Source organism: Streptomyces sp. NBC_00223, from assembly GCF_036199905.1.
Lineage (GTDB): Bacteria > Actinomycetota > Actinomycetes > Streptomycetales > Streptomycetaceae > Actinacidiphila.
Genome location: NZ_CP108109.1, coordinates 4,040,224 through 4,154,409, shown reverse-complemented (window position 1 = coordinate 4,154,409; position 114,186 = coordinate 4,040,224). Strand labels below are relative to the sequence as shown.

Genomic DNA, 114,186 nt, shown 5'->3' with positions numbered 1-114,186 from the left:
GTCGTACGACCAGATCGGCTCGTACATGTCGGGAAACGGGCCGAAGGCGCCGACATCGATGTAGCGGTAGACCATCAGCGCGGCCAGTCCCCCGGCGGCGACGAGCCAGGCGAAGGCGTCCACGATCAGATGGCGCCAGATCAGGACGAGGAGCGCGGCCAGCGCGGCCAGACCCGCTTCGAGCCGGAAGAGATTGCCCTGGCTGACGCTCGCGCTGACCGCGTCGTACTGGCCCGCGAGCTTGGCGTGGACATAGGCGTCCACAGCCAGGCCGGCCGCCGCGATCACACGGGCCGTACCGCGGAGCAGGCCGAGAGCGGCGAGCCGGTCTGTGGAGTTCGACATGTCGTGCTTCCTTCACGGAACGAACGCTGACGGACCGCCGGTGACGGCTCAGCCGACGATGAGCTTGCCCTTCATGAACGTGTGGATCGTGCAGATGTAGTCATAGGTGCCGGCGGCCTTGGGCGCGTTGAAGGTCACGGTCTTGCCGGGGCTGATCGTCTTGGTGTTGAACTCCTTGTTCTTCGTGGCGGTCACCGTGTGGGCGGTGGAGTCCTGGTTGACCACCGTGACCTTGGCTCCGGGCTTCACGGTCAGCTTGGCCGGGTGGAAGGCGAAGTTCTTGATCACGATGCGGGGCGGGGTGGTGGCGGCCGCGGCGACGTCGGAGGCGGGGGTGCCCGAGGCGGTGGCGGTCGTCGGGGCGGCGGCCGTGGTGGCGGCGGCCGAACTGCCGGAACCGGAGGAGCCGGAGCAGCCGGTCAGCGCGAGGAAGCCGCCGGCCAGGGCAATGGCCGCGAGCCGCCTGCGGCTCACGGGCGGACGGGTGTCGGTCATCGGGTCGGTTCCTCTCGTCGGAAGGGGAGAGCGGGGGGTGGGGCTACGAGGGCGGGAACGCGACGGGTGGCCCGCCCGGGGCGAACGGACGAGCCACCCGTACACATCCGTCAGACCGTCAGAAGCGCCGGGCTGGCGGCCTTGTCGGTCGGCAGGAAGTCGTCCGGCACCGGGTACTGGCCGAGGATGAAGTGCAGGATCGCCGCGTGCATCGCCTCGACGGGCGCGATGGTGGCCGCGGTCTCGATTCCGGCCTGGCTGGAGACGTTGTAGGTCGCGAAGAGATAGGTCTGCGCGGCCTGGTCCTCCAGTTGCAGCGCGAGCTTGGCGACGGCTCCGACGGTGGTCGCCTTGCCGAGGGCGGCGGTCACGGCGGCCTGGTTGGACAGGGGTACGTTCCTGATCGCCGGCTTGCCCGCCCCGACCAGTACGGCGTTCCACGCCTTGGCGTGGTCGGCGTGCTGGCTCATCGCGGTGGTGACGAAGGTGGCGACCGCGGGCGGGACGGTGCCGAGCTTGCCGGCCTTGGCCGCCGCGAGGGTCGCGCGGTACGCCCCCACCGCCTGGTTCTCCAGGGCCGTGGCCAGGGCGACGACCTTCAGATCGCCGGTGTAGGTCCCGGCGGAGGCGGACGCCGAGGTCGAGGTGGAGGGTGACGAGCCGCCGACGCCCTTGGTCGACGCGGCGGAGGTGTTCTCGTCCTTGCCGGCGCAGGCCGCCAGCGCGAAGGCGGCGGCCAGTCCGCCCGCGCCGAGCAGGAAGCGGCGGCGGGCCGGATCGTGCGGCCGGTCCTCGGCGGCGGGCCGCCCGGTGCGGATCTCCTCGGCGAGATCCACCGCGCCCGCCCGCATGTCGGGCAGCGTCGAGCGGTGTGCCTCCTCCATGTCCCGGGTGAGGCGGGCGAGTTGACCCTCGCTGATCGGCAGTTCCCAGCCGGAGTGCGTGGTGCTCACTTCACGGCCCCCTCAGTGATCGGCGAGGCATTGGTGGTCGGATAGAAGGCGTTGGGGAACCCGACGCTGCCCGCGGCGGCCGGCAGCTTGGCCACGTCGGTCGGGATGGCGATCAGGTCGGACATGTTCCCGGCGAGCAGCGCCTGTACGGCCAGCAGCGTGGCCCGGTGCTGGGCCTCGACCGGCGCCACCGACGCGAAGAGCTTGCGCAACTGGGTGCTGTGGACCATGCCGACGTTCTTGGTGTACGTCTGCGCGGCCACGTCCTCCAGGGTGATCGCCAGCTTGACGACGTCCGCGGAGGTCTTGATGGTCGGGAGCGTGCGCTTGACCACGGCCGCGTACTTCGGGTCGGGCGCCGTCTGCGCGGCGCCGCCCGCCTGGGTGGCCGCCGCGTTGAACGCCTTGGCGTGCGCCTCGTGCTGCGTGGTCGTCTTGGCGATGAAGGCCGCGATCGTCTTGTTGCCGTCCTTGATGAACGGCAGGCCCGCGGCCGTCCGGTAGACGCTGACCGCGAGGTTCTCGATCGACGCGGCGGTCTGCAGCGCCTTGATGTCGTCGCTCGTCGTCGCCGCGGCGGCCCGCGCCGAGGTCAGCAGCGCGGCGGCGCCCGCCATCCCGGCCACCGTCCCGCCGCGCCGCCACCAGCGCGGCGACCGCGCCTGGTCACGGGCGGCCTCGGAGAAGTCGCCCAACGCGTCGGCGGTGATCCGCACGGCGTCGCTGTTGAGGTCCTGTGACTGCTCGGTGAGTTCCGCCAGCAGTCGGGTGTCGATGCGCTCTGCGCCCATCACGCCCCATCTCTGTCCACTGCGCGCCCACTCCGTCGCGGGCGCTTCGAGGAACGTTCGCGGCCCGAGCCCGCGCGGATTGGTCGCATCACCGAGACAGCCGTGGGAGATCACCCGATATGGCCATTCCGCGCCCGCCGCGGAGGAAGTTGTTCGAGCGGCGAACGGTGAGGCGTCTCGGAATCCGTCAACCGGCCGCCTCGTCGCAGGGGGTCGGTGGTGCCGGTCAGCCGATGGGGCGGTTGCGGCCCGCGAGCAGGCCCGCGGCGAGTTGAGGGAGCATCAGCAGCGCCAGGAAGAACAGCGGTGGCCGCCAGCTCCCGCTGTGCTCGTAGAGAGCCCCGACCAGGACGGGACCGGGGATCGACAGGAGGTAGCCGGCGCTCTGTACGAAGGCCGACAGTCGGACCACCGTCGCGCTGTCCCGGCCGCGCATCCCGATCATCGTCAGCGCCAGCGGGAAGGAGCAGTTGGCGACGCCGAGCAGTACGGCCCACAGCCACGGCGCGGCGGTCGGCGCCGCCCACAGCCCGGCGTATCCGGCGAGTCCGAACACCCCGATGGTCACCGCGATCCCGCTCTGGCCGCGCAGCCGACCGGCGAGGGCGGACAGCGCGAAGGACAGCGGTATCCCCAGCACCGAGGTGAGGGCGAAGAGCAGACCGGCGCTCTCGGCGGAGAGTCCGGCGTCGCGGAAGATCTGGGGCAGCCAGCCGATGATGACGTAGGCGGCGGTGGCCTGGAGGCCGAAGTAGACGGCGAGCGCCCAGGCGGTGGGGTTACGGGTGAGGGGTACGTCGGGTGCGGCCCCGGGTGTCACGGCTACGGCGTCCTGTGCGCTGGACGCGGAGGCCGGGGCGCCCCTGTCCCGACCACGCGAACGGGCCAGGGCGACCCATGACGGTACGGCGAGAGCGGCGAGCCCTCCCCAGGCCGCCAACCCGAGCCGCCAGTCGGCGCCGTGGATCCGGGTCAGCGGCACGGTGAGGGCGGCGGCGGCCGACGCGCCCAGGTTGAGGGCCGTGGCGTAGAGGCCGGTCATCATGCCGACCCGTGCCGGGAAGCGTTGCTTGACCACGACCGGCAGCAGGACATTGGCCACCGCGATCCCGGCGAGCGCGAGGGCACTGGACCCGAAGAACAGGGCGGCGCCCGAGGCGAAAGCGCGCAGGACCAGCCCGACCGCGATCGCCGTCATGCCCGCGGTGACGACCGCGTCGGGCCCGTACCGGCGGGCCAGCCGGGGTCCGAGGAAGCCGACCAGCGCGAAGCAGGCCGCCGGCACGGAGGTGAGGACCCCGGCGACGGCGGGACTCAGCCCGAGGCTCACCCGGACCTCGTCGAGCACCGGGCCGAGGCTGGTGACCGCGGGCCGGAGATTGACGGCGGCCAGCAGCAGCGCGAGCACGCCGGCACCCCGCCGCAGTGCGCCACGCCCCGCCGTGGCGGAGCGCGGCGCGGACCGGCTGGAGGGGATCGCCGGGCGCGAGATGCCGACGCGCCGCCCCGGCCGAAGGGTCCGGCGCCCGGAGTTCACGACGGAATCCCGCGCGGCCGGACCACAGGCCGCGCCCGATGCCGCGCCGACCGAAGCACTCGCGGCCCTCGTATACCTTCCATGGAAGCGACTATACCTTCCACGGAAGATATAGTCGCTTCCATGGAACAGCAGCAGGCACCCGACCAGGTGGCCCGGGAGCAGGCACCCGACCAGGTGGCCAGGGTCCAGGCACCCGACCAGGTGGCCCGGGTCCAGGCCGAGTGGCGGCGGGAACGGCCGGACCTCGACGTGGGCCCCCAGGCCGTCATCGGCCGGCTCCACCGCCTCGCCCGCGCCCTCACCCAGGAGTTGTGCGTCGTCTACGCCCGCTACAACCTGAGCGAAGGCGAGTTCGACGTCCTGGCGACGCTGCGCCGCGCGGGCGCGCCCTTCGAACGGGCCCCGGGCCTGCTGGCCGCCCACACCATGGTGACGACCGGCGCCATGACGAAACGGATCGACCGTCTGGAACGGGCGGGGCTGGTCACCCGCCGGACCAGCGAAACCGACGGACGCGGCCGGGTCGTCGCCCTCACCGACGCCGGACGCGAACTCATCGACCAGGCGTTCACCGAGCACATCCACAACGAGCACCGGCTCCTGGCGGACCTCACCCCGCAGGAAGCGGGCGACCTCGAAACGCTCCTGACCACCTGGCTGTCCCGCATCGAACCGCCCCGCGTACCCCCACGACCCTGACACGACGTCAGCCGCACCCGGCTGCTGTGCCGCTGTTCACGCGGCGGATTCACCGCAAGCTTCGCGTACATGCCTCCGCGGAAACCATTTGCGCCCGTCCTTCGCCAAACCGATCCCCAACGGATCGACCCGACGTGGGGTGGCGCCCGCTGGGCGGCCACACACGGCCAGAGGCCATGACCGCCGGACCGGACGGGGCCGGCACCTTCGATCCGGACCTGCCGACCCGGGAAGGCAACGAGAGGAACGACGCGGGTACGGAGACGAACTCGGCGTCGACCCGGACCGGCCAGGTCCCCGGCGGAAGGTGATCCAGGCGCCACCGCCTCGCCACCTCGCGGCGCGTGCCGACAAATGCCTTGCGGAGAGCAGGCGTCATCGTTCCCTTCGCCCGAACCGGGCGAGGGAGCTGTTCCGCAGCCGGGTGGCCTCGTCGGGTTCGACGGTCGTGTCGGTCAGGCGGGTCATGTGGGGAAGTTCTCTCGTTCGTACATACGTTGGGTGTTCGGCCAACAGCGGACGGTGCCGCTCAGCCGGGAGGCTGTCGCCGGGTGATCTGTCGTTCTCGTGAACCCGCACCAATCGGAGAGCCATGGCCGGCCCCCGGGGCTTGCTGGTCAGGTGATCGTCACTCGTCCACGGGTGGTTGCCTTGGCGAGTTCGTCTTCGAGGTCGATGACGGTGATCTGGTTGAGTTCGATGGCGTATTGGGCGCCGAGGAAGTAGTGGCGTTGGGGGTGGTTGAAGGGGATGATCGCCTGTTTCGGGGTGGTGTGGGCGGGGGTGATGGTGAATCCGGAGATCGTGTAGGGGGTGCCGAGCATTCCGGCCACACGGGGGGCGGCGACGCGCATGGCGACGAAGGCGTTGCGGTGGAGGTGGGGGCACAGGTCGATGGCGGTTTTGGCGTGGGGGAGGCAGACGGGCGGCTGGAAGGTGCGAAGGCCCTCCAACTGTTTGGCTTCGGGGTGGCCTTGGGTGCTGGGGACGTCGATGAAGAGGATGCCCGTCTCGGTGCGGCTGGGCTGGTCCTTGCAGACGTGGCAGAGCATGTGGGTGGCGCATTCGCGCTGCCGGGTGGGGTGGACCTGTTTCCAGTGGGGTTTGCCGGTGGGCCAGTTGGTGGGGTTGCGGTTCTGGGTGACGCGGGCGCAGAGGATTCCGCTGGGGTCGCGGTCGTCGTCCTGCTCGTCGGCGTAGCACAGGCCCAGGCCGTTACGGAACGGCCGCAGGGCCAGCGAGCGGTCGGAGACGTCGTGCTCGTTCTCGCGCAGGGTGATGTAGGGAACGGGGGCCGCGCCGGGCGGCGGTTGGGGGTTGGGGGTTACGGGGGTCGGAGTCTTCCTGCGGGTTGCGGCGGGGTGGGGTGTTGGCGGGCGGAGGAGCGCAGATCCGGTCCTCCGCCCGCTGTGTTTGTGCGCTATGCGGCGGTGTGGGTGAGGTGGTCGGTCAGGCGCGCGACGTACGGGAGGGGCAGGCCGTGCACGAGGATGGCGGCTTCCTCGCGGCACCGGGGGCAGTACGGGGTGTAGGTGGCGTTGACGTCGCCGCCCCCGGTGACGGCTTTCACCGCGTCGGTGATCCGTGCGGCCAGCGCCTCGCACCCCTGGGGGTCGTCGGAGTAGTCGGGGCCGTTTCCGGTCTCGCCGGTCAGCAGGCGCAGGAGGGTGCGGGCGTCGGGCACGTCGATGGCGCCGAAGACCACGGTGCCGGCGTCGACGTTGACCTGTTCGGCGTTGAGGCCGTGGGCGACCAGGACGAAGCGCAGGTCGTCGGCGGCCAGGTGCAGACGGGTGTGGCCGGTGGTGATCAGGTCGGCCAGGCGGGACACGGTGGCGTGATCGGCCTCGCCCAGCGGGAACCGGAGGCCGTCGGGCCCGGTACGGGGCGCACCCGGGTTCAGCTCCAGCCCGACCGCGCGTACGGTCTCCCGCAGCCGCCGACCGGCACCACCCGTGACGGGCGGGGCGACGGGCACCGGCGTGGCGTGCCGGGCGGCGACGATGAGGTCGCCCGGCGCCCGTACGGTCGTCTCGTCCGCCTCCCCCAGCCGGATGCGCTCGCCGTCCGGGGCGTGGTCGGACTCCTGGGCCGACAGGTGAAGGCCGGCGGTACGGGCCACGGTCATCAGCCGCACCCGCGCCCGGACACCAGCCGGATACGGCACACCGACGTGGGACGCGGCGACGGCGGCGGTGTCACCGTCGAGTAAAGGGGCTGACGAGGTGTGATGAATCGAATGCAAGGTCATTCCTCTGCTCGTGATGGGGCGCTCCGGTCACGGACGCAACCGGAGAAGTCAGTACGCGGCAGGCACCGCCCACCGGTCACGGACGCGGCGGCGGACCTCGACGGGAGTGGCCCGATCCGGGAACCCGCGTGATCAGCAACTCGTGGCAGATGACGCTCACGCCGCCCCCTCGATGGAGCCGAGCGCGACGAACTGGTCCAGCAACTCGCTCACGAACCACGCCGTCCGCCGCAGATGGGGCGCGCCGCGGTGGTGGCCGCCGGGCATCTCCTCCGCCCGCAAGGCGCGTGCTCGCTGGATGAGGGCGTCGGCGTAGGCCGACTTCTGCCGGACCCGGGTGGACACGGCGATGTCGGTGAGTCCCTGGGGCCCAGGCCGAGAATGCAGCGGCCCACGCTGACCTGGATGTTGACCACCTGGATGCGCAGCCGGTCGTCCGCATCGCAGGGATTGCAGCCGATGCTTCCCTCGAAGACCGCGTCGTCCATGCTGTCGGTAGCGGTGAGGGGCATCATCACGCCCTCGAAGAAGTTCCGGTGGTTGATGCCGGCCGGCCGGGACGGCAGCAGGTCCAGCGGCACGGCGATCTCGCTCGGGCCGTCCTCCGCCTGCTCGGCAGGTAGCCGGACGTGACTGATCCGCCTTCGGTGGTGATCGTCGGGCAGTGGCAGGGACGCCCATACCTGTTTGCCCGGTCGTGCAGGGGTCCGTTCGTATCCCCAGCGGCCGTCGGTCAGGGTGGATACGATCCGCAGCCCGCGCCCGGTCTCGGCGTAGCAGGGGGCCGCGCGCTGCACAGGCGGTGCCGGGTTCTGGTCCCGTACAGCGATGTACAGGCGGCCACCGGCAGTCCGGAGTGCCAACGAGTACCGACGGAGTCCGAGTTGCCCGCCACCGGGCACGGGAGAGGTGACCGGCGGGACCGTGTGGCGTACGGCGTTGGTGGCGAGTTCGGACACGATGACGAGCGCGTCGTCCAGGATGTCGTCCGGCACTGCCCAGCGTTCCAGGATGTCCTGCGCGTAGCGGCGGGCGTCTCGGATCGAGGAGGGCTCGCACGCCAGGTCCAGTCCGCTGAGGGCTTCAACATCAGGAACCATCAGTCGCACCTCCTGTCCAGGTGTAGCGAGGGGCGGCTGCCGGGAAAGCCGGTCGTGTGCGAACACTGAGCGACCGGACGATCACGGCAGCGGTACGGTGAGTGCAGCGGCGGAACGCGCAAACCCCGTTCCGCTGCGGCGAGACCTCCAGGCAAACGCAGTCGCCGCTCCTGGAACAGAACAGATGTGACGCAGCCCTGATGCACGTTCGCTGCACCGCCCCTCATGACCTGGGATTACGCGATGCGGTACGAAGGGGGAAAACATGGGCGTACGACGGGAGCTGGCCAGACGCCGCAAAGCCCTCGGCTACAGTCAGGAACGCCTCGCGGAAGTCCTCGGCGTGGATCGTGTGACGATTGGGCGCTGGGAACGCGGCGAGACCGACCCTCAGCCCTACCTGCGTCCACGACTGGCCAAGGCCCTACAGTCCAGCGCCGCCGAGATCGAGGCACTGCTGTCGCCGCAAGGCGACAGGCCGGCACCAGTCCCGGCGAGGGCTGTCTCCGCAGAAGCTCCCGGGGCGCATGCGGAATCGGGGTATCGGGACGACATGATTCGGCGTGAGTTTCTACGGCTGGTGAGCCTCACCGGGGCGCTCGTTGCGCTGTCCCCCGACGACGCGGACCGCGTTCCCGCCGAGGACGTGGCCGAGGTCCAGGTCATGACCTCCCACCTCTGGCAGGTCTACGGCCTCGCCAGAGCGAAGCAGACCGTGTACCCGCTGGTGCATGACCAGATCTCGGACCTGACCCGTCTCTTGGGGCACGCCCACCGGGAAGGCCGTCACCGCGAGCTGTGCGGTCAGGCCGGAAGCCTCTTCCAACTCGCCGGGGAGATCTTCTTCGACGGGAACCGGTACACCGAGGCGGCCGAGTGCTATGCGCTCGCGGCCAGCGCGAGCAAGGAGGCCGGGAACGCCGACCTCTGGGCCGCCTCCCTCACCCGGCACTCCTTCATCGGCGTCTACGAGCGCCGTTTCCGCGAGACCGCACCGATACTCGACGCCGCCGGTCTCCTGGCACGAAAGGGCGACAGCCACCTCTCCACGCGCTACTGGGTGGCCGCGGTCCAAGCCCAGGTCTACGCCGGACTGGGGGACTTGGATGCCTGCAACCGCGCACTGGACCAGGCGCAGGAGGTGCACTACCTCAGCGATCCCTCCCCGGGTGGCTGGCTCCGCTTCGACGGCTCACGCCTCGATGAGGAACGGGGCAGCTGCTACGTGACGCTGGGGCGCCTGGACCTTGCCGAGACAGCACTGATAGACGCCTTGGGGCGCCAACTCTCGATGCGCCGACAGGGAAGCGTCCTGACAGACCTGGCCGTCATCGGTGCACGGCGCCGCGACATCGACCGTCTGCTGTCGTACGGAACGGCTGCCGTGGAACTGGCCGAGCGCACATCATCGGGGTACATCGGAAGAAGACTGGAGGGGCTCCGCGGGTACCTCGCCCCTTTCCTGCCCGACAAGCGAGTCGCAGACTTCAACGACCATATCTCGTCGCTGATCGCCGCATAAGCGCGCCGAAAGGAAGCAACATGACCGACCAGGGCCGTATCTTCAGGGAAGCCTGGATCAAGGGCGTCCACAGTCACTTCCCGGGTGAGCCGAAGCCCGGGTACGTGGCCCCCTGGGAGGAGACCCCGGACTGGGAACGCGACGCGGCCACTGCGGTCTACGGCCAGGTGGCAGAGTTCCTGACGGTCAGCGGTGGCCGGGCGGCCAGGCTCACCCGGGAGCAGAAAGGGCGGTTCGTGTCGCTGTGCTGGATCGCCCAGATCCACAAGCACTTCCCCGACCCGAAGCCCGCCTATGTCGCCGACTGGAACGATCAGCCGAAGTGGCAGCAGGAGACCAACTCCGACATCTTCGAGGCCATCGAGAAGCAGAACTGACCCTTCAGCGGCCAGCTGTTTCATTCTCGAGAAGGCGAAGGCCAAGGCCGGGGAGAGGCGACGGCTGAGCCAGCGGCGTTGGAGCACGCAGCAAGCCTGATGCGTACGGAACGCGTACCGCACGCCGACGGCCCCCTCGCCCGAACCGGGCGAGGGGGCCGCTGACCTGCGTAAACATCTGTGGAGCCTAGGAGATTCGAACTCCTGACATCTGCCTTGCAAATTCCCCCGGGGTGGGTTTGTTACCTGGGCAGATACGGCGGACAGCGCGCCAGCCTGGGAAAACTCCCCTCACTTGTTTCCGCTGGTGGTGGGGGCCTTCGCGGGGCGTGTGTGCTGAATACGTGCCGCCTGGCCGACGGGTTGCGTGCCCAGGGGAGACCGCCCGCCGGCATCAGCCTGCTCGCGCCGTCGGTCGCCTTCACACTCCAACGGGCACCCCGAAGACGCCGCCGCTGACTCGGACCGCAGACGCGGTACGGGCCGGCGGCCGGGTGCTACTACGTATGACTCCTCCTGCACAGCTGGCCGACACCGCGAGAGTGCGGGGCTTCGACCAGTCGCACTAGAGGTTGCGCATCACCAGCCTCACGACCCAGTCGGTCGCCCACCGCCACAGGCGGTATCCCGCGGCATCGGCAAAGCCCCGGGCCACCCAGGACAACAGGACGAATGCCTTGCGGACCTGGGGACTGCGGGACTCGGACGGGGCACAGCGCTCACAGCGGGTCGGCGGCTTGAGGGAGCCGCGGTTGGCGGGACGGTTGGCCCGGCGCGCGCGGCGGCTCCGGGCCGCACTCTTGCTCGGCATGTGCCGACGGGGGCGATTACGCTTGCTCACGAGGGACTCCCTAGGGATGCAACTGCCTGATGGGGTTCTTCGGGGGTCCGGCTGGTCCTCGGCCTCAGAAACCGGACCGCCGGGCCCTTCGGCGGGCGTGGCTGGATAGAGCCGACGGCCCGGAAGGGCGGCGGCTCGCGGACGTGTACCAGTACCTGACCTGCTTTCTCGCATGATCGGACGCACCGACGTCGAAACTGCCCGTCGAATGCACGCTCTAGGGCTTCACATCTTGCACCACCGGCGAATAAGATTCGACGGATTGCTGGAAATCCTACACGCCCGCTCGTTGTCGGAATAACACGCACCCGAAGCAGGCCGTGTCAAGATTGCACCCCCATCCGCGCCCAGGATGCGAAGATCACCATGTCTACCATGTCGCCACTCCGATGAACGACCATTTCCCCGAGCAGGATGCGCGCGGCATCTTCGTGGCCGCGCTCCAGAAGCATTTCAACAGCGGACTGAAGCTGCGCCACCGGCGCAGAAATACTCATGTGGCGTAAAATCCGGAATGCCTCATTCCGGTTGCCAGCCACGAGGAGCGTGAGGGCTTCCCTCGTCGGCGAGCGCTTGCCGACGGTCGAGTGGGACGGCGCTTGCGTGTTGCGCCGGTCCCCCTCACTGCCGACCGGTGGACATTCGCTGTTGCGCCGGTCCCCCTCCGTCGACGCCGACCTGGCGGCGCGCCGATCCTCGCAGGCCGAGGAGTCGCAGCAGACTTCGTGGCGCATGTCGATCAACTGGTCAAGCCGGTAAGGGACGGTGCGCCCCGTGGCCAGCGCAACCTTCGCCGCCTCGGAGTGCAAGCGGGCGAGGGACCGCTCCTGCGGAGCACGCCGCCCGTGGAGCCAGTGGGAGACCGCAGGCTCGGAGACACCGACACGCCGCGCCACCGATGCCATCGTGAGCGGCGCGAACAGGGAGTACAGCTCGTTCAGGGCGGCAGTGAATTCCCGCTCGGCCTCTCCGTCAATGTCGACTTTTACCGTACGCGGCACAAGACCTCCGGCTACCTGGCGTGAAGGAGAGCACGACCGCCATGCGGCGACGCGGGTCGACACTACATCGGCCAGTGAGCCCTCGGAAACTGTTGCAAGGAGGAATTCCCTACCGCGCTGTAAAGAACCCTGTTCGTACACCTCGCCGCTGGGAAGGGTGCATATCCACACGAAGCACCGCAACTAGAACATATGGTTCATCATGCCCCGCCGTGACCGTGGTATAAATAATCCAGCGGCAGTGGGCTCTCAGCGCGACGGCCCTCCCTAGCCGCCCTCCCCTGAACTACTTCCGAAGATCCGGTGGTGCGAATGTCCGACCTCCCCTCGTGGGAAGACACTTCCCTGGGAACGATGAAGCGGGTCGCCCTCTGGCTGGTGACCGTCGTCGGTGAAGGCGAGGTCTTCACGAAGGAGGAGCTGCGCCAGGCATTCCCCGGTGTCTCACAGGTCGACAGGCGTATGCGCGATCTGCGGGACTTCGGGTGGTCTATCAGCACGAACAGAGAGGACGGGAGCCTCGATCCGGTCGAACAGCGGTTCGTGGAGCCGGGGATTCCCGTCTGGGAGCCGGGGAAGGCGACCCGGCCCCGCGGCACGATCGCCATCGGGGCCGGCAGGCGGCGTGAGATCATCTCCCGCGATGGCAACATGTGCCGCTCGTGCGGCATCACTCCGGGCTCCTTCTACGAGGGGACCTACGAGCAAGCGCAACTCGACATCGCACGCCGGCGGGTGCGCCGCGCGGATGGCGCCGAAGAGCCCGAGCTGGTCACCGAGTGCCAGCGGTGCCGCCTCGGCGCCCGCGAACTCGTAGCGGACCTGACGAAGGTACTGAGCGCCGTCAACGCGCTGCCTGTCGCAGAGCGCCGCGCGCTCGCCGGCTGGGTCGAGGCAGATGAGCGGGTCTTCAACGCGGCCGAGCGGATCTGGGGCGAGTACCGCTCCCTACCTGAGGAGTCCCGCGCCGCAGTACGTGCGGCGCTCGGGCTCTGAACAGCACGGCGAACAAGATATCCAGCAGGGGGAGAGTGCAGTGACGCAAGACTTCGGGCGCCCCGCCCGCGCCGAGGAGAACCGCGCGACGGTGACGCGACGGCTCAAAGAGCTCGCCGATGCCGACGGGGCACGCGAGACCCTGACGATCGAGTGGCGGGGCAAGCCCGGCCACTTCGACGTCATCGAGATGCAAGTGGGGGACCTCTACTACAACCCGGCCACACACCGCATCCGCGCCCAGCGCAGCCATGACGTGCGCCGGGACAGGATGCTGGACAGCGCGCCGTGGAGCAACGAGAGCCAGGAGTACCTCGACCTCCTCCTCAAGGCCCTGCCTTCTGATCCCTCCCGTCCAGACCCCGAGTTCGTCCACCTGGCGGAGAGCCTCCGGGACTACGGGCAGAGCGACCCCGGCCTGATCACCCGCGACGGCGTCCTCGTCAACGGCAACACCCGGCGCGCAGCACTGCTGCAGGAGTTCGGGCCGGCCCGAACTATGCGGGTCGCCGTCCTGCCCGAGTCGTGCAACTGGTCGGACATCGCCGCTGTCGAGCTCTCGCTCCAGCTGCGCAAAGACCACCGCAGGGACTACTCCTATATCAACCGGCTGCTTGCCATCGATGAGATGGCGGCGCAGGGAACGTCGCTGCCGGCCATTGCGACGGCCTTCCGCAGCACCGTAGTGGCGTGCCGGCGGGACCAGTGGGTCCTCAGCATCATCCGGACCATGATCAAGAGGAGCGAGGCCAGCGGGAAGGCACTCCCGCTCATCGCGTTCGAGGACCACACGGAGAAGCTGCGGGAGCTCCACCGCAAGTACGCCAAAGAGGCCGCCAGCAATCCGGACAAGGCGGAGCTGATGCTGGAGTCCCGCCTCTCGGCCATCGCGCTGGGGTTCTCCAAGACCGACGTGCGGCTCATCGAGTCCGACTTCCAGGACCGCTACCTGGCGAGGGTACTCCCCGAGGACCTGCAGCCCGCGGCGCCGACTGCGGGCGAGGTGAAGATCCCCGGGCTGGCGCGGTCGGTGAAGGGGCCGTCCGACAGGCTGGCCTCGGCCCGGGCGATGACCGATGCGCTCCTCCAGGCCCGGGCAATCAGCTCCGCGGATGTATCGCTCAGCAGTCGCGACGGGGTCCGGGCGCAGCACACCCTCACCACGTATAAGGACGCCTTCGAGGAGTCCCTCGAGTTCGTCGGCAAGGATGTCCGGGTCCGCAAGCGCAAGCAGGCCGCTCCCGCCCGGCTGGCCGACGCGTGCCAGGACATCGACCAGTGCGTCACCGACCTGGTCATGTCCCGCAGTTCGCGCAGCCTCGACGAGGATGCCTTCGATGACGCAGTGGCCAAGCTCAGGAAGAGCCTGGGTAAGCTCGCCGTCGAGGTCAAGCGCACCATCCCCGAGCCCGGGGACGAAACCTCCTGGCTGGTCGGACTGCTCAAAGAAGGGCTGTGAGTGCCGGATACCGCAGCTCCCAGCCTCGTTCTCGGGTTCGACATCAGTCGGACCCGGGCACTGCTGCGCACGGTTCCGGAGTACAAGGCAGACCTCGCCCGGCTGCTGTCCCGGTTTCCCAGCGGCCGGATGACTGAGCTGCATGCCGCCGCGATCCCGGTCGATGAGTTCGTCGGGGGCATCGAAGCACTCGCCGGCTGGCCCGACCCGGAGGGCGTCGTCTGGGACGTTGCCTTCCAGACACTGGTCGAGGAGATGCTCGACACCGCCGAGACCGCGGAGCAGTTCCTCAACGGCGGGACCGACGGGGAAGCCGTCGCGCCGGACGACCTCGACGACCTGCTGGGCGACGGATGGCGCGGCGGTCTGACCTCCTTCCAGCAGCGGGACGCGGCCCGGCTGCTGTCGTTGCGGCACGGGGCGAACTTCAGCGTGCCGGGTGCCGGCAAGACCCGGGTAGCGCTGGCCGTGTTCGCCGCTCTCCGCGAGCGCGGCGAGGTCGACAGGCTGCTCGTCGTCAGCCCCAAGTCCGCCTATGAGGCGTGGCAGTACGAGAGCCGCGTCTGCTTCGAACGGCCGCTGGAGGTCCAGGTGCTCGGCAGCCGGATGCCTGACTCCGCCGATGTCCTCCTGGTGAACTACGAACGGCTCGGCCGTTCCCAGTTCGGCCTGGCGGACTGGCTCACGTCTGGGCCCACGATGCTGGTCCTGGACGAGGCCCACCGCATGAAGCTCGGCGGCGCCGGCGTATACGGGGCCGTCTGCCTGGCGCTGGGGCCGCTGAGCACCCGCCGGCTCATCCTCACGGGTACCCCGGCGCCGAACGGGGCGAAGGACTTGGAGAACCTGCTGTCGTTCGTCTGGCCCGGCCATGGCCGCCGGGTGGTGACACAGGCGGTCGACGGCGGCGACCTCGCGGAGGCCAGCCGCGTCCTGCGTCCGCTCTACACCCGCACGACCAAGCAGGAGCTCGGCCTCCCGCCCGTCGACCTGCGGCTGCGGATGCTGCCCATGCCCCCGCTCCACCGCGAGATCTACGACGCGATGGTCGGCCGCTTCACCGCGCGCGCCGAGGCCAGCCGCTCGGACTTCCAGGCTCTGGGCAAGGCGGTGCTCCGCCTGCTGATGGCTGCCACCAGCCCGGCACTCCTCGTCGAGGGCGCCACCAAGTACGAGCCCCTCTCGCTCCGGGTACCGCCGCTCACCGTCCCCGAGGGCGACCCCCTCATGGCGCTGCTCCGGAAACTGCCGAGCTATGAGGTGCCGCCCAAGTACCAGGAGGCGCTGGCGATCGTGGCGGCCAACGCCGCCGAAGGGCGCAAGACGCTGGTATGGGCGAGCTTCGTGCGGAGCATCACGACCCTGGAGCGCCTCTTCGCGGACTACCGCCCGGCCGTCGTCCACGGGGGGACCCTGGACAGGGAGGAGCAGTTGCGCCGGTTCCGTGAGGACGGGGACTGCGCGGTCCTCATCTCCAATCCGGCCACTCTCGGCGAGGGCATCAGCCTGCACCAGGTCTGCCACGACGCCGTGTACATCGACCGCGACTTCCAGGCCGGGCGCTTCCTCCAGAGCCTCGACCGCATCCACCGGCTCGGCCTCCCCCCAGACACCGTGACCCGCATCACTGTGCTGGCGTCAGAGGGGACGGCGGACGAGGTTGTCGCCATGCGCCTGGGCGAGAAGCTCGACTTCATGGGCAGGATCCTGGACGACCCCTCGGTCCAGATGCTCAGCGATCTTGAAGAGGAGCCGGCCTTCGCCGCAGGCATGGACGCGGCCGACCTCCAGGCGCTCCTCAGACATGCCCGGGGAGCGGAACCCGGGCGCGGCTGATCCCCGCCCGCGGTCTGCGGATCAGAGCGAGCCGTCGTGCAGCAGCCGGTCCAGCGCGTCCGCCTCGCGCTGGAGCACGATGCGGCCGTCGCCGTCGCTGAAGGCGAGCAGCCTGGACCCCGTATCAAGTCCTGCTTCGGCCAGCAGGCCCAGTGGCAAGGCGACTCGTCCGTCCTCATCGACAGCGGTTTCAGCGGGTTCGCGGATCATGGCACCGAGTGTTCCACGCCCGCCCCGGTGCCCGCCCACGCCGCAGCGGGGACAGATAGGGTCACCTCCTGTGGATGAAGGCATTGAAGGGGTACAGGCCCCGCTGTGGGGGCCGCAGCCTGCGCAGGATGCGGAGCTGGAGGCCGTGGCGGCGGCGATCCTGCGGCAGGATCTGGACGGAGCGCGCTTCGCCGGCGCGATCCGCAGGAGCATCGACATGCTCCTCGACGGGCAGCACACCGGCCGCTTCCGCTGGGACCAGCTCTACAAGACGGAAAAGGCGCACGCGGGGACTCTGATCGAGATCAACCTGCAGCGCGAGTTCGGCTTCGGCGACGGCCTGGAGATGGACTACCGCATCGCGGGCATCGATGTGGACTGCAAGTTCTCCCAGACGCGGGGCGCGTGGATGATCCCGCCGGAGGCCCGCGGCCACCTGCTCCTCGTCGTCTGGGCCAACGACGCCGAGTCGCTGTGGTGCGCCGGACTGGTACGGGCCGATCCCGGAGTGCTGAACACCGGCGGCAACCGGGATGCGAAGACGACCCTGGCCAAGGCTGGACGGGCCGCCATTCGCTGGCTCTTCTACGATGCGCCGTTGAAGGCGAATATGCTGCTCCAGCTGTCCCCGGAAGACGCGGGGGCGGTCTTCGGGCAGAGATCCGGCCAGGGCCGGGTCGATGAGCTCTTCTTGCGCGCCCAGGGCAAGCTGGTCAGCCGGACGGTGGTGGCCACTGTGGCCATGCAGGAGGACTATATGAAGCGGGTCCGCTACAACGGCGGCTCACGCTCACGGCTCCAGCCGCGCGGTATCGTCATCCTCGGCCACTACCGAAGCCATGGTGACGTGGCCCGTCGGCTGGGACTGCCCATCCCCCAGGCAGGCGACTCGGTGAGCGTGCGGCTCGCCCGCTCGCGGCTGCACCACGGCGACGCTCCGTCTATCGAATTGGGCGGAGAGCAGTGGACGCGCGCCCTGCCGTCCGATCCCGAGGAAACCGTCCCGAAACTGCCAGAGATATGAGCGAAGAACCGAAAGCCCCAGACTCTGCCGAGGCGTGGACAGCCCCGAAGGGCTCCTGGGCCTCCTCAGCCGCCAACCGGCGCAGCATGCTGGGGAACCGGGCGCGGGATACCGCCCCGGAGCTGGCGCTCCGCTCACTGGTCCACGCGGCAGGGCTGCGCTATCGAGTTGCCGCCAAACCTCTCGCAGGGATGCGCAGGACCGCCGACATGGTCTTCCGCCCTGTGCGGGTCGCGGTGTTCGTCGACGGCTGCTTCTGGCACGGATGCGAGCAGCACTTCGTACCGCCGAAGACCAACCCTGACTACTGGCGGGAGAAGATAGGCGGCAACATGCGCCGAGACCGGGAGACGGACGCCCGCCTGGCCGACGCCGACTGGCTGGTCCTGCGGTTCTGGGAGCACCAGCCGGCGGGTGAGTGCGCCACGGCCGTGGTCGCGGCTGTGAGCGAGCGCAGGGCAGCCCGGGAGCGCCGGGGCGAACAGTGACCTGGCCGGGGCCGCCATGCGGTCTGCGACCCCAGCCAGTGCGGCTCAGCTGATCTTGGCTTTGTTGACCGCGAAGAGCTCGTGCCGCTCATGGCCTTCCTGCCCGACGAAGGCCTTGAACTCGCCGAGGGTGTAGGCGTAGGTGCCGCCCGAACGCTTCGCCCGCTCGATCACGAAGTCCCGTTCAAGATGGGCCAGATGGCGCTCCACCTCGGGCTCGCTCAGCTCCACCCCACCCTTCTGGAGCTTGGTGATGATCTGGCTCATGCCGACCGGGCGGGCGGCCCCGCGCAGCAGTTTGTAGACGGGGTCGTGGATCACCTCGGTGGTCTCTACCAGCTTGACCCGCTTACCCTGCTTTTCCAGAGCCTGGTAGATGGACCGGCCGACCGCTTCGGCCACAGGCGGGGGGAAAGCATTGCCGATCTGCCGGTAGCGGGTGGTCTTGCCGCCGGTGAAGATCCACTCCCCCTCCTCCCATCCCTGGATACGGGCGACCATCTCGCACGTCAGCTTCGGGCCGGGCTTGCCTTCGGGCACCGTCCACCCAGCCTTCGGCGGCGTATCAGCCACACCCATGGCGTCCACGCCCAGTTTCGCCCATGCAGCCTTAGCCCTGGTAGGTCCGAGATCGGCGCCACCGTGCTTCTTCGAGCCGCCGACGATCGTCGGAGCGATGCTGAGCGCGTGCTCTGCCCAAGCGCTGGCGCCCCGCCAACCGCCCGAGCCCATCATGCCTTCCAGAGTTCCGCCCACTGTCGGCTTGTCCCCTTCGAGCGGTTCCGGCCAAGTGAAGTATTCGGCGAACTCGCGCTGCAGGGCGACCAGCACGAAACGGGGCCGCAACTGCGGGACGCCGAAGTCCGATGCCTGGAGCAGCCTCCACGAGGCCACATAGCCGTGCCTCTGGAGCTCGTCCAATACGTGCTGGCGGTACGCCGCGAAGCGGTTGGCGCTGAGGCCGCGCACGTTCTCCAGCAGAAGAGCCTTTGGCTCCACGATCTTGACCTGGCTAACGGCCCACGCGAAGAGGTCGCGTTCGTCAGTGGCCCCTAGCTGCTTGCCGGCGATGGTGAATGGCGGGCAGGGTACCCCTCCCGCCAGCAGATCGATGCCGCGGTATTTCTCCGGGCGCCAGACGTCCCGGCTGGCCACGTCACCTGCCGCTACCTGCCAGTCCTTCCGGTTGTGCCGAAGCGTGGCTACTGCATTGGGGTCGAGTTCAACCGCCAACTTGTGCCTGAAGCCTGCCCGCTCCAAGCCCAGGGCCTGGCCCCCCGCTCCAGCGCAGATCTCGACCGCAAGAAGCTCCGACATTCGTCCTCCATCACGTGCACACCGCCGGGCCGACAGGCCGTAATCCGGCCTGTCTCACTCTGTGCGTCCGATTAGATTCGAACGCACTAGCGACCCGTTCTCTGCGGACGAACATCCCAGCTTCTTTCCGGACAGTCCAGCGTGTCGGCTGAGTACAGCTGACCGCGAACGCGAGCCCCGGGGCGCAAGTGTAATTGCAGGTCCGGCCGCAGCCTGGGACGCGGCCTCTGCGGCTCCCCTGCGCCGGGCCCGCAGGGTGCCACGTAAAGGCTCCCACCTGCGATGAAGCCCCATGCAGCCCCCAAGAACGCCTTCAGTTCCAGCGAAGGGTCCCCTTCCTCGATCGCCGGTCGGCAGGATGCGGCGAAACCGAATTTCGACGGCGCCACCAGAGCAACTCAGGCTGACGCAGCGGCACTACAACCGGCCTTCTTCGCCTTGCAGCGGTCACTGAGCCTTTTCCATCTTCAGTCTGAGGTAGTCAGATGAAGGGTGAGGACGGCCTGGACGAGGCTGGTGATCCGGGTGGTCGAGCACCGCAGTTTGCGGAGGAGTCGCCAGGATTTGAGGGTGGCGACGGCCTGCCCGACGAGTGCCCGAATCTTTGCGTGGGACTGGTTCACCGCTTTCTGGCCTGCGGAGAGGGTCCTCCAGCGTCCCCGGCAGGCAGTGCGGATCGTTCCGTCGGCGCCCCGATAACCCTTGTCGACCCAGCACGTGATGCCGACCTCGGCGAGGGCGTTGACGATGCCGTGTTCGCCGACCGCGCGGATGTCGTGGACGGCGCCGGGCAGGGCCGGTGAGGCCCACAGCAGCCTTCCGGAGGGATTGGTGATGACCTGCACGTTCATCCGGTGCTTCTTGTGTTTGCCCGAGTAGAGCGGCCAGTCCGCGGCAATGCGGTCGATCGGCAGGAGCGTGCCTTCCAGGATCAGATATGCCTCACCGACGTGGTGCGGACCGCGTCGGTAAGGCTGGGGGCGGGGGCGGCCAGGAACTGGACAGCCTCGGTGACCTAGCGGTAGGCCGTCGTGGTCTGACGCCGAACCCGGCCGTGAGCTGGGCATACGTGTGTCCCACCCGCAGATGGGCGAGTGTGGGCAGCGCCTGGCGGCCGACGCTCAAGCGCCGCCAACGTGAGCCGATCGCACGGCGGTGCCGTCGCAACTGCTGCGTGCGGAAGCCGAAGGTAGAGCTGGACACGTCGACGCCCAAACGGTAGACAAACACGTGGAGCCTCTGGTGGAGACGGTTCTCTTGGTCGAAAACCTATCTACCAGGGGCTTCCCCGTGTTGTCAGCCTAGCTGCCAAGCTCACGCATCAGGTTGGAAAGGGCTCTGTATTGCCTGTCGTGGGCGGCAGGCTTCGTCACCCCTCCATGGCAGGTTCGGCAAGCGGATTGGGTGAGGAGCGGAGGATGGCGGTGCGGGATGCCCAGGCGAGGGCGCTTTGGGTGCGGAGGGAGAGGCCGAGTCGGTTCCAGTGGAAGATCACGTGATAGCTGAGGACTTGGCGGAGGCCGCGGTCCAGTGTGCCGAGTTGCACTGCTTCTGCGAGTGAGCGGCCTGCTTGGCGGAAGGCTGCCACCCAGTCGGCGACCGGGGCCAACGGGCCGTCAGGGTTCAGTAGGGAGTCGGTGTCGGCCAGGAGCAGGGTGCGGATTTCGGCTGCTCTTGCGTCCAGGGTCTCTCGCGGGATGTCCGTGATGCTGGAGCGGTGTTCGGTGGTGATGACGTGGTGCCAGACGTCGCCTTGTTCGTACCATTCGAGGCCGGCGGCGCGCATCAGAGTCGTGCACAGCAGGATGGACAGCTCGCGGGGGCCGAGGGACAGGCCCTCGAGGAGGGGCAGTTGCTGGATTTCGCGGCTGTCGGCGACGAAGAGGGTGTGGGCGGCGGTCATGCTGGCGGGGCCGCCGAAGGCGGCGGTTTCCGGTTCGTAGATGCCGGGCCACCAGCGGTGGAGGTGGTCTTCGGCGACGAGGCGGTCGAGGCCGTCTCCGATGTGGGTCGTGGTCTCGAACTCGGGGCGTCGGTGGAGGCGTAGCCGCCAGCAGGGGTGTTTGCGGGTGTACCACCAGCCGTCGATCGTGCCGTTGGCTTCTGCTGCGCTCAGTAACGGCAGTACGTGGGTGGTGAAGGTGCGGTCGGCGTTCGGCCAGTCGGTGAAGTGGAGGTAGGCGTGCCACCACTCTTGCTGTGCCGCGTGGCCGGCGAGGGCTTCGCGGCCTGCTTGTTGGAAGACCTGGAGGGCGTCGGAGAGGTTCGCCGGGTCCATTCCGGCTCGGTGGGCGGCGTCGGCGAGCGGGTGGCCGGAGAGCACGTCGAGTACGGCCCGTTCGGCCGCATCCGGTCGCGGCTCCGTCAGTTGATCAGGAGACATGCGTCCCATCCGGTGCTCGGGGGTTGCTGGGTGGCGAGGGTGGTCAGGGCGAGCGCGGTTCCTGCGGTGCCGTTCAGGAACCCGGGCGCCGTTGCGGGGCCGAGGCGGGTGTGGTCGAGGAGCGCGGCGCCGAGTGTGGGAAGCAGCTCGCGCAGGCGGGGGTCGAGGGCGTCGGCGGCGGCGCGGGTGGCGGTTTGGTAGATGCCTGCCCAGCCGTGGCAGAGGCCGGTGTCGGTGACGTTGGCCAGTTGCGCGGGATCGGTCAGGGCGCGGTAGAGGGCGTCTTCGTAGAACGCCTGGAGGCCGGTGTCGCACAGGGCGATGGCGGCGAGTTGTCCGGCGCGCGCGATGCCGGTGGTTCCGTAGCACCAGCTCGGCCTGGCGTTGTCGGGCCTGTGCGGATGGCGGTGTTCGAGGTCTCGGCGTGAGAGGTGTTCGGGCCACCACGGGCCGGTCTCGGCGTCCTGGCGCCAGGTGTCGAGGTGGTCGCAGATGGTCCGGATCGCATTGCGGTGGCCGTGGACCTCGATGCCGCGCCGTAGTGCCTGGGCGAGCAGGAGGAGAGGTCCGGTGATGCCGTGGGCGGCGCCCAAGTTGCCGTGGCCGCCGGGAAAGTGCGGTGAGTGGTTTCTGTGGGGATCGTGGCCCACCCACCAGCCGGGCAGGCCGCGGCCTCCTGGAGCGAGCGGGCGGGTCAGCGCGACGAGGTAGCGGAGGATGCGGTCGAGGGCTCCGTCTTCGGGGCTGGCGTGGAGTAGGTAGGCACCGATGCCCGTCAAGCCGTAGAGGATGTCGTACTCGGCGAAGGCGGCCAGGTCGCCGCGGTGGATGCGGGCCAGGGCTGCGTCGGCACGGCGGTGGGCGAGCGCGAGGACGTGCTGGTGCACGGTGCGCCGGGCTTGGGCGTAGAGGTGGTCGAACTCCGGTGGTGGGGTGCTGAGGAGGAAGCCGATGGCTGGTGCGCCGAGGTAGAGGCCGGTGGTGTCGGCGGCGCTGACCTGTCCGGTGACTGCGGCGCTGATCCAGCGGTGGGCGGTCCGCCAGGGCTGGGCGTGGGTGCGTGCGGCTTCGATGTGGAGGAGGGCGGTTCCGGCTGTGCCGTCGGCGAGGGACTGTGCGGCCCAGGGTTTGTCCGGGTGAGGGGGCGCGGGTTCGGCCAGGTCGCGGGCGGCCTGGAGCACCATTTCGGTGGCGTTGGCTGTTGTCGCGGTCATTGGACTGCCTTCTGCTGGCGCAGGGCGGCGGTCCGGGCGAGGCGGAGGGTGAGGGCTTCGGCGGTGGGGTCTGCGCCCAGGGCCCGGACGTGGTGCTGGTGGAGCAGGGAGCGGGCTGCCCGTAGCGGATCGGCGTCGGCCTGGCGGAGTTGGTAGGTGTCCAGGGCGGCGGCGCGGGCCTGCCAAGCCCTGGTGACGGCTGCGCCTCCGGGGAGAGCACCCATGGCGGCCCGGCCGTCGAGGGAGGTGAGGTCGAGCACTTGGTCGCGCAGGTGGGGGTCGAGGCGGCCGGTGGTCTGCGGCAGCCGTTGGACGAGCCAGTCGGTGCCTTCTGCCTCGGAGGGGGCGAGGTGCTGGACGAGGTCGAGGGCGCTTGCGGCGGCGAGGGCCTGTGGGGTGACGGTGTCGTTCTGATCGGTGAAGCGGATCTGGGCGAGGGCGGCGGCGGAGTCGGTGGCGAACACGCGGTGCGCGGCGTCCATGGCGTCGCCGTGTCCGAACCGGCCGGTCTGCGGCCGGTAGTCGGCAAGAGTCAAGCCCGCCGCAAGGCCCGTGCGGTGGAGGGTGCTGGTCCAGTCGTGGACGCGCTCGGCCGCCGCAGCGTAGGTGCCGGGCGTGAGGTGGAGGACGAGGTCGAGGTACTGGTCGGCGTGGGGGCGGGCCATCTCGCGGTGCCGGGTGAACCACCACAGCGGCAGGCGGTCACCGAGCGCGGTGAGCAGGGCGGGAAGGTGCTGGGTCAGGATTTCGTCGTAGCGGCCGGGGCGGGCGTGCAGGCGGGCGTACAGCACGTTGCCTGCGCCGGGCAGGTGCAGCGGCGGTCCGGCGCCGACGGCCGGGGGCACGTCGCTTACCTCGGCGTGCAGAGTGGACTTGGTGTTGCGCAGGGAGACCCAGATCTCGTGAGCGCGGCCGATCCAGCCGTACGCCTCGGCGGCGGGCGCCTCGCGCAGTTCCAGGCGCCGGTCGTGATCGAGCTGCTTGCGCAGCAGGTGGCGGTGGACCGGGTGGGTCAGGTCCACCGGAAGCCGCTGGTCGTACTCGATCATGCTCACCGCACCGGGCACGCGCAGCCGGGCGCGCCACACGTCGAACGACTGGTCCCACGTCTCCGGCGCGGCGGCGCGGCCGGGAAGTTCATCGGCTGTGAGCAGCCAGCGGGCCGGGGCGAGGATCGTGCGGCGGTAGCGCACCCGGGGCAGGTACGGCAGGCGGGCGGCGGCTCCGAAGTCGAACGGCTTGTAGGCGGCGTACCGGGCACTGGAGACCTCGGCGAGGAACCGGGCCAGCGCCGGGGTCTGGGTGGCGGCTTCCAGGGCGTGCAGGACTCGGACGTCCAGGCGGCGCCCGGTGGAGCGCTGGACGAGGTGGAAATGGCGGGCGTCGGCGGTGACGGCGATGTCATCGAGGTCGATCATCTGGCCGTCGGCGGTCGGGTACTCGCCCACGGCGATGACGTGGGGCAACAGGCGGGGCGTGCGGGTGACGTTCTCGTTACGGCGTTTGCGGGGCGGGAAGCTGAGCTGTGCGGTGAGCGCGGCTGGGTCGGTGCGGTAGCCGTTGGCCAGGGCCTCTTGCTGGCTGGGCGTCAGCAGGTGGGCGAACCGGCCGGCCATGCTGCTGCCCGGCCGGGGCACCGCCGTGATCGCGACCTCGAAGGCGCCGCGCGTAAGGGCTGTGGTGGAGGGAGCGTGGATCTCGAAGGCGGTCTCGACGCGGGGGACGAAGCGGGGCTCGGTGCCTGCGGCGTCCGCGAGGGCGTCGATCGTCTTGTCGGTGAGGACGAGTTCGCTGCGGCCCTGCATCAGCACGGGTTGCAGAAGTGCGAGCAGGGTTTCGTCCCGGTCGGTGAGGAGCTTGGGCGGTCGGCCGCGTTCCGAGCCGAGGTATCCGGCCGGCAGCCCGAGCCCGCTGTCGGAGACCAGCTCCGTGACGGGCACGTGTGCGCCGACGCCGTACCGGGCGCGGAAGCGGCGGTGGTAGTCGCGCCAGTGCTGGTAGCCGTACGGTTGTGTGGTGGTCCGGTACAGCGCCGCGACAGCGGCCTGCACCTCTTCCAGCACGGCCGTGGGAATCTGCACGTCGCAGTCGAGCGAGGTGTCGATGACCAGAGGTGTCGGGGTGGCCCGGGACAGTGCGCGCATTCTCGGGGTGGCGCGGTCCGGCGCCGAGGCGTCGATCTCGTCGCGTTGCTCGTACAACGCGGTGACCAGGTCGTGGACGTCGGGGATGGTGTCCGCGGACAGCCGTTCCAGCTCGGCACACAGATGGCGGAAGACGTCTGTGATGGTCATCGGCGCCCACAGGCTCGTGAGGAGGAGCTGCTGGCCGATCAGGTCGCGCAGGAGCCGGTCGATCTGGTCGGTGCCTGCCTGGGGGAAGCGCGTACGCAGGTGCTGGTGCAGGTCGTCGTAGACGATCGGGTGGCGTGCGGCCTCGATCGCGGCGGCGACCGGCCGGGTGTTGCGGAGGGATATCTCGATCGGGGCCAGGTGCGGGGCGTGGGCGTCGGCCGGGACCCCCGCGGCGACAAGGCGGTCACCACGCCGGCGGGCGGTGCTGTTGGCCACCAACCGGAGCCTGCGCAGCAGTTCCGGGCTGGACTGGAGGCGCCCGATGATGTCGGTGACCCATTCGGCGTCGGCGCGCAGCAGCGCCCGGTGCTTCTCGCCCCACAGAGCGTAGGCCGAGTCTCCGACGGCCGCGGTAGCGGTGCCGGCGAACAGGCCGTGCGGAGTGGGGCGGTTCTGCCACCGCAGCAGGTAGGAGATCGTGGACAGTGCGGTGCGCCGGACCTGGCGGGGTCGGGTCTCCCGTCCATCTACGACGGCTTCGAGTGCTTCCGTCAGCGCGGGCGTTGCCGCGCGGAGGGCGTCGCGGAATGCGTCCTGCTGCCACCGGCGGCTCAGCCACATGCGGGTGGCCGCCACGTCGTCCAGATCAAGCGCGCGGGGCAGATCCGCGGAACCCGGGCTGGTGCTGGCTCGCAGCATCGCGGGGCCCTGCCAGCGGTAGCTGACGGCCGTTTGGGAGGCCATGCGGTGTTCCCTTCCGGTACGGGCACGGGGTGGCCGGTGGGCCGGGCCGGACACGTGCCGGGCCCGGCCCACCGGTTGAAGGGACATGCCTGGGATCAGGCGGGGTCCTCCACGAAGGAGTTGCACGCCGAGGCTCCGTTGGCGCAGGTCGTGCCGCAGCCGTCGCTGGTGGAGCACTGGAGCTTGCCGAACGGGTGCGCGGCGATGACGACCTTCACGTCGAGCGGCGCGAAGTCGTCGTCCAGGGCCGTCTGTACGGGGCCCGGGGCCAAGGTGGCGCTGGTCATGGTGGTGCCCTTCCTTCCGTTGGTGATGGTGCGGGAACCCTGGTCCGGGCTTACTGAGCCGTGGGCCAGGAGAGCGAGATCCGGCTGTGGACCTTGTCGATGACCCGGTCGCCCGGGACCTGGTTGTCGGGGGTGCCGGCCGGGTGGACCCGGATGACCGGGCTGGGGCCGCCGCGGTACTCGTTGGCCCAGTCGCGCAGGTGGGCGGCGATGGTCTCGGCGAACGCGGCGGCGTCCGGGCCGAGGGCGTGCACGCCGTACTCGACGTGCTTGTTGTCCTCGGTGCGGCGGGTGGTGAGGTAGGCGAAGGTACGGCCCTGTTCGTCCACGGCGGCCAGGGCGAAGCCCCTGTTCGCCGGGGCGACGATGCCGGAGTCGAGGTCCGGGTCCACGGCCATGACGCAAAAGCCCGGCAGCGTGATGGCCAGGTGCATCTGGAGGGTGTCCAGCAACTCGCTCAGGCCGACCGTCACCCCGGTCCACATCTCGAACCGTGGGAACGTGACGGCGTTGTCGAGCAGGCTCGGGTCGGAGGGCAGCCCGTCGTCGAACCGCAGCCCGATCTCGGGGGTGCCGTTGACCAGCAGCAACTCCTCGTGGTGAGCGGTCGAACCCTGCATCGGAACGAAGCCGCAGATCTTCGCAGACTCGCTCTCCAGGCGGTCGCCGACACGGGTGAAGGCGACGGACCGGGTCAGGCCGCGCATCCGCAGCGGCACCACCAGGCGCCCGCCCGGCGTGAGCTGGTCGATCCACGCCGGCGGGATGTCCCATGCCCCGGCGGTCACCATCACCACATCGACCTGTCCCAGGCCGGGGATGGGCTCGGCGGCGTCGGCCGTGACGACGGTGACCCGGCCGTAGCCGTGCTCGTCCAGCAGCCGGCGGGCGCGGTCGGTGACGACGGGGTCGATGTCCGCCGTGGTGACCTCGCCGTCAGCGCCGACGAGGCCGGCGAGGTAGGCCGCGTTCAGCCCGCCCGACCCGATCTCCAGCACCCGCATCCCCGGGCGGACTTGGGCCTGCTCCAGCATGAGGGCCTGGATCTGCGGCGCCGACACGGAGCTGAGCTGCACCCCGTGCTCGTCGGTCTTGGTGATCACCGCCGCGTAGGGCTCATACGCCTTCTCCAGGCTCACCTCGGGGGCGAACTCGTGACGGGGAACCGCGCGCATCACGGCCTCGACCTCGGGAGAGGCGATCCAGCCCTCCGCGCGGAGGGTGTCCACAACGCTGTTCCGCAGCCGGGTGGCCTCGTCGGGTTCGGCGGTCGTGTCGGTCGAGCGGGTCATGTGGGGATGTTCCTTCGTTCGTACGTACGTTGGGTGTTCGGCCAACAGCGGATGGTGCCGCTGAGCAGGGAGGCTGTCGCCGGGTGATCTGTCGTTCTCGTGAACTCGCAGCGATCGGAGAGCCATGGCCGGCCCCCGGGGCTTGCTGGTCAGGTGATCGTCACTCGGCCACGAGCGGTTGCCTTGGCGAGTTCGTCTTCGAGGTCGATGACGGTTACTTGGTTGAGTTCGATGGCGTATTGGGCGCCGAGGAAGTAGTGGCGTTGGGGGTGGTTGAAGGGGATGATCGCCTGTTTCATTGCGGTGCCCGTGGGGGTGTGGGCGGGGGTGATGGTGAGGCCGGTGATCGTGTAGGGGGTGCCGAGCATTCCGGTGAGGCGGGGTGTGGCGACGCGCATGGCGACGAAGGTGTTGCGTTGGAGGTGGGGGCACAGGTCGATGGCGGTTTTGGCGTGGGGGAGGCAGACGGGCGGCTGGAAGGTGCGCATCCCCTCCAACCGGGCCGCCTCGGGGCGGGCTTTGGGGCCGAGGACGTCGATGAAGAGAATGCCCATCTCGTTGCGGCTGGGCTGTTCTTTGCAGACGTGGCAGAGCATGTGGGTGGCGCATTCGCGCTGGCGGGTGGGGTGGACCTGTTTCCAGCGGGGCTTGCCCGTGGGCCAGTTGGTGGGGTTGCGGGTCTGGGTGACGCGGGCGTGGAGGATTCCGCTGGGGTCGCGGTCGTCGTCGTGTTCGTCGGCGTAGCACAGTCCCAGGCCGTTGCGGAACGGCCGCAGGGCCAGCGAGCGGTCGGAGACGTCGTGCTCGTTCTCGCGCAGGGTGATGAAGGGGACGGTTGCTGCGCCGGGCAGTCGGTGGCTGGAGGTCACTGGAGTTGGGTCTTCCTGGCGGTGGCGGTGGCAGCGGGGTGGGGCGTTGGCGGGCGGAGGAGCGCAGATCCGGTCCTCCGCCCGCTGTGTTTGTGCGCTATGCGGCGGTGCGGGTGAGGTGGTCGGTCAGGCGCGAGATGTGGGGGAGGGGCAGGCCGCGCAGGAGGATGGCGGCTTCCTCCCGGCACCGGGGGCAGTACGGGGTGTAGGCGGCGTTGACGTCCCCGCCGCCGGTGACGGTCTTCACCGCGTCGGTGATCCGTGCGGCCAGTAGCCCGTACCCGCGGGGGTCGTCGGAGTAGTCGGGGCCGTCCTCGGTGCTGCCGGTCAGCAGGCGCAGGAGGGTGCGGGCGTCGGGGACGTCGATGGAGCCCAAGTCCACGGTGCCCGCCTCGACCTTGACCTGCTCGGCGTTCAGGCCGTGGGCGACCAGGGCGAAGCGCAGGTCGTCGGCGGCCAGGTGCAGACGGGTGTGGCCGGTGGTGATCAGGTCGGCCAGGCGGGTCACGGTGGCGTGATCGGCCTCGCCCAGCAGGTAGCGGGGTCCGTCGGGCCCGGTGCGGGGCGTGCCGGGGTTCAGCTCCAGACCAACCGCGCGTACGGTCTCCCGCAGCCGCTGACCCGCACTCCCGGAGACGGGCGGGGCGACGGCCACGGGGGTGGCGTGCCGGGCGGCGACGATCAGGTCGCCCAGCGCACGCACCGTCGACTCGTCCGCCTCCCCCAGCAGCACCCGACCCCCACCGGAGGCATCGTCGGACTCCTGCGGCGACAGGTGCAGCCCGGCGGTACGGGCCACGGTCAACAGCCGCACCCGTGCCCGCACTCCGGCGTGGGGCGCGGCGAGGGCGGCGGTACCACCGGAGGCGGGAGGGGTTGAAGGGGCGTGATGAAGCGAGTGCATGGTCATTCCTCCGTTTGGGATGGGTTGCTCCGGTCGCGGACGCAACCGAAGAAGTCAGTACGCGGCAGGCACCGCCCGCCGGCCGCCGGTCACGGCGCCGGACCTCGACGGGAGTGGCCCGATCCGGGAACCTGCGTGATCAGCAGCTCGTGGCAGATGACGATCACGCCGCCCCCTCGATGGAGCCGAGCGCGACGAGCTGGTCCAGCAACTCGCTCACGAACCACGCCGTCCGCCGCAGATGGGGCACGCCGCGGTGGTGGCCGCCGGGCATCTCCTCCGCCCGCAAGGCGCGTGCTTGCTGGATGAGGATGTCGGCGTAGGCCGACTTCTGCCGGACCCGGGTGGACACGGCGATGTCCACGAGCTGCATCAGGTGGCCACGCAGCCGCCGGACGAACGTCCCGATGGCCTCCTCGGAAGGAGTCATGCCGTCCAGAGCCGTAGCAACGTCGTCCAGGACGGCTTCGCTGTCCAGCGCTGTCCATGCCCATCGGCGCAGCAGGCCGAGCATGTCGTTCAGGCTGGCTGCGTCGAGTGGTGGCTTCCACCGGGAAACAGTTGGCGTCTCGCGTTCCGTGCCTCGTGCCCAGGTCGTATCAGCTCTGGCCGCCGAGAGGCGCTGAGTCCGGACGGTCATCGGCACGCCCTCGCAAGGCTCAGCGTGCACCAGGTGGTCGTGCCGTCGGGGCAGACGCCCCAGTCGTCGGCGAACGCAGCGATGAGGAAGAGCCCGCGGCCGGTCTCGCTGGACGCGCCGACCATGCTCAACTGCGGGCGTTGGGCCGAACCGTCGTTCACCGCGATCAACAGCCCCCGAAGGGTGATGACGAGGCGGAACTCGATCTCACCACCCTCGCCGTACCGCAGGGCATTAGTGACGACTTCGCTGATCAGGAGCTTGGCGTCGTCCCCGAGCTGGGACAGCCCCCAAAGGCGCAGCTTGGCCGCGCTGATGCGGCGAAGCCGCCCGACCCTCTGGCCGTCGAGATCCCGTCCGAGGGCGCTGCTCGTCGCGGCGTCGCCGGAGATCCGCACCACGAACTCGTCGCAGATGGGCTCGGTCACGACGGGAATGGGGGCGATGGGGGTGGTGAGGTTGCTCGTGGAGTGCGCTGCCCGGGTCATGAGACCGGCCCTTCTCGTCGGGCGCGGAGGAGGCGCGGCACCTTCAAGGTCGGGGCCCGATGGGCGGCGGCGACGGCCGTGCTTCCCGGATGCAGGCCGGCGGCGGCCGAGAGGAGGTCCCGGCGGCGCTCGCAGTCGGCGGCGGTCCGCCACGGCCCGGTCATGACGCGGCCTCCTGGCCGTCGTCAGGGTGCAACAGAGCCGTCAACTCGACGCAGAGCGCGTCGGCTTCCTCAGCGGTGAGGACCAGCACGGTCGTGGTGGCGGAGAAGCGCTTCCCGATCCGGCGGACTCGGACCGGGATGGCGACGCGTCCGGCCTGGGTCAGCTCGGGAGCACCGGGGGAACGTTCGACGTGCCAGGCCCGTAACGTCCCGTTCAGCAGCAGGTGACGTTCTGTCATGTCACCCAACGTAGGAGCACGGTTGTTGTGCGACCCTGAGGAAAAATCAGGGCTGACAAGCAGTCAGGGCGTGCCGATCTCTACGCGGTCATGCCGATGTGCTGGGCCACCGCCCGCAGATCCTGCCGCCACATGGGCTTTTCCCGCTTGAGCAGGTCCGCAACCGCCTCCCGGACCAGTGGCGAGAAGCCCACCTCTTCGGGGGACTGGGCGGTGATCCGCTTGAGCATGTAGACGGTGGCGAAGTCGTCGCGCTGGATGCGGTTGCAGTTCATGACCTCGACCAGGTACCGGGTGCGCCGCTCAAGCGGCAGTTCGGGGTTGTCCTCCACGCTGTCGGCCACGCGCAGCGCCTCTACCGTGTCTCCTTCCTCAGCCCGGAGGTGCACGGCGTGCATGGCCACGTTCGTCGGACCGAAGCTGGTGTGCCAGTCGTTGCGGTCCTGGCCGAGACGCGCCGCCACCCTTTCGGCGCCGCGGTAGAGGTCCCACGCCACGGGCCCCTGGTTGTCGCGCACGGCGGCCACCGCCGCCGAAAGATGAAGTGCCCCGTACGCGGACAGGTGCTCCGCCGAGGCGTCCTCGCCCGGCTTGCAGTTGGCGATGGCCTCCCGCGCCAAGGCGACGCAGTCGGCCACATTCCCCGATGAAGTAAGCACACAGGCCAAGGTCCACGTGGCCGCCGCGAGCAGCGCGGGATCTCCGACCTGGTCGGCCAGGGCAACCCCCCGGTCGGCGGCGATACGGGCCTGCACCGGCTCACCGACGCGGCGCAGCCAGACCTGGGCCAGGCCGTACACGGAGATCAGCAGCGCCACCGCCTGCCGTTCCCGCTCCTCGCCTTCGGCGTCGCGTACGGCCGCGTAGCCCTGTCGCAGGAGATTCGGCAGCCGGCCGCCGATGTCGGCGTACCGGTCCTTGGTCTGCGTCTCGTACACGCGCCATGCGTCGTCCACAGCCGCCTGGTAGTCGTCCACGGGCACCTCGCCGATCCCGGACGGCAGCAGCGACGAGGGCAGGGACAGGACGCGTCGGATCGCGGGCACGGCCTGGTGCTCGGTCTGCGGTCCCGAAACAGCGCCCGTCAGAACACCGCCGGTCAGGTCGGTCAAGTCACAGACGTGCAGCACCCGCGCGAGGTCGATCAGCACCGAGAGGCGGTCGATGGGCAGCACGCCCTTTTCGACTTTGTAAGCCCAGTTCTCCGACTTGCCGACGAGTTCAGCCATGGCCTTCTGCGACAGGCCCCGACGCTCGCGGTAGTACCGGATACGGGCACCGATTCCGAAGTCCTGTTCAACAGTCATGAACTGACGTCCCCTCGCCCGTGCGGCAGCCGCTGCGATCCCCTCCACCGCCAGGGTACGGTCCCAGCCAGGGAAGGCGGGAGCATTCGACCGGCGGCTACCATCCGTGGCGAAGCATGTCCGTGCACCCACCCGGGGGTGAGCCACATTCGTACGGAGCCAGCAATGACCTACCGCGGCCTGATCCTCGACTTCGGGGGCGTCCTCACCATCCGGATGCGGCTCAACGGCGAGGCCTTCGAGCGCAGCGAGGGCCTGGTCCCCGGCACCTACTTCCACGCGCTGGACGAGCATCCGGACGGGGTGGCGATCTACAAGGCGCTGGAGGTCGGCGAAGCCACCCAGGAGCAGTGGAACCAGGTCATCGGCGGCATCCTCCGCATCGACCCCACCGACCTGATGCGGCGCGCCCTGGCGAACCTCCACCTGGAGCCCCGCATGGTCGACGCCGCACGCCGCGCCCGCGCCGCCGGCATCAAGGTCGCCATGCTCTCCAACAGCTTCGGCCTGACCCCCTACAACCCCTACCAGGCACTCGGGATGTGGGATGGGGAATGGGACGCGATCGTGCTGTCCGAGCAGATCGGCGTCCGCAAGCCCGATCCAGGCATCTACCTGCACACCCTTGAACAGCTACAACTGCCCGGCGAGGACTGCGTGTTCGTCGACGACCACGCGATCAACCTGCCACCCGCCGAGGCTCTGGGCATCCGCACCATCCACCACACCGACGCCACCGAGACGGTGACGCAACTGGACATGCTGCTCAGCTGCGCCACGCCGGCGACCTGATCCGGCGGCGACCGCATCGGGCTTGAGAAGCGTCACCCACCCCTTCTGTCCGCTCTGCCCGCGAGGGATGACGGGCTCCAGGGCGATCCCGCTCGTGCGGGTCGTGAAGTGTCGGCATCTTCGATCGCGGTGCCGTTCTTTTCCTACCCCAATGCTGCTCGCGTTCAGCGACTGAGCGGCGCTGCGGGTCGTGGCTCAGGGCCTCCGTCAGTGTCGCTTCGCTGGCATCTGGCGGTCTGCCTGCGCGGTATGAGGGAGTGTGCTTCCCGTTGTGTCCGCGGGTGCGCCTGTGGAGGTGTTGCGGTGAGGGCGGGCGCTGGCGGCCCGGACGCGGGCGGCGTGGCGTTCGGTGGTCTGGTGGTGGAGGCGCCAGTTGAGGACTTCGGCGGGGTGGTCGGCAGTGTCGAGTTCGCGTTGCCGGGCGATTGCGGCGAGGGCGTGGCGGGGTTTTTGGCCGGTGCTTTCGGCTTTGGCGAGGGTGGTGGCCAGGGCGGGCCAGGCGGGGTCGGCGAGGATGCTAGTCGTGTGTTCGGGAATGGTGGCTCGTAGGTCGGTGGCGTAGCGCTGGGCGGTCTGCGGGCTGGGTGTGCGTGAGGCGAGGTCGGCCAGGACGGGTTCGGCGGCCTGCTGGTAGGCGGTCCGCAGGTGGACGAGTGTCTGGTGGGCTGCCGCGGCCTGTTGCCGGTGGCTCCGGGTTTCGTTCCAGCGGGCCAGGGCGATGAGCGTGAGTACGGCGGTGGACAGCAGCCCTGCGACGGCTGCACCGCCGTCATTGCCCGAGCCGAGGGCGTGGAAAAGTTCCTTGGCAGCGGTGCGCAGGGCGGCGGCGCTCCGGTGTTCGGCGCGGATGGCGGAGCGGTTGGCCCGGTTGAACGACGCCGCGGCTGCCCGAAGTTCGGCCCGCGCGTGGGCGGGTGCGGTGGCGGCGGCGTTGTGGAGGAGTTCGCCGAACGCCGCAGCCTGGGCCTGGATCACGCCGTCCTGATCCCGGCTGCTGTCGGCTTCCTGGTCGAGGAGGCTGGCGTGGAGGTTCCGCAGGGCAGTGTCAGCCTGGTCCCACGGGCTTGGGCCAGCAGTGTCGGCGGTGGGCTGGTCGGTGGCGTTGTGGGCGTTGAGGCGTTCGCGCAGTCGGTTGATGGACAGGTCGGGGGCGAGCGTGGAGCCGCTGAAGTAGATCGGCTCGCCGTGGCGGTTGGTGTCGTCGGGTGCGGCGAGGCTGTATCCGGTGGTGTCGCCGGTCTGCGGGCCGAGCCGGTACTTGATGCTGATGCCGAGCGCGCTGAGCGTGGAGAAGTACTCGGTCTCGTCGCGTGCGGCGGCTGCGGCCGCGTATGCCTGGTCGCGCAGCCACTCCCGTGTCGTCTCGGTGTTGCCCGCGCGCTGGGCTTTGGCCTGTTCGGCGCTGGTGGGCGTCGGTGCTGCGGTGAAGTCGCCGGATTTGATTCGGCGCAGGCCGAGTTCGGCTTCGATCTTGCGGCACTCGGCTTGGGCGCGCTGGCCGTCGCGGTTGGTACGGGGACGGCGGCCGTCCTCGCGGACGCTCGTGGCCATGATGTGGATGTGGTCCTCCGCGTGGCGCACCGCGATCCACCGGCATCCGGCGTCGTCGCCGTCGGGGGCGATGCCGGTGGCGTGCACGACCCGGCGGGCGACCTGCGCCCATTCCTCGTCGGTGAGGTAGCGGTCGCCGGGTGCGGTGCGGACGGGGCAGTGCCATACGTGCTGGGGCACCTTCTTGCCGGTGCGCTGCTCGCGCACGCGGACGGGCTGGTCGAGGTAGTCGGCCAACTCGTCCAGGAGGGCGTGGTGCTGGTCGAGGGGGGCGCGGCCGGGGTCGGGGATGCCGGGCATGGCGAACGCGGCGACGATGTGGGGGTCGGTGTGTTCGTCGCGGCGGCCGGGGCCGTAGAGGTAGGACAGCAGGCCGCGGGTGCGGGAGCCGGTGGAGACGTCAGGCACCATGCCGGCACCCCCGGCACCCGGATATGACGTGTTCGAGTGCGAGGCGGGCGGCGCGGGCCAGTGCGTGGACTTCGGCCAGGACGTCATCGGTGGTGTCGGGCCAGGTGCCCATGTTGATGGCGCGGGCGATCTGGTTGAGGTTCACGCCCACGCGGTGGATCTCGCGCAGCAGCTGCCCGCACAGCCGGGTCAGGTCCTGGAGCGCCTGCGGCGAGGGCAGTGCCGGGACACCGTCGGGGCGCTGGTCGCCGAGGTAGGCGTGGGCGAAGGTCAGTGCGGCGTCCATCAGGAACGCCGACCGCGACCGCTTGGCCGCCTTGGCGGCGAGGTCGATGAAGTCCCGCTCGGACGGCTCAGCCGAGCACGTCAGCTGGATGTCGCGCTTGGTGCCGCTGCGCGGCCGGTAGAGGATCTCGCTCAGCGGCCGACGGCTCGTGACGAGACCGTCGGATTCGACCGGCAGCGACGGGACATCCAGCGCGGCGACACCACGGTGGACGAACGCGTCGGGCGTGAGGGTCGGCGCGAAGCGCTCGGGATGCCCGTCGTCGTGATCCTGTCCCGGGAGAAGGCCGCGCTCGGCCTCCCCTTCCCCGGTCCGGGCCCCGTGGGCCCGGTCGATGCCCGCCTCCGACGGGGCGGGCTCAAGCGCGAAGTCCGCATCGCCCCCGGCGATGTGGACTTCGCTCCAGCTTGCTCCGCCCGAGTGGCCGGTGAAGGTCCGGCTGATCCGTGCGAGGACTCCGGGCTTCTTCCGAGGCTGGTCCATGGTTGTACTCCTGGGCGTGGGCATGGCTGTGTGGGCGTAGGGGCGTGCGACCCATCCCACCCGTTGCGTTGCTGGTCAGTCGGGTACGGGTGGATCTCGTGATGCGGGTCGACTCGTCACGGGGAAGTGACCCGTCCCCGCGCTGACCTGCACGGGGACGGGTGGTACGGGTCGGTGGGGGTTTACCGCCCGGCCGAGGACACCTTTTCGGGGCGGGGGCAGTAGCGGGTCCAGGCGTCGGTGAACTGGTTGCGGGTGAAGCCCCGGCGCTGGGTGTCGCCGGGGAAGCGGCGGTTGGCCGAGCTGATCCCGTAGTCCTTCAGCAGCAGTTGCAGGCCCCGCGGGGTCAGCCCGCTGGTGCCGTACTCGCGCCACGGCCCCTCCGGATCCGCGTTCAGGGCACTCAGCAGGGACTGCGTCGACAGCGCCTCCGGGTCCCCCAGCCCGGCGAACACGGTGCGGATGTCGGCCAGGATGCGGGTCTTCAGGCCCGTCTCCTGGTCGTTGCCCTCCTCGTGCGCGGTCATCACCCGGCAGGCGTGCCGGGCGCGCTGCGGCCATCCGCCGCCCGCGAGGTCGGCGACGACCACCAGCGGCTCCCAGGTGTCCGCCGCCCGGTCCTCGACCGGCATCACCGGCTCCATCGCCGCCGCCGTATCGGTCAGCGGCACCAGCCATCCCGCCAGCCGGTCCCGCAGTCCGTGCAGCACCGGGGTGTCGTAGCGGGTACGGAACGCCCGAACGCTCTCACCCGGCCCGCGCCTGCGCATCCGCACCACCACCGCCCGGTCCATGATCGTGTCGGGCAGGTCGCCGATCCCGGCCAGCGCGGCCATGGCGAACGTCGCGAACTTCGTCGGCCTGTGCTCCGGGCCGACGACCCGGGTGGTGGGGCGGTTGCGCTGGTGGCCGGAGTTGAGCAGGCCGCGCATCTCCTCGTTCTTCTCCGCGACCTTCACGCTGCCGAAGATGGTGTCGGCCTCGTCCACCAGCAGCGTCGGCGGCTGCTCGGTGATCGACCGGAAGATCGCCGCCGGGGTCGAGTTCACCGTGATGAACGGGTCGTGGACCGTGTCGTGCAGCACGTCAAGCAGCCGCGACTTCCCGCACCGCTTCGCCGGACCCACCACCGCCAACCGCGGCGCGTGCTGCCAGGCCGGTTGCAGATGGGTCGCCGCTATCCACAGGGTGACCGCGTCCAGGGCCTCGCTGGAGGGCATGACCACGTACCGGGCAATCGCTGACCGCAACTCGGTCAGCAGGTCAGCGCCCTCCGTGGCCAGGACACCGGCCCCTGACCCGGTCGGTCCGGTCGGCTGGCCGGGGTCAGTGACCGCCGCCCGGTCACCGGTCACGTCCGGCTGACCGGAATCCCCGGTCAGCCGGTCACCGACCGGGTGACCGGTGACGGCCCGGCGGTCGGTGGCCGGACCGGGCAGACCGGCTGACCGGTCAGTGACCGGCCGCCGTGGAGCTCCTGTCAGGCACCCGACCGGTCCGGTCGCCGCCGCGAGCGGGCCGTTGGCCACCTGACCCGGGCGGCCCGGTATGGCCACCGGCGGCCAACCCGCGTCAGGAGATGCGCTACCAGCGCCTTGCGTCGTACTGTGCATGGGTATCTCCTCCACCGACGGCACCGTGGCTGGCAGGCCCGGCACCACCGAATTGATCGTTCACACGCGGTTCAGGGGAGTTCGCTCGGCCCTCGGCGTCTCAAGCGCCGGGGGCCGCACTGCGTTCGGCGCCGGGCGTCAGGCCGCCAGGTCCACGGCCTGCTTGTCCACCCACGCCTCCACCTCCGCCCACCGGTAGCGCAGGTGGCGGCCGAGCTTGTGGACCTTCGGCCCGATGCCCCGGTGCCGCCACTGGTAGAGCGTGGCGACGGGGACTCCGAGGTAGGCCGACAACTCCGCCGGGGTGGCCAGCGGGCGCCGGTCATGCAGGGCCTTCTGCGTACTGGGCATGGAACCGCCTTTCGGGTCTGCGGATGGCCATTCGCAGCCAACATAGCCACGAGCCGGTGAACCATCCAGCGGGATTGTGACCGAAAAACACGGGCGGACCAAATAGGCCCCCTTGCTCCAGTGGAAACCACCCTGAAACGGGATCAGACAGAACGGCCCCGGCTGGCACCCCACCCTCACCAGGAAGGCGCCAGCCGCAACCCGACCCGCCCCACCAGCCAAGATCACAGCCTTGGACACCGCAACACCCAGCAACACAACCCAGCACAAAGAAAAGCTCCGGACCATATCACCACCGCCGCAGCAATGGAACCAGTACCCGCCGCACACCAGCCAGAGGCGTCTATCACGGAATTACGACTTGCCCAAACCGCAGACTCCAAGGGAACCTCCCACAACATTCGCCAGCCCCACCCGAAGGGGCAAAAGAAAAGGGAGATCCCGTGGACAACAGCCCTACCCCACCAAGCCACCGGACCGGTGCCTGATGGCACGCGTCTGGATAGAGGACCGCGCCGGCCACACCGCGTACCAGCGCGCGGTCGCCAAGGCCAAGCAGACCGGACACACGCCACCCGGCCGCTGGCGCGTGCGCTGGTACGGCCCCGACGGCAAACCGAAGATGAGGGTCTTCGACTTGAAGGTGAGGGCGGACAGCTTCCGCTCCCAGCTCCAAGCCCGGCTCGGCGACGGTTCGTACCGCGACCCTGCTGCCGGCCGCGTCCTGTTCGCCGTAGTGGCCGAGTCGTGGTTCGAGAGCCAGCTCCACCTCAAGCGCTCCAGCCGGGCCCGCTACCGGATCGCGCTGGACACGCACGTTATCCCCAGGTGGGGCTCGACGTCTGTGGACAGGATCCAGTACGACGACATCGCCGCCTGGCTGGCCGAACTGGCCGCAGGCAAGACGACCAACGGACGCCCCCAGGCAGCACGCTCGATCCGCAAGACCTACGTGGTCCTCAGCCGCGTGCTCGGCTTCGCCGTCAAGTCCCGCCGCCTTGCCTTCAACCCGGCCACCGGCGTGCCACTGCCCGCCATCAACCCCGCCGATCACGTCTACCTGGACGAGGTCCAGGTAGAAGCCCTCGCCGACGCGGCCGACAAGTACCGCGCTTTCATCCTGCTGCTCGCCTACACCGGCCTCCGGTGGGGCGAAGCCTCCGCCCTGAAGGTCGGACGGATCGACCTCACCGCCCGCCGCGCGCACATCGTGGAGGCATTCGGCCTCGACGGCGGCAAGCTCTACCTGGACACACCCAAGAACCACGAGCGGCGGTCCGTACCCCTCAGCGCCTTCCTCATCGAGGAGCTGAAACCGCACCTCGAAGGGCGAGACGCTGACGAACTCCTCTTCACCGGCCCCCAGAACGGCGCCCTACGTGCCAGCAACTTCGTCCGCCGGGTCTTCGACCCAGCCGTCAAAGCGGCCGGTCTCGGCCACCTCCGCGTCACACCCCACAAACTTCGCCACACCGCCGCCTCACTCGCCATCGCCAGCGGCGCCGACGTCAACGTCGTCCAGACCATGCTCGGCCACAAGTCCGCCACCATGACCCTCGACGTCTACGGCCACCTCTTCCCCGACCGCCTGGACGAGGTCTCGAAGAAGATGCACAAGCGCCGCGCCCGCGTCCTCGCCAAAGCGAAAGCCAAAGCCGCGAAGGCAGCGCGGAAGGCGCAGGAGGCGGCGGCCGAACTGGCTGCCCTGCAGCAGGCCGCAGACGAACCGCTTCGGTAGGCGACGAGCGCTTCATCACGAAGGGCGAAAAGACTGCGCCGCCACGAAAGATCAAGGCGGTACGCACCGAGTAGAACTCGGTGCGTACCGCGCATCACGGGCAGTGACGCGGCAACGCCAACTGCCCGATGCCCTTGTCGTGGAGTCCGTGACACCCGGGCTCTGGAGCAGTACGTCCAGGAGGCGCCTTCCACGAGCCTGGTCGGGGCCGTGAAGTCTGACAAGCTCATCCGGGCAGGCACACATTTTGGGACAGTGCTGCATGAATTTTTTGCTGCCGTGCAGGTGGAACATGGGATTCCCATCCCTGTGTATATCCGCCCACACCGTTAGTGCGGGACACTCATGCACCAATTGGCCTGTCGCAGCGGGCATTGGCTGGGCGGTCGTTTATCGAAGTGCCAAACTGACCGGGCGCCGCCAGTGACGGCAATCACCCGGCGTGGCAAAGAAGTTGGAGTCCGTAGCCCAGGGAAGGGCGTGCATCATGCGTCGTGAGCAGGACAGCGTTACCGAAGTGCTGTACACGTCAACACTCCACCGTCGACCGAACGTCCGCAGGTATGTCTACGTCCTGATATGCCTAGTGTTCGTACTGGTTGTCTCTGCGCAAGAAGCAGGAGCACCGGCAGTCCTTGAGTGCTTCGCCGTCGCTGTCTCAGCCGGTGTGCAACTTATGCAGTACGTGAAGCCTTCCACCGTGCAGCACAACTGCTGATCCTGCGCGGATGGGACGCCGGGAGACTCCTGTGCGCACCAACAGTAGGCCCCTGAGTGATCTGGTGCTTTGGCTCCGGTCACAGCGCCAGAACTCGGGGCTCACGTACGCACAGCTTGCCGCACGTACTGGTGTCAGTTCCTCGTCACTGTCTCGTGCCACCAAGGGCGAGCGAGCGCCGAGCCTGGCTGTCGTGGAAGCGTTCGCCGCCGGGTGCGGCGCCGATAGGCGCAAGGCACACGCCTTGTGGCGCAAGGCCCGCTATAACGCCGATCTCGGCAGAGATCAGGTGCCGATGATGCCCGAGTACATCCACAATTTCGTCCAACTCCATGCCGCCATGCTGGAGCTGTACAACAAGGCAGGCAGTCCTTCGCTGCGCTGGCTCGAGTCCACGATGGCGGGTCGGCACGGGCGTCTCCCCCGCAGTAGCCTCAGTAGGGTGCTACGGGGCCAGGCCATTCCACGCAAGGAGTTGCTCGTGGCCTTCGTCGAAGCCTGCACCACGAATGGGCGTCTCGACACCGAGGTGTGGGTGGCTGCTTGGGAGCAGGCCAGTCAGAAAGCACGGTACGACCACGCCGTGCGCCGCACCAGGAGTACGAGCAGCGGGGACGATGGGCTGTGCTCGGCCTTGCATGCAGCCGAGGAGCGGCTCGGTCAGCTGACTGAGTTGCGGTCAGCCCGCACTCGACAGCGCGCTGAAACCCTGGCACTGTACCGGGCGCTTCCGGATAGGCAGTTCGGCACTCACTTCCAGAGCGGTGCCCTCCTCGAAGCATGGGACGAGGACGGCCGAAGCCGAATCCGTAGACAAGAACTACTTCATCAGTTGACTGATGCGGACGCGGCGGTCAGCAACGTTCAGGCGGAGATCGAGGAACTGGGCGCGCGCGTGGCGGCGCTGCGCGGACGCCCGACGGGGAAGGGGACCAACGCCGGCCTCCAGAGACCTTGAACCTTCGGGATACCGAGGCCGTCCGGCTCTTGCGACGAGGGAGACCCTGCGCTGCACGCAGACGACCGTCGGTTACGCCTCCAGGTTGCTGTGCCGAAGCGCTCTGAGCCGTGTTCCCTGCATGCATGGGTGAGTGCTTCCCAAAAACTTGGGCGCCCGCCTGCTACCCGGCCCCGTCCGCCCTGGAACAAGCAGCCGCCTGATGTGTGCCATATGCGTGCCGCACGCCGACGGCCCCCTCACCCGTGCCGGGTGAGGGGGCCACTGAACTGCGTAAACACCTGTGGAGCCTAGGAGATTCGAACTCCTGACATCTGCCTTGCAAAGGCAGCGCTCTACCAACTGAGCTAAGGCCCCTCGTCGCAGACAGCGTACCTGGTCCGTCGCGTCGGGCCGACCTCGAATCCCGGGTACGTAGGATGTCCGGCGGGATTCGCGGCCGCAAACGGGAGAGCGCATGGACATGTCGTCGCAGGACCCGGCCACCCGCGCGCAGGAGGCCATGGAGCTGCAGCGGGGCTGGTACGGGGAGCCGTTGGGCGATCTGTTCCGGCGGCTGATCGGCGACCTGGGGCTCAACCAGGTCCGGCTGGCCGGCGTGCTCGGGCTCTCCGCGCCGATGCTGTCGCAGCTGATGAGCGGGCAGCGGGCGAAGATCGGCAACCCCGCGGTCGTCCAGCGGCTCCAGGCGGTCCAGGAGCTGGCCGGGCAGGTCGCCGACGGGCGGATCGGGGTGATGGAGGCGGCGGCCCGGATGGACGAGATCCGCGACTCCGCGGGCTCCTCCGTGCTCAGCACCACCACCCACTCCGTCTCCGGTGCCGCGTCCGCCCGCCAGGTGGTGCACGGCATCCAGGACGTGCTGCGCTCGGTGGCCTCCGCGAGCGAGATCGAGCAGGCCGCGAACACCCTCGCGCCCACCCACCCGCACCTGGCAGAGTTCCTTCGTGTGTACGGCGCCGGGCGGACCAGTGACGCGTTCGCCCACTACGAGGCGCACCAGGACTGACGGTACGAGGCGGCGCGCGGCAGGACGTCGAAGGGGGCGGACGGCACACCATGGGCGAGGTCTTCGCGGGCCGCTACGAGCTGGTGGACCCGATCGGGCGCGGCGGTGTCGGCGCGGTCTGGCGTTCCTGGGACCACCGCAGACGCCGTTATGTCGCCGCCAAGGTGCTCCAGCAGCGCGACGCCCACGCGCTGCTGCGGTTCGTGCGCGAGCAGGCGATGCGGATCGACCACCCGCATGTGCTCGCCCCCGCGAGCTGGGCGGCCGACGACGACAAGGTGCTGTTCACCATGAACCTGGTCCGCGGCGGCTCGCTGTCGCACCTGATCGGGGACTACGGGCCGCTGCCGCCGCGGTTCGTGAGCGTGCTGCTCGACCAGCTGCTGTCCGGACTGACCGCCGTGCACGCCGAGGGCGTCGTCCACCGGGACATCAAGCCCGCCAACATCCTGCTGGAGGCCACCGGCACCGGCACCCCGCACGTACGGCTGTCGGACTTCGGCATCGCGATGCGCAAGGGCGAGGCCCGGCTGACGGAGGCCGACTACGTGGTCGGCACGCCGGGTTACTTCGCGCCCGAGCAACTGCTCGGCGGCGAGCCCGACTTCCCCGCCGATCTGTACGCGGTCGGCCTGGTCGCCCTCTATCTGCTGAGCGGGCAGAAGCCGGACGCGCAGGCCATCGCCGAGCGCTTCCTGACGACCGGTATGCCCGCGGCGCCCCTGGGGGTGCCGGAACCGCTGTGGCAGGTGATCGGCACGCTGCTCCAGCCGGACCCGTACGCGCGCTTCCGTACGGCGACCGGGGCCCGCAAGGCGCTGGCCGCCGCGGTCGAACTGCTCCCGGAGACGGCGCCCGACGACGAGCCGGTGGAGATCTTCGACCAGATCGGCGCGCTGCCCGAGGGGTTCGGCCCCGAGGGGCCGCTGTCGGCCGCCCCGCAGGCCCGGCCCGCGCCCCTGACCGGCGGCTTCCCGCTGTCCCCGCCTCGGCCCACGCCATCGGGAGCCGACCGGCAGCCGACCCCGCAGCCCCTGCCGCCCCCCGCTCCGGAGCCCGTGCCCGCCGCCGCGACCCCCCGCCGCTCGCACGGCAAGCACGCCGCGCCGCTCCCCGCCCAGGAGCCCACGCCCAAGCCCACGCCCAGGCCCGCTCCCCCGTCCCCGCCCGGCGAACCGCTCACGCACACCAGGACCCGCGCCGACAGCCCCGCCCAGCCGCTGCCCCCGCCGGTCGCGGTCCCGCCTCCCGCCGTCCCCACCGCGGACACGGCCTCCGCCGGAGTGCCCGCCCGCAGGCCGGCCCCGGGACCACCGGCCCGCCTGGTGATCCCGGTCCTCGTCCTGGCCCTCATCTGCTTCGTGGTCGGCATCGTGGCCCTCGCCGCGTCCTGACCCCGCCGCTCACGGGTCACCAGGCGGGCGGCGGCCCTCCGAACCCGGTCGGCGGCACGGAGTCCCCGGCAGACGCCCGAGCCGCGGCCGCCCTGCGCCGCGCGCCCAGCGTCCACACGCCCAGCGACAGCACCAGCACCGTCCCGGCCCCCAGCGCCGCGAAGGCCAGGAAGCGCAGCGGTCCGGAGGAGGACGAACCGCCGCCCGTCGCCGTGCCGTTCGCCGAGGACACGTCGTGCGCGTCGACACCGATGCCGGCCGTGCCCGGGTCGCCGTCGTACGCGGGCGGGGCCTGCGCGGCGCCCGCCACCTCGACCCTCAGCGTGACCGGGACCGCGCCCTGGACCGCCTGGGCGACGTCCGGGTGCACGGTCACCGCGAAGTAGTACCAGCCCGCGTACCGCACCCGCTCGACCTTGCTGTCGCTCGCCGCGCGGTTGACGTACGAGACGGGCACGATCCGCTCGTTGAGCGAGGTGGGCGTGCCCTGGTAGGAGTGGCCGACGCCGTCGATCAGCTGCCGTACGGGGCTGTAGGCGGTCAGCCGCACCCCCGAACCCACGTACGTGGAGGCGTCGTTGACCTTGGCGCTGGAGAAGTCCGCGAAGACGGTGGCCTGCTGGCCCCAGTCGACGGGGACCTTGTAGAAGCGGGTCTCGCCGGGCAGCACGCCGTCCTTCCAGATGCCGGTCCGCACGGCGGCCGCCGTCGTGAAGTCGGTGCCGCCGCGGGCCTGTCGCGGGGTGCCGGTGGTGAGCGGCGTCGGCGAGGCGGTGCCGAAGGCCGGCGCGGGTTCCGCGGCCGTGCCGGGCTCAAGCGCGGGTTCCAGTACGTAGCGCAGCTCCAGCGGCCATCCGCCGGGGTCCGAGGTGCCCGCGCTGTTCCGGTGCACCTGGAGCGTGTACTGGTTGGCGTCCTGGCAGGAGGAGCCGACGCCCATCGTGCGGGCCACGGCGGTGCCGATCGGCCGCGCGTTGCCGTCGTCCTGGAAGTGGGCGTCGGCGCTGTCGCAGTTCGAGCCGTCCGCGCTGAGCAGCTTCAGCTCGATCCCGTCGCCGTACGCAACCCGCGATCCGGACGGCGGCACCGCGAAGGCCGAGGCGTAGGCGGACTCCTTGGCGTCGAGCGCGATGCCGTAGAACTTCGTCTCGCCCGGCCCGATGGTGTCGCGGTAGCTCTCCGCGGGCTTCATCGCGGGCGCGTCCGCCGTGGTGTCGGCGCCGGTCAGCGCGGCGCCGCTGGGCTGCCAGAGGCCGGGCGCGCCGGTGCCGGTCCCGTCGCCGGGCGTACTGTCGGCGGCCGCGCGGCCCTGGAAGGCGGCGAGCGCCAGCAAGGCCGCCGCGGCCGTGAACGTCATACGCTTCATGCCCCACCCCTGTTCGTACGGTTCCGCGTGCGGTGTGTCAGCGCCGCCACCCCGATTCCGGCCAGCGCCACCGCGCCGCCCGTGCCTGCCGCCAGCAGGTCCGTGCCGGTGACGCCGCCACGGCCGGCCGCCGTACGCGCCGGTGCGGGTGTCGCGGCGGGCGTCGGGGCGGCGTGCCCCGATGCCTTCCCGGCCAGCGGGGGCGCCTGGTACTGCGGTCCGGCCAGTTCCTCGCCGGTGACCCGCACCCGCAGCACCACGCCGACGGCCGCGTCCTTCGCCAACCGGGCGGCGTCCGGGCCGAGTCCGACCGCGATCCAGTAGTCGCCCGCCCGGTGCACGTTGTGCGCCGCGGCGCCGCTCACCCAGCGGTTGGTCCAGGTGACCGGGACAGTGCCGAGGCCGACCGAGACCGGCGAGCCGTCGTAGAGGCGGTCGTCGCGCGCGGTGGAGGCGTCCTGCACCGGCAGCCGGTCGGGCGCGTAGGCCGAGGTGGTGACGAAGGTGGACGTGGCGCTGTCGTCGATCCTCGGCTCGTTGGCGAACTCGGCCGCGTAGGTGAGCTGTTGGCCCCAGCCGACGTGCACCCGGTAGTAGCGGGTCTGGGCGGGCAGCAGTCGGTCCCGCCAGACGCCGGTGGTGAGCCGGGTGGCGTCGTTGAAGCCGGTGCCGCCGGTGATGTCCTTCGGAGCACCGGTCAGCGGCGCGGGCGCGGCGCCGTATTCGGTGAGCGCGGCGGCCGGGGTGGTGCCGGCCGGCAGCGGCGCCTCGGCGTCGTAGCGAAACTCGACCGGCCAGCGGCCCTGGTCGGACGCGGGGTCGCTGGTGCGGTGCACGGAGAGCAGATAGCGGCCCGCCCGGTCGCAGGAACTGTCGCCGTCGTGGCTGGGGATACGGCTGACCGCGCCCGTCAGCGTCATCGCACCCTCGTCCTGGCCGAAGTGCGTGGAGTTCGAGTCGCAGGTGAAGCCGTAGGTGCCGGTGGAGGTCAGCTTCAGCTCGACACCGTCGCCGTAGGCGACGCGGACGCCGGGCTGCGGGACTGCGGTGACCGACAGGTCGGCGGTGGAGGCGGCGTCCAGCGGGACGGCGTACCAGCGGGTCTCGCCGGGACCGAGGGTGTCCAGATACTGGCCGGGACCGATCGCGGCGGCCTTCTCCGCGGTCGCCCCTCCGGTGATCCGGTCGCCCTGGAGGCGGTAGGCGTCGGCGCTCAACTGGGAGGCGCGCACCAGCTGGCGGGCCAGCGCGGCGGCGTCCGGGGCGTCGTAGTAGGCGCCGTGTCCGGCGCGGGCGACGCACTCCAGCTCCGCGCGGGCCGCGCCCCCGACCTGGAAGCCGACGGTGTCGATCCGCAGCCCCACGCCGTCGCCCGCGTCGTCCGCGAGCCCGGCGGCGACGTCGCAGGGCTTGGGCGCCCCGCAGTTGGACTCGCCGTCGGAGACCAGCAGGATCGTACGGCGCCCGTCGGCCGGCAGATCGGCCGCGGCCTTGGTGAGCGCGAGCGCGGTGGGGGTGTCGCCCCTGGGCGTCACGGCGGCCGCGGCGCTCTTCACCGCCGCCCGGTCGAGCGGGGTGACGGGCTGGGCGAGGCCGGTGTCGTCACAGCCGTGCGCCTTGCCCGCGCCGTAGACCCGCAGTCCGGTCGGATAGCCGTCGGGCAGGGCGTCCACGACCGAGCCGATGGCCGTACGGGCGGAGGCGATCCGGGTGTGGCCCGAGCCGTCGGGGCCGGCCATCGAACCGGAGGAGTCCAGCACCATGATCAGGCTGCCGTCGCCGCTCGCGGCGCTCTCGCCGGAGGGCGGCGCCGCGTGCGCCGCGGGGACCGGGCCCAGCGCCGCCAGGGCCATCAGCAGTCCGGCCGCGGCGGTACGTATTCGGGTCCGTCCACGGGCCCGGGCCCGCTCCGGCGTTGGTCGTCGTTCCATGGCGTCACATCCCCCTGGCAGCCACGCGGTTGCGTTTGCTCAAGCAACGTAATTCATTTGCTCACGCAAACTCAAGCAGCTGCTGTCACGGTCCGGCAACAGCGAAGGTCCCGGCCGCGCAGTGCGACCGGGACCAGGAGAACGCTCCGACACCTCGCGGTGTCTCAAGGGCGTCTCACACGTTCGCGCCGGAACCCGCCGGGACCGCGTCAGTGGCTTCCGTCCACAGGTCCTGCTCGGCGCGGTCCGCCTGAATCTGTCGGTACACGAACAGCCCGGCGACGGCGGCCAGTGCGACCAGGAGAATCTTCTTCATCGAGTGACCTCCTCCTTCTTGCGTGGGACGAGCTTCTGACCCGCCCGACTATACACAGCAGCCGATACCGAACGGTGACCTACCGCCCCGCGCGTTACCCCGAATTTGCCCGCGCCACACCTCGACCCGCTGGAGATCGGCATTTCGGGCGACAGACCCGAAGACCCCATAGATGAGAACAGCCCCTCACGGGATCCGTGAGGGGCTGTTTGCGCTGGTGGGGCTACCAGGACTTGAACCTGGGGCCTCTTCCTTATCAGGGAAGCGCTCTAACCGTCTGAGCTATAGCCCCGCGCCGCATGGAAAGGTTAGCGCACACGGGGCCGTGTCCCAAAATCGGTTACTCGTCCTCGGCGAGGGTCAGCTCGACGCCGCCGACGAAGCCGGCCGACAGGTTGTAGATGAACGAGCCGAGCGTGGCCAGCGCGGTGGCCAGCACCACGTCGATGACCGCGATGACGGTGGTGAACACCATCACCCGGGACAGCGACAGGAAGGCGACCAGGTCGAAACCGCCCTTGCCGCTCTGCTCCGAGGTCGTCGCGTCGCTGATGGTCGAACCGACCTCGGTGAACACGCCCATGGCGTCCAGCACCATCCACAGCACGGCGACGGCCACGATCGTGCAGATGCCCAGCGCGATGGAGAGCAGGAAGCTCACCTTCATCACCGACCAGGGGTCGGCCTTGGACACCCGCAGCCGGGCCTTGCGGGTCCGCGGCACGGTACGGGCCGCGGGACGCGGCTTGCGCACCCCGGCCGCCGCCGCGCCGGCCCCGCCCAACGGCACGGGCCCGCCCGGCGGCTGGGGCGGCGCGTATGCGGACGGCGGCTGGTGCGGCGGTGGCTGACGGGTGTCCGTCATGGCGTAAACCCCCTCCTGCGGACCGCTGAGGTCGGCCGAGCCATGGGCACCCCCGGTCCTTCCGGCCCCACCCGCGGCGCCCGTGGCTCCACTCACGGCTTACTCCTCCGGTTCACCGGCCGCGGGCTCAGTGCCCTCGGCCGCAGTGTCGTGCTCTTCGGTGCCGGCCACAGCAAGGGCCGCCTCCGGATCATCCTCCGCCTCGGCGTTCCGCGCGATACCGACGACGGCATCCCGCTTCCCGAGGTTGATGAGCTGAACACCCATGGTGTCACGGCCCGTCTCCCGCACCTCGTTGACCCGCGTACGGATCACGCCACCGCTCAGGGTGATGGCGAGGATCTCATCGGTCTCCTCGACCACCAGCGCCCCGACCAGCGAGCCGCGGTCCTCCACGATCTTCGCCGCCTTGATGCCGAGACCGCCACGGCCCTGCACCCGGTACTCGTCGACCCGGGTGCGCTTGGCGTAACCGCCGTCGGTGGCCGTGAAGACGAACGTACCCGGCCGCACGACGTTCATGGAGAGCAATTCGTCACCTTCGCGGAAACTCATGCCCTTCACACCGGACGTGGCCCGGCCCATCGGCCGCAGCGCGTCGTCCGTCGCGGTGAAGCGGATGCACTGCGCCTTCCGGCTGACCAGCAGCAGATCGTCCTCGGCGGAGACCAGCTCGGCGCCGATCAGCTCGTCCGAACCGCCCGCGCCGCCCTCCGCGCCATCGGCGTCGCGCAGATTGATCGCGATGACACCGCCGGACCGCGGGGAGTCGTAGTCCTTGAGCGCGGTCTTCTTCACCAGGCCGGACTTGGTGGCGAGCACCAGATACGGCGCCGCCTCGTAGTCCTTGATGGCCAGGATCTGGGCGATCCGCTCGTCGGGCTGGAAGGCCAGCAGATTCGCCACGTGCTGACCGCGCGCGTCCCGCCCGGCGTCCGGCAGCTCGTACGCCTTCGCGCGGTAGACCCGGCCCTTGTTGGTGAAGAACAGCAGCCACTGGTGGGTGGTCGTCACGAAGAAGTGGTCGACGATGTCGTCCTGCTTCAGCTTCGTGCCGCGTACGCCCTTGCCGCCGCGCTTCTGCGACCGGTAGTCCTCGGTCTTGGTGCGCTTGACGTAACCGCCGCGGCTGATCGTGACGACGATGTCCTCTTCGGCGATCAGGTCCTCGATGGACATGTCGCCGTCGAAGGGCACCAGCTTGCTGCGCCGGTCGTCGCCGAACTTGTCGACGATGGCCTGCAGCTCCTCGCTGATGATCTGCCGCTGCTTCTCCGGGGAGGCCAGGATCGAGTTGTACTCGTTGATCTTCGCCTGGAGTTCGTCGTGCTCGGCGATGATCTTCTGCCGCTCCAGGGCGGCCAGCCGGCGCAGCTGCATCTCCAGGATCGCGTTGGCCTGGATCTCGTCGATCGTCAGCAGGCCCATCAGGCCCTCGCGCGCGATCTCGACCGTGTCGCTGCGCCGGATCAGCGCGATGACCTCGTCGATCGCGTCGAGCGCCTTGAGCAGACCGCGCAGGATGTGGGCGCGCTCCTCGGCCTTGCGCAGCCGGAAGCGGGTACGCCGGACGATGACCTCGATCTGGTGCAGCACCCAGTTGCGGATGAAGGCGTCCAGCGAGAGCGTCCTCGGCACACCGTCGACCAGGGCCAGCATGTTGGCGCCGAAGTTGGTCTGCAGATCGGTGTGCTTGTAGAGGTTGTTCAGCACCACCTTGGCGACCGCGTCGCGCTTGAGCACGATCACCAGGCGCTGCCCGGTCCGCGACGAGGTCTCGTCACGGACGTCCGCGATGCCGCCGATCTTGGCGTCCTTCACCAGGTCGGCGATCTTCTGCGCGAGGTTGTCCGGGTTGGTCTGGTACGGCAGCTCGGTGACGACCAGGCACTGCCGGTTCTGGATCTCCTCGACCGCGACGACCGCGCGCATCGTGATGGAGCCGCGGCCCGTACGGTACGCGTCCTCGATGCCGCGCCGGCCGACCACCAGGGCGCCGGTCGGGAAGTCCGGGCCCTTGATCCGCTCGATCAGCGCGTCGAGCAGCTCCTCGGGGGTGGCCTCGGGGTTGGCCAGGCACCACTGGGCGCCCTCGGCGACCTCGCGCAGGTTGTGCGGCGGGATGTTGGTCGCCATGCCGACCGCGATACCGGCCGAACCGTTGATCAGCAGGTTCGGGAAGCGGGCCGGCAGGACCGTCGGCTCCTGGTTGCGGCCGTCGTAGTTGTCCTGGAGGTCGACGGTCTCCTCGTCGATGTCCCTGACCATCTCCATGGACAGCGGCATCATCTTGCACTCGGTGTACCGCATGGCGGCGGCCGGGTCATTGCCCGGGGAACCGAAGTTGCCGTTGGAGTCGACCAGCGGCATCCGCATCGACCAGGGCTGCGCGAGGCGGACCAGCGCGTCGTAGATCGAGGCATCGCCGTGCGGGTGGTACGTACCCATCACGTCGCCGACGACGCGGGCACACTTGTAGAAGCCCTTCTCCGGCCGGTAGCCGCCGTCGTACATCGCGTACAGCACCCGGCGGTGCACGGGCTTGAGGCCGTCCCTGACGTCCGGCAGCGCGCGCGAGACGATGACGGACATCGCGTAGTCGAGATAGCTGCGCTGCATCTCCGTCTCGAGCCCGACGGGCTCGACGCGCAGTCCGCCGGACTCGTTGCGCAGCTCCTGCTCGGAGTCGGGGAGGTCAGGGGCGGGGGGAACGTTGGAAGTCTCGTCGGCCATCGCTGTCAGATTGTCCTTTCACACGGCCAAAATCGGGGCCGACTCAGATGTCGAGGAACCGGACATCCTTGGCGTTGCGCTGGATGAACGAGCGCCGCGCCTCGACGTCCTCGCCCATCAGCACCGAGAACAGGTCGTCGGCCTGCGCCGCGTCGTCGAGCGTGACCTGGCCGAGCACACGGTGGTCGATGTCCATCGTCGTGACCCGCAGTTCCTCGGCGTTCATCTCTCCGAGGCCCTTGAAGCGCTGGATCGAGTCCTCGCGGATCCGCTTGCCCTGCTGCTTGCCGAGATTCGTCAGCGCGTCGCGCTCACGGTCGGAGTACGCGTACTCGAAGTCCTCGCGGCCCCACTTGATCTTGTACAGCGGCGGGCGGGACAGATACACGTGTCCGGCCTCGACCAGCGGTCGCATGAAGCGGAAGAGGAAGGTCAGCAGCAGGGTGTTGATGTGCTGGCCGTCGACGTCGGCGTCCGCCATCAGGATGATCTTGTGATAGCGGAGCTTGGCGATGTCGAAGTCCTCGTGCACCCCGGTGCCGAAGGCGGAGATCAGCGCCTGGATCTCCTGGTTCTGAAGGATCTTGTCGATCCGCGCCTTCTCCACGTTGAGGATCTTGCCGCGGATCGGGAGGATCGCCTGGTACTGCGGGTTGCGGCCGGACTTCGCCGAGCCGCCGGCCGAGTCGCCCTCGACGATGAAGATCTCGCACTTCGTCGGGTCGTTGGACTGGCAGTCGCTCAGCTTGCCGGGCAGCGACGCCGACTCCAGCAGGCCCTTGCGGCGGGTCAGGTCCCGCGCCTTGCGCGCCGCGACCCGGGCGGTGGCCGCCTGGATCGACTTGCGGATGATGTCGGACGCCTCGGTCGGATTGCGGTCCAGCCAGTCCGTCAGGTGCTCGTGGACGACCTTCTGGACGTAGGTCTTCGCCTCGGTGTTGCCTAGCTTCGTCTTGGTCTGGCCCTCGAACTGCGGCTCGCCGAGCTTGACCGAGATGATCGCAGTCAGACCCTCGCGGATGTCCTCACCGGTGAGGTTGTCGTCCTTCTCGCGCAGCAGCTTCTTCTCCCGCGCGTAGCGGTTGACCAGACCCGTCAGCGCCGCGCGGAAGCCCTCCTCGTGCGTGCCGCCCTCATGGGTGTGGATCGTGTTCGCGAAGCTGTAGACACCCTCGCTGTACTGGGTGTTCCACTGCATCGCGACCTCGACCGACAGCAGCCGCTCCTTGTCCTCCGCCTCGATGTCGATCACCGTGGGGTGGACCATCTCGCCCTTGCGCGAGTTGAGGTACCGCACGTAGTCGACGATGCCGCCCTCGTAGTAGTACGAGGCGAAGAGCGGCTTGCCCTCCTCGTCGACGTGGTCCGCGCGCTCGTCGGTCAGCGAGATCCGCAGGCCCTTGTTGAGGAACGCCATCTCCTGGAGGCGCCGCGAGAGCGTCTCGAAGGAGTAGTCGGTGGTCTCGAAGATGTCCGGGTCGGCCCAGAAGGTGACCGACGTGCCGGTCTCCTCGGTGGCCTCGTGCTTGGCCAGCGGCGCCGTCGGCACACCCAGCTCGTACTCCTGCGTCCAGCGGTGCCCGTCGGTGCGGACCTCGACGGCGACGCGCGTCGACAGCGCGTTGACCACGGAGACGCCGACGCCGTGCAGACCGCCGGAGACCGCGTAACCGCCGCCGCCGAACTTGCCTCCGGCGTGCAGCACGGTCAGCACGACCTCGACGGCCGGCTTGCCCTCCGAGGGGACCACGCCGACCGGGATGCCGCGCCCGTTGTCCACCACGCGCACGCCGCCGTCGGCCAGGATCCTGACGTCGATGGTGTCCGCGTGACCGGCCATCGCCTCGTCGACCGAGTTGTCGACCACCTCTTGCACCAGGTGGTGCAGGCCTCGCTCACCGGTCGAGCCGATGTACATGCCGGGGCGCTTGCGCACCGCCTCGAGCCCTTCCAGCACGGTGATCTGGCTGGCGTCGTAGGACTTGTTGGAGTTCTCGTTGGGGTTGCCGGAATCGGCCACGAAGCGCCCTTTCTGGCACAGCACGAGCCGTCCCGCCGAGCGGGATCGGCTGCGTCGTTCGACATGTTCCGCCGGGGTACCCCTGTCGGAGAGACAGGGGAGGGCGGACTACGCATCAGTCTACCGGTAGCGCCGAGATGCATGGGGCTTTGCCGGTACCTGAGTTCCCATGTGCCGCCCAAAACCTCGGTCGCGCGACTCCCTACACGCGGCCCCGGGGCCAAAACCGCTCACACGGGCGTCCAGGGCTTCCGGCTGTCAACCCCCGGCTACGCTGAGCACGTGCACTCCCGCCCCGGCCGTTTCACCCGTACGTGTCCCCGGGGCCGCGGCTGCCCGGCGCCCGCAGCCGGCCGTACGACCTGCTCGGACCGGCCGGCGCCAGCACCTTGAGCAGCTTCACCGTGCCGTGGCCCAGGTCCGCGTTGAGCCTGGCCACCAGGGTCGGGGCGAGCAGCCGCAGCTGTGTGGCCCACGCCGTCGAGTCGCACTGGACGGTGAGCACCCGCTCGTCCTCGTCGTAACGGTCGGGCGAGCAGTGCAGCGCCACCTCGGGGCCCACCAGCTGCGGCCAGCGGCCCATCACCCCGCCGACCGCGGCCGGGGCCTCCCAGCCGCGCTCGGTGATCAGCCGGCTGATCGCGGCGCCCAGCGGCAGCGGGTCCCGGCCGTCCGCCCGCGCACCGCTGCGCAGACCGCCGCGCCTGGCCTGCCGCTTCTGCACCGCGGCCGCGCCCCTGGCCCTGGCCTGCTCCTTCGCCGCGCGCAGCGCGACGCGGGCCAGGTCCACGCCCGCGGGCTGTCCGGTCGCCGCGGCGCCTGGGGGATCCTGCTCGGTCATAGCCGTTCCACCGTTCCGTTCTCCACCGCGAACCGCGCCCCGGAGAGCACGCCCGGCACATCGTCGTCCACCGCCGCGGTGACCAGCACCTGCTCGCCCGGAGCCACCAGCTCGGCCAGCCGCTCCCGGCGCCGGGTGTCCAGCTCGGCGAAGACGTCGTCCAGGACGAGCACGGGCTCGTCGCCGTCCGCGCACAGCAGCTCGTAGGAGGCCAGCCGCAGCGCCAGCGCGTACGACCACGACTCCCCATGACTGGCATAGCCCTTCGCGGGCAGCGAGCCAAGCCTCAGGACCAGATCGTCACGGTGGGGACCCACGAGTGTCACACCGCGCTCGATCTCCTGCCGCCGGGCCTCGCCCAGGGCTTCGAGCAACTGTCCGAACAGATCCTCGCGGCCGGTCGCCCCGGCCAGCCGCTCGTCGCCGATCGAGCCGCGGTAGTCGAGGCCGACCGGTCCGCCGCCGGGCGCCAGCTGCTCGTACGCCTTGTCCGCCAGCGGCTGGAGCGCCGCCACCAGGTCGAGACGCTGGGCCAGCAGCTCCGCGCCGACCCGGGCCAGATGCTGGTCCCACACGTCCAGGGTCGACAGGTCGGCGCCGCGGCCGCCGTGTCTGCGGGCCATTGCGGCGGACTTGAGCAGGGTGTTGCGCTGCTTGAGCACGCGCTCGTAGTCGGCGCGTACCCCGGCCAGCCGGGGGGCGCGGGCGGTGATCAGCTCGTCCAGGAAGCGGCGGCGCTCGCCCGGGTCGCCCTTGACCAGCGCCAGGTCCTCGGGGGCGAAGAGCACACTGCGCACGATGCCTAGCACATCACGGGGTCTGACCTGCGAGGACCTGTTGATCCTGGCACGGTTGGCGCGGCCCGGGTTGATCTCCAGCTCGATCAGCTGCTGCCGGTCGCCGCGCACCACCTGGGCGCGCAGCACCGCGCGCTCGGCGCCCTGGCGGACCAGCGGGGCGTCCGCGGCGACCCGGTGGCTGCCGAGCGTGGCCAGATAGCCGACCGCCTCGACGAGGTTGGTCTTGCCCTGGCCGTTGGGGCCCACGAACACCGTGACGCCCGGGTCGAGTGGGACCTCGGCCCGGGCGTAGGAGCGGAAGTCGGCGAGCGAAAGGTGCGCTACGTGCATGGCTCGCTGCGGCCCTGGGGCCGCCGACCTCCTCCGTGCTGCCGGCTTACTTGGACTCGACGGCGTGGCCGCCGAACTGGTTGCGCAGCGCGGCGATCATCTTCATCGACGGCGAGTCGTCCTGCCGGGAGGCGAACCGCGCGAAGAGCGAGGCCGTGATCGCGGGCAGCGGCACCGCGTGGTCGATCGCCGCCTCCACCGTCCAGCGGCCCTCGCCGGAGTCCTGCGCGAAGCCCTTGAGCCTGCCCAGGTGCTCGTCCTCGTCCAGGGCGCGCACCGCGAGGTCGAGCAGCCAGGAACGGATGACCGTGCCCTCCTGCCAGGAGCGGAAGACCTCGCGGACGTCGGTGACCGAGTCCACCGCCTCCAGCAGCTCCCAGCCCTCGGCGAAGGCCTGCATCATCGCGTACTCGATGCCGTTGTGGACCATCTTGGCGAAGTGGCCCGCGCCGACCTTGCCCGCGTGGACCGCGCCGGAGTCGCCCTCGGGCTTGAGCGCGTCGAAGATCGGCTGCACCTTGGCCACGTCCTCGGCGGTGCCGCCGTACATCAGCGCGTAGCCGTTCTGCAGGCCCCAGACGCCGCCGGAGACACCGCAGTCGACGAAGCCGATGCCCTTGGCGCCCAGCTCGCCGGCGTGCTTCTCGTCGTCCGTCCAGCGGGAGTTGCCGCCGTCGACCACGATGTCGCCGGGGGAGAGCAGCTCACCGAGCTCGTCGATGGTCGACTGGGTGGCCGCGCCGGCCGGGACCATCACCCAGACCACACGCGGTCCCTGGAGGCCGTCCACAAGCTCCTTGAGGCTGTGGACATCGGCGAGATCCGGGTTCCGGTCGTACCCGATGACGGTGTGGCCGCCGCGGCGGATGCGCTCGCGCATGTTGCCGCCCATCTTGCCGAGACCGATGAGACCGAGCTCCATCACAGATCCTTCGTTCGAAGCGTGCCTGACCTGAGGACGAGCCTACGACGGCCCGCCGACCACGGCTCAGCCGGACAGTCGCACCGGCATGATGAGGTACTTGTACGCGTCGTCCGCCTCGGCGTCCACGGCGGGGCGGCCGCTGAGCAGCGCGGGCTTGGTGGAGGTCGTGAAGGACAGCTGCGCCACCGGGGAGTCGATCGCGCTCAGGCCGTCCAGCAGGAAGGTCGGGTTGAAGGCGATCGAGATGTCGTCGCCGTCCAGCCTGGCGTCGACCCGCTCCACCGCCTGGGCGTCGTCGCTGGAACCGGCCTCCAGGGTGAGCACGCCCTGCTCGAAGCTCAGCCGCACCGGGGTGTTGCGCTCGGCCACCAGGGCCACGCGCTTGACCGCCTCGACGAAGGGCGCGGTCTCGATCACCGCGACCGAGGCGAACTCGGTCGGGAAGAGCGTGCGGTACTTCGGCAGGTCGCCTTCGAGCAACCGGGTGGTGGTCCGGCGGCCCGCGCCCTCGAAGCCGATCAGGCCCTCGCCCTCGCCGGACCCGGCCAGCGCGATCGAGACGGTGTCACCGCTGGTGAGCGACTTGGCGGTGTCCAGCAGGGTCTTGGCGGGCACCAGGGCGACCGCGGAGATGTCGGCCTGCTCGGGCTTCCACAGGAACTCGCGGACGGCGAAGCGGTAGCGGTCGGTGGCGGCCAGCGTCACCGTGTCGCCCTCGATCTCGATCCGCACACCGGTCAGCACCGGCAGGGTGTCGTCCCGGCCGGCCGCGATGGCGACCTGGGCGGCCGCGGCGGCGAAGACCTCGCCGGGCACGGTGCCGGAGGCGGTGGGCATCGCGGGCAGCGCCGGGTACTCGTCCACCGGCAGGGTGTGGAGGGTGAACCGCGAGCTGCCGCAGACGACGGTGACCCGTACGCCGTCGGTGGAGATCTCCACCGGGCGGTTGGGGAGCGCCCGGGAGATGTCGGCGAGCAGCCGGCCCGAGACCAGGACGGTGCCCTCCTCGTCGACCTCGGCGTCCACCGCGACCCGGGCCGAGACCTCGTAGTCGAAGCCGGACAGGCTCAGCCGGCCCTCCTCGGCCTTGAGCAGCAGCCCGGCGAGGACGGGCACCGGGGGACGGGCCGGGAGGCTGCGGGCTGCCCAAGCCACTGCCTCGGCGAGTACGTCGCGCTCCACCCGGATCTTCACCGGAACCGCCTCCTGCTTGTTGCTGACTGTCGGGGAACAGTCTGACGCACAGGACTGACAGTCGGAGCGGCTTGATGTCAAACGGCGACACGAGGCGCGGGCGGCTCGGGGCCGAGTTGTGCACAGCCCCCGCTTCGAAGCAGTTTCCCCCTTCTCTACGTGTAGTCGTAGTAGTAGGGGTTGTGGACACCGTGGATAAGTGGTTCCGGTGCAGGTCAGACCCTGTTTTTTATCCACCGTGCCTGTGGGCGGAGGGGGTGGATAACCAGGGGGTGCTGTGGACGGCGGAAAGTTCTCCACACCCGGTACACAGGGCACCTGTGGTTCTCCCCAGGCTCGTCCCCAGAAATACCCAGGTTCTCCCCAGGCCAACCCACCGCCTTGGTGTGACCGCTTTCACTCTTCCAGGGGACAGACCGTGTTTCGTTGCCGAACAGTGGACAAACATGTGGAGAAGTGGCTCCCAGCTGTGTACAACCGGGCCTCTCCTGTGGGCGAGCGGTGGACAACTGTCGGCGGCCGCTGTGCGGCGCCCCCGCTGTCCACAGTCTGTGGACAGGAGTTGCCCACAAATCCACACCCGGCTGAGCAGGCCGTACGCACCCCGGCGCAGGCTACCTGTGGACAGGATCGGGACAACTCCGGTGTCCCCAGGGTGTGGAAACGACAATCGCCGCGATCCTGTGGAGAAGCGGATCGCGGCGACAGTTAATCGAACAGGGGCAGCGGGGGCTCAGCTCTTGATGCGGTTGGTCAACTCGGTGACCTGGTTGTAGATGGACCGCCGCTCGGCCATCAGCGAGCGGATCTTGCGGTCCGCGTGCATCACCGTGGTGTGGTCCCGCCCGCCGAAGAGCGCGCCGATCTTCGGCAGCGACAGATCGGTCAGCTCCCGGCACAGATACATGGCGATCTGCCGCGCGGTGACCAGCACCCGGCTGCGCGAGGAGCCCGACAGGTCGTCCACCGCCAGCCCGAAGTACGCGGCGGTCTCGGCCATGATGGCGGTGCCGCTGATCTCCGGCACCGAGTCGTCGCCGCCGGGGATCAGGTCCTTCAGCACGATCTCGGTGAGCTGGAGGTCGACCGGCTGCCGGTTGAGGCTGGCGAAGGCCGTCACCCGGATCAGCGCGCCCTCCAGTTCGCGGATGTTCCGCGAGATCCGCGACGCGATGAACTCCAGCACCTCGGGCGGCGCGTTCAGCTGCTCCTGCACGGCCTTCTTGCGCAGGATCGCGATCCGGGTCTCCAGCTCGGGCGGCTGGACATCGGTGATCAGGCCCCACTCGAAGCGGTTGCGGAGCCGGTCCTCCAGCGTGACCAGCTGCTTGGGCGGCCGGTCGGAGGAGAGCACGATCTGCTTGTTGGCGTTGTGCAGGGTGTTGAAGGTGTGGAAGAACTCCTCCTGCGTCGACTCCTTCTGCGCCAGGAACTGGATGTCGTCGACCAGCAGGATGTCCATGTCCCGGTACCGCTTGCGGAAGGCGTCCGCCTTGCCGTCCCGGATGGAGTTGATGAACTCGTTGGTGAACTCCTCCGAGCTCACGTATCTGACCCGGGTGCCGGGGTAGAGGCTGCGCGCGTAATGCCCGATGGCGTGCAGCAGGTGCGTCTTGCCGAGGCCGGACTCACCGTAGATGAACAGCGGGTTGTACGCCTTGGCCGGCGCCTCGGCGACGGCGACCGCGGCGGCGTGCGCGAAGCGGTTGGACGCGCCGATGACGAAGGTGTCGAAGAGGTACTTCGGGTTCAGCCGCGCGGTCGGCTCCACCGCGCCGCCGGACGAGCCGCCCCGGCCGGTGGCCCCGGACGACTGCTCGCCGCCGCGGGGGACCGGCGGCGGGCTCTGCTGCTGGTAACCGGACTGCGCCGGCGCGTACGGCTGGTGGCCCTGGTGCGGCACGTTCGGGTAGCCGTCGCGCGGCTCGGGCCGGTAGCGCAGCTCGCGCCGGTCGTCGTAGGAGTCGCGCTCGCGCCGGTCCTCGTACGCGTCCCGGGGGCTGTCGTACGGTTCGCGCCGGCCGCCGTCGTACGGCTCGCGGCCGGGGAAGCCGGTGGGCTGCGGCGCGCCCCAGCCGCCGAGGTTGGGCTGCTGCCAGTCCTGGTGCTCGGAGTAGGCCGGGCGCATCCTCGGGCCGTCGGCGAGACCGCCGCGCTCGCCGCGGTCGCTGTGATCGCTGCGGGATCCCCGGTCGTACGGCTCCTGGGGCGCGGGGCCCTGCTCCTCGCGCTCGGGCGGGGGCGCCTGCTCCTGGTCGCCGCCGGACGCGACGGCGATGGCGATGCCCACCGGGTGACCGAACTCACGGCTGAGCACTTCGGTGATCAGGGGCAGCAGCCGGCCTTCGAGCACGCTCTTCGCGAACTCGTTGGGGGCGGAAAGGACCGCGGTGCCAGCCACCAGGGCGAGCGGCTGGGTGCGCTTGAGCCACTCCGCGTCCTTGGGCTTGAGGTCCTCGCTGTCCACCAGGAGTTTCTGCAGGACCCGGGGCCACACTGCGGCAAGATCGGCAGTCACGTCGGCCACAGTGCACGCTCTCTCGGTTGCTTGGTGGTGCTCAGAACTCCCGCGAAAGTGTGATTCTCCCCCGGGCGGGAAAATTGTTGAGTTCAGCCACGGTAGTCAGGGCGGCGCACACGGTTCAAGTCGTTGTCCACAGGGTGTGTACAAACTATGGGCTGCGGGGACCGGGTTTGACCGGATGGCCCAGCCGCACGTACCGTATCGAGGTCGAGTTGTCGATGGCTGCTGCCGCCTGCCTACCGATGGGCGAGGGTCCTCCGGATGTCCCCGGTCGATCGTCACAAGCGGTGCAACCGATTGGTCCGCGAGCTTTTCGTGGGCGCACGGTGACAGCCAGGCGACGCCCCGCCGGACACGATTTCCCTGGAGCCCCCGAGTGAGCAAGCGCACCTTCCAGCCGAACAACCGCCGTCGTGCGAAGACCCACGGCTTCCGTCTGCGTATGCGCACCCGCGCCGGCCGCGCGATCATCGCGACCCGCCGTGGCAAGGGTCGCTCACGCCTGTCCGCCTGATCGTCACAGGTCTATGACGTGCTGCCCACCGAGAATCGGCTGAGGCGGCGACAGGACTTCGCGACAGCGGTTCGCCGCGGACGCCGAGCGGGTCGCCCGCTGCTGGTCGTCCATCTGCGCCGCGACTCCACGGACCCGCATGTGCCTGGGGGGAGCACTCCCCCGGCACGTGCGGGTTTCGTCGTGAGCAAAGCAGTCGGAGGGTCGGTACAGCGCAACCTGGTCAAGCGTCGACTGCGTCACATCGTGCGGGACCGTCTGTCGCTGTTGCCCCCCGGTAGCCTTGTGGTAATCCGCGCGCTTCCCGGAGCCGGGAGCGCGGACCATGCACAGCTGGCCCTCGACCTGGACGCCGCACTGGAGCGGCTGCTGGGCCGTGACACCCGAGGCGAGGCCGAGGGGAGGGTGGCTCGATGAAATATCCATTGCTCGCGCTGATCAAGCTGTACCAGTGGACGATCAGTCCGCTGCTCGGCCCGGTCTGCCGCTATTACCCCTCGTGCTCGCACTACGGATACACGGCCATCGACCGGCACGGCGCGGTCAAGGGCACCGCCCTTACCGCGTGGCGCATCCTGCGGTGCAACCCCTGGTCGCCCGGCGGTGTGGACCATGTCCCGCCCCGTAAGCGACCCCCCTGGCACGATCGGCTGCGCCGCTATCTGCGGGGCGGCTCCGACGGGCCCGTCACGCCCGAGCCCACCGGACCCTCTCACGCACAAGGAGCCTGACCGTGGGGATCCTGAACCCCCTGTACGACGCCGTTTCGTGGATCATCGTCCAGTTCCACTCGCTCTACGGCATGGTCTTCGACAAGGACAGCGGCTGGGCGTGGGGTCTGTCCATCGTCTCGCTGGTGGTGCTGATCCGGATGGCGCTGATCCCGCTGTTCGTGAAGCAGATCAAGTCCACGCGGAACATGCAGGTGCTCCAGCCGAAGATGAAGGCGATCCAGGAGCGCTACAAGAACGACCGCCAGAAGCAGTCCGAAGAGATGATGAAGCTGTACAAGGAGACGGGTACCAACCCGCTCTCCTCGTGCCTGCCGATTCTGGTGCAGTCACCGTTCTTCTTCGCGCTCTACCACGTGCTCAGCAACATCGCCAAGGGCAAGAAGGTCGGCGTCATCCACGAGAACCTCGTGGACAGCGCGCAGAAGGCGCACATCTTCGGCGCCCCGCTGCCGGCGAAGTTCCTGGACTCCTCGGACACCCTGGCCAAGCTGCATGCCTCCGTCGGCGAGGTCCGCACGGTCACCATCATCATGATCGTGATGATGTCCGCGTCCCAGTTCTTCACCCAGCGCCAGCTGATGACGAAGAACGTGGACATGTCGGTGAAGACGCCGTTCATGCAGCAGCAGAAGATGCTGATGTACGTCTTCCCGCTGATCTTCGCGGTGTTCGGCATCATCGCCCCGGTCGGTGTCCTGGTCTACTGGCTGACCACCAACGTGTGGACGATGGGCCAGCAGCTGGTCGTCATCCGGCGCAACCCGACCCCCGGCAGCCTGGCGTTCCAGCAGCGGCAGGAGCGGCTGCGGGCCAAGGGCAAGCTGGTGGAGCCGCCGGAGGAGATCAAGGCCAAGGAAGCGGTCGAGGCGGCGCGGGCGAACCGTACGCAGCCCAAGCGGCAGCCGAAGTCCAAGCGGGCGACGGGCGCGGGTGCGGGCGGGGCCCGTCCGGTCGGCGCGGGCGGCGGTTCTGCCCCCGACTCCTCTTCCGAGGGCGGCTCAGGGTCCACCGCGGTCTCCGACTCCGATGCGGGCACGTCCAACGGACGCGCGAAGTCGTCCGGTGGCGGTGGGAAGTCGTCCGGCGCTTCCAAGGCCGGCGCCCCGAGGGCGGGCAAGCCCGGAGCTCCCAGGGCGGGCGGTTCGAAGCAGGGCGGCTCGCCGAAGCAGCCCGGTGACGCGAAGTCCAAGCCGACCAACCTGTCGAAGAAGAAGTAAGAGGAGAGTCCAGGCGTGAGCGACGTCAACACCACCACGGCATCCGACAGCGGCTCGTCCGCGACCCTGACCCGCCTGGAGCAGGAGGGCGAGATCGCCGCGGACTACCTGGAGGGTCTGCTGGACATCGCCGACCTCGACGGTGACATCGACATGGACGTCGAGGGCGAGCGCGCGTCGGTCTCGATCATCGGCGACACCGGCAGCCGCGACCTCAACAAGCTGGTCGGCCGGGACGGCGAGGTGCTGGAGGCGCTCCAGGAGCTGACCCGGCTCGCGGTGCACCGGGAGACCGGCGAGCGCAGCCGGCTGATGCTGGACATCTCCGGGTTCCGGGCCCGCAAGCGCGCGGAGCTGGCGAAGCTGGGCGCGAGCGCGGCCGAGGAGGCGAAGGAGACCGGGCAGCCGGTGAAGCTGGACCCGATGACGCCCTTCGAGCGCAAGGTCGTGCACGACGCGGTGGCGGCGGCGGGGCTGCGCAGTGAGTCCGAGGGCGAGGAGCCCCAGCGCCGGGTGGTCGTGCTTCCGGTGTGAGGACCGCATGGGCGGGACCGGCCGGGCCGTGACCTGGCCCCCGCTCGCTGTTCGTACTGTCGGCCCCGTCTGTTCGCAGGCGGGGCCGAAGCTTGTCAGCCTGATTGTGTGAGCATTTCTGGAGAACCGAGGAAAGGACAGTCCCCGTGACGGAGGCAGCCGCGGAGCTTCCCGCGCCGCCGGAGCAGGCCAGGGCGGTCTTCGGCGACCGGTTCGCCGACGCTCTGCGCTATGCCGAGCTGCTCGCTGACGCGGGAGTGCGGCGTGGTCTGATCGGTCCGCGTGAGGTGCCCCGCCTGTGGGAGCGGCATCTGCTGAACTGCGCGGTGCTGTCCGAGGTGATCGACCACGAGGTGTCGGTGTGCGATGTGGGCTCGGGGGCAGGACTGCCCGGCATTCCGCTGGCGCTGACCCGGCCGGATCTGGACATCACCCTGCTGGAGCCGTTGCTGCGCAGGACGACTTTCCTGGAAGAGGTCGTCAAGCTGCTGGGCTTGACGAATGTCACAGTGGTCCGCGGGCGGGCCGAGGAGATGATCGGCAAGCTGCCTTCGGTCGACGTGGTGACCGCGCGGGCCGTGGCGCCGCTCGACCGGCTGGCCGGCTGGGGTCTGCCGCTACTGCGGCCGCACGGTGAGATGGCCGTGCTCAAGGGCGACACGGCCGAGGAGGAGCTGAAGGCGGCCCGGGCGGCGCTGAGCCGTCTCGGCGCGGTGGACGCCACGGTCGTCCAGGTCGGCGAGGGCGTCGTGGACCCGCTCTCCACGGTGGTACGGGTGCTGGTCGGGGAGAGCCCCGGCGGCGTACGGGCGGCGACCCGCCGGGCGAAGGCGGCCCGCGCGAGCAGAAACCCGCGCGGCGGGGGCAACGCCGGTCGCCGACGCCGCTGAATCGGCGCTCTACGCCATACAAACGGCCAAATCGGCACAATTCGGAGTGTCTGCGGAGGATGGGCCACGGCGCTGTGCATCGTGTTCCACGTGAAACGTCGCTCGCTCCTTCCCGGAGTCCTCAGCCGTGGTCGCGCCGCAGCAGAGGCGCGCGCCAATAAACCCGCTAAGACGACCGCTCCTGTGGACAGATCACGGGATTTATCCACAGGCGGCCGGGCCTCGCTGGTTCAGCACCCCTCGGGCATGGCAGGCTCTTCTCATTGCGAGCCTGAAGTCGAGGAGAGTGAGTCCTTGCGGTCCGACGCCAACATCGCGGGGCCGATGGCCGACCCGGTCCCCGGTCCCCGCTCAGCTGAATCAGCCGGGGGACCTCTGTCCGGTCCCCCGAGGTTCGGGGGTGATGTTTCACGTGAAACATTGCCTCCCATGGATGACACTCCCATCGGTCGCGCCGCCCAATTGGCCGTCGAGGCCCTGGGCCGCGCCGGTGAGGGGCTGCCCAGACCGGCCCAGACCCGGGTGATGGTCGTCGCCAACCAGAAGGGCGGGGTCGGGAAGACCACGACCACGGTGAACCTGGCGGCCTCCCTGGCCCTGCACGGCAACCGGGTGCTGGTGATCGACCTCGACCCGCAGGGCAACGCCTCGACTGCGCTGGGCATCGACCACCACGCCGAAGTCCCGTCCATCTACGACGTCCTGGTGGAGAGCAGGCCGCTCTCCGATGTCGTGGTGCCGGTCGCCGACGTGGAAGGGCTCTTCTGCGCCCCCGCCACCATCGACCTGGCGGGCGCCGAGATCGAACTCGTCTCCCTGGTCGCCCGGGAGAGCCGCCTCCAGCGGGCCATCGCGGCGTACGAACAGCCGCTGGACTACGTCCTGATCGACTGCCCGCCCTCGCTCGGCCTCCTCACCGTCAACGCCCTGGTGGCCGGCGCCGAGGTGGTCATCCCGATCCAGTGCGAGTACTACGCGCTGGAGGGCCTGGGCCAGCTCCTGAAGAACGTGGAACTGGTCCGCGCCCATCTCAACCCGAAGCTCCATGTCTCGACGATCCTGCTGACGATGTACGACGGCCGGACCCGGCTCGCGTCTCAGGTCGCCGAGGAGGTCCGTACGCACTTCGGCAAGGAGGTGCTGCGGACCAACATTCCGCGATCGGTCCGCATCTCGGAGGCACCCAGCTACGGCCAGACCGTACTGACCTATGACCCGGGCTCCACCGGCGCGCTGTCGTATCTGGAAGCGGCCCGGGAGATGGCACTCCGCGGCCTTTCCGGTGGCGGCGAAGGCGGTATCACCGTCGAGTACGACCCGCAGGGCGAGCACAACGAGCACAACCCGCACAGCATGTCGGAGGGTATCCAGTGAGTGATCGACGCAGAGGGCTCGGCCGTGGTCTCGGCGCGCTGATCCCGGCCGCGCCGCAGGCCGGCACATCGCCCACGTCCGTGCCGGTCCTGACGCCGGACCGCGGTGTCGCGGCGGCCAAGGTGGCCGGACTGGTGGAGCGAAGAGCACCCGAGTCCGTACCGCCGCCGGTGGTGGACATCCCTGTTTCACGTGAAACAGAGCCCGACCTCTCCGCGTCCAGGGTCCCGGTCACCGGTGCCTACTTCGCGGAGCTGGAGCTGGACGTCATCACGCCGAACCCGCGCCAGCCGCGCGAGGTCTTCGACGAGGACGCCCTGAACGAGCTCATCACCTCCATCAAGGAGGTGGGTCTGCTCCAGCCGGTGGTGGTCCGTCAGATCGCCACCGACCGCTATGAGCTGATCATGGGTGAGCGGCGCTGGCGGGCCTGCCGGGAAGCCGGCCTGGACCGGATTCCCGCGATCGTCCGCGCCACGGACGACGAGAAGCTGCTGCTGGACGCCCTCCTGGAGAATCTGCACCGGGCCCAGCTGAACCCGCTGGAGGAGGCGGCGGCCTACGACCAGCTGCTGCGCGACTTCGCCTGCACCCATGAGCAGTTGGCGGACCGGATCGGGCGTTCGCGCTCGCAGGTCTCCAACACGCTGCGGCTGCTGAAGCTCCCCGCTCCGGTCCAGCGGCGGGTCGCGGCCGGGGTCATCTCCTTCGGTCACGCCCGCGCCCTGCTGTCGCTGGACGACTCGGACGAGCAGGACCGGGTGGCCCACCGGATCGTGGCCGAGGGGCTGTCGGTGCGCGCGGTCGAGGAGATCGTGACGCTGATGAACAGCGAGCCCAAGACGGCGGCCCGCAAGTCGTCGGCCCCGAGGGCCGGCCGTCGGGTCTCCCCGGCGCTCACCCACCTCGCCACCCGGCTGTCGGACCGCTTCGAGACCCGGGTGAAGGTCGATCTCGGCCAGAAGCGGGGAAAGATCGTCGTGGAGTTCGCCTCGATAGAGGATCTGGAGCGCATCCTGGGGGCCATGGCCCCCGGCGAGGGCAAGGTTCTGGAGAGCAAGCTGGATGACGACGAACAACCCGAGGACGACGCCGAGTGATCCGTCGGGCGCTCCGGTGACCCTCACCGGAGCGCCCGAATTCCGTTCGGCGCGCGACAGAAGCGACAGAAATGGGGTCTTGGCCACATGGGACGTCGGCTCGTACCGCTCACCCTCGACAATCTCCCGGACCTTCCCAGGCCCTGTCGGCGCTGTGTCTTCTGGGAGCTGGACCCGGTCAGCGGCGAGGCGGCCGTCCAGGCGGGCAAGCCCGAACTGGAGAAGGAGGCGTGGATCTCCGCGGCCCTGCTGGAGTGGGGCTCCTGCGGCAGGATCGTCTACGTCGACGAGGTCCCGGCGGGCTTTGTGCTCTACGCGCCCGCCGCGTATGTCCCGCGGTCACTGGCCTTTCCGACCAGCCCGGTGTCGGCGGACGCCGTTCAGCTGATGACCTCCCGGGTGCTGTCCGGCTATCAGGGCCAGGGCATCGGGCGCGTCCTGGTGCAGACGGTCGCCAAGGATCTGGTCCGGCGGGGCTTCAAGGCGATCGAGGCGTTCGGCGACGCGAGATGGTCCGCGCCCGCCTGTGTGCTTCCCGCGGACCATCTCACCGCGGTGGGCTTCAAGACGGTCCGCCCGCATCCGCGCTTCCCCCGGCTGCGGCTGGAGTTGCGTTCGACGATCTCCTGGAAGGAGGACGTCGAGATGGCGATCGACCGGCTGCTGGGGGCCGTTCAGAAGGAACCGGCGCTGCGGCCCCTGTAGGCACGGTCGCTGTGGGCACGGCCCCTGTAGGCACCGCCCTTGTGGGCACAAGAACGGCGGCCGGTCACTGTTCCACGTGGAACAGTGACCGGCCGCCGTCGGGTCGGTGCCGGACTCAGCCGATGAAGTCGGCGAGGTCGCGCACGATGGCGGCCTTCGGCTTGGCGCCGACGATGGTCTTCACGACCTCGCCGCCCTTGTAGACGTTGAGCGTCGGAATGGACATCACGCCGTACTTGGCGGCGGTCACCGGGTTCTCGTCGATGTTGAGCTTGACGATGGTGATCTCCTCGGGGTGCTCGGCCGCGATCGCCTCCAGGGAGGGGGCGATCTGACGGCACGGACCGCACCACTCGGCCCAGAAGTCCACCAGGACGGGCTTGTCGCTGGCGAGCACCTCCTCGGCGAAGGTCGCATCCGTCACGTGCTTGGTGTTGCCGGCCACGGCAGTCTCCTCAGGTAGGTCCAAGCGGGTGGAGGGGTTTCGGGTTCAGGCGGTCTTCTCGGCGTCGGCGAGCGCCGCCAGGTAGCGCTCGGCGTCCAGCGCGGCGGAACAGCCCGTGCCGGCCGCGGTGATCGCCTGGCGGTAGGTGTGGTCCACGACGTCTCCCGCGCCGAAGACACCGGGAATGCTGGTACGGGTGCTGGGAGCCTGCACGGTGAGGTAGCCCTCGGGGTCCAGGTCGAGCACTCCCTTGAACAGCTCGGTCCGCGGGTCGTGGCCGATGGCGATGAACAGCCCGGTGACGGGCAGTTCGGAGGTCTCGCCGGTCCTGGTGTTGCGCAGGGTCAGACCGGAGAGCTTGCCGTCGCCGTGGATCTCGGCGACCTCGCTGTCCCAGACGAAGGAGATCTTCGGGTCGGCGAAGGCGCGCTCCTGCATCGCCTTGGAGGCGCGCAGGCTGTCGCGGCGGTGCACGATCCGCACGGACTTGGCGAACCGGGAGAGGAAGGTCGCCTCCTCCATCGCGGTGTCGCCGCCGCCGATCACGGCGATGTCGTGGTCCCGGAAGAAGAAGCCGTCACAGGTGGCACACCAGGACACGCCGCGTCCGGAGAGCTGGTCCTCGTTGGGGAGGTTCAGCTTGCGGTGCTGCGATCCGGTGGTGACGATGACGGCCCTCGCGCGGTGCACGGTGCCGGCCGAGTCGGTGACCGTCTTGATGTCACCGCTGAGGTCGACCGCGACCACGTCGTCCGGGATCAGCTCGGCGCCGAAGCGCTCGGCCTGGGCGCGCATGTTGTCCATCAGATCCGGGCCGATGATGCCGTCACGGAACCCGGGGAAGTTCTCCACCTCGGTGGTGTTCATCAGCGCGCCGCCGGCGGTGACCGAACCCTCGAAGACCAGCGGGTTGAGGGACGCACGCGCCGTGTAGAGCGCCGCGGTGTACCCCGCGGGACCCGAGCCGATGATGATCACGTTACGGACGTCGCTCACGGGTGTCTTCCTCGTCTCTGCGAACTGCTGCGGGCCCTGGCTGGACTCTCGTCCTGCCTAACGGATACTACGGGTCCGGCATTCCCGGGGCAGCGTGCCGCTCGTGTCCTGGCGCCGCGCCCGCGCCTAACGCGGGTAGGTGTCCTGGAAGAGCACCGCGCCCGGCGCGGCGGGCGTGCAGGAGGCATTGACCACGAAGGCGTCCACGAGGCCGTCGTCACCGGGGTGCGGGAGGACGACGAGATAGCTCTCCGTGCCCTGGTACAGCTCGCGCTGGGCGGCCAGGGGGGTCTGGGCGCGCTGGGTGGCCTTGAGCACGCAGGAGGGCACGGGCACGGCGGCGGTCGCGCCGCTCGACCCGGGGGCCGTGCCGATGCCGTTCCTGCTGAGCATCGGGGTGTCGGCGTGGCCACTGACCTTGCCGGTCCCGAGGGTGCCGGGCGGGCTCTCCGGCCCGGCGAGCAGCCGCCGCACCTGGTTCCCCACCGGGTCGGTGACGGCCGCTCCGTCGGCCTTCCGCACGGCGTCCGAGTTGGCCGTGGTCGCCGTGCCGCCACCGCTCGACGCGGCCTGGTACAGGACGCCGCCGAGGAGGAGCACGGCGACAGCGGAGACCGCCGTGAGCACTCCCCGCCTCCGGCGACCGCCGCCGGGACGATTCCCGGCGGCGCCGCCGCGTCCGGGACCCTTGGCGCCGCCCGGGTGACCGTCGGGCGCGGTGGATGTTCCACGTGGAACAGGGACCGGCGCCGGCGATGTTTCACGTGGAACATCGGGCCGGGTGGCGTCGAGCAGGGCTGCGGCGGCGAGTGCCGCGTCGATCCGTCCGGCGACGTCCGCGGGCATCCGCCGCGGTCCCGGCAGGGTGCCCAGCAGCCCGCGGATCTCCTCCAGGGACGTCAGGACGTCCGCGCACAGATCGCAGCCCGCGAGGTGGTCACGCACCTCGGCGACCCGGTCGGGCGGCAGAAGGCCTTCGGAGAGGTCCGAGATCTCCGCGACCTCCGGATGCGGGTCCTTCCCCGTCGTCGATGTCACCGGTGGCCACCTCCGTCCCTTTCCGCTCCCGTCTCTGTGACGGATGCCCCCTCCGTCCGGTTCCTTCCCCCGGCGCGGTCGGCGCTATCCGTGCCACCGGTGCGCAGATGGGTGAGAAGCGGCAGCAGACGGGCCCGGCCGCGGGCACATCTGCTCTTGACCGTGCCGGTGGGGACGTCCAGCACCTTCGCCGCCTCGGCCACCGGGTAGCCCTGCATGTCGACCAGGACGAGCGCGGCCCGCTGCTCGGGCGGGAGAGTGGCGAGCGCCGCCAGCAGTTCGCGGTGCAGCTCGCCGCGCTCGGCCGGCGCCGCGGCGGACTCGTGCGGCTCCAGGAGGTTCTCGAAGTTCGTCTCCTGGGCGACCGGTGCGGTGCGCCGGGAGGCGGCCCTGCGGGTCCGGTCCAGACAGGCGTTCACCGTGATCCGGTGCAGCCACGTCGTGACGGCCGACTGGCCGCGGAAGGTGTGGGCGGCCCGGAAGGCGGACACCAGCGCGTCCTGCACGGCGTCCGCCGCCTCCTCGCGGTCCCCCAGGGTGCGCACCGCGACCGCCCACAGCCGATCGCGGTGGCGCCGGACCAGCTCCCCGAAGGCGTCGGCGTCCCCCGCGACATGCCGGGCAAGGAGATCGGCGTCGTCGGCGTCGCCGAACGCGTTTCCCGCCAAGACCGGCCCCCCGTCCGTGCTGCGCTCAGCCCGTGACGCTGATCTCGGAGATCTTGCCACGGAAGCCGTCGGGTGACGGCGGCAGCTTGGTCAGCCAGACGAGCAGGAAACGCGTGGTCACCTTGGAGCCAGGGGTGAGCGTCACCTGCGTACCGGAGCCGGAGGTCACCTTGGTGAAACCGTCGAGCTCGGTCGGCATCGTGGTCGTACTCGACGATGCCGCCATCAGGTCGACGGAGGTGTCGGCTCCCATGAAGTCGACGTTCACGTTGCTGACCCGGTGTGCGCTGCCCAGGTCGAGGATCACGCCGACGCCCGACTTGAGCCCGCCGAAGTCGGCCCGGGTGTACCAGCTCGTCTGCCAGTAGGTGGACGGGTCCTTGTCATAGACCTTGGGGATCAACGAGGGGGACTCGCTGTGGTCGCCGAGCGGGTCGAAGTCCTTGGCCGTCACGATCGTGACCGGACCGACCTTCGGGGGAGGCGCCACGCCCGCCTTCGAACCGGTGGGTGTGGGCTCGGTGGACCGGTCCTCGCGGGACTTGAGCGTGTCCGCGAGCTGCCAGCTGCCGAGCCCGATCGCGACGATCACCAGCGCGGACACCGCCCACTTCAGGATCTGTCCGGTACGGCCGGGCAGCGCGGGCGGCGGCGCCGGCGGGGCGGGCTGGGGGCGGGGGTGCCCGCCGACGGGCGGCGGGGGCTGCTGGAAGGCGGGCGCCCGGTACACCGGCGGCACCTGCTCAGGCGGCCGGATGCGCGGCAGGCCCGCGACGACCTTCGCCAGCTCCTCCGGGGTGGTGCAGGGCGACTCCTCGCGGGAAGCGGTGGCGCCGTCGTTCACCAGGGCGCGCATGGCGACCTCGGACAGGCCGCGGTGGACGCCCGCCCGTACCTGGTCGGGGGCGATGAGCCCGACGCCCTTGGGCAGCCCGGCCAGACCGTGCGCGTCCTCCTCGTACGGCCAGCGCTGGGTGAGCGCCGCGTAGAGCAGCGCCCCGATCGCCTCGGTGTCCTCGCGCTGGGGCCGCTCCGAGGTCAGCCCGCGCAGCGCCGCGGCCACGGCGAGCCCGCGGATGCGGTACTGCCCGGAGACCGTACGCAGCACCGCGCCCGGGTCGAGCCGCAGATGCGCCAGACCCTCGCGGTGGGCGGCGGCCATGCCCTGGGAGACCTGGCTGACCATCTGGTGGGCCTCGTGCGGCTCCAGCGGCCCCGCGGCCAGCAGATCGGCCAGCGAGGTCGCGTCGGGCAGCCACTCGTGGATGACGTAGACGAGGTCGTTCTCGTCGACCGCGTCGAGGACCTGGACGAACCTCGGGTCGCCGAGCAGGGCCGCGGAGCGGGCCGCGGAGAGGACCTTCCGGGCGCGGGGGTGGTCGGCGGGCAGGATGTGGATGCCGACCGCGCGGCGCAGCTTCTCGTCGACCGCGCGCCAGCTGCTGAAGCCGTCCACCCGGGTCACGCACTCCGCCAGCTGGTAGCGGCGGGCGAGCTTGTGGCCGCTGTGGAGCTCCGGCGCGGGGGTGCGGGTCTTGGCCTGCTTGGGCTGCTTCCCGTTGGCGGCGGGGCCGCCCGCGGGCTTCGCGGTGCCCGTCTTGGTGGTGGTCTTGGTGGCGGTCTTGGTGGCGACGCCGAGCTTCGTGGTGTCGGTGTCCACGGCGGCGCCGGCCTTCTCCGACTTCACCGACTCCGCGGTCTTCGCGGTCTTCACGGCGGCGGTACGCGCGACCGGGGGCTCGGCGGGCACTGCCACCGGTTCCGGGCCTTCCGCGTCCGGGGTCACCGGCGCCTCGCTGGATGACTCGTCGATGGCCGGATCCGCAGGGGCGGGCTCCGCGGCCTCCTTCGCGGCGGCGGCGGTGGTGGTGGTCGGCTCCTCCCGCGGCGCGTCCTTGTGCGCGCCGTCAGGGGTGCTGCTGGTCTGGTCGTCCGTCGTCGTCCCGTCGGATGTGGCGCCGCTCTGCTGCGCGGCGAGGGGCGCCTCGCCGCCCTCGCTGGCCACTCCGACGGCGGCCGTGCTCCGATCCGCCACCGTCGTTCCTGCCTCCCCATCCATTGCGCGATCTCACGTCAAGCCGATGACAATTGTGCCCACACTCCGGCGGTATGCACGACACACGGCGGGCCGTGATGGTTGCGCGTTCGCGTCCGCGAGTGGTGCCCGCTCGCCGATCACCGTCCGAGGCGCCCTCGTACCATGCTCAGCATCGCCGTCATCTCCTCGATCCTCATCCGCTTGGCAGCGGCGACGAACAGGCCCATCAGCACGATCCCGCCGACGATCAGCGAGGCCAGCGCGCCGGCCGCCCCGTTGCCCAGCGCCTTGGTGACGGCGTAGACAGCCAGTCCGGCGATCGCGGCGGCCGGGACGCAGGCGCCGGTGAGCCGGGCGTAGGTGCGCACGACCCGCTTGCCGTCCAGGTCACCGCCCACCCGCACGCGCAGCCTCTTGACGGCTACCCCGACTCCGACCGCGTAGGCCATGCCGTAGGAGAAGGCCATGCCGACCACGGCCCAGCGGGAGGGCAGGGTGAGGAAGCAGACGGCGGACGCGACGGCGTTCACGGCGGCCACGACGACCGTGTTGTAGAAGGGGGTGCGGGTGTCCTCGAAGGCGTAGAAACCGCGCAGGACCACGTACTGCACCGAGAAGGGGATCAGGCCGACCCCGAAGGCCATCAGGATGAAGCCGATGTTGCGGGCGGACTCGGCGCCGGTGCTCGCGTAGAGCAGACCGCACATCGGCAGACCGAGGGCGAGGAAGGCGAAGGCGGCGGGCACGATCGCCACCGCCGAGGTGCGCAGCCCGTAGGAGATGTCGTCGCGGACGGCGGTGATGTCCCCGTCGGCCGCGGCCCGGGAGATCCGCGGCAGGACCGCGGCCATCACCGAGACGGTGATGATCGCCTGCGGCATCTGCCAGATCAGCAGCGCGTTGTTGTACGCGGTGATGCCCGTGCCCTGGTAGCCGCTCTTGTCGGCGTTGGCGCCCGCCCAGGTGGCGAGCTGGGTGACGACGATCAGACCGGCCTGGTTGGCGAGGACGAAGAAGAAGGTCCACTTCGCGAGCCTGGCGGCGTGGCCGAGGCCGTGGCCGCGCCAGTCGAAGCGCGGCCGGAACTTGAATCCGGCGTCGCGCAGATAGGGGAGCATCGCCAGCGACTGCACGGTCAGGCCCAGCAGGGTGCCGAGGCCGAGCAGCCGGGCACCCTCGGGGGTGATGGTCGTGGCGTCCATCCGGGTCGTGCTGTAGGAGCCGTAGACCCAGATGAACATCAGGAAGGTGAAGATCACCACGATGTTGTTGAGCACCGGGGTCCACATCATGGCGCCGAAGCGGCCGCGGGCGTTGAGCACCTGGCCCATGACCACATGGACGCCCATGAAGAAGATCGTCGGCAGGCAGTAGCGCGCGAAGGTGATCGACACGTTGTACGTGTCCGGGTTGTCGGCGATCTTCGCGGACATCAGCCGGATCAGCAGCGGCGCCCCGAGCACGGTGACCGCCACGATGCCGCCCAGGATCACCATGACCACGGTCAGCAGCCGGTTGGCGTACGCGGCGCCGCCGTCGTCGTCGTCCTTCATGGCGCGCACGAGCTGCGGGACGAACACGGAGTTGAGCCCGCCGCCGATGGTGAGGATGTAGATCATCGTCGGCAGGGTGTTGGCGACGGCGTACGAGTCGCCGAGCGTGGCCACGCCGATCGCCGCCGCGATCACCAGGGTGCGCACGAAGCCGGTCACCCGGGAGACGAGGGTGCCCGCCGCCATCAGCGCGCTGGACTTGAGGATGCCGCCGCCCGCCGCCGGGGCCTCGACGGCCGGCGCGACGTCCACCGGCTCGGTCAGGTCCTGTGGGGGAGGCACGAGCTGTTCCGGGTGCGGGGGCTGCCCCGCGGGCACCGGCTCCGGCTGCTGGTACGGGTAGCCGTACCGCGGGTCGGCGTAGCCCGCCGGGTCGTTGTAGCGGGGGTCCTGGTAGCCGGCGTCGAAGTACTGGGGGTCCTGGTACGCGGCCTGGCCGTAGGCCGGATCGTGGTAGGAGGGCTCGGAGTAGCCCGTTCCCGCGTTGTCCGCGGGGGACTGCGAGTACGGCTGCTGGTAGCCCTGCTGATACCCGTCGTACTGCTGGGGGGCGCCCTGCTGCGGGTAGCCGCCCTCGTGCGGGGGGTACTGCTGCGGGTTCTGGGGGTACTGGGGCTGCGGCGGCTGGGCGTAACCCTGCCGGGGGTCGGCGGCCTGCCCGGCCTGACCGTCCTGGCGCTGGTCGCGGAAAAGGTGCTCGTAGGCGTCGTACGGCTGCTCCTGACCGGGCTGCTGCCCGGCCCGGCCCACCAGGTCGTCCATTCCCACGTACTGCGTCGCGGCGTTGTCCCCGTACGGCAGGTGCGGATAGCCGGACTGCTGCTGCTGTTGCTGCCACTGGTCGCCGTACGCGGCCGTCGGCGGGTGCGCGGCGCGGTCGTGCAGCGCCTCGCCCACCGGGTCCTGCGCCGTCGGGTCCTGTTGCCGGTACGGATCGTAGGCGTAGGTGTTCTGCAGATACGGGTCAGGGGGCGAGGGACGCTGCTCGGGCGATGGAGGCATCTGGCCCGCAGAGTCGCGATCACCGTCGTACGGCGCGTTCATCAGTGCCCCACCTTATTGTCCGCCGGCTATCCGTCCACCTTCTCACCTGCCGGGGACGGCTCCGGGCTTTCCTGACCGGTGTCAGCGGCAGGGTCACCCGGCTGCCCGGGATCACTGCCTTCCGCCTCGCCGTCGTCTCCGTCGCCGCCGCCGTTGTCGCCGTCACCCTCGGAGCCGCCGTCACCGCCTTCATCGGCGGCCTGGCGCTTACGCTGACGGTAGATCCGTACCCCGGCGAGCACCAACAGCAGCAGGCCCGCGCCGATGATCAGCATCACGAGGTCGGTCACCTTGTTGATGTGGACCTCGAACCCGACGGTCTTCCCGTACAGCGCACCGTCCTCGGTGTAGAGGTGCGCCGTGATCCCGACCGCGCCATTGGCACTCGCGGTGGTCTGGAACTTCAGGGTACGGGTGTGGCCGCCCTCGATCGCGATCGGCTGATCGGCGTCGCGGATCTCCAGCCGGATGGTGGTGCCGGAGGTGAGCCGCAGCACCAGGCCCTTGACCGGCTGGCTCAGCTCGTTCTTGACCGTGACCGGGATGGTGCCGCTGCGCCCGGACAGCGTCAGCGTGGTCTTGGGCAGGATGTGCACCGCGTCGATCAGGTCCTGCAGATAGCCGCCGATGGCGTTGCGGAAGTCGGCGCCGTGCGGATCGTCCCGCCAGCTCGTGGACATCGACCGCAGCACCGCGTTGCCGAAGGGCACGGTGACCCGGTCCTGGCGGGTGAGGATGGTCACGAAGCTGTTGAGGCCGCTCTGCGTCTCCTGGATCTGCCGGAACGCGTCGGTGGACAGCTCGTGCTTGCGCAGCGACTTCGGATAGGCGCTCGCGGAGGGCACCTTGTGACGGGCGTCCGGGTCCGGGTGGGCCTTGGCCGTGGTGTCGAAGGAGACGCTGTCGGCCCACGGGCTGCCGTCGACCGCGCCGATCGCCTCGGCCAGCGCGCGCGCCTGGGCGACGCTGGGGGTGCGCTGCGGGGCCACCAGGATCGCGCGCTGCTTCTCCGGGGCCTCCATGGTGATCATCAGGCTCTGCGCGATGAAGCCCTGGATCGCCAGGTTGGTGTTCTGGGCGCTGAGCATGTCGCCGGTGAACGCGGTCGACAGCGGGGCGTCGGCGACCACCGCGGTGATGCCGCCGCTGACCGGGCGGGCCGCGTTCGGCGTGTAGTTCAGGTCGCCGTCCTCCGGGAAGGTGTCGCTGCGCGCGATGATCCGGCTCGCGCCGCCGCCGCGCGCCACGGACACGATGGAGGGGTCGATGGCGCCGTCCACCGGCCAGGCCATGTTCGCGGTCGACTGCACACCGAGGATGGTGTCCACGGTGATCCTGCCGAGGGAGGCGCCGACCTTGAGATGGTCGACGCTGCCGCGCACGCCCTTGCCGTGGTGGGCGAGCGACGCCAGATCGGTGTCGCCGAAGGGCAGCGCCACCACCTGGTCGCCCGCGACGGCGGTCTTGAGGGAGTTCAGCCACTGCTTGGCGACGGCGGAGCCGGTGCCCGGGGTGGTCACGGTGACGTCGCCGTCGTGGCCGGCCACCCGGTAGCTCTTCGTCATCGCCTCGACCGAGGCGAGCAGGTCGGGGTCGATGGCCCAGGTGACGGGGAGGTTCTTGGCCAGCTGCACCATCTCTTGCAGCCGTCCGCCGGGCGCCAGCTCCTGGGTCAGGTCGTCGTCGAGGAAGATCGGGCTCTGCTGGGAGTCGGTGTCGCCGCGGGGGGCGATGTGCGGCCGGTCGGTGAGCGGCCACAGATAGCTGATCTTCGTCGTCTTGGCGGTCTCGCCGTCGTCGTACCAGGGCAGGAAGGTCCGCTTGATGCCGAGGACGTGCTCCCACGGCTCCGCCGCGCTCTGGCCGTCCAGCGTGACCCCGAGCTGGTAGACACCGGTGGCACCGAGGTCGAGGGCGCCGACCGGCACCTTGACGGTGAAGGGTGTGCTCTGGCCCGCGGAGATGGCCGGCACGTCGACGGTGTGGTCCGGGACCTCGTAGCCGTCCTCCGCGGTGACATAGCCGGTCCTGGACGACACGGTCTTCATGGTGCTGCGGGCGTCGAGCGGCCCCTGGGGGCCGATCCGTACGCCGACATGCGCCTGGGTGATCTTCGACTTGCCGTTGTTCGTGATCATCCCGGACACGGTGATCGTGTCGCCCTTGGCCGGGATGCGGGGGGTGAGGCCGTCCACGGTCAGCTCGGCGGTGCGTGAGCCGCTGGGGGACTTCGCCTGGGACGCGGTGGCCTGGACGCCCTGCACCAGACCGGTGAGCAGCGCGGCCCCGGCGAAGAGCGCCGTGAACCGCCGCAGCCGCCGGTGGGGGGTGGGCGGGGGTGTTCCGGGTGCCTGTGCCGCCTCGCCCACGCGTTCGCCCGTCCCTCGTCGTCATCGGTCGTCGGTCGTTCATCGGAAGTGCGTGCTGGCATGTTAACGAGCGGCGCCGGGGCAGAGTGCTGTGGCGTCCACCATGCGGCCGGGGCGCGGGAACCGGGGAGCCGACGGGCGCCGCGGACCCGTACCCTTTGACGTTGTGCCGAATGCCAACAATGCCACCCGGACCCCGCAGGCCCCCCATCGGATCGAGCCCGTTGCCGAGGATCTCGGCCGGCGCTTCCGTGAGGCCGGATTCCAGCTCGCCCTTGTCGGCGGCTCGGTCCGGGACACCCTGCTGGGCAGGCTCGGCAACGACCTCGACTTCACCACCGACGCCCGGCCCGAGCAGGTGCTGAAGATCCTGCGGCCGTGGGCGGACGCGGTCTGGGAGGTCGGCATCGCCTTCGGGACGGTCGGCGGCCTGAAGGACGGCTTCCAGGTCGAGGTGACCACCTATCGCTCCGAGGCGTACGACCGCACGTCGCGCAAGCCGGAGGTGTCCTACGGCGACACCATCGAGGAGGACCTGGTCCGCCGTGACTTCACGGTGAACGCGATGGCGGTCGCGCTGCCGGGCACCGACTTCATCGACCCGTACGGGGGCCTGGACGACCTGGCCGCCCGGCTGCTGCGCACCCCCGGCACCCCCGAGGAGTCCTTCTCCGACGACCCACTGCGGATGATGCGGGCCGCGCGCTTCGCCGCTCAGCTGGACTTCGAGGTCGCCCCCGAGGTCGTCGCCGCGATGACGGAGATGGCGGACCGGATCGACATCGTCTCCGCCGAGCGGGTCAGGGACGAGCTGAACAAACTCGTGCTGTCCGACCACCCGCGCAAGGGACTGCGGCTGCTGGTCGACACCGGGCTGGCCGACCGGGTGCTGCCCGAGCTGTCGGCGCTGCGCCTTGAGCGCGACGAGCACTTCCGGCACAAGGACGTCTACGAGCACACCCTGACCGTGCTGGAGCAGGCGATCGACCTGGAGACGGACGGTCCCGACCTGGTGTTGCGGCTGGCCGCCCTGCTGCACGACATCGGCAAGCCGAAGACCCGCCGCTTCGAGCCGGACGGCCGGGTCTCCTTCCACCACCACGAGATGGTGGGCGCCAAGATGACCAAAGCGCGGCTGACCCAGCTGAAGTACCCCAATGACCAGGTGAAGGACATCTCCCGGCTGGTGGAGCTGCATCTGCGCTTCCACGGGTACGGCAGCGGCGAGTGGACCGACTCGGCCGTGCGGCGCTATGTACGGGACGCGGGCCCGCTGCTGGAGCGGCTGCACAAGCTGACCCGGTCCGACTGCACGACCCGCAACAAGCGCAAGGCGGCGGCCCTGTCGCGGACGTACGACGGCCTGGAGGCGCGGATCGCCGAGCTCCAGGAGCGGGAGGAGCTGGACGCGATCCGCCCGGACCTCGACGGCAACCAGATCATGACGGTCCTGGACATCGGGCCCGGGCCGGTGGTCGGCAAGGCGTACCAGTATCTGCTGGAGCTGCGGCTGGAGAACGGCCCGATGGGTGAGGAGGCCGCTGTCGCGGCCCTCAAGGAGTGGTGGGCCGGGCAGAGCTGACGGCCGTGTTCCACGTGGAACACCTCGCCGTCCGGGGCCGGGCCGCCGATGTTCCACGTGGAACATCAGCCCGGCGAGCCCGGCGCCCGCCCTCACCCCACGCGCTGTGTTCCACGTGAAACATCGCGGACCCGCGCCATCGCCACCGCCGTGGCCGCGTAGAAGACGGCCAGCGTCAGGACGAGCCCGTGCGAGCGGCCGTCGGCCGGCAGTATCAGCGCCGCCACCGCCGCCGCGCCCACGAAGGCGACGTTGAAGGCCACGTCGTAGAGCGAGAAGACCCGGCCGCGGTACGCGTCGTTGACAGCGGTCTGCACGACGGTGTCGGTGGCGATCTTGGCGCCCTGCGTGGTGACCCCGAGGACGAAGGCCGCCAGCATCATGGGCGCCTGGCGGAACGACAGCGCCAGCGGGGGCAGCAGCAGCGCGGACGCGGCCGAGCAGCAGATGATCCAGCCCGCCGTGCCCAGCCGCGCGGTGGCCCAGGGGGTGACCACCGCGGCGGTGAAGAACCCGGCCGCGGACAGCCCGACCGCAAGGCCCAGCAGGGCCAGCCCGCCGTCGCTGTCGGACGGGCCGGACCAGGCGTAGCGGCACAGCATCAGCAGTGTCACGGTGAGCGCGCCGTAGCAGAACCGCATCGCCGTCATCGCGGTCAGCGCCCGCCGTGCGGCGGGCCGCTGCCCCAGGTGCCGCAGTCCCTCGCCGAGCCCCTGGGCGGTGCCCGCCAGGGCGCTGAGGACCCGGGTCGGGCCCTGCGGGGCGTCGGGGCCGAGCAGATCGCGTCCGAGGGTGAGCGCCGACAGGCCCGCGCACAGATAGAGGAGCGCGCCCAGCAGTACGGTCGCCGCGTCCGCCCCGGCGCCGGTGGGGAGGAAGAGGTGCACCACGAAGGCGGCGCCCCCGCCGACGGTCGCCGCGAGGGTGCCGGCCGTCGGCGACAGGGAGTTCGCCGTGACGAGCCGCTCCCCGTCCACCACCCGGGGCAGCGCGGCGGAGAGTCCGGCCAGTACGAAGCGGTTGACGGCGGTCACCGACAGCGCGGACAGATAGAACAGCCAGTCGGGGACGTGCAGCAGTATCAGTGCCGCGGTGCCGCAGGACAGCACCGCCCGCAGCAGATTGCAGTGGAGCAGTACCTGTCGGCGCCGCCACCGGTCGAGCAGCACTCCGGTGAACGGGCCGAGCAGCGAGTACGGCAGCAGCAGGATGGCCATCGCCGAGGCGATCGCGGTCGGCGAGGTCTGCTTCTCCGGGGAGAAGACCACATACGCGGCCAACGCGACCTGGAAGACACCGTCCGAGAGCTGGGACAGCAGGCGTACCGCGAGCAGCCGCCGGAAGTCGGGCAGCCGCAGCAGCACGCGGAGATCGCGCACAACAGCCATGGTCACACCCTCACACAACGCGGAAGGCCCCGGGTACGGCACCCGGGGCCTTCTGTTCAGCAGGGGCGGTTCAGCGCTCGACCTCGCCGCGGATGAACTTCTCCACGTTCTCGCGGGCCTGGTCGTCGAAGTACTGCACCGGCGGGGACTTCATGAAGTACGAGGACGCCGACAGGATCGGGCCGCCGATCCCACGGTCCTTGGCGATCTTCGCGGCGCGCACCGCGTCGATGATGACACCGGCGGAGTTCGGGGAGTCCCAGACCTCCAGCTTGTACTCCAGGTTCAGCGGGACGTCACCGAAGGCACGGCCCTCGAGACGGACGTACGCCCACTTGCGGTCGTCCAGCCACTGCACGTAGTCCGAGGGGCCGATGTGGACGTTCTTGGCGCCCAGGTCGCGGTCCGGGATCTGCGAGGTGACGGCCTGCGTCTTGGAGATCTTCTTGGACTCCAGGCGCTCGCGCTCCAGCATGTTCTTGAAGTCCATGTTGCCGCCGACGTTCAGCTGCATGGTGCGCTCGAGGACGACACCGCGGTCCTCGAAGAGCTTGGCCAGCACGCGGTGCGTGATGGTCGCGCCCACCTGGGACTTGATGTCGTCGCCGATGATCGGCACGCCGGCCTCGGTGAACTTGTCCGCCCACTCCTTGGTGCCGGCGATGAAGACCGGGAGGGCGTTGACGAAGGCGACCTTGGCGTCGATGGCGGCCTGGGCGTAGAACTTCGCCGCGTCCTCGGAACCGACCGGCAGGTAGCAGACCAGCACGTCGACCTCGCGGTCCTTGAGGATCCGGACGATGTCGACCGGGGCCTCGGAGGACTCCTCGATGGTCTCGCGGTAGTACTTGCCGAGGCCGTCGAGGGTGTGGCCGCGCTCGACGGTCACACCGGTCTGCGGCACGTCGGCGATCTTGATCGTGTTGTTCTCGCTGGCGCCGATGGCGTCCGCGAGGTCGAGTCCGACCTTCTTCGCGTCGACATCGAAGGCGGCGACGAACTCGACGTCACGCACGTGGTAGTCGCCGAACTGCACGTGCATGAGACCAGGCACCCTGCCGTCCGGGTCGGCGTCCTTGTAGTACTCGACACCCTGCACCAGCGACGTGGCGCAGTTGCCTACGCCAACGATGGCTACGCGAACCGAACCCATACCGCTTGCTCCCTGTGTAATCGTCACGCGGTTCCCCGGTCCCCGGGGCGTCCGCCGTTCTCTTGTTTGATGTCGTTCTCGTCCCGCTCGGTGTCCGGCCGCTCCACGCGTCCGGCCCGCTCGGTCTCGATCAGCTCATTGAGCCAGCGGACCTCGCGCTCCACCGATTCCATGCCGTGCCGCTGCAGCTCGAGCGTGTAGTCGTCGAGCCGTTCGCGTGTCCGTGCCAGCGACCCGCGCATCTTCTCCAGGCGTTCCTCGAGGCGGCTGCGCCGACCCTCCAGGACTCGCATCCTGACGTCCTTCGACGTCTGGCCGAAGAAGGCGAAACGAGCGGCGAAGTGCTCGTCCTCCCAGGCGTCCGGGCCGGAATGGGCGAGCAGCTCCTCGAAGTGCTCCTTGCCCGCGGCCGTCAGCCGGTAGACGATCTTCGCCCGGCGGCCGGCGAGGGGCGCGGTCAGCGGATCGCTGTCCAGCGCCGTCTCCTCGATCAACCACCCCTGGGTGACCAGCGTCTTCAGGCAGGGATACAAGCTCCCGTAACTGAAGGCGCGGAACACCCCGAGCGAAGTGTTGAGCCGTTTGCGCAGCTCATAGCCGTGCATAGGGGATTCACGCAGCAGACCGAGAACCGCGAATTCGAGGATTCCGGAGCGCTTGCTCAATCCCTCGTCCCCTCGTCCGCGTATTGAAGAGTCCGCCGTCGATCGACCCCGCACGGCTACCGTGTCGCCCACGGTTGTCACGGTGTCTCGACCCGATGTATCGAGTCGATACATCGCGACGATAGAACGGCGCGAGACATCATGCAAGGCGCGACGCGGTGAGCGGCGTCACATCCATGAAGCTGTGAGCGGCCAAGTGCCCGTTATGTGACGAAGGTTCGCATGGCTCGTCTTTTGACCGTGCGTACTCTGTTCGCCATGCGCAGCACCGGGAACCCTGTGACGCCGCGGTGCGTCTTGATCCTCGGTGTGGTGTGGCCCGTGGCGGCCGCGCGCAGGGGGGACCGACCGGAATGTCACCGATGCCTGCAGGCGATCCCGCCTGTCGAGGAGTAGCTGTTCAATGAGCGAGCACCGTCGCAAGCCGCCGCAGCCGCCGTCCGGCGGCCGTGCTGCCGCCCGGCGCGGGGGACAGCAGCCGACGCCCCCTCCTTCGGCCCCCCGGAGCCCCGAGGGCGGCCTTCCGAGCGGTGGGACCCCCAGCGGCGGTGGGCAGCAGCAACCGTACGAAGGCCGCGCGGCCGCACGTCGCGCGGCTCAGGGACGCGGCTCCCGGCGCAGAGCCGACGCGGGCGGCGGCTCCCGGGGCACCGGAGGACCGGGCGGTACGGGCGGCCCCGGCGGGCCGGGTCCCGGCGGCCCCGCGGGACGCGGCGGCCGAGGTCCCGGCCGGCGCCCCGCCAAGAAGCGCTTCATCGACTACCCCCGCTTCGGCAAGGAGGGCTGGCGCCACTGGGTGCCGTCCTGGCGCCAGATGACCGCCCTGTGCATCGGCTTCGTGGGCACGCTCATCGGCGTCGTCGGCGTCGCCTACGCCATGGTGAGCGTCCCGGACGTCAACCTCTCGGCCAAGGCGCAGAACAACGTCTACTACTGGGCCGACGGCAGCCAGATGATCGCCTTCGGCGGTGAGGTGAACCGTCAGATCATCTCGTACGACGAGATCCCCAAGAGCATGCAGAACGCGGTCATCTCGGCGGAGAACAAGACCTTCGAGACCGACAAGGGCGTCGACCCGATGGGCATCACCCGGGCCGTCTACAACATGGCCAAGGGCGGTGAGACCCAGGGCGGCTCGACCATCACCCAGCAGTACGTCAAGAACAGCCGGCTCGACCAGCAGCAGACCTTCTCCCGTAAGTTCAAGGAACTCTTCATCTCCATAAAGGTCGGCGCGACCATGAAGAAGTCCGACATCATGGCGGGCTATCTGAACACCTCGTACTTCGGGCGCGGCGCCTACGGCATCCAGGCGGCGGCCCGTACGTACTACGGCGTCGACGCCATCAAGCTCAACCCGAGCCAGAGCGCCGTCCTCGCCGCGCTGCTCAAGGGTCCGACGTACTACGACCCGGCCGGCGCCCCGGACATCGACCCGGCGGCCACCGCGGCGAACAACCTGCGCAGGTCCACGGAGCGCTGGTCGTGGATCCTGGACCAGGAGGTCAAGGACAAGCGGCTCCCGGCGGAGGAGCGGGCCAAGTACACCAAGTACCCCACGCCGGACCCGGTCAAGAAGAACGCACAGATGGCGGGCCAGATCGGCTACATGGTCGACCTCGCCAAGAAGTACCTGATCAACAACAAGATCCTCACCAACGACCAGCTCACCCAGGGCGGCTACCAGATTCACACCACCTTCCAGAAGCCGAAGGTGGACGCGCTGGAGGCGGCGGTCAAGACCGTCCAGAGGGACCACATCAAGCCCGGTGGCACCCATCTGAACTCCAAGGGCGAGGACGCCGACAAGTTCATCCAGTTCGGCGGCGCCTCGCTCAACCCCAAGGACGGCGCGATCGTCGCCGTCTACGGCGGTACCGACGCGACCAGGCACTTCACCAACAACGCGGACGAGACCGGCGCCCAGGTCGGCTCGACCTTCAAGCCCTTCGTACTGGCCGCCGCGATGACCGAGGGCGTACGCGATCCGAAGGGTCCGGCGGAGCAGGGGCCCGACCAGCGCACGCCGGTCTCCCCCGACAGCGTGTTCAGCGGCCGGGACCAGCAGCTGATCAACGACTACACGGGCCAGCCGTGGATCGGTTACGACCAGCACGGGCAGCCGTTCAAGTGGCACCAGCCGAACGACGACGGTGAGAACAAGGACCGGGTCACCCTCCGGGAGGCGCTGGACGACTCCCTCAACTCCCCCTTCGTCCAGCTCGGCCAGGATGTCGGCACCGACAAGGTGCACGACGCCGCCGTCGCGGCCGGGCTGGTCCCGAACGCCAACAACGGCCTGCTGGACTACAAGAACAGCGTCACGTACTCCATCGGTACCTCCTCGCCCAGCGCGATCCGGATGGCCGACGCCTACTCGACCATCGACAACCAGGGCCGGCAGAACGAGCCCTACTCGGTGACCAGCGTCCTCCACGAGGGCAGCGTGATGTGGAAGCACCAGGTCAAGACCAAGATCGCGTTCGACGCCAAGGTCGCGGACACCATCACGGGCATGCTCACCGACGTGATCAAGAAGGGCACCGGCACCACGGCCCAGCTGGACGGCGGCCGGCCCGCCGCGGGCAAGACCGGTACCACCGACGACAACAAGTCGGCCTGGTTCGACGGCTTCACCCCGCAGTTGTCCACGGCGATCGTGATGTACCGGCGCGACGACCAGGTGCACCTGGACGCCAAGGGCAATCCCAAGATGAACCCGTTCCTGTCCATGTACGGCACCGGCGGCGCGCCGACGATCCACGGTAATTCCTTCCCCGCGCAGATCTGGAAGGACTACATGAACGCCGCGCTCAAGGGTCAGCCGCACCTCGCCTTCGAGGAGCCCGCGGACGACGTCGGCACGGTCATCTACGGCAACGTGCCGAGCCCGACCCCGTCCCCGACGGAGACCACGCCGCCGCCGACAGCCACCACCGAGCCGCCCGCGACCGCGACGACGACCCCGCCGCCGCCCACACAGGAGTGGACCACGCCGCCGCCGACGCCGACGGACACCCCGACCAAGCAGTGCTTCCCGTGGCAGAACTGCGACCCGCCGACGACCCCGCCGCAGACGACGGACGACCCGACCCCGCCGACGGCCCAGCCACCGAACGGCAATGACCGGCCGGAGCGATCAGCCGGCATGTGACCTGGTCCCCGACCGGGGACGAAGCGGGACACACGCGCCCGCCGCCGACGGCCGACCCGGCCGACGGCGGCGGGCGCGTCGTACGAGTGGGGGCAACAACCGTCAGAGGGCTCTCGCACACACAGCCGCGTACGGCAGGATGTCGCCCATGACGAGCGTGCGCGACCGCGAAGAGGACGACCGGCGGGAGATCCCGGTGCGCCCCACGGACGAGGACCCGCTGGCCGCGGCCGGCAGTGAGCTCATCGGCGGCCCGGCCGGCCGCTGGGCCAGGACCGGCGGCCACCGCTGGTGGAACCCGCTACGGGTGATGGTCCTGGTCGTGATCGGCATGTTCGCGCTCGGCATGGTCCAGAAGGCGTCCTGCTACTCCGACGCCTGGTTCCAGACCGGCGATCCGCAGTACATCCACGCCTGCTACTCCGACATCCCGCATCTGTACGCGCAGCGCGGCTTCGCCACCGACCTCGTGCCGTACTTCGACCGCATCCCCGACGCGGTCAGCGGCTCGCCGGACATCCACTACCTCGAATACCCGGTGCTGACCGGGCTGTTCATGGAGGTCGCGTCCTGGCTGACGCCGCACGGCACGGCGCAGCACAGCGCGCAGACCTACTGGATGGTCAACGCGGGGATGCTGCTGATCTGCGCGATCGCGCTGGTGGTGTGCGTCGCGCGGACCAACCGCCGGCGCCCCTGGGACGGTCTGTTCATCGCCCTGTCCCCCGCGCTGGCGCTGACCGCGACCATCAACTGGGACCTGTTCGCCGTCGCCCTGGCCGCCGCCGGGCTCATGCTCTGGTCGCGCGGCAGGGTCGGGTGGGCCGGTGTGCTGCTGGGCCTGGCCACCGCGGCCAAGCTCTATCCCGTCCTGCTGCTGGTCGCGATCTTCATCCTGTGCGTACGGGCGGGCCGGCTGCGGGCCTTCGGCACGACGCTGGGCGCCGCGGTCGGGGCCTGGCTGGTGGTCAACGCGCCGGTGCTCCTGCTGGCCCCGCACGGCTGGGCCCAGTTCTACGGCTTCAGCCGCGACCGTCCCACGGACTACGGCTCGCTCTGGCTGATCATCATGCAGCGCTCCGGTAACCCGCTCAGCGGCGTGAACGCCTACGGCACCGCCCTGATGCTGCTGCTGTGCGCGGGCGTCGCGGGGCTCGCCTTCTACGCCCCGCGCCGGCCGAGGCTCGGGCAGATCGCCTTCCTGATGGTGGCCGCGCTGCTGATCAGCAACAAGGTCTACTCGCCGCAGTACGTGCTGTGGCTGCTGCCGCTGGCGGTGCTGGCCCGGCCGCGCTGGCGCGACCTGCTGATCTGGCAGGGCGCCGAGGTGCTGTACTTCCTCGGCATCTGGATGCGGCTCGCCTACGTCACCGGCACCAAGCACCACGGTCTGACCCCCGACGCGTACCACCTGGCGATCGGGGTGCACCTGCTGGGCGTGCTCTACTTCTCCGCCCTGGTGGTGCGCGACATCCTCCGGCCCGAGCACGACGTCCTGCGGCAGGACGGCGAGGACGACCCGGGCGGCGGGGTGCTGGACGGCGCGGAGGACGTCTTCGTGATCGGCCCGGTGCCCTACGAGGGGCCCGCGTACGAGACCGTGCCGGACGGCGCCCACGACGGCGCCCACGACGGCGCCCACGACGACGCCCCCGACGCCGCGCCGGACGGCTCCGAGGACGGCCCCCAGGAGCCGACGCACGCGGTCTGAGCCCGCCTCACGACCTGCCCGCACACGACACGCGAACGGCCTCCGCCCTGATGGGCGGAGGCCGTTGTGGCGTTCGGCGTGGACCGGCTACGCCGACTGCCGGTCGACGAGCCGGTCGAACTGCGTCGTGGTGTGCCGCAGATGAGCGACCAGCTCGTCCCCGACCGCGGGCGGCGCCACGTCGCTCGGCAGGAAGAGGATCGACACCTGCATGTGCGGCGGCTCGGCGAACCAGCGCTGCTTGCCCGCCCACACGAAGGGCGACAGATTGCGGTTGACGGTCGCCAGGCTCGCCCGCGCCACGCCCTTGGCCCGCGGCATCAGCCCGTGCAGCGCCTTGGGCGCCTCCAGGCCCACACCGTGCGAGGTACCGCCGGCCACGACCACCAGATGACCGTCCGCGGTGGCCTTCTCCTGCCGGTAGCCGTACCGCTCGCCCTTCGCGATCCGGGTGACGTCCAGTACCGCGCCCCGGTACTCGGTCGCGTCGTGGTCGCCGAGCCACATCCGGGTGCCGATCCGGGCGCGGAACCGGGTCTGCGGGAACTGCTGGCGGAGCGTGCCGAGTTCGGTCGCCTTGAGGTGGCTGACGAACATGGTGTGCAGCGGCAGCCGGGCCGCCCGCAGCCGCTCCATCCACGCGAAGACCTCCTCCACGGCGTCGCTGCCGTCGGTGCGGTCCAGCGGGAGGTGGATCGCGAAGCCCTCCAGCCGGATGTCGTCGATCGCGGTGTGCAGCTTGATCAGGTCGTCCTCGGCGACGCCGTGCCGCCGCATGGAGCTCATCACCTCGATGACGACCCGCGCGCCGACCAGGCCCCGTACGCCCTCCACCGAGGACACCGAGCGGATCGCCCGGTCCGGCAGCGGCACCGGTTCCTCGCCGAGCCGGTACGGGGTCAGCACCAGCAGGTCGCCGCTGAAGAAGTCCTTGATCCGCTCGGCTTCGTACGTCGTGCCGACGGCGAGCATGTCGGCCCGCAGCCGGGTCACCTCGTCGGCGAGACGCTCATGGCCGAAGCCGTAGCCGTTCCCCTTGCAGACGGGCACGATGCCGGGGAACTGGTCGACTACGGTCTGCTGGTGGGCACGCCAGCGCGCGGTGTCGACGTACAGGGTGAGCGCCATGGCCTGGTCAGGACCTTCCTAGTACGAGTCGGCCGGTCAGCGGCGCGACATGTAGATGTCGAGAGCCTTGTGGAGCAGCTTGTTGAGGGGGAAGTCCCACTCGCCCAAGTATTCGGCAGCCTGGCCGCCGGTGCCCACCTTGAACTGAATCAGGCCGAACAGATGGTCCGTCTCGTCCAGTGAGTCGCTGATGCCGCGCAGGTCGTAGACGCTGGCGCCCATCGCGTACGCGTCGCGCAGCATCCGCCACTGCATCGCGTTGGAAGGACGCACCTCGCGCTTGTGGTTGGCGGAGGCGCCGTAGGAGTACCAGACGTGCCGGCCGACGGTGAGCATGGTGGCGGCCGCGACCGCCTCGCCCTCGTGCACGGCCAGATACAGCCGCATCCGGTTGGGGTCCTCGGAGTTGAGCGTGGTCCACATCCGCTGGAAGTACGACAGCGGGCGCGGGCGGAAGTGGTCGCGCTGGGCGGTGACCTCGTAGAGCTGCTGCCACACCGGCAGGTCGTCGTAGCCGCCCTGGACCACCTGGACACCGGCCTTCTCGGCCTTCTTGATGTTGCGGCGCCACAACTGGTTGAAGTTCTTGAGGATGTCGTCGAGCGAACGGTTCTCCAGCGGGACCTGGTAGACGTACCGGGGCTGCACGTCGCCGAAGCCCGCGCCGCCGTCCTCACCCTGCTGCCAGCCCATCCGCCGCAGCCGGTCGGCGACCTCGAAGGCGCGCGGCTCGACGAAGGTGGCCTCGATGTCCCGCAGCCGCTTGACGTCCGGATCGGCGATGCCCGCCTTGATCGCGCCCGCGTCCCAGCGGCGGATGATGACCGGAGGGCCCATCTTCACGGTGAAGGCGCCCTGCTGCTTGAGGTGCTTGAGCATCGGCTGAAGCCACTCGTCCAGGTTGGGCGCGTACCAGTTGATCACCGGGCCCTCGGGCAGATACGCGAGATAGCGCTTGACCTTGGGGATCTGACGGTAGAGAACCAGGCCCGCGCCGACCATCTGGCCGCTCTTGTCGTCGAACCAGCCGAGGTTCTCCGACCGCCACTCGTTCTTCACATCAGCCCATGCCGGGACCTGGCAGTGGCTCGCCGACGGCAGGCTCTGGATGTAGGCCAGGTGCTGCTCGCGGCTGATGGTCCTCAGGGTCAGGCTCATGCGGGGCGCTCCCCATGCTCACGACTGCGGGCTTTTCTGGCCCGAAGCCTACTGTGCGAGGCAAGCGCCGCCGCTACTGCCGGGCAGGCGTCGCGCTACCGCCGGACCGGGCCTCCCGGCCGCCGACGGAGCGGGTGTCGAGGCTGCCGCCGGCGGGCGCCGCCGCTACCAGAGCCCGCTGTGCGCCATGCCGATGTAGAAGCCGAGCGCGGCCATGCCCAGACCGATGATCAGCGCGAAACGCTCGGCTGTGGTCACCGAGATGTACTGGCCCCAGCCGCCGCTGAGGATGCCGGCGAGCCCGGTCCAGCTGCTGATCACATGCAGGCTGTGGAAGGCCGAGGTGCTGACGGCGACGGCGCCGAGGACCAGGGCGAGGGCGACGAACGTGTTCTCCCGTGGATGACGCCGGCCGTCGGTGTTGAAGGTGAGGTGAGGGATTCGTTCCATGTGCAGTGCCATGGGCACCTCCGTGACGGAGTAGTGGCGCGTTGTGGCGCCGAACACACCGATGTGTACAGATTGCGGCCATAAGGGGCCGGATTTCAACCCGAGGGACGAGAGCGGGTAGCCTGTACGTTCTGCACCGGTGTCTTCGCAGGCCGACGCGCCCCGTACCAGAGCCCTCCAGGGCATCGGGGGGCGTTGTCAGTGGCCCGCGTTACCGTTGCGACGCAAAACAAACCCTCCTGCCACGGAAACGCCGTGGCCGCCTGAGTCCAAAGGAGGTGGGTTCCCCTATGCGTCACTACGAGCTCATGCTCATTCTCGACCCCGATCTTGAGGAGCGCGCTGTCTCCCCGCTGATCGAGTCCTTCCTGTCCGTCATCCGCAACGGTGGCGGCAGTGTGGAGAAGGTCGACACTTGGGGCCGTCGTCGTCTCGCCTACGAGATCAACAAGAAGCCCGAGGGCATCTACTCGGTCGTCGACCTCAAGGCCACTCCCGAGGTCGTCAAGGAGCTGGACCGTCAGCTCAATCTGAACGAGTCGGTGCTGCGGACCAAGGTCCTCCGTCCGGAACTCCACTAGTACCGGACTCCGAGTAGCAGCAAGCCACAAGCCGAGAGGTCATCCCATGGCAGGCGAGACCGTCATCACGGTTGTCGGCAATCTTGTCGACGACCCCGAGCTGCGCTTCACCCCGTCCGGTGCGGCGGTCGCGAAGTTCCGCGTCGCGTCCACTCCCCGCACCTTCGACCGGCAGACCAACGAGTGGAAGGACGGCGAGAGCCTGTTCCTGACCTGCTCGGTCTGGCGGCAGGCGGCCGAGAATGTCGCCGAGTCGCTTCAGCGCGGTATGCGCGTCATCGTGCAGGGCCGGCTCAAGCAGCGGTCGTACGAGGACCGTGAGGGCGTCAAGCGGACGGTCTACGAACTGGATGTCGACGAAGTGGGCGCCAGCCTGCGGAGCGCGACGGCCAAGGTCACCAAGACAAGCGGTGGCGGCGGTCGTGGCGGTCAGCCGGGCGGTGGCTACGGCGGAGGCGGCGGCCAGGGCGGCGGCAACTGGGGCGGCGGCTCCGGTGCCCCCGCGGGCGGCGGCGGTGCTCCCGCCGACGACCCCTGGGCGACCAGTGCGCCGGCCGGTGGTGGCCAAGGCGGCGGTGGAGGCGGCTGGGGCGGCGGCTCCGGTTCCTCCGGCGGCGGCTACTCGGACGAGCCGCCCTTCTAGGGCGGACCTCACCCACTTCTTGATCGCATAGGAGAGACACCATGGCGAAGCCGCCCCCGCGCAAGCCGAAGAAGAAGGTCTGCGCGTTCTGCAAGGACAAGACCGTGTACGTGGACTACAAGGACACGAACATGCTGCGGAAGTTCATTTCCGACCGCGGCAAGATCCGTGCCCGCCGCGTGACCGGCAACTGCACGCAGCACCAGCGTGACGTCGCCACGGCCGTGAAGAACAGCCGTGAGATGGCGCTGCTGCCGTACACCTCGACGGCTCGATAAGGAGAGGGTGACCAAGTATGTCCAAGATCATCCTCACCAATGAGGTCAGCGGCCTCGGCGCCGCAGGCGACATCGTCGACGTCAAGCCGGGCTACGCCCGCAACTACCTGATCCCGCGCGGCTTCGCCATCGCGTGGACCAAGGGTGGCGAGAAGGACGTCGAGCAGATCCGTCGTGCCCGTCGTATCCGCGAGATCCACTCGCTGGAGGACGCGAACGCCGTCAAGGCGCAGCTCCAGGGCGTCAAGGTGAAGCTGAGCACGCGTGCCGGTGACACCGGCCGCCTCTTCGGCTCCATCACCCCGGCCGACATCGCCGCGGCGATCAAGGCCGCCGGTGGCCCGGCCGTGGACAAGCGCCGGGTCGAGGTCGGTTCGCCGATCAAGACGCTCGGCGCGCACAAGGTCTCGGTGCGGCTGCACTCCGAGGTCGAGGCTGTCCTCGACCTGGAGGTCGTGGCCGCGTAACGCGGCATTTGTTCCACGTGGAACATCGCGTGGTCCGGCAGGGGCCGGGCATCCCGTAGTGGGGTGTCCGGCCTTTTGCCGTACGGGGGCGGGCCGGTCGCCGGGGTGCCGCGGGCGTCCGGCTCCCGGGCCGTACGGGGGTGCGGTGGCGCTTCCCGGCGTTTCAGCGGGCCGCGCCCGTGACCACCCAGCGGCCGGAGCGGGCGCGCAGCCACAGAGCGGCGAGCCGGGTGAGCATCATGAGGCCCATCGCCCACCACAAGGCGGTCAGGCCCGCGCCGAGGGCCGGTACGGCGAGCGCGGCGGGTGCGAAGACGGCCAGCGTCACGAGCATCGACCAGGCCAGATACGGTCCGTCGCCCGCGCCCATCAGCACGCCGTCGAGGACGAAGACGATCCCGGAGACCGGCTGGGTGACGGCGACGATCAGCAGGGCGGAGGCCAGTGCGTGCTGTACGGCCGGGTCGGAGCTGAACATCGGCCCGATCAGCGGCCGGGCCAGGACGACGAGCAGTCCCAGTACGACCCCGCAGGCCACTCCCCACTCGATCATCCGGCGGCAGGCGGCACGGGCGCCGGCCGGGTCGTCGGCCCCCAGGTAGCGGCCGATGATGGCCTGCCCGGCGATGGCGATGGCGTCGAGGGCGAAGGCCAGTAGCGACCAGACGGTAAGGGTGATCTGGTGGGCCGCGATCTCGGTGTCGCCGAGCCGGGCCGCGACGGCGGTGGCGATCATCAGCACGGCCCGGAGGCTGATCGTGCGGATGAGCAGTGGGCCGCCGGCCCGGGCGCAGGCGCGTATTCCGGCGGCGTCCGGGCGCAGCAGGGCCCACCAGTCGCCACGGCCGCCGGTGCCGGGTCTTTCGGTGTCGGGCTTTTCTGTGCTGCCGGAGCCGGTCCGGCTGGCGGAGCCGGCCCGGGTGCCGGAGTCGGTCCGGTCGGCGCTGCCGGAGTCCGCGGGGTGGGTGCCCGCGTGCCGCCGGACCCCGCGCACCACCACCGTGAGGTAGGCCGCGGCCATGCCGTTCTGCGCGATGACCGTGCCCCAGGCCGAGCCCGCGATGCCGAGACCGGCGCCGTAGACCAGGGCCACGTTGAGACCCGCGTTCGCGCTGAATCCGGCGACCGCCACGTACAGCGGGGTGCGGGTGTCCTGGAGGCCGCGCAGGACTCCGGTGGCGGCGAGGACGACGAGCATCGCGGGGATGCCGAGCGCGCTGATCCGCAGATACGTGGTGGCGTACGGGGCCGCCGTGCCGGAGGCGCCGAAGAGGTCGACCATGGCGGGCGCGCCGGGCAGGACGGCGGCCACGACCAGGGCGCCGAGCAGCAGGGCGAGCCAGATGCCGTCCACGCCCTGGCGCAGCGCCCCGGACAGATCGCCCGCGCCGACCCGGCGGGCGACCGCGGCGGTGGTGGCGTAGGCGAGGAAGATGAAGATGTTCACGCCGGTGGTGAGCAGGGCGGCGGCGATGCCGAGCCCGGCGAGCTGCGCGGTGCCGAGGTGGCCGACAACCGCGCTGTCGACCATCACGAACAGGGGCTCCGCGACAAGGGCGCCGAACGCGGGCAGCGCGAGAGCGACGATCTCCCGGTCGTGGCGGCGCCGGGGAGATACGGGTTGGCGGGCGGGCTGCCGCTGCTCGGGGGGCTCGACGACCGGATTCACAGGCACATCCTAACCATCCACAAGTAAGAGGTGAAGTGGCAGTCTGATCATTACCTTTGACTGCGTAGAGTGATCTCCTCCGCGTTGTTTGTCGCGATCTTGGCCCGGGCGGAAAAGTTTTTCTCCTGCACAGGTCGGCGGCGAAGAAGGCGCAGGTCAGATTGGGTGCGGCTGAGTGATTTTCTGCTTGTCCACAGCACTGTCCCAAGGGCTGTACACAGGTTCGGGGCACTTCTCCACAGGTATGGCGCCATCATCCACACCCCCTGTGGATAACTGGCTTGGTCAGGGTCGCCGATACCCCTACCGTGGACCGTCCCCCCGACGCGCCGCGAGGAAAGCCGGGCGGCTGAGTTGTCGGAGACGTGCCCGTGAAAGAGTGGCACGCACGCGGGGTCCGGGCACACCGGCCGGACGGGAGGAGGTGGCGGGATTGAGCCAACCCGAACCCACCGACGACCCCTGGGCGGGCCCTCCGCCGGAGGAGCACACGGCGGTCAGCCCGTTCCGCAAGAAGAACTCCCAGGACGACGGGGGCAGCCGATTCTCCGAGGGCGGCGGCGGCTTCGAACGGGTCCCCCCGCAGGACCTGGACGCCGAGCAGTCCGTGCTCGGCGGCATGCTGCTGTCCAAGGACGCCATCGCCGATGTCGTCGAGGTGCTCAAGGGCGCGGACTTCTACCGCCCCGCGCACGAGACGATCTACACCGCGATCCTCGACCTCTACGCCCGCGGTGAGCCGGCCGACCCCATTACCACCGCGGCCGAGCTGACCAAGCGCGGCGAGATCGCCCGCGTCGGCGGCTCCCCGTATCTGCACACCCTCGTCAACGCCGTGCCCACCGCGGCCAACGCCGAGTACTACGCCGAGATCGTCCACGAACGCGCCGTGCTGCGCCGCCTGGTCGAGGCGGGCACCCGTATCACGCAGATGGGATACGCGGCCGACGGCGACGTGGACGAGATCGTCAACAACGCGCAGGCCGAGATCTACGCGGTCACCGAGCAGCGCACCTCCGAGGACTATCTGCCGCTCGGCGACATCATGGAGGGCGCGCTCGACGAGATCGAGGCGATCGGGTCGCGCAGCGGCCAGATGTCGGGCGTCCCCACCGGCTTCACCGATCTGGACTCGCTCACCAACGGCCTCCACCCCGGTCAGATGATCGTCATCGCGGCGCGCCCGGCGATGGGCAAGTCCACCCTCGCGCTGGACTTCGCCCGGACCTGTTCCATCGCGCACAAGATGCCCAGCGTCATCTTCTCCCTGGAGATGGGCCGCAACGAGATCGCGATGCGACTGCTCTCCGCTGAGGCCAGGGTCGCCCTGCACCACATGCGCTCGGGCACCATGACCGACGACGACTGGACCAAAGTGGCCCGCCGGATGTCCGACGTCACCGAGGCCCCGCTCTACATCGACGACTCGCCGAACCTGTCGATGATGGAGATCCGCGCCAAGTGCCGCCGCCTCAAGCAGCGCAACGACCTGCGGCTGGTCGTCATTGACTACCTCCAGCTGATGCAGTCCGGCGGCTCCCGCCGCCCCGAGAGCCGCCAGCAGGAGGTCTCGGACATGTCCCGTAACCTCAAGCTGCTCGCCAAGGAGCTCGAAGTCCCGGTCATCGCCCTGTCCCAGCTCAACCGAGGACCCGAACAGCGCACCGACAAGAAGCCGATGGTCTCCGACCTGCGCGAGTCCGGCTCCATCGAGCAGGACGCCGACATGGTGATCCTCCTGCACCGCGAGGACGCGTACGAGAAGGAGTCCCCCCGCGCCGGCGAGGCCGACCTGATCGTCGCCAAGCACCGCAACGGCCCCACGGCCACGATCACCGTCGCCTTCCAGGGCCACTACTCCCGCTTCGTCGACATGGCCCAAACCTGACCGGGGTCATATCGGTCACGGAGCCGGACAACGTGCTGTCCTCGTTCGGCACGACCAGGAAACGGCAGGGCGTTGGCGGTTGTCAGGAGCGGATCAGCACTGCGACGTCGTAACGCTCAAGGACCGGACGCGAGTGCGGGCCTTGTTCCGCGTCGGCATCCGCCTTCATCCGGGTCAAGCCGTCGCTGAACTCCGCGCTCGTCAGGTGCGTGAACTTCGACTGCGGACGGGTCCGCATGCGCGCGTGGTACTCACTCAAACTCCCGGTGACCGGCTGGGCAAAGGAAGCGAGCTCCAGGACAGAGAAGCCGGATCCCGTGAAGTCGGCCAGGACCTCGTCCCGGCCCGGGAACCGTTCCGCGTCGATCTCCCGCAGCCTCGGCCAGTAGTCGTAGACCACCGAGTCCAGCCCCTCGCGGAACGTCGTACGGATCACCGCCACCCCACCCGGCCGCAGGACGCGGACCAACTCACGGGCGCACGCAAGACGGTTCGGCAGATGATGGATCACCCGCGAGAGCAGCGCGAGGTCGAACAGATCCCCGCCCGTGGGAACCGCGTCCGCGGTGCCGCCCACGTAGTGAACGCCGGCCTCACGGCCGTTGAACTGACGGGCCTGAGCCAGCATCGCCTCCGAGGGGTCGACGCCGACCACCAGTGACGCCCGGCGCCACCGAGCCATGGCCGCGCAGAACATCCCCGTGCCGGCCCCGATCTCCACCACCGCCGGCGCCGGTCGGGGCGAGAACGACCCGATCAGATCCACCCAGGCCCGAAGCGACACCTCCGGCATCTCATTGCCCGCTTGGTACACGCCCGCCAGCTGAACATCGTCATAGACCCGTTCCATCCCGCAATCCTCCCCTCACGGATCACCGGCGGACAAGACCACGAGGTCTCGGCGTCCCGAGCACCGGACCGCGCCGCCGTCCCGCGCCGCCGTCCCGCGCCGCCGTCCCGCGCCGCCGTCCCGCGCCGGATTTCCCGCGGCGGACCGGGAGCCTTCCCACCGGTCGGCGGAAGCCGGGCAGCACCGTGGTGGGCCACACCGGCATGCTGCTGACGCCCGCAAACGCCGCTCAGGGGGTCAGGACGCGGCGGATGGTGTGGCGGGTGAACGTACGGGAGAGGTGGGCGCGTTCGACGCGGCGGGCGAGGGGGAGCGGCGCGGGAGTCCCGTAGCGGCGCACGCGGATGTCGGCCAGCACCTCGGCGGGCGCGCCGAGTTCCGCCAGGACGTCGAGGGCCTCGCCCTTGGTGATGAGCCGCCCGTCCTTCAGCGTGACGCTCGCCCGCGCCGCGGTCAGCATGCCCAGGTCCACCCAGATGTCCTGGAGCCAGCGGAGGGGCCAGGCCGTGGCGGGCAGCCAGTAGTTCCTGAGGTTGCCGCTGATGTAGTCGGCCAGCTCCCCGTCGGTGACCGCGGGGAGAAGTCCGTGGGCGGCGGCCCGAAGAGCGACAGATCGCCCGTACGCAGCTCGCGGCGGCTCACCGGGGTGACGTCCCGTTCCTGGAGGTGCCGGTGAGCCCAGGTCAGATGGCGGGCGCCGGTGTCGGCCAGCGTCGAGCGGACCATGTACGAGCAGTGCAGCTTCGCCGCTTCGGGGAGGTCGGCGTCCAGCTTCTTGTGCAGGAGTCCGACCCGTTGGCGCTGGGCGGGTGTGATCTCGGACCTGACGACGGCCACCATGTCGAGGTCGCTGCGGCCCGGCTGGTAGTCCCCCAGCGCCAGGGAGCCGTGCGCCCACATGGTCTCCAGCGGCAGTGCCTCCCGGACGTCGGCCAGGAGACGGTCGAGAAGTGGCTTCACCTCGTCGCGCATGGGTCCGACTATGACACGGCATCGGCCACCGGGTCCCGTGCCCGGAGAAGGGGAACACCCCCGGGCCGTGAAGGCCCGGGGGTGTTCTGTGGGGGGTGGGAGAGGGATCAGGTGGTCGTCCAGACGAACGTCGCGGAGCCCGTCGAGCCCGCCGCGTTCTTTCCGGTGACCGTCACCGTCCAGGTGCCGCTCTTGGTGGCCGCGCCGGTGAACTTCCCCGCCGAGCTGAGCGTGATGCCCGGCGGCAGACCGTCCGCGGTGTAGGCGTTTCCGCTGCCTGCCTGGTCGTAGGCCCAGTCGACCTGGGTGTGGACCGGACTGCTCATGCCGTGCGGGTTGGGCACGGCCAGCGGCGTGGCAGCGGTGGCGATCGTGTCGGCGGCCGCCGCCTTGGAGGCGGAGGCCGTCTTGGTGGACGCCGCGGCCACGGCGTTGTTGACGGTGTTCGGCACGTTGAGCGTGCCGGTCAGCGGCAGATTGCGCGAGGAGTCGCCCAGCAGGATCTGGTAATTGCCCGCCGCGGTCGTCCAGTTGTTGCTGCCGGTGTTCCAGTAGGCCAGGTCATGGGTGCTGACCGTGAAGGTCAGCGTCTGCGCCTGGCCCGGGTTGAGCGTCACCCGCTGGTAGCCGCGCAGCTGGTGCACCGGCTCGCCCGTGGACGCGGGATCGCCGACGTAGAGCTGCGCCACATCGGTGCCGGCTTTCGACCCGGTGTTGGTGACCGTGACCTGCACGGTCGCGTTACCCCCGGACAGCGCCCCGACCTGCAGGTTGCTGAAACTGAAGGAGGTGTACGACAGACCGAAGCCGAACGGGAAGAGCGGGGTGATGTTCTTCGCGTCGTACCAGCGGTAGCCGACGTTCAGAGCCTCGCTGTACTGCACCTGCCCGTTGGTGCCGGGCCACTGCGCCGCGGTGTTGGCCGGCACGTCGGCCAGGCTCTTCGGGAAGGTGACCGGCAGCTTGCCCGACGGGTTGACGTCGCCGAAGATCAGCTCCGCGATCGCCGTGCCGAACTGCTGGCCCGGGTAGAAGGCTTCGAAGACACCGGCGACCTGGTTCAGCCACGGCATGTTGATCGCCGAGTTGTTGTTGAGCACCACGATGGTGTGCGGATTGGCCGCCGCCACCTGGGCGATCATGTCGTTCTGGCTGACCGTGCTGTTGCCGTTGTTGGGCAGGTCGAGGTTGGCGGAGTCGTGCTCCTCGTTGCCGTAGTTGTCGCTCGCGAAGACGATCGCCACGTCGGAGCTCTTGGCCAGGGTGACCGCGGAGCTGAGGTTGGTGGCGTCGTTGTACTGCACGGTGGTGCCGGTGCCGGCCACCCGGTTCTGGAGGCCGGTGATCGGCCACACCGACGCGTTGGTTCGCACCGTGGCGCTGCCGCCGCCGATGGTCTGCACACCGGCGCCGCCGTCCCAGCCGATCACCGCGATCGAGTGGGTGCTGGAGGTGGACAGCGGCAGGATGCCGTTGTTCTTCAGCAGGACCGTGCCCTCCTCGGCGCCCTTCAGGGCCACCGCGACATGGGCCGGCGTGGTGACGACGGCGTCCCGCGAACCGCTCGGCGCCTTGTCGAAGAGGCCGAAGGCGAAGAACTGGGTGAGCAGCCGGCTCACCATCGTGTCCAGGGTGGCCTGGCTGACCGTGCCGTTGGCCACGGCCTGGGCGAGGAAGTCGGCGTAGAAGTACCCGTTGGGCATCTCCACCGTCAGTCCGGCGTTGGCCGACTCCGCCGTGGCGTGGGTGCCGCCCCAGTCACTGGTGACGAAGCCGCCGAAGCCCGCCTGCTGGTACAGCGCGGTGTTCAGCAGATCCGGGTTCTGGCACGCGGGCACGTTGTTGACGATGCTGTACCCGCACATGACCGAGGCAGGCGTGCTCTGCTGGATCGCCGCCTGGAAAGCGGGCAGGTAGATCTCCTGCATCGTCCGCTTGTCGACGATGACCGTGCCGGCCGGGTGCTCGATGTTGTAGACGGCCACGTGCTTGAGCTCGGCCATGACGCCCTGGCTCTGGATGCCGCGGATGTCGGCGGCGGCCATCTGCCCGCTCAGGAACGGGTCCTCGCTGAACGCCTCGAAGGACCGTCCCCAGCGCGGGTCACGGACGATGTTCGCCGTCGGGCCGAGCGCCACCTGCACGCCCTTGCCCGCGAACTCGGCGCCGATCGCGGAGCCGTACTGCTGCTCCAGCGCGTTGTCCCAGGTCGCCGCGGAAGCGTTGCCCGCGGGCATCTGGGTGGCACCGTCGAGGCCGTCACCGACGCCCGAAGGACCGTCCTGCAGACCGATGTTGGGGATGCACAGCGACGGAATGCCGGTGATGTTGCCGATGTACGGCGACGCGTTGTTGTTGCCGTGCAGGATGGAGACCTTCTGCGCGTTGGTCATCTGCGCCATGACCTGCTGCACCCGGGTGGCGACCGGCGCGGTCGAACCCACCCACGGGCAGTTGCCGTTGCCGCCGCTCGGCGGAGTGGTGCTGCCGCCAGTGGTGCCGCCGGTGCTGCCGCTGCCCGGGGTGAGCAGCGTGAACTCCCACAGCGAGTAGCCGTACGCCGTGGCGCGGACCGTGCCGTACATCCGCACATAGCGGCCGGTGGCGTTGAAGGAGAGGTTCTCCGTGGCGCCCGCGCCGTTCGTGGTGGAGTAGACGGTGTTCCACGTGGAACCGTTGTCGGAGACCTGGATCTGGTACGCCTTCGCGTACGCGGTCTCCCAGGTCAGCTGGGCGCCGCAGATGGTCTGCGAGGACCCCAGGTCGACCTGGACCCACTGCGGGTCGGAGGCCGCGCTGGACCAGCGGGTGCCGGTGTTGCCGTCGAAGGCGGCCGAGGCGGGGGTGCCGGCGTTCTCCGTGGAGGAGGCCGTGGCGGGCTTGTTCAGGGCGGCGGTGGTGTTGCCGCAGTTGGCGGGCGGCGTGGTCGTGCCGCCGCCGGAGCCGCCGTAGACCTGGAACTCCCAGAGCGAGTAGCCCCACTGGGTGCCGCGCTGGGTGCCGTACATCCGCACGTATCGGCCGGTGCCGGTGACGGTCAGGTTCTGGACGCCGCCGGTGCCCGCGGTGGTCGAGTAGATGTTGTTCCACGTGGAACCGTTGTCCGACACCTGGATCTGGAAGGCCTTGCCGTAGGCCGTCTCCCAGTTGAGCGTCACCTGGGTGATGGCCTGCGAGGAACCGAGGTCGACCTGAAGCCACTGCGGGTCGGAGGCCGCGCTCGACCAGCGCGTTCCGGTGTCGCCGTCCACGGCCGCGTTGGCGGTGAACGCGTCCTGGACGGATGACGCGGTGGCGGGCTTGCCCTGTGAGAGGAGGGTGGGTGCCGCGGCGTGCGAGGGCGTCGGCGCGAGCGCCAGATACGCCGAGGCGATCAGCGCCAGGGCGAGCAGGAGGATGCCCTGTGGTGATCGTCGGAAACGTTTACGGCTTACGGAGAGCCCTAGTGGGGTGACCCTCATGTGTGCTCCTACGTGTCGAATACGGCTCGCGAGAGGGAGGACCGACACCGTGGAATCGCCGCTGTCCGTACGGCGGTGAGGCGGCCGGGTTTCGCGCGCGGAGCAGCCAGGAGCGCGCGCTCTGTCCCGGTGCCGCCCCTCCGGTAGGGGGGTGGACCTCGGCGGTGCCGTGGTGCGGGTGACGCCGTACTCGGTCTCGCAGCCGAGTCCGGCGGTGGTGCGTACGGAGGTGGCGCGATACCTGAGAGCGCTCTCTGACCGACGAGATATCTACGCCCGCACCCGGGGGGTGTCAACCTTTCTGACAGAGCCCGAAGGGGAAAGCGCTTGCTTTGAACAGGAGTTGACCCAAGAGGGCAACCGGGAGCGCGGTCGTGTGCGTGCGGACCGCCTGGGGTCCGGCTGTCGGGCGGCCGGGGTGGGAGCCTGGGAGGCATGGGAGACACGGGCGAGCGGATCAAGGTCGAGCTGGAGGGCGTCCCGGAGACGCTGCTGTGGAATCTGTACAACCGCGCCTCGGAGGCCGGGCGGCCCGGCCGGCGGCTGCTGGACGATCCGCTCGCGGTGGAGCTGGTCAAGCGCATCGACTACCCCTTCGAGCGGTTCGGCGGCGCTCCCATGGCGCAGTGGCACGCCCTGCGAGTGCGCTGTCTGGACGCCGAGGTGCGGCGATTCGTCGCCGCGCGTCCCGGTGGGACCGTGGTCGCGCTGGGCGAGGGCCTGGAGACCCAGTTCTGGCGGGTGGACGACGGCCGGGTCCGCTGGCTGACGGTGGATCTGCCGGAGACGGCCGCGGTCCGTACGGCCCTGCTGCCCGACGATCCGCCGCGCCGCCGTACGCTCGCCTGCTCGGCGCTCGACCGGCGGTGGATGGACGAGATCTCCGGGGCGGACCTCGCCAGGGGCGTACTCGTCACGGCCCAGGGCCTGTTGATGTATCTGCCCGAACAAGAGGTGAAGGAGCTGATCGCGGCGTGCGCGGAGCGCTTCCCGGGCGGAGGGTTCCTTTTCGACGCGCTTCCGCGCGTGATGGTCGCCCGTAATCGGTCCGGGGCCTTCGACTCCCCGGACGGCGGGTATCGCGCGCCGCGCTGGGAGTGGGGCATGGACACCAGGGAGTATCGCAAGGTGGCCGCCGTCTCACCGCGGATCGCCGAGGTCCGCAGCCTGCGACTGCCGCGCGGCCGGGGTCCGTACGCCGTCGCGCCGGTCTCCCATCTGATCCCGGGACTGCGGTCCCTGCGCATGACGATCATCGCGCTCCGCTTCGCGGCAGCCGGTTATCGTGACGACGGCACGACCACGCACAGCCGCACGGGACGACGAGGAACCGCGCGGAGCCGTACCGGCAGGAAGGCCAGGAACGAGTGACAGCCGAGCCCGAATCCCCGCGGACCTACGACGAATTGCTGCCCGCCACCCGGCGGGCGCTGCTGCACCGGATCGCGGTGGGGCAGTCGAGTGGCCGTACTCCGTCGCTGGTGGGAGCTGTGGTCCGGGAGGGCCGCATGGTGTGGAGCGGTTCGCGCAGCATGATCGAGGGGCACGCGCCGGACGCGGACACGCAGTACCGGATCGGCTCGCTCACCAAGACCTTCGTCGCGGTGCTGGTGATGCGGCTGCGCGACGAAGGGCGGCTGGAGCTGACCGATCCGCTGGAGCGGCATCTGCCGGGGACCGTCGCCGGCGAGGTGACCGTCGGTCAGCTGCTCGCGCACACCTCGGGGCTGGCCGCCGAGACACCGGGCCCCTGGTGGGAGCGCACCCCGGGCGAACTGCGCCCCGAACTCTCCGACGTCCTCGGCCCCGACCCGGTCAAACACCCGGCCGGCCGCCGCCATCACTACTCCAACACCGGATACGCCCTGCTCGGCGGCCTCGTCGAGCAGTCACGCGGCAGGCCGTGGGGCGAGGTGCTCCACGACGAGGTGCTGGCACCGCTCGGGATGAACCGCACCACGCTGCTGCCGCGACAGCCGGCCGCCGGCGGCTTCGCCGTCCACCCGTGGGCGGATGTGATGGTGCCCGAGGCCGTGCAGGAGACCGGGCGGATGGCGCCCGCAGGCCAGTTGTGGTCGACGGCCGCCGATCTCGCCCGGTGGGCGGGCTTTCTGGCGGCCGGTCACGAAGGGGTTCTGGCCGCGGAGACCGTCGCCCATATGCGGGCACCGGCCGCGCCGCCGGACCCGGTGGACCCCGACGGCGGCTACGGCCTGGGCGTACAGCTTCTGCGCCGGGCCGGACGGACGCTGAGCGGCCACACCGGTTCGATGCCGGGCTTTCTGGCGGCGCTGTGGGTGAGCGTCGAGGACGGGGTCGGCGCGCTGGCGCTGGCCAACTGCACCTCGGGGCCCGCCGTCAGCGCGATCGCCGCCGATCTCCTGACGATCACCGCGGACGCGGAACCCGGCCTCCCCGTCCCCTGGCGGCCCGCCGACACCGTGGACCCGGCGCTGCTCGACCTCGCCGGTCCCTGGTACTGGGGCACGACGGGCTTCGCGCTGCGGGTACGGGCTTCGGGCGATCTGCAGCTGGCGCCGCTGACGGGCCAGGGCCGCGGCTCACTGTTCCACGTGGAACACAACGGCACCTGGACAGGCCGCGAGGGCTACTACGCGGGCGAGACGCTGCGCGTGGTGCGCCGGGCGGACGGCTCGGTCAGCCATCTCGACCTGGGGTCCTTCGTGTTCACGCGGGAGCCCTACGATCAGCGGGCGCCGGTGCCTGGCGGGTTCCCGGGCTGGAGCTGACCTCCTCCGGTACGGCCGCCCCTCCGTTGCCTGGCGCCTGGCCGGAGCCGTCGGCCGGTCCGCGCGTACGCAGCAGCACCGCGGCGAGTACGGCGGCGGTGGCGAGCAGGCCGGCCGAGACCAGGAAGGCCAGCTGGTAGCCGCTGGTCAGGGCCGAGGGAAGGCTGTGGCCCGAGGCCAGCCGGCGATCGGTGCGCGCGGAGGCGAGGGAGGCGAGCACGGACAGGCCCAGTGCTCCGCTGACCTGCTGCGCGGTGTTGAAGACCCCGGAGATCAGTCCTGAGTCGGCCGGGGTGGCGTCCGACATGCCGAGCGTCATCAGGGACGGCATGGCAAGTCCGAAGGACAGGCCGAAGAGCAGGATCGGGGGCAGGATGTCGGTCGCGTACGAGGCGTGCCCGGCCGGCACCCTGGCCAGCAGCAGAAAACCGGCGCCGAAGAGGACGAGGCTGGGCACCAGCACGGCCCGCTGCCCGAAGCGGGCGCCGAGCCGGGCGGAGAGCAGCAGGGACATGACGCCGATGGCCAGGCCGGTGGGCGCGAAGGCCAGACCGATCCGCAGGGGCCCGTAGCCGACCACCCGCTGGAGATAGAGGCTGGTCAGGAACTGGAAGCCGAAGGCGGCCGCGATCATGAACACCTGAACGGCGTTGGCCCCGGACACCATTCGGGAGCGGAAGAGCCGCAGTGGCATCAATGGGTGCGCGGCCTTCGCCTGCCGGATCAGGAAGGCAACGAGCAGGACCGCGGAGAGGGCGCCGAATCCGGCGGTGGGGGCGGAGGCCCAGCCTCGGTCGGAGGTCTTGACGAGGGTGTGGACGCCGAGCATCAGAGCGGCGGTGACCAGAACGGCTCCGGGCGCGTCGGCGCCGCGCAGCGATCCGCGCTCGCGCGGCCGGTCGTCGGGCAGCAGACGCAGGCTGAGCAGGGCGGCGGCGGCGCCGAGCGGCAGGTTGACGAAGAAGATCCAGTGCCAGTTGATCGCCTGGGTGAGGAGACCGCCCACGAGCACACCGAGGACGCCGCCCGCGGACTGGGTGAAGCTGTAGACGCCCATCGCGCGGGCCCTGCCGCGGTGGTCGGGGTAGAGGGCGATGACCATCCCGAGGGAGACGGCGGAGACCATCGCGCCGGCCGCGCCCTGCACGAAGCGGGCGGCGATCAGCAGGCCCGCGGAGTCGGCGAGGCCGCACACGAGCGAGGCGGCCGAGAACGCGGTGAGGCCCGCCACCAGGACGCGGCGGCGGCCGAGCAGGTCGCCGAGACGTCCTGAGAGCAGCAGCAGGCCGCCGAAGGCGATCAGGTAGGCGTTCACCACCCAGGCGAGTCCGGCCTGGGAGAAGTCCAGGTCGCGCTGGATGGACGGCAGCGCGACATTCACGATCGTGCCGTCGAGGATGATCATCAGGGCGCCCGCGCTGAGTACGGCGAGGGCGGCGCCGCGGGAGCGGGCGGCCCGGGAATCCGGGGACAGCACGGAGTCCTGCGAAGGAAGGGGCATGGCGGTCGCCTCCTGGCGGATGGGGTGCCGGGAGAGACCGTAGCAGATGGTTTTGTTAGAGACTATCTTTTTCGGGTGTACTTAGGATTGATGGCCTCACGCCCGGGACTGGCGCGGTCGCCGGACTCCCTGGGCGCCGTCGGGGGAGTCGGCCGGGGTGGCGAGAAGGCCGGTGGCCAGCCGGTTCAGCGCGGAGACAAAGGCGTCGCGCTCCTGCGCGGGGAGGGCGTCGAGCACGTCGCCGTGCACACGGTCGACGATCTCCTGGCCCCTCGCCGCGATCTCCTCGCCCTTCGGGGTCGCCTTGATGATCCTGGCCCTGCGGTCGGTCGGGGACGGCACCCGCTCGGCGAGCCCGGCCCGCTCCAACTGGTCGACCGTGACCACCATCGTGGTCTTGTCCAGGTCGGACAGCTCCGCGAGCTGGGCCTGGGTGCGCTCGGCCTGGAGGGCGTGCGCGAGCACACAGTGTGCGCGAGGCGACATACCGATCTCCGCGAGCGCGACCGTCATCCGCGTGGTCAGCACATACGCGGTGTGCTGGAGCAGAAACGAGACGTCGGTGGTCGTGGCAGGTGAGGGGGTGGTCTCGGCGGTCATGTGTCGAGGGTAGCAAGATAGGTCCGCTACGGGATTGTTCCGTGGCGGACCTATCTTCGGGGGATTTCGCTCACGCTGAGTGTTCCACGTGGAACATTCGGCTCAGAGTCAGCCCAGGTCCGGCCCGAGCAGCCCGAGCACTCCCTCGATGTTCGCGTCCAGGTAGTGCCGCAGCGTCAGCGGCACGACATCGACCGAGGCGATGCCCAGCCGGCTGAACGGCACCCGCACCACCTCGTACTCCCCGCACGGATCGTCCACCTCGGGGCCGTGCCGCCGCGACAGCTCCATCGACTCCAGGCGGCACACGAAGAAGAACTGCACTTTCACGCCGTGCGAGCCGTCGTCCGTGATGTGTTCGACGGTGTCCACGAAGGCCGGCACCACATCGGTGACCTTCGCGCCCAACTCCTCGTCGATCTCCCGGTGCAGGGCCGCGATGACACTCGGGTCGTCGTCCTCGACGCCGCCGCCGGGCGTCACCCAGTACGGGGCCATGCCGGGCTTCGTGCGTTTGATCAGGACCAGTCGGTCGCCGTCGAGCACGAGGGCGCGGGCCGTGCGTTTGACCACCGGGCGGGTGGCCGGGCTGGAGTGCGAGTCCGGGGTCATGGTGGACATCTGCCGCGCCGGAAGCAGGGGCAAACATGCCCGCGGCGGCGAATCGGAGCGTGGGCTTCCCCTCCGTACGCTCCGACTCCGCCCCGGCTCGGCCCCGACTTCCGCCCCGCCCCGGCTCGGCCCCGGCTCGGCCCCGACTCCGCCCCGACTCTGCGGCGTTGCGCCAGCTGCCCGCACCGGACAAGGAGGCGTCAGACGCCCGCAGCCTCGTCCAGCGCACGCAGCACATCGGCCACGATGTCCGCCGCGTCCTCGACCCCCACCGAGAAGCGGATGAAGCCCGGTTCGACCGCGTCGCCGCCCCACCGCGCCCGTCGCTCGGCGGTGGACTGCACGCTGCCGAAGCTCGTCGCCTCCGAGGTGAGCCGCAGCGCACCCAGGAAGCGTTCGGCGTGCGCCCGGTCGGGCAGGGTGAACGACACCACGCTGCCGAAGCGCCGCATCTGCCGCGCCGCCACCTGGTGCGAGGGGTCGATCGGCAGCCCGGGATGGCGTACCCCCGTCACCTCGGGACGTTCGAGCAACGCGCCCGCGAGCGCCAGCGCGTTGGCCGCCTGCCGGTCCACGCGCAGCGCCAGCGTCGCCAGCGAGCGGTGTGCCAGCCACGCCTCCATCGGCCCGGGGATCGCGCCGACCGTCTTGCGCCACTTGCGTACCCCGGCGGTCAGTTCGGCGTCCCGCGTGGTCACGTACCCGAGCAGCAGGTCTCCGTGGCCGCTGAGCGCCTTGGTGCCGCTGGCCACGGAGAAGTCCGCGCCGAGGTCGAGCGGCCGCTGGCCGAGCGGGGTGGCGAGGGTGTTGTCCACGGCGACCAGCGCGCCGCGCGCGTGGGCGGCCTCGGCCAGCCGCCGGATGTCGCACACATCGAGTTCGGGGTTGGACGGGGTCTCCAGCCACAGCAGCCGGGCGCCCTCAAGCGCCGCGAGCTGCGCGTCGCCCGCGGTCGGCGCGAGCCGCACCTCGACGCCGTACGACTCCAGGCGCTCCTGGAGCGAACGCGTCGCCTGGTACGAGTCCGACGGCAGGACGACCGTCTGCCCGGCGCGCACCTGGGAGAGCAGCACCGCGGCGACCGCGGCCATCCCGGAGGCGAAGGTCAGCGTGGTGACCGAGGGGTCGCCCGGCGCCTCCAGCTCCGAGATGGCCCGCTCCAGCCGCTCCCAGGTCGGATTCTCGTCCCGGCCGTAGGTGTACGGGCCGGCTGCCTCGCCCGGCAGGTGATAGTGCGAGACGAAGACGGGACCCGGCAGCGAGGGTTCGTACGCGGTGGCCGGTGGCCGCCCCGCGTGCACGCTGCGGGTGCTGTCGCCGCGGCCTTCGTCTGTGCCCCCCGTCGCCCCGGCCGTCACTCGTCGTCCGGCAGTACGACGTGCAGCGCCCAGGAGACGATGCTGACGATCAGCGCGCCGACCACCGCGGTCCAGAAGCCCTGGACGTGGAAGTCCAGGTTGAGCTTGCCGGACAGCCAGGAGGTGAGCATCAGCATCAGGGCGTTCACCACCAGGGTGATCAGGCCCAGGGTGAGAATGAACAGGGGGAAGGACAATACCTTCACTATGGGCTTGACCAGCCAGTTCACGACGCCGAAGACGAGGGCGACCAGGACGAGGGTGAGGACTTTGTGCCCGGTGGAACCACCACTGAGCGTGATGTCCTTGATGAGCCAGATGGCCACCCCGAGGGCACCGGCGTTCGCCAGGGTCTTGACGATGAAATTCTTCATGGTGAGATCGTCGCAGGTCTGCCCACCAGGGCAAGAGACCGTGCAGAACCGTAGCGGGACCGCAGCTGAGGAGTGGCGATGAAGGTGTTCCGGCTGGACGACCTGGACGCGGAACGGGCCGCGAACGAGGGCGCGTACCTCCGCTTTCTCCGCGAACCGCGGATGTCGGCCGGGCTGTACGCGCTCAAGGCCGGCGAGACGGACCCGCAGACGCCGCACGCCCAGGACGAGATCTACTTCGTGGTCAGCGGCCGGGCCGCGATCACCGTCGGCGACGAGACGACCACCGTCGCGCGCGGCGGCGTCGTCTATGTGCCCGCGGGCACACCGCACCGCTTCCACCACATCACCGAGGACCTCAGGGTCATGGTGGTCTTCTCGCCCCCGGAACCCTAAGGGTTCGTTCAGGGTCCGATCCGGCCCCACGGCCCTCCGCGGTGGTGCCCGGTGGCTCTACAGTCGAAGTACCGGCGGATGGCCGTCCGGGAACGCGCAGCGACCGAGGAGTGTTCGAGCGTCATGGGAAAACTGCTGAAGAGCCTGCCGTGGTGGGTGAAGTGGATCGGTATCCCGGTCATCGCGCTGGTGGTCTTCGGCGGACTGGTCGCGAGCCTGATCAGCATCGTGGTGGGCCTGCTCTTCAAGGTGCTGGTCTTCGTCATCCTGGTCGGCGCCCTGGTCTTCGTGGTGAAACGCGTCACGTCCGGAGGCTCGGGCTCCAAGCGCGACTGGTGAGCCCCCGCCCGGCCGGCGCGCCGGGGCGGTACGGTCCGGCCGGCTCCGTGCTCACTTCGCCCGGCGCCGGTGACCGCCGCCACCCGGCACCGGGGCGGACCCGCCCGCCGGACGCCGGTCCGCGCTGACGACGAGAGCCGCCAGCGCGGTCGTCAGCGGCACCGAGGCCACCAGGCCGATGCTGCCCACGAGGGTGCGCACGATCTCCTCGGCGACCAGTTCGCTGCTGGCCACCCTCAGCACTCCGCTGCGCGCGATCGAGAAGAGCAGCAGCAGCGGGAGCGCGGCGCCCGCGTACGCCAGCACCAGGGTGTTGACCACCGAGGCGATGTGGTCGCGGCCGATCCGCATGCCGGACCCGTAGAGCTTGCGCCAGTGGGCGTCGGGGTCCGCGTCCTTGAGCTCCCACACGGCCGCGACCTGGGTGACCGTGACATCGTCCAGCACCCCCAGCGAGCCGATGATCACACCGGCCAGCAGTACGCCCCTGATCTCGATACCCGGGTAGAGGGTGTGGATCAGCCCGGTCTCTTCCGAGGTGTTGCCGGTCAGCCGCGCCCAGGAGATGAAGACCGAGCCGAGCACCCCGATCAGGACCAGTGAGAACAGCGTGCCCAGCACCGCCACGGACGTACGGGCGTTGAGGCCGTGGCACATGTAGAGCGCGATGAGCATGATCGCGCTTCCGCCCACCACCGCGACCAGCAGCGGATTGTCCCCGCGCAGGATCGCCGGGAGGATGAACAGGGTCAGGATCGCGAACGAGATCGCCAGCGCGATCAGCGCCATCAGCCCGCGCAGCCGCCCCACCACGACGACCGCCAGCGCGAAGATGCCCGCCAGCAGGGCGAGCGGGAAGCCGCGGTCCACATCGGTGACCGAATAGCGCAGCTCCGGGGGAGCGTTGGGCGCGTACGCCAGGACGACGCCCTCCCCCGTGCTGTAGCGGCGGGTCTGGTCCGGTTGGACGATCTCGGTGAACGTCTTTCCCTTGTCAGGACCCGACTCGACCTCGATCGTCGCCTTCTGGCAGGCGTCGCTCCTGACGCCGGACGTCTCGGACGGCGCCGCGTTCACCGCCTTGCAGGACACGTCGACGACCCGGGTGACCTTGCCCTGCCGGGTCTGCTGGTCGAAGCCGACCCCGGTGCGGCCGTGGTGGGGAGTGCCCCCGGGCCACAGCACGACCAGTCCGACGACCACCGCGGCGGCGAACGGCACCAGGACCGCGGCGATGACCTTCCGCAGATGCTGGGAGACCGGCGGCACCGGCCCGTGGCTGTGACTGTGGCTGTGGCCGTGCGGGCTCCGGCCGTGGCCGGGCTCGTGAGCTTGGGGGGAGTCCACGGGCCGATCATCGCAAGCGCCCCTGGTGCCTGTCCGCGCGCAACCGCTACCGTGGGACCACCTTTGCAATCGCGGGAGCTCGGAGCACCGGGCTGAGAGGGCGCTGATCCGCCGAGCGGTGTTCACCGCGACGCGACGGCTGCGCCGACCGCTGAACCTGTTACCGGGTAATGCCGGCGTAGGGAGTAGGTCTCACATGACCATGCAGGATGCCCGCACGCGTGACATCGGCTGGCACAAGTCGTATCTCACCGGATCACGGCCGGACCTCCGGGTTCCGGTCCGTCAGGTGCACCTCACCAATGGCCGCGACGTGACGCTGTACGACACGTCCGGCCCGTACACCGACCCGTCGGTCGACACCGACGTCCGGCGGGGCCTGGCCCCGGTCCGGGAGAACTGGATCGCCGGCCGGCGCGACACCGAGGAGTACCCGGGACGCCCGGTGCGCCCCGAGGACGACGGCCTCAAGCCCACCTCGGCGGGCGGCGGTCTCCGCAATCTCGACGCGGTCTTCCCCGGCCGCCCGCGGCTCCCCCGCCGGGGCCGGGACGGCCGGCCGGTCACCCAACTCGCGTACGCCCGGCGCGGCGAGATCACCCCGGAGATGGAGTACGTCGCCCTGCGCGAGAACGTCCCGCCCGAGGTCGTCCGCGACGAGATCGCGGCGGGACGGGCGGTGCTGCCCGCCAACGTCAACCACCCCGAGATCGAGCCGATGATCATCGGGAAGCGTTTCCTCGTGAAGGTCAACGCGAACATCGGCAACTCCGCCGTCACCTCCTCCATCGAGGAGGAGGTCGAGAAGATGACCTGGGCGACCCGCTGGGGCGCCGACACGGTGATGGACCTGTCCACCGGCCGCAACATCCACACCACCCGCGAGTGGGTGCTGCGCAACTCCCCCGTCCCCATCGGCACGGTCCCGCTCTACCAGGCCCTGGAGAAGGTCGACGGCCGCGCCGAGGAGCTGACCTGGGAGATCTACAAGGACACCGTCGTCGAACAGGCCGAGCAGGGCGTCGACTACATGACCGTCCACGCCGGTGTGCTGCTGCGGTACGTCCCCCTCACCGCCCGCCGCAAGACCGGCATCGTCTCGCGCGGCGGCTCGATCATGGCGGCGTGGTGCCTGGCCCACCACCGCGAGAACTTCCTCTACGAGAACTTCGAGGAGCTCTGCGCCATCCTCGCCGCGTACGACGTCACCTACTCCCTCGGCGACGGACTGCGTCCCGGCTCCATCGCCGACGCCAACGACGAGGCGCAGTTCGCCGAGCTGCGTACGCTCGGCGAGCTGAACACCATCGCCAAGCGGCACCAGGTGCAGACGATGATCGAGGGCCCGGGCCATGTCCCGATGCACAAGATCAAGGAGAACATCGACCTCCAGCAGGAGATCTGCCAGGAGGCCCCCTTCTACACGCTGGGCCCGCTGACCACCGACATCGCGCCGGCCTACGACCACATCACCTCGGGCATCGGCGCCGCGATGATCGCCTGGTGGGGCACCGCGATGCTCTGCTACGTCACGCCCAAGGAGCACCTCGGCCTTCCCGACCGGGACGACGTCAAGACCGGCGTGATCACGTACAAGATCGCCGCCCACGCCGCCGATCTGGCCAAGGGGCACGAGGGCGCCCAGGAGTGGGACGACGCGCTGTCGGACGCCCGCTTCGAATTCCGCTGGGAGGACCAGTTCAATCTGGCCCTCGACCCGGACACGGCCCGTTCCTTCCACGACGAGACGCTGCCCGCCGAGCCCGCGAAGACCGCCCACTTCTGCTCGATGTGCGGTCCGAAATTCTGCTCGATGAAGATCTCGCACGACATCCGGCGGGACCACGGCGGCACCGAGGCCGATGTCGAGGCCGGTATCGCCGCCGGAATGGCCGAGAAGTCCAGGGAGTTCGCCGCCGCGGGCAACCGCGTCTATCTGCCGCTGGCCGGGGACTGACCGGCGCTCAGCGGCAGGGCCGACGATTCAGAAGGGGACGCCCGTTGCCCGGCGCACGAGCCGGGGGACGGGCGTCCCGTCATTCCGGGGCGTGCTCCGGGCCGCCGAAGTCGGGGCTGGTGAAGTCGGGCGAGGAGAAGCGCGGGGTGGTGGCCTGGGGGTCCTGCGGGGAGCTGAAGTGCGGGCGGGAGTAGCCGAGACGGGGTATTCGGGGCGGCGCGGCCGGGGCCGCGGCGGGCGGCTCGGGGGACCGGGCGAGGGCGTCGTCGAGGAAGGGCAGCATGCCGTGCGCGTAGAGCGCCTGCTGCCAGGCCGCTCGGGCCTGGGCGACCTCGTCGGGCAGCGCGTCGGCCGCGTCGCGGATCGCGGACGAGCTGTCCCGCAGGGCGGTCAGCAACAGACCGATCACACCGAACAGAATGGCCGCGCCGGTGACGGCGGCGAAGAACCAGCCCGCGGTACGCAGCGGCGAGGCGACCGCCGGCTCCGGCGACACGGCGGTCAGCGCATATCCGAGCAGCAGAAAGATCACCGCCGCCGCTCCGGCGAGCAGCGGCGTGAGGACGGCCATGACGGCGAACAGGCCGGCGCCTGATCCGGCGCCGTCGGCCACCCCCATCGCGGCATAGCCGAACGACCGGGTGTCACGGTCCCGCGCGGACTCGCGCACCGCCTCCCGCGTCTCGGCGCGGATCTTGCGGTACAGGTCGTACTCGTCGGCCGCGGCGGCACTGATCACGTCGGCGGCGGCGAGCGCGAGGGTGCGCAACTGCTCGGCGTTCAGAAATGCCCCTGACACGCTGTCCGCCTCGTCGAGGACGGTACGCAGCGCGTCATCGAGGACATGCTCGAAATCCGGGCGGTCTTCGTTGAGCAGGTGTGGAGCGCTGTTCATTGCATCCCCCGATGCTCCGACTCCCTGTGCGCGGCCGGTGTTCCCGGTGTTCCACGTGGAACAAATCGGTCGGCCGGACGCCCGGGGGAGCGGTGTGCGTACGGATACTGCCGATGGTAGGGCGGGACGGCAGGCCGTGACAGGGTGCTACCAGGAAATGTACGCGTCAGCCAACCAGCGGGAGTCGGGCAACGAGCAGGCGGCCGTCCATGGTGACACCGCCGTCCATGGCCACCGCCAGGCTCTCCGCGTAGACCATCGGACCGTTCACCGTGTGCCCGTGTTCCTCGCTGTCGACCGGCTGCTCCCCGCCGACCTCGCCGAGCAGATACGGGATCGGGCTGTGCCCGTGCACGACCCGGTTGCCGCCGTAGGTGGCCAGCAGTTCGCGTGCGGCCTGCGGCCCGCCGTCCCCCCGGAAGGCGAACCGCTTGGTGAGCTTGCGGAACAGGTCCCAGCACTCGTCGGCGTCGGCGCGCTGGAGCACGCCGGTGATGGCGTCGTTCATCTCCTCGACGCTGCTGCCGTAGTCGAGATACGCGGTGGTGTCGGAGTGCAGCAGCAGATGGCCGTCGGTGACATGGGCGGCGTCCAGCCGGGAGATCCAGGTCAGATGACGGTCCTCCAGCCGGTCCATGTCGGAGGGCTGGCCGCCGTTGAGCCGCCAGGCGGCGAGGAAGGAGGCCGTGCCGCCGACGGAGTTGACCGGGGTGTCGCCGAAACGGTGGGCGCCGAGCAGCAGCAGTTCGTGATTGCCCATCAGCGCCCGGCAGTAGCCGCCGGCCGCGGCGGCCTCGGCGGACAGCTGCATGACCAGCTCGATGACACCGATCCCGTCCGGGCCCCGGTCGGTGAAGTCGCCGAGGAACCACAGCCGCGCGCTGCCCGCGGACCAGTGGCCCTCCGCGTCAACCAGCCCGGCCTCCCGCAGGGCGCCCCGCAACTCGTCGAGGTAGCCGTGCACATCGCCGACCACGAACAGGGGTCCGGGGCGGTCAGCCGCGAGCACGGCGTCCGTGATGATCGGCAGGTCGCGGGCGGTGGGCGTGTACTCCGCGGGGATCAGCGGCGTGTCGGGCCGGGTCGGTTCGTACGGGGCGGGCGGAGCCGTGTCGTAGGCGGGCGGGACCGGTGGCGGATAGCCGCCCTCGTACCCGTCGGCCGGCTGGAAGTCGGGCGCCGTGCCGTAGCCGGGCGCGGGCTCGTACCCGGAACCGGGTTCGTACCCCTGACCTGCCCCCTGAGTCATCGACCCCTCCACGATCGCGCCGCCATCCGCCCATCATAGGAATGCGGCTGGCGCGTTGTGACATACCCAGGCACCTGGTTTTCTCAGGGTCCAGACAAAACATCCCTTAGCTCCCTCGCGCGGACCGGGAAATCCCCCCGAAAGGAGGGCGGGTCGGCGGGAAGCCACGCATCACTCGCCTCATTCCTCGCCGCGTGAGGGACCGCGCGGCGGGCTGACCGTCGTGCGGTGCGGTCGCCGCTGCGAGGAGGCGCGCACGATCAGCTCGGTGGGCATCACCTGCTGCACCGGATGAGCGGGCCCGATTCCCTCGATCGCGTCGATCAGCAACTGCACGACAGCGGTGCCGATCCGCCGCGGCTGGAGCGAGAGCGTGGTGATCGGCGGGTCGGTGCCCGCGTAGCCGCCGCTCTCGCTGCAGCAGACCAGCAGCAGGTCGTCGGGGACCCGCAGGCCGTAGCGGCGGGCGGCGGCGAGCAGATCGGTCCCGTTGGGGTCGAACAGACCGTAGACGGCGTCCGGGCGGTCCGGACGGGCCAGTAAGCGGTCCGCGGCGACCGCGCCCGCGCACGGGTCGTGGGCCGGATACGCCTCGTACACCGGTTCCTGGCCGACGCGTTCGCACCATTCCAGGTACGCGGTGGTGGACAGCCGGGTGTACGTGTCGGTGCTGGTGCCGGTGAGCAGGCCGATCCGGCGGGCGCCGGCGGCGGCGAGGTGGTCGAGGATGCCGAGCACGGCCTCCTCGTGGTCGTTGTCGACCCAGGCGTGCACCGGCAGACTGCCGGCCGGGCGGCCGTCGCTGACCACCGGCACGCCCTGACGGACGAGTTCGGTGACCACCGGGTCCTGGTCGGAGGGGTCGATCACCACGGTGCCGTCCAGCGCCACATTGCCCCACACGTCGTGCTGGGAGGAGGCGGGCAGGATGACCAGCGCGTAGCCGCGGGCCAGCGCCGCGGAGGTGGCGGCCCTGGCCATCTCGGCGAAGTACGCGAACTCGGTGAAGGTGAACGGTTCTTCGCCGTAGGTCGTGACCGTCAGACCGATCAGCCCCGATCTGCCGGTGCGTAAGGTGCGTGCGGCGGCTGAGGGGCGGTATCCGAGCCGGTCGGCGACTTCGCGGACATGGCGTCGGGTGGCATCGGGCAGTCGGCCCTTGCCGTTGAGCG

At 70.1% G+C, this 114,186-nt stretch carries 99 protein-coding genes, 2 tRNA genes and 2 pseudogenes (2 of these 103 cut by a window edge); 35 read left to right on the top strand and 68 right to left on the bottom strand.

Annotated features, from left to right (window positions below; all coding sequences use genetic code 11):
* The 5 genes from OHA30_RS17505 to OHA30_RS17485 all read right to left on the bottom strand — a co-directional run.
* On the bottom strand, window positions 1-345 hold the 5' portion of the coding sequence (locus tag OHA30_RS17505) for a hypothetical protein (RefSeq protein WP_328914786.1). Its footprint begins 90 nt before the window's first position; 345 of the gene's 435 nt are visible here — the first part of the coding sequence; the start codon lies at window positions 343-345; its stop codon lies beyond the left edge, outside the window.
* A gap of 48 nt (window positions 346-393) precedes the next feature.
* Window positions 394-840, bottom strand: a complete 447-nt coding sequence (locus OHA30_RS17500; protein ID WP_328914785.1) for a cupredoxin domain-containing protein — start codon at window positions 838-840, stop codon at window positions 394-396.
* Between the two features lie 110 nt (window positions 841-950).
* Complete coding sequence (locus tag OHA30_RS17495) at window positions 951-1,793, bottom strand: ferritin-like domain-containing protein (protein ID WP_328914784.1); 843 nt, start codon at window positions 1,791-1,793, stop codon at window positions 951-953.
* Entirely contained in the window at window positions 1,790-2,584 is a 795-nt protein-coding gene (locus OHA30_RS17490) for a ferritin-like domain-containing protein (RefSeq protein ID WP_328914783.1), read from the bottom strand. The genes OHA30_RS17495 and OHA30_RS17490 overlap by 4 nt, the downstream gene beginning before the upstream one ends.
* Before the next feature lie 226 nt (window positions 2,585-2,810).
* On the bottom strand, window positions 2,811-4,121 hold the full coding sequence (locus tag OHA30_RS17485) for a CynX/NimT family MFS transporter (RefSeq protein ID WP_405785560.1): 1,311 nt from the start codon (window positions 4,119-4,121) through the stop codon (window positions 2,811-2,813).
* A gap of 204 nt (window positions 4,122-4,325) precedes the next feature.
* Between OHA30_RS17485 and OHA30_RS17480 the strand changes: the two genes are divergently transcribed.
* Window positions 4,326-4,823 (top strand): MarR family winged helix-turn-helix transcriptional regulator, encoded by a 498-nt coding sequence (locus OHA30_RS17480; protein WP_328917893.1) that lies wholly within the window; start codon window positions 4,326-4,328, stop codon window positions 4,821-4,823.
* Window positions 4,824-5,440: 617 nt separating this feature from the next.
* Here the strand turns inward: OHA30_RS17480 and OHA30_RS17475 are convergent.
* The 4 genes and pseudogenes from OHA30_RS17475 to OHA30_RS34005 form a co-directional block, all read right to left on the bottom strand.
* Complete coding sequence (locus OHA30_RS17475) at window positions 5,441-5,875, bottom strand: hypothetical protein (protein WP_328914781.1); 435 nt, start codon at window positions 5,873-5,875, stop codon at window positions 5,441-5,443.
* A 368-nt stretch (window positions 5,876-6,243) separates the two neighbouring features.
* On the bottom strand, window positions 6,244-7,068 hold the full coding sequence (locus OHA30_RS17470; RefSeq protein WP_328914780.1) for a hypothetical protein: 825 nt from the start codon (window positions 7,066-7,068) through the stop codon (window positions 6,244-6,246).
* A 162-nt stretch (window positions 7,069-7,230) separates the two neighbouring features.
* Window positions 7,231-7,755: a DUF6415 family natural product biosynthesis protein gene (locus OHA30_RS34010; protein WP_405786081.1), complete on the bottom strand. Its 525-nt coding sequence runs from the start codon at window positions 7,753-7,755 to the stop codon at window positions 7,231-7,233.
* Between the two features lie 8 nt (window positions 7,756-7,763).
* Window positions 7,764-8,174: pseudogene (locus OHA30_RS34005) on the bottom strand (ATP-binding protein); the annotation flags it as partial.
* 265 nt (window positions 8,175-8,439) lie between these two features.
* Here OHA30_RS34005 and OHA30_RS17460 point away from each other — a divergent pair.
* Window positions 8,440-9,696, top strand: coding sequence for a helix-turn-helix transcriptional regulator (locus OHA30_RS17460; protein WP_328914778.1), 1,257 nt, complete (start codon window positions 8,440-8,442; stop codon window positions 9,694-9,696).
* A 20-nt stretch (window positions 9,697-9,716) separates the two neighbouring features.
* The gene (locus OHA30_RS17455; RefSeq protein ID WP_328914777.1) at window positions 9,717-10,073 is read left to right on the top strand and encodes a hypothetical protein; all 357 of its coding nucleotides are present in this window, start codon (window positions 9,717-9,719) and stop codon (window positions 10,071-10,073) included.
* A 1,164-nt stretch (window positions 10,074-11,237) separates the two neighbouring features.
* On the opposite strand, the gene OHA30_RS17450 is transcribed toward OHA30_RS17455, so the two are convergent.
* A complete protein-coding gene (locus OHA30_RS17450; protein ID WP_328914776.1) occupies window positions 11,238-11,915 on the bottom strand; it encodes a helix-turn-helix transcriptional regulator in 678 nt (225 codons plus the stop codon).
* Between the two features lie 312 nt (window positions 11,916-12,227).
* Here OHA30_RS17450 and OHA30_RS17445 point away from each other — a divergent pair, with 312 nt between their 5' ends.
* The 3 genes from OHA30_RS17445 to OHA30_RS17435 are packed head-to-tail and all read left to right on the top strand — an operon-like array spanning window position 12,228 to window position 16,206.
* A complete protein-coding gene (locus OHA30_RS17445; RefSeq protein ID WP_328914775.1) occupies window positions 12,228-12,911 on the top strand; it encodes a hypothetical protein in 684 nt (227 codons plus the stop codon).
* 40 nt (window positions 12,912-12,951) lie between these two features.
* Window positions 12,952-14,370, top strand: coding sequence for a transcriptional regulator (locus OHA30_RS17440; RefSeq protein ID WP_328914774.1), 1,419 nt, complete (start codon window positions 12,952-12,954; stop codon window positions 14,368-14,370).
* Complete coding sequence (locus OHA30_RS17435; protein ID WP_328914773.1) at window positions 14,371-16,206, top strand: DEAD/DEAH box helicase; 1,836 nt, start codon at window positions 14,371-14,373, stop codon at window positions 16,204-16,206.
* A 21-nt stretch (window positions 16,207-16,227) separates the two neighbouring features.
* Here OHA30_RS17435 and OHA30_RS17430 read toward each other — a convergent pair whose 3' ends face one another.
* Entirely contained in the window at window positions 16,228-16,416 is a 189-nt protein-coding gene (locus tag OHA30_RS17430; protein ID WP_328914772.1) for an AbrB/MazE/SpoVT family DNA-binding domain-containing protein, read from the bottom strand.
* 70 nt (window positions 16,417-16,486) lie between these two features.
* On the opposite strand from OHA30_RS17430, the gene OHA30_RS17425 reads away from it, so the two are divergent.
* Together OHA30_RS17425 and OHA30_RS17420 are read left to right on the top strand one after the other, a co-directional pair.
* Window positions 16,487-17,440 (top strand): NaeI family type II restriction endonuclease, encoded by a 954-nt coding sequence (locus OHA30_RS17425; protein WP_328914771.1) that lies wholly within the window; start codon window positions 16,487-16,489, stop codon window positions 17,438-17,440.
* The gene (locus tag OHA30_RS17420) at window positions 17,437-17,928 is read left to right on the top strand and encodes a very short patch repair endonuclease (protein WP_328914770.1); all 492 of its coding nucleotides are present in this window, start codon (window positions 17,437-17,439) and stop codon (window positions 17,926-17,928) included. The genes OHA30_RS17425 and OHA30_RS17420 overlap by 4 nt, the downstream gene beginning before the upstream one ends.
* Before the next feature lie 45 nt (window positions 17,929-17,973).
* On the opposite strand, the gene OHA30_RS17415 is transcribed toward OHA30_RS17420, so the two are convergent.
* The 13 genes and pseudogenes from OHA30_RS17415 to OHA30_RS17355 form a co-directional block, all read right to left on the bottom strand.
* Window positions 17,974-19,245, bottom strand: a complete 1,272-nt coding sequence (locus OHA30_RS17415) for a DNA cytosine methyltransferase (protein WP_328914769.1) — start codon at window positions 19,243-19,245, stop codon at window positions 17,974-17,976.
* 467 nt (window positions 19,246-19,712) lie between these two features.
* Window positions 19,713-20,475, bottom strand: a pseudogene (locus tag OHA30_RS17410) (transposase family protein).
* A gap of 139 nt (window positions 20,476-20,614) precedes the next feature.
* Window positions 20,615-21,628 carry a thiopeptide-type bacteriocin biosynthesis protein gene (locus OHA30_RS17405; RefSeq protein WP_328914768.1) on the bottom strand — a complete coding sequence of 338 codons (1,014 nt, stop codon included), beginning with the start codon at window positions 21,626-21,628 and terminating at the stop codon, window positions 20,615-20,617.
* Window positions 21,610-22,842 (bottom strand): lanthionine synthetase C family protein, encoded by a 1,233-nt coding sequence (locus OHA30_RS17400; protein ID WP_328914767.1) that lies wholly within the window; start codon window positions 22,840-22,842, stop codon window positions 21,610-21,612. Before OHA30_RS17400 ends, OHA30_RS17405 begins: the two co-directional genes overlap by 19 nt.
* The gene (locus tag OHA30_RS17395; protein ID WP_328914766.1) at window positions 22,839-25,880 is read right to left on the bottom strand and encodes a lantibiotic dehydratase; all 3,042 of its coding nucleotides are present in this window, start codon (window positions 25,878-25,880) and stop codon (window positions 22,839-22,841) included. The genes OHA30_RS17400 and OHA30_RS17395 overlap by 4 nt, the downstream gene beginning before the upstream one ends.
* A gap of 95 nt (window positions 25,881-25,975) precedes the next feature.
* Window positions 25,976-26,167, bottom strand: a complete 192-nt coding sequence (gene fxlA, locus OHA30_RS17390) for an FxLD family lanthipeptide (RefSeq protein WP_328914765.1) — start codon at window positions 26,165-26,167, stop codon at window positions 25,976-25,978.
* 50 nt (window positions 26,168-26,217) lie between these two features.
* Window positions 26,218-27,459: a methyltransferase, FxLD system gene (gene fxlM, locus OHA30_RS17385; RefSeq protein ID WP_328914764.1), complete on the bottom strand. Its 1,242-nt coding sequence runs from the start codon at window positions 27,457-27,459 to the stop codon at window positions 26,218-26,220.
* Between the two features lie 149 nt (window positions 27,460-27,608).
* Window positions 27,609-28,328, bottom strand: coding sequence for a hypothetical protein (locus OHA30_RS17380; RefSeq protein ID WP_328914763.1), 720 nt, complete (start codon window positions 28,326-28,328; stop codon window positions 27,609-27,611).
* Window positions 28,329-28,425: 97 nt separating this feature from the next.
* Window positions 28,426-29,232: a hypothetical protein gene (locus tag OHA30_RS17375; protein WP_328914762.1), complete on the bottom strand. Its 807-nt coding sequence runs from the start codon at window positions 29,230-29,232 to the stop codon at window positions 28,426-28,428.
* A 163-nt stretch (window positions 29,233-29,395) separates the two neighbouring features.
* Window positions 29,396-29,746, bottom strand: a complete 351-nt coding sequence (locus OHA30_RS17370) for a DUF6415 family natural product biosynthesis protein (protein WP_328914761.1) — start codon at window positions 29,744-29,746, stop codon at window positions 29,396-29,398.
* A 122-nt stretch (window positions 29,747-29,868) separates the two neighbouring features.
* On the bottom strand, window positions 29,869-30,360 hold the full coding sequence (locus tag OHA30_RS17365; protein WP_328914760.1) for an ATP-binding protein: 492 nt from the start codon (window positions 30,358-30,360) through the stop codon (window positions 29,869-29,871).
* Between the two features lie 160 nt (window positions 30,361-30,520).
* Entirely contained in the window at window positions 30,521-30,763 is a 243-nt protein-coding gene (locus OHA30_RS17360) for a hypothetical protein (RefSeq protein ID WP_328914759.1), read from the bottom strand.
* A gap of 80 nt (window positions 30,764-30,843) precedes the next feature.
* Entirely contained in the window at window positions 30,844-32,070 is a 1,227-nt protein-coding gene (locus OHA30_RS17355; RefSeq protein WP_328914758.1) for a helix-turn-helix domain-containing protein, read from the bottom strand.
* A 165-nt stretch (window positions 32,071-32,235) separates the two neighbouring features.
* Between OHA30_RS17355 and OHA30_RS17350 the strand changes: the two genes are divergently transcribed.
* Window positions 32,236-32,862 carry an HAD-IA family hydrolase gene (locus OHA30_RS17350; protein WP_328914757.1) on the top strand — a complete coding sequence of 209 codons (627 nt, stop codon included), beginning with the start codon at window positions 32,236-32,238 and terminating at the stop codon, window positions 32,860-32,862.
* Between the two features lie 207 nt (window positions 32,863-33,069).
* Here the strand turns inward: OHA30_RS17350 and OHA30_RS17345 are convergent, their stop codons facing one another.
* From OHA30_RS17345 to OHA30_RS17330, 4 genes are all read right to left on the bottom strand, one after another.
* On the bottom strand, window positions 33,070-34,824 hold the full coding sequence (locus OHA30_RS17345; protein WP_328914756.1) for a relaxase/mobilization nuclease domain-containing protein: 1,755 nt from the start codon (window positions 34,822-34,824) through the stop codon (window positions 33,070-33,072).
* Complete coding sequence (mobC, locus tag OHA30_RS17340; protein WP_328914755.1) at window positions 34,814-35,593, bottom strand: plasmid mobilization relaxosome protein MobC; 780 nt, start codon at window positions 35,591-35,593, stop codon at window positions 34,814-34,816. Before mobC ends, OHA30_RS17345 begins: the two co-directional genes overlap by 11 nt.
* A 182-nt stretch (window positions 35,594-35,775) precedes the next feature.
* Complete coding sequence (locus tag OHA30_RS17335) at window positions 35,776-37,206, bottom strand: DUF3631 domain-containing protein (RefSeq protein WP_405785561.1); 1,431 nt, start codon at window positions 37,204-37,206, stop codon at window positions 35,776-35,778.
* Window positions 37,207-37,344: 138 nt separating this feature from the next.
* The gene (locus OHA30_RS17330) at window positions 37,345-37,557 is read right to left on the bottom strand and encodes a helix-turn-helix transcriptional regulator (protein WP_328914753.1); all 213 of its coding nucleotides are present in this window, start codon (window positions 37,555-37,557) and stop codon (window positions 37,345-37,347) included.
* Between the two features lie 487 nt (window positions 37,558-38,044).
* On the opposite strand from OHA30_RS17330, the gene OHA30_RS17325 reads away from it, so the two are divergent.
* Together OHA30_RS17325 and OHA30_RS17320 are read left to right on the top strand one after the other, a co-directional pair.
* Window positions 38,045-39,295 (top strand): tyrosine-type recombinase/integrase, encoded by a 1,251-nt coding sequence (locus OHA30_RS17325; RefSeq protein WP_328914752.1) that lies wholly within the window; start codon window positions 38,045-38,047, stop codon window positions 39,293-39,295.
* Window positions 39,296-40,023: 728 nt separating this feature from the next.
* Window positions 40,024-40,971, top strand: coding sequence for a helix-turn-helix domain-containing protein (locus OHA30_RS17320; RefSeq protein ID WP_328914751.1), 948 nt, complete (start codon window positions 40,024-40,026; stop codon window positions 40,969-40,971).
* 284 nt (window positions 40,972-41,255) lie between these two features.
* Here the strand turns inward: OHA30_RS17320 and OHA30_RS17315 are convergent.
* A tRNA-Ala gene (locus tag OHA30_RS17315) sits at window positions 41,256-41,328 on the bottom strand.
* 100 nt (window positions 41,329-41,428) lie between these two features.
* Between OHA30_RS17315 and OHA30_RS17310 the strand changes: the two genes are divergently transcribed.
* Window positions 41,429-41,980 (top strand): helix-turn-helix domain-containing protein, encoded by a 552-nt coding sequence (locus OHA30_RS17310; protein ID WP_328914750.1) that lies wholly within the window; start codon window positions 41,429-41,431, stop codon window positions 41,978-41,980.
* 50 nt (window positions 41,981-42,030) lie between these two features.
* A complete protein-coding gene (locus OHA30_RS17305) occupies window positions 42,031-43,374 on the top strand; it encodes a serine/threonine-protein kinase (RefSeq protein ID WP_328914749.1) in 1,344 nt (447 codons plus the stop codon).
* A 16-nt stretch (window positions 43,375-43,390) separates the two neighbouring features.
* Here the strand turns inward: OHA30_RS17305 and OHA30_RS17300 are convergent, their stop codons facing one another.
* The 12 genes from OHA30_RS17300 to dnaA all read right to left on the bottom strand — a co-directional run bounded on the left by OHA30_RS17300 (window position 43,391) and on the right by dnaA (window position 59,096).
* On the bottom strand, window positions 43,391-44,740 hold the full coding sequence (locus tag OHA30_RS17300) for a hypothetical protein (RefSeq protein WP_328914748.1): 1,350 nt from the start codon (window positions 44,738-44,740) through the stop codon (window positions 43,391-43,393).
* Window positions 44,737-46,671 (bottom strand): VWA domain-containing protein, encoded by a 1,935-nt coding sequence (locus tag OHA30_RS17295; protein WP_328914747.1) that lies wholly within the window; start codon window positions 46,669-46,671, stop codon window positions 44,737-44,739. Before OHA30_RS17295 ends, OHA30_RS17300 begins: the two co-directional genes overlap by 4 nt.
* A 175-nt stretch (window positions 46,672-46,846) precedes the next feature.
* Complete coding sequence (locus tag OHA30_RS17290) at window positions 46,847-46,987, bottom strand: DLW-39 family protein (RefSeq protein WP_198535794.1); 141 nt, start codon at window positions 46,985-46,987, stop codon at window positions 46,847-46,849.
* A 215-nt stretch (window positions 46,988-47,202) separates the two neighbouring features.
* Window positions 47,203-47,279: transfer RNA gene (locus tag OHA30_RS17285), tRNA-Ile, on the bottom strand.
* A gap of 48 nt (window positions 47,280-47,327) precedes the next feature.
* Window positions 47,328-47,948 carry a DUF3566 domain-containing protein gene (locus OHA30_RS17280; RefSeq protein ID WP_328914746.1) on the bottom strand — a complete coding sequence of 207 codons (621 nt, stop codon included), beginning with the start codon at window positions 47,946-47,948 and terminating at the stop codon, window positions 47,328-47,330.
* A 3-nt stretch (window positions 47,949-47,951) separates the two neighbouring features.
* On the bottom strand, window positions 47,952-50,585 hold the full coding sequence (gyrA, locus tag OHA30_RS17275; RefSeq protein WP_328914745.1) for a DNA gyrase subunit A: 2,634 nt from the start codon (window positions 50,583-50,585) through the stop codon (window positions 47,952-47,954).
* 43 nt (window positions 50,586-50,628) lie between these two features.
* A complete protein-coding gene (gene gyrB / locus OHA30_RS17270; RefSeq protein ID WP_328914744.1) occupies window positions 50,629-52,629 on the bottom strand; it encodes a DNA topoisomerase (ATP-hydrolyzing) subunit B in 2,001 nt (666 codons plus the stop codon).
* 280 nt (window positions 52,630-52,909) lie between these two features.
* Window positions 52,910-53,446, bottom strand: a complete 537-nt coding sequence (locus OHA30_RS17265) for a DUF721 domain-containing protein (protein ID WP_328914743.1) — start codon at window positions 53,444-53,446, stop codon at window positions 52,910-52,912.
* Window positions 53,443-54,576, bottom strand: a complete 1,134-nt coding sequence (recF, locus tag OHA30_RS17260; protein WP_328914742.1) for a DNA replication/repair protein RecF — start codon at window positions 54,574-54,576, stop codon at window positions 53,443-53,445. The genes OHA30_RS17265 and recF overlap by 4 nt, the downstream gene beginning before the upstream one ends.
* 46 nt (window positions 54,577-54,622) lie before the next feature.
* Window positions 54,623-55,498 carry a phosphogluconate dehydrogenase (NAD(+)-dependent, decarboxylating) gene (gnd, locus tag OHA30_RS17255; RefSeq protein ID WP_328914741.1) on the bottom strand — a complete coding sequence of 292 codons (876 nt, stop codon included), beginning with the start codon at window positions 55,496-55,498 and terminating at the stop codon, window positions 54,623-54,625.
* A gap of 66 nt (window positions 55,499-55,564) precedes the next feature.
* A complete protein-coding gene (gene dnaN, locus OHA30_RS17250) occupies window positions 55,565-56,695 on the bottom strand; it encodes a DNA polymerase III subunit beta (protein WP_328914740.1) in 1,131 nt (376 codons plus the stop codon).
* Window positions 56,696-57,428: 733 nt separating this feature from the next.
* Window positions 57,429-59,096, bottom strand: a complete 1,668-nt coding sequence (dnaA, locus tag OHA30_RS17245) for a chromosomal replication initiator protein DnaA (protein ID WP_443045132.1) — start codon at window positions 59,094-59,096, stop codon at window positions 57,429-57,431.
* A 499-nt stretch (window positions 59,097-59,595) separates the two neighbouring features.
* Here dnaA and rpmH point away from each other — a divergent pair, with 499 nt between their 5' ends.
* The 9 genes from rpmH (at window position 59,596) to OHA30_RS17200 (ending at window position 66,287) form a co-directional block, all read left to right on the top strand.
* A complete protein-coding gene (gene rpmH, locus OHA30_RS17240; RefSeq protein WP_328914738.1) occupies window positions 59,596-59,733 on the top strand; it encodes a 50S ribosomal protein L34 in 138 nt (45 codons plus the stop codon).
* Window positions 59,734-59,751: 18 nt separating this feature from the next.
* Complete coding sequence (gene rnpA, locus OHA30_RS17235) at window positions 59,752-60,150, top strand: ribonuclease P protein component (protein ID WP_328914737.1); 399 nt, start codon at window positions 59,752-59,754, stop codon at window positions 60,148-60,150.
* Complete coding sequence (yidD, locus tag OHA30_RS17230; RefSeq protein ID WP_328914736.1) at window positions 60,147-60,464, top strand: membrane protein insertion efficiency factor YidD; 318 nt, start codon at window positions 60,147-60,149, stop codon at window positions 60,462-60,464. The genes rnpA and yidD overlap by 4 nt, the downstream gene beginning before the upstream one ends.
* A 2-nt stretch (window positions 60,465-60,466) precedes the next feature.
* On the top strand, window positions 60,467-61,684 hold the full coding sequence (gene yidC, locus OHA30_RS17225; protein WP_328914735.1) for a membrane protein insertase YidC: 1,218 nt from the start codon (window positions 60,467-60,469) through the stop codon (window positions 61,682-61,684).
* Between the two features lie 15 nt (window positions 61,685-61,699).
* Window positions 61,700-62,218, top strand: coding sequence for a Jag family protein (locus tag OHA30_RS17220; RefSeq protein WP_328914734.1), 519 nt, complete (start codon window positions 61,700-61,702; stop codon window positions 62,216-62,218).
* Window positions 62,219-62,364: 146 nt separating this feature from the next.
* Complete coding sequence (gene rsmG / locus OHA30_RS17215; RefSeq protein WP_328914733.1) at window positions 62,365-63,108, top strand: 16S rRNA (guanine(527)-N(7))-methyltransferase RsmG; 744 nt, start codon at window positions 62,365-62,367, stop codon at window positions 63,106-63,108.
* A gap of 246 nt (window positions 63,109-63,354) precedes the next feature.
* Window positions 63,355-64,482, top strand: a complete 1,128-nt coding sequence (locus OHA30_RS17210; RefSeq protein ID WP_328914732.1) for a ParA family protein — start codon at window positions 63,355-63,357, stop codon at window positions 64,480-64,482.
* Complete coding sequence (locus OHA30_RS17205) at window positions 64,479-65,582, top strand: ParB/RepB/Spo0J family partition protein (RefSeq protein ID WP_328914731.1); 1,104 nt, start codon at window positions 64,479-64,481, stop codon at window positions 65,580-65,582. Before OHA30_RS17210 ends, OHA30_RS17205 begins: the two co-directional genes overlap by 4 nt.
* Before the next feature lie 87 nt (window positions 65,583-65,669).
* The gene (locus OHA30_RS17200; protein ID WP_328914730.1) at window positions 65,670-66,287 is read left to right on the top strand and encodes a GNAT family N-acetyltransferase; all 618 of its coding nucleotides are present in this window, start codon (window positions 65,670-65,672) and stop codon (window positions 66,285-66,287) included.
* A gap of 115 nt (window positions 66,288-66,402) precedes the next feature.
* Here OHA30_RS17200 and trxA read toward each other — a convergent pair whose 3' ends face one another.
* The 7 genes from trxA to OHA30_RS17165 form a co-directional block, all read right to left on the bottom strand.
* Window positions 66,403-66,732 (bottom strand): thioredoxin, encoded by a 330-nt coding sequence (gene trxA, locus OHA30_RS17195; RefSeq protein ID WP_328914729.1) that lies wholly within the window; start codon window positions 66,730-66,732, stop codon window positions 66,403-66,405.
* Between the two features lie 45 nt (window positions 66,733-66,777).
* The gene (trxB, locus tag OHA30_RS17190; protein WP_328914728.1) at window positions 66,778-67,728 is read right to left on the bottom strand and encodes a thioredoxin-disulfide reductase; all 951 of its coding nucleotides are present in this window, start codon (window positions 67,726-67,728) and stop codon (window positions 66,778-66,780) included.
* 126 nt (window positions 67,729-67,854) lie between these two features.
* A complete protein-coding gene (locus OHA30_RS17185; RefSeq protein ID WP_328914727.1) occupies window positions 67,855-68,766 on the bottom strand; it encodes an anti-sigma factor family protein in 912 nt (303 codons plus the stop codon).
* Entirely contained in the window at window positions 68,763-69,434 is a 672-nt protein-coding gene (gene sigM, locus OHA30_RS17180) for an RNA polymerase sigma factor SigM (RefSeq protein WP_328914726.1), read from the bottom strand. Before sigM ends, OHA30_RS17185 begins: the two co-directional genes overlap by 4 nt.
* 25 nt (window positions 69,435-69,459) lie before the next feature.
* The gene (locus OHA30_RS17175; RefSeq protein ID WP_405786082.1) at window positions 69,460-71,121 is read right to left on the bottom strand and encodes a protein kinase family protein; all 1,662 of its coding nucleotides are present in this window, start codon (window positions 71,119-71,121) and stop codon (window positions 69,460-69,462) included.
* Between the two features lie 488 nt (window positions 71,122-71,609).
* Window positions 71,610-74,069, bottom strand: a complete 2,460-nt coding sequence (gene murJ / locus OHA30_RS17170; protein ID WP_328914724.1) for a murein biosynthesis integral membrane protein MurJ — start codon at window positions 74,067-74,069, stop codon at window positions 71,610-71,612.
* Window positions 74,070-74,095: 26 nt separating this feature from the next.
* Window positions 74,096-76,438, bottom strand: a complete 2,343-nt coding sequence (locus OHA30_RS17165) for a DUF6049 family protein (RefSeq protein ID WP_328914723.1) — start codon at window positions 76,436-76,438, stop codon at window positions 74,096-74,098.
* Between the two features lie 166 nt (window positions 76,439-76,604).
* Here OHA30_RS17165 and OHA30_RS17160 point away from each other — a divergent pair, with 166 nt between their 5' ends.
* Window positions 76,605-78,020 (top strand): CCA tRNA nucleotidyltransferase, encoded by a 1,416-nt coding sequence (locus OHA30_RS17160; RefSeq protein ID WP_328914722.1) that lies wholly within the window; start codon window positions 76,605-76,607, stop codon window positions 78,018-78,020.
* A 92-nt stretch (window positions 78,021-78,112) separates the two neighbouring features.
* On the opposite strand, the gene OHA30_RS17155 is transcribed toward OHA30_RS17160, so the two are convergent.
* From OHA30_RS17155 to OHA30_RS17145, 3 genes are all read right to left on the bottom strand, one after another.
* Window positions 78,113-79,408, bottom strand: a complete 1,296-nt coding sequence (locus OHA30_RS17155; protein WP_328914721.1) for an MFS transporter — start codon at window positions 79,406-79,408, stop codon at window positions 78,113-78,115.
* 70 nt (window positions 79,409-79,478) lie between these two features.
* Window positions 79,479-80,561, bottom strand: a complete 1,083-nt coding sequence (locus OHA30_RS17150) for an inositol-3-phosphate synthase (RefSeq protein WP_328914720.1) — start codon at window positions 80,559-80,561, stop codon at window positions 79,479-79,481.
* A gap of 23 nt (window positions 80,562-80,584) precedes the next feature.
* Entirely contained in the window at window positions 80,585-81,226 is a 642-nt protein-coding gene (locus OHA30_RS17145; protein WP_328914719.1) for a PadR family transcriptional regulator, read from the bottom strand.
* A 403-nt stretch (window positions 81,227-81,629) separates the two neighbouring features.
* On the opposite strand from OHA30_RS17145, the gene OHA30_RS17140 reads away from it, so the two are divergent.
* A complete protein-coding gene (locus tag OHA30_RS17140; protein WP_328914718.1) occupies window positions 81,630-84,380 on the top strand; it encodes a transglycosylase domain-containing protein in 2,751 nt (916 codons plus the stop codon).
* 148 nt (window positions 84,381-84,528) lie between these two features.
* Window positions 84,529-86,091: a glycosyltransferase family 87 protein gene (locus tag OHA30_RS17135; RefSeq protein ID WP_328914717.1), complete on the top strand. Its 1,563-nt coding sequence runs from the start codon at window positions 84,529-84,531 to the stop codon at window positions 86,089-86,091.
* 87 nt (window positions 86,092-86,178) lie between these two features.
* Here OHA30_RS17135 and OHA30_RS17130 read toward each other — a convergent pair whose 3' ends face one another.
* The 3 genes from OHA30_RS17130 to OHA30_RS17120 form a co-directional block, all read right to left on the bottom strand.
* The gene (locus tag OHA30_RS17130; protein ID WP_328914716.1) at window positions 86,179-87,219 is read right to left on the bottom strand and encodes an alanine racemase; all 1,041 of its coding nucleotides are present in this window, start codon (window positions 87,217-87,219) and stop codon (window positions 86,179-86,181) included.
* 36 nt (window positions 87,220-87,255) lie between these two features.
* Window positions 87,256-88,377, bottom strand: a complete 1,122-nt coding sequence (locus OHA30_RS17125) for a lipid II:glycine glycyltransferase FemX (protein WP_328914715.1) — start codon at window positions 88,375-88,377, stop codon at window positions 87,256-87,258.
* Window positions 88,378-88,542: 165 nt separating this feature from the next.
* A complete protein-coding gene (locus OHA30_RS17120) occupies window positions 88,543-88,839 on the bottom strand; it encodes a hypothetical protein (RefSeq protein ID WP_328914714.1) in 297 nt (98 codons plus the stop codon).
* Between the two features lie 278 nt (window positions 88,840-89,117).
* On the opposite strand from OHA30_RS17120, the gene rpsF reads away from it, so the two are divergent.
* The 4 genes from rpsF to rplI are packed head-to-tail and all read left to right on the top strand — an operon-like array spanning window position 89,118 to window position 90,796.
* On the top strand, window positions 89,118-89,408 hold the full coding sequence (gene rpsF / locus OHA30_RS17115) for a 30S ribosomal protein S6 (protein ID WP_328914713.1): 291 nt from the start codon (window positions 89,118-89,120) through the stop codon (window positions 89,406-89,408).
* Window positions 89,409-89,454: 46 nt separating this feature from the next.
* Window positions 89,455-90,051: a single-stranded DNA-binding protein gene (locus tag OHA30_RS17110; RefSeq protein WP_328914712.1), complete on the top strand. Its 597-nt coding sequence runs from the start codon at window positions 89,455-89,457 to the stop codon at window positions 90,049-90,051.
* Window positions 90,052-90,092: 41 nt separating this feature from the next.
* Window positions 90,093-90,329 (top strand): 30S ribosomal protein S18, encoded by a 237-nt coding sequence (rpsR, locus tag OHA30_RS17105; RefSeq protein WP_031512678.1) that lies wholly within the window; start codon window positions 90,093-90,095, stop codon window positions 90,327-90,329.
* A gap of 17 nt (window positions 90,330-90,346) precedes the next feature.
* The gene (rplI, locus tag OHA30_RS17100) at window positions 90,347-90,796 is read left to right on the top strand and encodes a 50S ribosomal protein L9 (protein ID WP_328914711.1); all 450 of its coding nucleotides are present in this window, start codon (window positions 90,347-90,349) and stop codon (window positions 90,794-90,796) included.
* Window positions 90,797-90,959: 163 nt separating this feature from the next.
* On the opposite strand, the gene OHA30_RS17095 is transcribed toward rplI, so the two are convergent.
* Entirely contained in the window at window positions 90,960-92,465 is a 1,506-nt protein-coding gene (locus OHA30_RS17095) for an MATE family efflux transporter (protein ID WP_328914710.1), read from the bottom strand.
* Window positions 92,466-92,898: 433 nt separating this feature from the next.
* On the opposite strand from OHA30_RS17095, the gene dnaB reads away from it, so the two are divergent.
* Window positions 92,899-94,353, top strand: a complete 1,455-nt coding sequence (gene dnaB, locus OHA30_RS17090; protein WP_405785562.1) for a replicative DNA helicase — start codon at window positions 92,899-92,901, stop codon at window positions 94,351-94,353.
* Window positions 94,354-94,435: 82 nt separating this feature from the next.
* Here dnaB and OHA30_RS17085 read toward each other — a convergent pair whose 3' ends face one another.
* The 4 genes from OHA30_RS17085 to OHA30_RS17070 form a co-directional block, all read right to left on the bottom strand.
* On the bottom strand, window positions 94,436-95,203 hold the full coding sequence (locus OHA30_RS17085; RefSeq protein ID WP_328914708.1) for a class I SAM-dependent methyltransferase: 768 nt from the start codon (window positions 95,201-95,203) through the stop codon (window positions 94,436-94,438).
* Between the two features lie 229 nt (window positions 95,204-95,432).
* Entirely contained in the window at window positions 95,433-95,675 is a 243-nt protein-coding gene (locus OHA30_RS17080; protein WP_328914707.1) for a hypothetical protein, read from the bottom strand.
* Window positions 95,657-96,175: a nucleotidyltransferase domain-containing protein gene (locus tag OHA30_RS17075; protein ID WP_328914706.1), complete on the bottom strand. Its 519-nt coding sequence runs from the start codon at window positions 96,173-96,175 to the stop codon at window positions 95,657-95,659. Before OHA30_RS17075 ends, OHA30_RS17080 begins: the two co-directional genes overlap by 19 nt.
* A 107-nt stretch (window positions 96,176-96,282) precedes the next feature.
* Complete coding sequence (locus OHA30_RS17070) at window positions 96,283-99,636, bottom strand: discoidin domain-containing protein (protein ID WP_328914705.1); 3,354 nt, start codon at window positions 99,634-99,636, stop codon at window positions 96,283-96,285.
* A gap of 435 nt (window positions 99,637-100,071) precedes the next feature.
* Here OHA30_RS17070 and OHA30_RS17065 point away from each other — a divergent pair, with 435 nt between their 5' ends.
* Window positions 100,072-101,007, top strand: coding sequence for a class I SAM-dependent methyltransferase (locus tag OHA30_RS17065; RefSeq protein ID WP_328914704.1), 936 nt, complete (start codon window positions 100,072-100,074; stop codon window positions 101,005-101,007).
* On the top strand, window positions 101,004-102,386 hold the full coding sequence (locus tag OHA30_RS17060) for a serine hydrolase domain-containing protein (RefSeq protein ID WP_328914703.1): 1,383 nt from the start codon (window positions 101,004-101,006) through the stop codon (window positions 102,384-102,386). Before OHA30_RS17065 ends, OHA30_RS17060 begins: the two co-directional genes overlap by 4 nt.
* Here OHA30_RS17060 and OHA30_RS17055 read toward each other — a convergent pair.
* The 5 genes from OHA30_RS17055 to OHA30_RS17035 form a co-directional block, all read right to left on the bottom strand.
* Window positions 102,325-103,887: a DHA2 family efflux MFS transporter permease subunit gene (locus OHA30_RS17055; protein WP_328914702.1), complete on the bottom strand. Its 1,563-nt coding sequence runs from the start codon at window positions 103,885-103,887 to the stop codon at window positions 102,325-102,327. The two genes, OHA30_RS17060 and OHA30_RS17055, sit on opposite strands and share 62 nt — an antisense overlap.
* A gap of 96 nt (window positions 103,888-103,983) precedes the next feature.
* On the bottom strand, window positions 103,984-104,487 hold the full coding sequence (locus OHA30_RS17050) for a MarR family winged helix-turn-helix transcriptional regulator (protein ID WP_328914701.1): 504 nt from the start codon (window positions 104,485-104,487) through the stop codon (window positions 103,984-103,986).
* Window positions 104,488-104,595: 108 nt separating this feature from the next.
* The gene (locus tag OHA30_RS17045) at window positions 104,596-105,099 is read right to left on the bottom strand and encodes an NUDIX hydrolase (RefSeq protein ID WP_328914700.1); all 504 of its coding nucleotides are present in this window, start codon (window positions 105,097-105,099) and stop codon (window positions 104,596-104,598) included.
* 200 nt (window positions 105,100-105,299) lie between these two features.
* On the bottom strand, window positions 105,300-106,457 hold the full coding sequence (locus OHA30_RS17040; RefSeq protein WP_328914699.1) for a cystathionine gamma-lyase: 1,158 nt from the start codon (window positions 106,455-106,457) through the stop codon (window positions 105,300-105,302).
* On the bottom strand, window positions 106,454-106,831 hold the full coding sequence (locus OHA30_RS17035) for a phage holin family protein (RefSeq protein WP_328914698.1): 378 nt from the start codon (window positions 106,829-106,831) through the stop codon (window positions 106,454-106,456). The genes OHA30_RS17040 and OHA30_RS17035 overlap by 4 nt, the downstream gene beginning before the upstream one ends.
* 78 nt (window positions 106,832-106,909) lie before the next feature.
* On the opposite strand from OHA30_RS17035, the gene OHA30_RS17030 reads away from it, so the two are divergent.
* A complete protein-coding gene (locus OHA30_RS17030) occupies window positions 106,910-107,227 on the top strand; it encodes a cupin domain-containing protein (protein WP_328914697.1) in 318 nt (105 codons plus the stop codon).
* A gap of 123 nt (window positions 107,228-107,350) precedes the next feature.
* On the top strand, window positions 107,351-107,566 hold the full coding sequence (locus tag OHA30_RS17025) for a DUF5326 family protein (protein WP_328914696.1): 216 nt from the start codon (window positions 107,351-107,353) through the stop codon (window positions 107,564-107,566).
* Window positions 107,567-107,617: 51 nt separating this feature from the next.
* Here OHA30_RS17025 and OHA30_RS17020 read toward each other — a convergent pair whose 3' ends face one another.
* Window positions 107,618-108,913, bottom strand: coding sequence for a YibE/F family protein (locus tag OHA30_RS17020; protein ID WP_328914695.1), 1,296 nt, complete (start codon window positions 108,911-108,913; stop codon window positions 107,618-107,620).
* Window positions 108,914-109,109: 196 nt separating this feature from the next.
* Here OHA30_RS17020 and thiC point away from each other — a divergent pair, with 196 nt between their 5' ends.
* Window positions 109,110-110,870, top strand: coding sequence for a phosphomethylpyrimidine synthase ThiC (thiC, locus tag OHA30_RS17015; RefSeq protein ID WP_328914694.1), 1,761 nt, complete (start codon window positions 109,110-109,112; stop codon window positions 110,868-110,870).
* 79 nt (window positions 110,871-110,949) lie between these two features.
* Here thiC and OHA30_RS17010 read toward each other — a convergent pair whose 3' ends face one another.
* From OHA30_RS17010 to OHA30_RS17000, 3 genes are all read right to left on the bottom strand, one after another.
* The gene (locus OHA30_RS17010; protein ID WP_328914693.1) at window positions 110,950-111,765 is read right to left on the bottom strand and encodes a hypothetical protein; all 816 of its coding nucleotides are present in this window, start codon (window positions 111,763-111,765) and stop codon (window positions 110,950-110,952) included.
* 166 nt (window positions 111,766-111,931) lie between these two features.
* The gene (locus OHA30_RS17005) at window positions 111,932-113,014 is read right to left on the bottom strand and encodes a metallophosphoesterase (protein ID WP_328914692.1); all 1,083 of its coding nucleotides are present in this window, start codon (window positions 113,012-113,014) and stop codon (window positions 111,932-111,934) included.
* 180 nt (window positions 113,015-113,194) lie between these two features.
* Window positions 113,195-114,186, bottom strand: partial view of a LacI family DNA-binding transcriptional regulator gene (locus OHA30_RS17000; RefSeq protein WP_328914691.1) — the 3' portion only. Its footprint extends 115 nt past the window's final position; the window shows 992 of its 1,107 coding nt (coding positions 116-1,107); its start codon lies beyond the right edge, outside the window — the gene reads right to left on this strand; the stop codon is at window positions 113,195-113,197.

What these genes read in the sequence shown, in the direction of transcription:
- OHA30_RS17500 (WP_328914785.1), bottom strand. Translation starts at nt 840, where the DNA reads ATGACCGACACCCGTCCGCCCGTGAGCCGCAGGCGGCTCGCGGCCATT.
- OHA30_RS17490 (WP_328914783.1), bottom strand. Translation starts at nt 2,584, where the DNA reads ATGGGCGCAGAGCGCATCGACACCCGACTGCTGGCGGAACTCACCGAG.
- OHA30_RS17475 (WP_328914781.1), bottom strand. Translation starts at nt 5,875, where the DNA reads ATGCTCTGCCACGTCTGCAAGGACCAGCCCAGCCGCACCGAGACGGGC.
- OHA30_RS34010 (WP_405786081.1), bottom strand. Translation starts at nt 7,755, where the DNA reads ATGGGCGTCCCTGCCACTGCCCGACGATCACCACCGAAGGCGGATCAG.
- OHA30_RS17460 (WP_328914778.1), top strand. Translation starts at nt 8,440, where the DNA reads ATGGGCGTACGACGGGAGCTGGCCAGACGCCGCAAAGCCCTCGGCTAC.
- OHA30_RS17455 (WP_328914777.1), top strand. Translation starts at nt 9,717, where the DNA reads ATGACCGACCAGGGCCGTATCTTCAGGGAAGCCTGGATCAAGGGCGTC.
- OHA30_RS17445 (WP_328914775.1), top strand. Translation starts at nt 12,228, where the DNA reads ATGTCCGACCTCCCCTCGTGGGAAGACACTTCCCTGGGAACGATGAAG.
- OHA30_RS17430 (WP_328914772.1), bottom strand. Translation starts at nt 16,416, where the DNA reads ATGATCCGCGAACCCGCTGAAACCGCTGTCGATGAGGACGGACGAGTC.
- OHA30_RS17420 (WP_328914770.1), top strand. Translation starts at nt 17,437, where the DNA reads ATGAGCGAAGAACCGAAAGCCCCAGACTCTGCCGAGGCGTGGACAGCC.
- OHA30_RS17415 (WP_328914769.1), bottom strand. Translation starts at nt 19,245, where the DNA reads ATGTCGGAGCTTCTTGCGGTCGAGATCTGCGCTGGAGCGGGGGGCCAG.
- OHA30_RS17405 (WP_328914768.1), bottom strand. Translation starts at nt 21,628, where the DNA reads ATGTCTCCTGATCAACTGACGGAGCCGCGACCGGATGCGGCCGAACGG.
- OHA30_RS17400 (WP_328914767.1), bottom strand. Translation starts at nt 22,842, where the DNA reads ATGACCGCGACAACAGCCAACGCCACCGAAATGGTGCTCCAGGCCGCC.
- OHA30_RS17395 (WP_328914766.1), bottom strand. Translation starts at nt 25,880, where the DNA reads ATGGCCTCCCAAACGGCCGTCAGCTACCGCTGGCAGGGCCCCGCGATG.
- fxlA (WP_328914765.1), bottom strand. Translation starts at nt 26,167, where the DNA reads ATGACCAGCGCCACCTTGGCCCCGGGCCCCGTACAGACGGCCCTGGAC.
- fxlM (WP_328914764.1), bottom strand. Translation starts at nt 27,459, where the DNA reads ATGACCCGCTCGACCGACACGACCGCCGAACCCGACGAGGCCACCCGG.
- OHA30_RS17375 (WP_328914762.1), bottom strand. Translation starts at nt 29,232, where the DNA reads ATGCACTCGCTTCATCACGCCCCTTCAACCCCTCCCGCCTCCGGTGGT.
- OHA30_RS17370 (WP_328914761.1), bottom strand. Translation starts at nt 29,746, where the DNA reads ATGCTCGGCCTGCTGCGCCGATGGGCATGGACAGCGCTGGACAGCGAA.
- OHA30_RS17365 (WP_328914760.1), bottom strand. Translation starts at nt 30,360, where the DNA reads ATGACCCGGGCAGCGCACTCCACGAGCAACCTCACCACCCCCATCGCC.
- OHA30_RS17360 (WP_328914759.1), bottom strand. Translation starts at nt 30,763, where the DNA reads ATGACAGAACGTCACCTGCTGCTGAACGGGACGTTACGGGCCTGGCAC.
- OHA30_RS17355 (WP_328914758.1), bottom strand. Translation starts at nt 32,070, where the DNA reads ATGACTGTTGAACAGGACTTCGGAATCGGTGCCCGTATCCGGTACTAC.
- OHA30_RS17350 (WP_328914757.1), top strand. Translation starts at nt 32,236, where the DNA reads ATGACCTACCGCGGCCTGATCCTCGACTTCGGGGGCGTCCTCACCATC.
- OHA30_RS17345 (WP_328914756.1), bottom strand. Translation starts at nt 34,824, where the DNA reads ATGGTGCCTGACGTCTCCACCGGCTCCCGCACCCGCGGCCTGCTGTCC.
- mobC (WP_328914755.1), bottom strand. Translation starts at nt 35,593, where the DNA reads ATGGACCAGCCTCGGAAGAAGCCCGGAGTCCTCGCACGGATCAGCCGG.
- OHA30_RS17335 (WP_405785561.1), bottom strand. Translation starts at nt 37,206, where the DNA reads ATGCACAGTACGACGCAAGGCGCTGGTAGCGCATCTCCTGACGCGGGT.
- OHA30_RS17330 (WP_328914753.1), bottom strand. Translation starts at nt 37,557, where the DNA reads ATGCCCAGTACGCAGAAGGCCCTGCATGACCGGCGCCCGCTGGCCACC.
- OHA30_RS17325 (WP_328914752.1), top strand. Translation starts at nt 38,045, where the DNA reads ATGGCACGCGTCTGGATAGAGGACCGCGCCGGCCACACCGCGTACCAG.
- OHA30_RS17320 (WP_328914751.1), top strand. Translation starts at nt 40,024, where the DNA reads ATGGGACGCCGGGAGACTCCTGTGCGCACCAACAGTAGGCCCCTGAGT.
- OHA30_RS17310 (WP_328914750.1), top strand. Translation starts at nt 41,429, where the DNA reads ATGGACATGTCGTCGCAGGACCCGGCCACCCGCGCGCAGGAGGCCATG.
- OHA30_RS17305 (WP_328914749.1), top strand. Translation starts at nt 42,031, where the DNA reads ATGGGCGAGGTCTTCGCGGGCCGCTACGAGCTGGTGGACCCGATCGGG.
- OHA30_RS17300 (WP_328914748.1), bottom strand. Translation starts at nt 44,740, where the DNA reads ATGAAGCGTATGACGTTCACGGCCGCGGCGGCCTTGCTGGCGCTCGCC.
- OHA30_RS17295 (WP_328914747.1), bottom strand. Translation starts at nt 46,671, where the DNA reads ATGGAACGACGACCAACGCCGGAGCGGGCCCGGGCCCGTGGACGGACC.
- OHA30_RS17290 (WP_198535794.1), bottom strand. Translation starts at nt 46,987, where the DNA reads ATGAAGAAGATTCTCCTGGTCGCACTGGCCGCCGTCGCCGGGCTGTTC.
- gyrA (WP_328914745.1), bottom strand. Translation starts at nt 50,585, where the DNA reads ATGGCCGACGAGACTTCCAACGTTCCCCCCGCCCCTGACCTCCCCGAC.
- OHA30_RS17265 (WP_328914743.1), bottom strand. Translation starts at nt 53,446, where the DNA reads ATGACCGAGCAGGATCCCCCAGGCGCCGCGGCGACCGGACAGCCCGCG.
- recF (WP_328914742.1), bottom strand. Translation starts at nt 54,576, where the DNA reads ATGCACGTAGCGCACCTTTCGCTCGCCGACTTCCGCTCCTACGCCCGG.
- gnd (WP_328914741.1), bottom strand. Translation starts at nt 55,498, where the DNA reads ATGGAGCTCGGTCTCATCGGTCTCGGCAAGATGGGCGGCAACATGCGC.
- yidD (WP_328914736.1), top strand. Translation starts at nt 60,147, where the DNA reads ATGAAATATCCATTGCTCGCGCTGATCAAGCTGTACCAGTGGACGATC.
- OHA30_RS17210 (WP_328914732.1), top strand. Translation starts at nt 63,355, where the DNA reads ATGGCAGGCTCTTCTCATTGCGAGCCTGAAGTCGAGGAGAGTGAGTCC.
- OHA30_RS17200 (WP_328914730.1), top strand. Translation starts at nt 65,670, where the DNA reads ATGGGACGTCGGCTCGTACCGCTCACCCTCGACAATCTCCCGGACCTT.
- murJ (WP_328914724.1), bottom strand. Translation starts at nt 74,069, where the DNA reads ATGAACGCGCCGTACGACGGTGATCGCGACTCTGCGGGCCAGATGCCT.
- OHA30_RS17155 (WP_328914721.1), bottom strand. Translation starts at nt 79,408, where the DNA reads ATGGCTGTTGTGCGCGATCTCCGCGTGCTGCTGCGGCTGCCCGACTTC.
- OHA30_RS17150 (WP_328914720.1), bottom strand. Translation starts at nt 80,561, where the DNA reads ATGGGTTCGGTTCGCGTAGCCATCGTTGGCGTAGGCAACTGCGCCACG.
- OHA30_RS17140 (WP_328914718.1), top strand. Translation starts at nt 81,630, where the DNA reads ATGAGCGAGCACCGTCGCAAGCCGCCGCAGCCGCCGTCCGGCGGCCGT.
- OHA30_RS17135 (WP_328914717.1), top strand. Translation starts at nt 84,529, where the DNA reads ATGACGAGCGTGCGCGACCGCGAAGAGGACGACCGGCGGGAGATCCCG.
- OHA30_RS17130 (WP_328914716.1), bottom strand. Translation starts at nt 87,219, where the DNA reads ATGGCGCTCACCCTGTACGTCGACACCGCGCGCTGGCGTGCCCACCAG.
- OHA30_RS17125 (WP_328914715.1), bottom strand. Translation starts at nt 88,377, where the DNA reads ATGAGCCTGACCCTGAGGACCATCAGCCGCGAGCAGCACCTGGCCTAC.
- OHA30_RS17120 (WP_328914714.1), bottom strand. Translation starts at nt 88,839, where the DNA reads ATGGCACTGCACATGGAACGAATCCCTCACCTCACCTTCAACACCGAC.
- rpsF (WP_328914713.1), top strand. Translation starts at nt 89,118, where the DNA reads ATGCGTCACTACGAGCTCATGCTCATTCTCGACCCCGATCTTGAGGAG.
- OHA30_RS17110 (WP_328914712.1), top strand. Translation starts at nt 89,455, where the DNA reads ATGGCAGGCGAGACCGTCATCACGGTTGTCGGCAATCTTGTCGACGAC.
- rpsR (WP_031512678.1), top strand. Translation starts at nt 90,093, where the DNA reads ATGGCGAAGCCGCCCCCGCGCAAGCCGAAGAAGAAGGTCTGCGCGTTC.
- rplI (WP_328914711.1), top strand. Translation starts at nt 90,347, where the DNA reads ATGTCCAAGATCATCCTCACCAATGAGGTCAGCGGCCTCGGCGCCGCA.
- OHA30_RS17085 (WP_328914708.1), bottom strand. Translation starts at nt 95,203, where the DNA reads ATGGAACGGGTCTATGACGATGTTCAGCTGGCGGGCGTGTACCAAGCG.
- OHA30_RS17075 (WP_328914706.1), bottom strand. Translation starts at nt 96,175, where the DNA reads ATGCGCGACGAGGTGAAGCCACTTCTCGACCGTCTCCTGGCCGACGTC.
- OHA30_RS17070 (WP_328914705.1), bottom strand. Translation starts at nt 99,636, where the DNA reads ATGAGGGTCACCCCACTAGGGCTCTCCGTAAGCCGTAAACGTTTCCGA.
- OHA30_RS17065 (WP_328914704.1), top strand. Translation starts at nt 100,072, where the DNA reads ATGGGAGACACGGGCGAGCGGATCAAGGTCGAGCTGGAGGGCGTCCCG.
- OHA30_RS17055 (WP_328914702.1), bottom strand. Translation starts at nt 103,887, where the DNA reads ATGCCCCTTCCTTCGCAGGACTCCGTGCTGTCCCCGGATTCCCGGGCC.
- OHA30_RS17050 (WP_328914701.1), bottom strand. Translation starts at nt 104,487, where the DNA reads ATGACCGCCGAGACCACCCCCTCACCTGCCACGACCACCGACGTCTCG.
- OHA30_RS17045 (WP_328914700.1), bottom strand. Translation starts at nt 105,099, where the DNA reads ATGACCCCGGACTCGCACTCCAGCCCGGCCACCCGCCCGGTGGTCAAA.
- OHA30_RS17035 (WP_328914698.1), bottom strand. Translation starts at nt 106,831, where the DNA reads ATGAAGAATTTCATCGTCAAGACCCTGGCGAACGCCGGTGCCCTCGGG.
- OHA30_RS17030 (WP_328914697.1), top strand. Translation starts at nt 106,910, where the DNA reads ATGAAGGTGTTCCGGCTGGACGACCTGGACGCGGAACGGGCCGCGAAC.
- OHA30_RS17025 (WP_328914696.1), top strand. Translation starts at nt 107,351, where the DNA reads ATGGGAAAACTGCTGAAGAGCCTGCCGTGGTGGGTGAAGTGGATCGGT.
- thiC (WP_328914694.1), top strand. Translation starts at nt 109,110, where the DNA reads ATGACCATGCAGGATGCCCGCACGCGTGACATCGGCTGGCACAAGTCG.
- OHA30_RS17010 (WP_328914693.1), bottom strand. Translation starts at nt 111,765, where the DNA reads ATGAACAGCGCTCCACACCTGCTCAACGAAGACCGCCCGGATTTCGAG.
- OHA30_RS17005 (WP_328914692.1), bottom strand. Translation starts at nt 113,014, where the DNA reads ATGACTCAGGGGGCAGGTCAGGGGTACGAACCCGGTTCCGGGTACGAG.